Below are 101,860 nucleotides of genomic sequence, written 5' to 3'. Positions count from 1 at the left end.
TTGTCACGATTACAAACACATGAGCAAAGGCGCAAGCTAAGAACATCGGAAGCTGGGTGCGGTGAAAGTCGCACGCCCAGATTTAACTGAGAGGTGCGGGAGATAATACTCCCCATCGACTCAACCAACTGCTCCTTGAGAATAGAGCTGCTGATAACGTTGATATTCGGCTTCGGCATTTTTAAGTTCCGCCTCTAATTTCTTAATGGTTGCCTCTTGCGCTATTCTGTCTCCTTCCCACTGTGCCTCTATGCGGAATATCGCTTCCTGTTGCGCTGTTCTGTCTCCTTGGGATTGAGCCTGGAGACGTTCAACGCTTGCCTGCTGGGCCTGAATTTCTCCTGCTTTTGCTCCTGCTTGTACTTGAGCGAGTTTAGCTTGAGCAACTCTTACTTGTTGTTGGGCTTGTAGTACAGCAGTTTGCAAGCGATCGCGAGCGTCTAAAATTGCTACCACCTGTCCGGCTTTAACGCGATCGCCTTCTTTGACTAGAATTTTGGCAATGCGATCGCCATCCAATGCTAAGGGGGCAAACAAGCTAATTACCTCTGCTTCCGGTTCTAGCCGTCCTAATGCAGCTACTTTTTGAATGTTGGGCGTGGTTTCAACTGGCTCAGATTTCTCAGTTTGACCAACTAATCCAAACTGATAAATCCCATAAGCAATAATTCCACCTGTAATAGCAGTAGCTGCAATTAATAATGTAATCAACCCTTTTTTAGAAGCTTTTTCTGACAGCTTTTAAACCATGTCTTTTACTCTCCTAAAACCTTATTTTATCTATATTAAATGAGTCAGATTTTGTCAAAAAGTATCTAGGTTAATTTATTATACATATAGCAAGTTGCAACAAGCATAAGATACATAACCTAACTCTCAAAACCTGATATAACTTCCATTTAAGCTTTTATTTCTGCTGTATGTTGTGGCAAATATGCTGTCAACATTTTGCCTAATAACGCACATTGTTCAATAAAATCAATTGTTTCATTACCCCATAACTTCTCCAGAATTAAACCGTCTACAAAGCTCAAAATAAAGGAAGCTACTACCGAATCTTGAATACCCAATAAATTGCAAATCGCCTCCTGATAGCGCTGATTAGTCACCTTAAAAATGCTATTTTTTAACATTTCTTTAGAGTCTTTGTGTTGGCAAAAATCAATCCAAATGTAAGTCCATTTAATGAAGTAATCTTCGTTTTTCACTAGATACCTTCCTAATGCTTCCATTGATTCTTGTAGCGTTTGCGCTCCTTGTAGTTCCGTTAATGCTGTACTTAAGTCTTGCTCACAAATCTCCTGGGCCAATTGCTCAAATAGAGCTTGCTTGCTAGGAAAATAGTGGTACAACGTACCAGTAGAAACCCCTAATCCCTCAGCAATTTGGCGCATAGTGATGGAACCATAGCCTTTTTGGGCAAATAAATCAAAGCACTTGCCGAGCAGTTCTTTACGGTATTGCTCATGGTCAACAATCTTAGGCATGATTCAAATTATTTATATCGAACGCTCGTTATATATTAGCATTTTTATTACTGATATGTAAAAACATGGTTAATTGATTTAAATCGAACATGCGTTATAGTTTAACCTAGTTTTGCGCTAGATGTAATACTCATCAATTTTGATCTTTGCGACTGAGTATAAAACTATGATTTGATTTTGGAAAAAAACTGTATATTCTTGGTGAAGAACGGTAATATAACAATTCAGTGTATTTTTTATACGGTAAAATAATAATCAATGTGTTTTTTATTGACTAAGTATAATTTATGCCTTATCGGAGAAAATTTTTAACAAGAGCAGGATATACTACCCTTTCTGCGTTATTGACTGTAGGGTTTTTACAAAAGGATAAGCAAAAAGAAGACCATAGTAAAAATAGAACCGTAGCAAATTATACCAATGATGATTTTCCACTCCGGCAATTAGCTGCCGCCAAAGGCAAGCTTTATGGTGCAGCAATTTCTCATGATATTTTGCTAAAAGAGAAGGATTACGCTAACCTGATTGCTCGTGAATGTTCGATTGTGACACCGGCTGGTGAATTAAAATGGGGTGCGACTGAACCACAGCCAGGAGAATTTACATTTGAATCAGCAGATGTGATCGCTGATTTCTGCCAAAAGCATAATATAGAGTTGCACGGGCATACCCTTTTCTGGCACATGGCAAACCCAGACTGGCTTCCTTATCCCCCCACTCTTAAAATGATTGAACGGCATGTTAAGGCAGTCATGGGACATTATCGCGAGAGCAAGGTTTTAAAGTCTTGGGATATTGCCAATGAAATTATCGCTGATAATGAAAATGAAACTGACAACCCTACCTACGGTTTACGTAAAGGAGTAAAACCAGAATTAATTCGAGATTTGTTTTTAATTGCCGCTTCAGTTGATAACAGCAAGAAATTTTATCTAAACGATTTCGGCATCGAAGGCGCTACATGGAAATCAGACCGTTTCTTAAAAATGGTCGAATATCTGAAGAATAGTGGCGTTAAAATTGACGGGGCAGGTATCCAATCGCATCTATGGTTTTCTACTGCATATTCTTTTGACGAGAAAGGATTTAATTCCGTTTTAAAACGGCTTAATGATCTTGAAGTGAAACCAATAATCACAGAATTAGATATTGTTATTGATGCCCCACTACCTGATAGTATCAAAAAGCTAGACCAGATGGTAGCTGACAGTTACAAGCGATATCTCGACCTATGCTTTGCGGCTAAAGTTGATACTGTAATTACATGGGGGCTTACCGACCGTCATAGCTGGATACGTCATCCCGACTGGATGCCAAGAAAAACTTTTAGGGAGAATCCAAATCTCTGGAAATTTCTGCGTCCGCTTCCCTTTGATGAAAACTTGAAACCTAAATCTGCACGCAATGCTATTGCCCAGGCTTTTGGGCAAGCAACTTCTACTCCAATACGCTTGGGTTAAGCAAAGCGCAACCCAACAAAGTTCTGGAAATGTTGGGTTGCGCTGCGGGAAGCCCCTTTGGGCCTACATTCCTCAAACGCCACTTGCTACCTTTCTCCTGACGGAGATGCTGTTCGCGTTCGGGAACGCCAAGGGGGAACGCAATTGACTGTAAATATTTTTGTCCGACTACTTAAGACTTGGCACGACTCAATCACGTTAGAAACTTATGAAATTTTGTACTGAGGAATAGCAGGATTCTATTCTTTTTTTGTTGGCTTTGCATACTCCAAATTTCTTGTAAAAATAATGTGCTTACAAACCAAGGCTCAAGTAAGTAACGTCTCCAAAGCCTTTTAGGTTCAGACAACAAGCGATACAACCATTCCAAGCCTACCTTTCCTATCCAGCGAGGAGGAGTGGGTATTGCTCCTGCTACATAGTCAATACAGGCTCCACTAGTCAAAATAGTGTTGGTATGAATATGCTCAAGATTTTCATAAATCCAACGTTCTTGGCGTGGCATACCCATCCCCACCATCAATACATGAGGTTTGTAAGCATTAATTGCAGCCAGAGTAGCAAGATTTTCTTGACTATTTTTATCCATGTCAATATAGCCATGAGCGCAAGCAATCTGTAACCCAGGAAATCTGTGGCACAAAATACTTGCTCCTTTTTCAGCGACTCCTGGCTTTGAACCTAAATAAAATACACGCCAGCCTTTATCAGCTGCTTCCGCCATCAAAGGCCATACCCAGTCAGCATAGGTTACTCTTTGTTCTCGTTTCATAGGAAAACCCAATAGTTTTCCTATAAACAATAAAGGCATACCATCAATATGGGTATATTCTGCCTTGGCATAAAAAGCTTGCATCCTTGGATCATTATGGAAGAGATAAAGACTATGCATGTTGTGATTAGCAATAATCCATTTTTTATTCTTCTGAATAGATTCTTCAATCAACAAATTTAAGTCGCGGATAGAGAGTGCATCTACTTGAGCACCAAGAAGTTTGTAAGATGAAGTCCGTATCATAAATGTTTTTAGTATTAGATTGTATGAGTAAAGGCTTAATATTGTTGAGTATGGGATCGCTGTTTTTTCAATATTTGTTCAGCACCTTCAACTAAAGTCTGTACCCTAGCAGCCCAACTGTGATGATTTACTATCTCATTGCAAGCCAATTTTCCCATTTCTGGCAGTGCTTCTCTCTTCTGATAAGCTTCTAATAAGGTCCGTTTTAAATCATTTTTATCACCAGGTTTAAATAGGAAACCTGTTTTGCGATCGCAAATCAACCTTTTAGCATCTTCAAAAGCTGATGCTATGACTGGTTTAGCCATTGCCATGTATTCATAAAGTTTCATGGGTGAGAGATACATTTTTCCCATTTGTAGTTGAACTTGCCCAGAGTAAGCAACATCAAATCCAGCGATATACTGGGGTACTTCTTCCCAAGAAACCCGACCTATAAAAGCCACATAAGGTGAAATACCTAATTCTTGACTCTGCTTTTCCCAAGCAGATTTCATTGCACCATCGCCTACTATTACCAGCGAAATGTCTAAGCCTTCGGCTCGCAACTCAAATATTGTTTCTAATAACAAGTCTAAACCAGCCCAAGCATACAAACTACCTATAAAACCTATAGTAAAACCTGAAAATGTTCGCTTTGGGATATGTAGCTCAGGATTAATAAAATCAATATCCACTCCATTTGGTATCAACACAATTTTTTCACTTGAAATACCAAATTCCCGGACTAAAATTTCTTTTAAAGTTTCACTAACACAGGCTAACACATCGCATTTTTGATATGATCTGATTTCCATCCATCGAGCTAATCTATCTAGTATTAACGCTTTTCGTTCTGCCTTTGCTTCATAAAAAAGTAATGCTTCAGCTTGCAAAATCCAAGGTATTCCCTGACGTTGGAATATCCAGCCCATACATTGCAAAGTCGCAGCGTACTCATACACCCAATCAACTTGATTTTTAAGTTCTTGGTAGCTTCTCCAAGAGTTAATGATACCAAGCCCAATACGCATAAAATCTACTGCTAAGGTGTAGAAAAATCCTTTACTGATTAATTCACCAGAACCATTCGTCGACCATTTTTTTGAAACTTTATCTCCCACAATAAATGTTTCGATTTTCCACTCAAGTGTTTTAAAACCCTTCAGGATTCCTAAAACCCGAGAACGGGGCCCAGACATCTCTGCATCAGCATGTGTTGAAATCCGAGGTGCTGCCGCTAAAAAACCAAGACGTTGCTGCATTTTGGAACTCCTTAAAATTGCGAACTACTTTGTGAAATTTATTCTGCAAATGTGGGAGATGCAGCCAAGTTTTTGTAACCAATAATGGCTCGGAGATAAGGTAAACACCAATAAATTACCCAGAAAAACCCGGAATGCCGACGGCAGAATTCAGTCCAAGGTTTGAGCGGAAATGCTTTGACTTGAATTACCTTTCTTAAGCGTTCTAAAACAGATAATTTTGTATCTACCCAACTGTTACGGATTGAGTTTTTTCCACAGGTTCCGACATATCCAGGTACAACCCATATTGAGCAACCATTCTTTTTTGCTCTCAAACCATAGTCTAGGTCTCCTAAACTGTGGATAAATGCTGCATCGAGATTCCCTATTTTCTTTACAACCGCACGAGGAATTAGCACACAGTTAGCAAACATCGTGTCACATTCTTGAAGAACCTGAGTTGAACCTAAAAATTCATATTTATTAGAGTACCATTTGCGAGATTTTACAGCACCGCCGTATGAAGCTTCTCTTGTTATTAAATCTTGAGTCGTACCAACAAATATTGAATTTTTTCGGGCAGATTCTAATAATTGTTGATGAAGCGTCAATAGACGTTCCAAGGTATTTGATTCTAGTATTGTGTCGTCATTCAACCAAAGATAATAGTCATAATCTTTTCGCATTGCTTCAGCAAACGCTAGTCTCATTCCTCCCACCCAGAATAGATTCCCATTGCCTTGAAGAATCTGAACTTGCGGATAAAAAGCTTTCACTGCCTTTGAAGTACCGTCAGAACTTCCATCATCGGTTAAGTAAACATCAAAAGGCTTTGTTTGCTGCTGTAACGCACGCAGACAATTCAGAGTTGTCTCACGCCTGTTAAAACAAGTAATTATTACTGCTAACTGTGCTTGCTTCATGGAGTATTTTTTATTATGTTAGTTCTACTTATGCGAAACAAAAATTAAAAGCTAATTTCGCTCTTTATATAGAAAAATGCTCTTCAAAATCTTTCCAATTATATTTATACAATTCGTCTGATTTAATATATCGAGATTGGATGCCATTAGGTGCAGCAAAGTATTTTTTACTCATGGCATCTAATTCTATTTTGATACCACTTTCTTGTTCAATAAGATTAGCGATATAAGCGCAATAAGCTAACCTCCAATCATTCATTTTTTTCAGAGTTTGTTCTCGAATCTTATGTGGGTCAGGTGCTAACTGTTTTAAAGTTTGCACAGCTTCAGCAACTTTCTCAGGATCTGGATCAACAATAACGGAGTTCTCAGGAGTAAAGAATTCATCTCGTCCACCTTTACTTGGAGTACTGACAACAGGAATTCCGCACAGTAAATACTCACTTGATGCTAGATTTGCTCCTTCGATTGCTGAAAGAATCAAACCGACATAGGACTGATTATACTTTTTTGCTAACTCTGTACGTGCAAGAAAATCTTTGTTGAAATTCGCATGTTTCAATTCTGGACAGAATTTATGTAAGTCACCACCATAGGATACAACCATCAATTTTTCTACGTTTTTTGCCAGATCAAGACGCTTTGATTGATTGAGTTGTGCCGTGTAAATTGCATCATAAAGCTTTGGTTGCTCGATAACTCGATATAAATATTCATTAATATAAAAGTTCTGGTTGAAGTGCGCTCCACGAATTAAAAAACGTTTTCGTAATTCTTCTTCATCTGATGCATTTACCATTAAGTGATGTGTTCTTCCCTCAATACTATGTAGGGTTGCTTTTATCTTTCTTAGCAACATTTGCTTAGGTGTTCCACACCACCCAGGGATATGTTCTAAAACATGTTTGGGACGAAACCATTTAGGTAGAGGTTGATATGTGACTTTGTTTTTTTCGTAAACCACTCCCCCAAAGAAAGGGTAGCTTCCAAGAAAGGAAACAATAAGCGGGCGAGTACTAAAAATATAAAAACCGTGAAATAACATTTAAATACTTCTCCTAAATTAAGTATGTAATCCAAAGATGAGAGTAATCATTCAAAGGTTGGCAATCTTTTCTATCCAATTACTCACTTGAATATTCAATTTAAACACGCTTAACTTTTGTTCTATTTTCCTCACAGTCAACATATATCGGTGCATCACTGATGTGCGCGGCATCTTATATCTGACAACTCCTTCGCATAACCATTGATATTTATCTGAACTTCGATTAAAGCTTTTTAAGCTTTTCATTTGTGCATTCCAATCCTTATAGAAAAACAGATTGAAATAATGTATTGACACTATGTCATCCCAAGCTTTAAGGCGTGATTCTTTAGATAAGCGATTGTGTAAAGGTAATGGATAACTATAAGCAGAAGAAAAATGAGAAATATTTTCTTCCAGCGAGCATAAAGTCACAGATAAGACTGACTGTTCCACAAAATAAATTCCTTGAGGAGGGGTAATATTCATACGCATTACCTTCTCAAAGTTTTCTTTCCAGGCAGTAAATATACCTGCACTTTTTCTTACAGCAACCAAACCAGAATTCCAGTAGGCTCTGATTTTTTTATTGCCAATTGGTGTCTCAACAAACACCTCACGCTTTACCCCCAGCACTTCATATAGCTTTTGCCAGTACCATTCTTGAGGGTCTCGTAGGCCTGTAGAACCAATTCCTTGACCATATTCAGGACGTATGCGAACATTACAATTTACTGGCAATAAAAATTCATTTGGCTCAGAAAATAAACATTTGTCACTGTCTAAAAAAACTAAGATTTCTGCATCAATATTTTGTTCTGCATAAGCACAAACCAGGGGTTTATTGGCTAAATAATATTCATGAAATTCTCGATTTATTGGAACTTGTTGATGAATCACCTGCAACGCTTCAAACGCTTGTTGGGTTTGCTTTGATATCGGTTCGCCTACTCTAGGATGAAAACTATATATAGGTGTATTTTTTAATTCGCCGCAGAAGTTCCGGATACTTTCTGCAAGCATCAAAGATTGACCTTCTAAACGACCAGGCTCTGTACAAATTATAAAAGCTATAGGTATTGGCATACTATGAAGTATTTGTTTACTAAGTTAATTTCTGAATAAAGATTTATTTGCACTCATCAATATTTCCTGGAACAAAGCTGAATAACGACGTGCTTGGAGTTCGAGAGTGAATTCTTGTTGCGCTTTTTCACGAGCATAAAATGACAGCTTTTGTAGCCTCTGTTCATCTTCAAGTACCCAGGTAATTCCTTTGGCAAAATCTTCAACTTCATAAGGTTTAGCCAAATAGCCATTTTGCTGATGATCAACAATATCTTTTAAGCCAGTAGAATTAAATGCCACAACTGGAGTGCCACAACTGAATGATTCAGAAGCTGCCTGCCCAAAAGATTCTTGAAGAGATGGTACAAGCATCACATCAGCTGCTGAGTAAACAGTTGCTAAAGATATATCATCATGTAAGTGTCCTAAATAGTGTGTTTTACAGCCTAAATCAGGTGGATTTTCAGGTTGAGATGCACCAAAAACTACTACTTCTACGTTATCTTTCCAGCCAGATTTACTCAATTCTTGTAGAGCTGGCTGCAATAAATGAAATCCTTTATTTCTATCACTTGTTGCCTCTATTGCTCCAAAGAGAATCAGCTTCTTATCTTGAGGTAACTTGAGTATTTCTCGTGCAAAATGTTTATCAATAGGTCGATATTTTTGAATATCTAACCCGTGGGGAATTACCTCGATTCGCAAATCTTGAAATAAAGAACTGGAACGAGCGCACTGTGCTAACCAAGAGCTTGGTGAAACCAGAGTTAAATTAACATTTTTCCAGGCTTTTACTTTGCGCTGCCATGTCCAACGGGATAAATCCCATTCATTACCACTGTTGAGTTGAGGACAAGCTCCACAGGATACTTTGTAGCGATCGCATTCTCCAGTAACGTGGCACCCTCCAGTAAACCCCCACATATCATGGAGAGTCCAAACTAGAGGACGCTTCAGTTTAGGGAATGTTTCTATTTGCATAAAAGCTCCGCTAATCCAATGTAAATTTATTATGTCTGGATTAATCTGAGCAACTTTAGGAATAATTCTATCTGGCAACCATTGAACAAAAAATGGAGTATTTTTCTTTTGACGATAAAGTTTTAACGGTAGACTTTCAAATGTCAACTTTGCTTTAGCAATGCCTTGAAATAATTTAGTTTTAGGCGCAATTACTGTTTTATCATTACTAGATTTTTCCTGGACTAGCATTTGTGACTGTAGCCCTATATCTTGCAAACCTGTGTGCAAACGATATGCAGCTCTTGCTGCACCTCCATCAATATCATGGGTACTGAGATGTAAAACTTTCATTTTTCTTAACTTCGTAATTACTAAAATTATTTCTGACTGCTATAAAAGTTATCCAGATGGCTCTGATGATAATTTCGCTGATAATCAAGAGTTAAAGAGAGCGAAGTTGTAATATACATCAACCAATTCCAACTGGGAGTTAATAATCTTGCTTCAGAAAAATTAATGATGACTATGAGAATTAATATCTGCATTGGCCAATAATCTTCCGGTTTTTTGGCTACATAAATAATTCGAGTCATAGCCATCGCAAAGAAGCGAATAAACCCTGCGGCAAAAGTCAAGAAGCCTAAGAAACCTAATTCTAACAAGAGTTCTAAGAAGCCGTTGTGAGCATTACTTGCCCATTCATAAGTAGCTCTCAGTTTAGATGCAGCATTACTAGTCCAAAATCCAGAATATCCATAACCTAACCAAGGTCTTTCCAAAATCTTGGACATCACTAGCTCCCAGAGATCAGAGCGTCCATTGAAGGTAAGGTCTTTACCAGAAGTACCAACTACAGTTTCGGCGTTATTGACAAGCAATATTGAAAAAATAATCAATAGCATTAAAGCAGAAGTAATCATAATAACTTGTAATTTATAATTAGTTTTTTTAAAAAATTTGTAAAAAGGTAAAAGTAATATCATTGTTAATAAGATCGTTAAAGATGTTGTTGAACGCGAGAGGATAATTAGACATATAGATATCCCACATAGCGCCCACATCAACCAACGATATCGATGGCTACTAAGAGCAAGGTGCAAAAAAACTCCTGCACTCCAAGCCATCATGTATCCTAATTCATTTTTATGACCATAAATTCCGCTCCACATATTTAATAATTCAGGTGATTGATGACTATAATCCGGTAGCAATGCAGAGAATAGCATAGATAATAATGCGGCTGTACCAAGTGCCCAAGCTATTAACCTCATTTGTTCCCTTAGGGAATAACGCATCGCCAAATAGATTGCAAGAAAATATATTCGGATTAGACCCCTTATATAAGTAAGACTAGAACTTAAGTCTTCTGACCACAAAAGAGAAAATATAATTATTGCTAGTAAAACAAACTGTAATGGGTTTTTAGTAGCTACATACAAAAAACCTTTCCAGTATAAAAGTAGGAAATAAAATAGAATTAAATATGAAACTATATTGAACACAGTATCTAGCCTATCACCGCCAAGGGTAGATATAGAAACATCTTGTGCAGGGTGTATTGTTAATGCCCCTACAGCAATGAGTAATAATAAAATAGTTAATATCTTTTCTGTTAATTTTATTTTAGTTTCTAACATGTATTGTATTTATAAATTTACTAGATTTACCACTAGGTTTTTAAGTTTGAGTAATTTATTTTCTTTTTCAATTCTTCTTTAAAAATATCCAATACAGTTGCTCTATAAACTGTTTTTTGGGTAAAATTATCTGCCTCTCTATTCCTCACAATAAACGGTGGATGCTTTAGAGGAAATTCCATTGCTTCCATCGACATATTGATAAACGAAAATTTTTGGTTGGAAGTGAAATGAGTTGCGTCTGCACCAGTACCAACATTAGAAACTAAATTGACATTCGGAATAATACTTAAGCTGCCCTGCATCCAGCAAGCAAATGTCCATTGATAATCCCAGGTTATACCTGTAGGATTGTTATAAACAGATTGAAATATTCTTCGCCAATAATTTATTGCTTTGTGATCTGCAAGAATATCATGTAAAATATTTTCTGCTTGCACCTCTTTCCAGAGTTTGATGGTTAAATCATAATGTTGCCAAGCACGTCTCCAACTTGCCCAACCCCAGCAGTGGCTGTAACGAGAAAAATAATAACTGTAATTTGTGCGTTGTCGTCCAACCTGAAGATTTTGAGCAGAGATTGTGGCAACTCTGGTATCGTTTCTATATTTTTCTAGCAGTTCTTCACTATATCTGAAAAAACTTGAATGAGGAATACAATCATCTTCTAAAATAATTGTCTCTTCAACATTATTAAATACCCAATCTAAACCACTAGATACTCGTTTCGCACAACCTAAGTTGATATCAGAATAATTCTTGATAACTTCACAGTCCCAATCAACTCTTTCAATAATTGCTCGAGTTGCTTCACACTTTTCTGGCTCACCTTCGCGATCTGTGCGGGCGCCATCTGCAATTACAAAAAGTTTGGTTGGTTTGGCTTGGCGAATAGCTTCAAAAACTTTCTCTGTTGTTTGTGGCCGCTTGAAAATAATAAAAGTTACTGGTGTTTGCATTTTTGATTAACTTGGCTAATGTCTTGAGAAAAGTGAAAGTTAGATAAAAAAGATTAATTTTTATAAAAAAGGAGAAGCGATCGCACCTGAATCTTGAATATTTTTTCTGTTCTCTTATCAAACGCATTGCATAGAAAAGCAGCAGCAGCTTGAGATATTATTGTTGCGATCGCAGCCCCAAAACCTGCATATTTTGGAATAAGTAAGAAATTAAGAATGATATTGAGTATGGCTCCAAATAAAGTCTTACCTAAAGAGACGTGATTCAAACCTTCAGCAATAAACCACGGTGATGTTGCAAGACCCATAAATACAAATAAAGAAGTCCAAATATGGATTGCTAGTATTGGCCCTGCTTCCGCATATCCACTTCCAAACATCACCATAATTATCTTGTCGGATAGGAATGTCATTGGCAGAGCAATTGCAATAGATATACACGTAAGGAGACGAAGTAATTGCCCTATTCGCTGATAATAAAGACTTTCTGATTTTTCTTTAGCCGCATAAATTGAAGGAGCAACTGAAGAGACAATAGCCGCCGGAATAAAATACCAAATTTCCGAGATACGGACAGCAGCAGAATAAATCCCAACCTCATTATTTCCGGTCATTTGACCTAACATTACCTGATCGATTTTCATAAAAATCATGATAGCGAACCCCGAAAAAATCAGAGGTAAGCTCTCTCTTAAAAGAGTTTTAGCAGTAGAAAAACTCCAACGCCATAACAATAATGAAGATACTTTGACTTGATAAACAATCAGCAAACCGATTGCACTCATTGCAAATTCTGCTAATGTTACCCAAGCAAAAGCTAACAATGGGGCTTTTGTTAAAATCAGTGCTATTTTAATGAGACTATTTAGCAGAAAGGCTATATTCTTAGCAATCACGGTGTATTTCGACTGCACTTGTGATTGAAACCATAGTTCAATAGTATCAACTGCCCTAAAAATTCCTGCCATTGCTAAAATTGCAACTAGCCATATCTTCAGTGTTTCATGCTCACCTAAGAAAAACATGCTACCAACTGCCAATAAGACAGAAGCAATTCCACCCAGAAATTTTAACCAGAAAGTGGTTCCTAAAATTTCTTCTTTGTTTGATGATTGACGGACAATATGACGAATCACTACATCGTCTAGTCCTAGAGTAAAAATCGGACTAAATAAACTAACAAACGCTAAAATATAGTTAAATAAGCCATACTGCTGTACTCCTAAATAGCGTGCTATCCATACTCCTATAACCAAGCTTGCACCCATACGGAGAATGCGGTCAGCAAACAACCAACCTGTATTGGCAATAATTGCACGCAGATTAGAACTAAATTTAAATTTTGATAAGCTTTGAAACCTAAATTTACTTAGCATTGCCTTTTAATTTAACCATGTGATACTCTTTATCAACTTTCATAATGCAAACTTTTGCTAGCTTCTTAAATTATTGAAAGTAGATTAAGTTAAACCAGTATTTTATATAGTTACTAGTTACTATTTGTTTAATTTGTCAGACATGAAAATTTTGATAAAGTAGCTGAACAACAAAAGAATACCCTTGATTTTCCAATACAAATTATGTTCAAACAAAAAAATTATTTTCAAATATGAAATAAAATCCTGAGATTTTGGACATGGGATTGTTTTTAGCTCCTCAAGAGATGTGAAAGCCAATAATAACGGTAAACTTAAATTATTTTTTTGAAGTATGTAATTAAAGAAGGAATTGCGTTTCCAAAATCTTTTATATTCATAGTTTTTGTCTGTATATAAAAACTTATTGTTATGATACTGATTATTTTGATGTATTCTATACATGACTAAAGGTTTAGACATATAAAACTTTTTAGCCCCTACCAAGGAGGCTCCCCATACCAGACAGTCATCAGACCTCACACGCCAATCTTCTATATTCGGAATAGGTAAAATTTTTCTGATTATTTCTCTACGTATTGATAATGTTGAAGTTATAGAACCAATCCATTCACCATTGCATAAAGTTCTAATTACTGAATAACCCAAATCTAAATCAACTGCATCAGTTTGAAAAACTCCTTCCACTGCCCCAAACTTTTTGTATGCACAAAATATAAAATCACATTCAGTACGTCTACTATAAAAATTTAGTGCGTTTTCTAAATACTGAGGTTCATAAATATCATCAGCATCTAAAAAAAATATAATCTCTCCGGTTGCAGCTAAAAAACCTTCATTAAAGGATGATAATTGCCCTTGGTTTTTTTCTTTAAAGATACATTTAACATTGGCTAACTGAGCAAAGTTAGCGATGACTTCCGCAGAATTATCTGTAGATGCGTCATCTATAATAATAATTTCATCAAATTTAACCGTTTGGTTTAAAGCACTATCGATTGCCTCTGAAACAAATTCAGCATAATTGTAGTTATTAATTAAACAAGATGCTCTAATTTTATCCATGTAAAAATACCTCCATCATTAGGAATAAGATAGGTTGATTTACTTGCAGCAACATTCACTTTTCCAATTTGTCCGATTAACGCTCTTTGGAAAATTTTGTTAAGCTGCTAGATACTAAATCTTGTTGAATTTGTTGTTTTTTGTTGTCATAAAAGTAACTATTAGGTTCATTTTTGGTATTCACACCATTGATGACTATCCCTAACACCTTCTGACCTGACTGAGTTAAAAACTCTTTAGCTGAATTCGCACTGTTCAAGTCAACTACTCCAGGACGAACGACTAATAAGATTCCGTCAGTGAGGGTACTTAAAACAGCAGCATCTGCTATTCCTGATAAAGGAGGAGTATCAAAAATTACAAAATCGTAGTCTATCGCAAAGTTACTAATTAATGTTGCCATGCGTTGAGAATCTAGCATTGCTACTGGATTAGGAGGCAAAATTCCAGAGGTAAGAACCTCAAGATTAGGCATTACTTCTTGTATTGCTGCATCTAAAGAAACTTGACCAGCAATGGCATTACTTAGCCCTGTTACATTTGTTAGTCCCCAGATATGATGCTGCATGGGATTACGCATATCTGCATCCACTAACAAGACTCGCCGCCCTGCCTGAGCCATAGTCACAGCTAAATTTGCAGATACGTCAGACTTTCCTTCTTTGGCAACTGAACTTGTGATTACAATGCTTTTTAGCGGTTTATCAGAACAGAGAAACTTTAAGTTTACTTGTAGTACTTGGTATGCATTACCAAGAGGGAAGTAAGGAATATCTCTGCCAATGATTTTAGGAATAGCTCTATCGAGTCCTGCTATAGAAGGATTATCTTTACCATTTCTACTTTGTGTCGGAATCACTCCCAAAACACTGTATTTCATTACTTCTTTGGCTTCTTTAACAGTCTTCACCGAGCGGTCTACTAAGTCTAAACCAAAGGCAACAATGATACCTAAGAAAAGGCCAATTCCTCCTCCACCAACAATAAACAGAATTTTGCGAGGTCCTTCTGCTTTCTCGGGGGTTAAAGCATAGGAAATGACACGAGCATTAGGAATCTTTTGGTTCTGTGCAATATCAATTTCTTGGCGTTTCTTTAAGAGTGTTTCGTAAGTCGTTTGAGCTGCTTGTAGCTTCCGTTCTAGCTCTCGTTGACTCTGTTCTAGCTTTGGCAAATTATTTGCTCGTTTGATATAGGCCTCTTGCTGTCGCAAAAGTGTGGCAATCTGTCTTTCTAGACCGACGCGTTCTGCCTGAGCACGAGTAATATCTGCTATTAGGCTTTGGCGCAGTTGTCCAACCTGTAAACTTCCTTCTGTTATCTGCGCTGTACCAGCGAATTGTCCTATACGTTGTTTTAGCAAGCTCTGAAGAGCTACGACTTTTTCTTGTAAGTTAGTAATTGTAGGGTGTTCAGGTGAAAAACGTGTACGCTCTAGTGTCAGTTGGCTTTCTGTTTCTTGGAGTTGGGCAAGCACTTTCTGAACTCCAGGTGCTTGAGTTAATTCAGATACGATTACACCTTGCTTTGAATCTATCTTAGCTTCACTGCTTAACTGTTCTAAACGACCTTTGACATCATCTAATTGAGCTAAAGCTTGAGAAATTTGGTTTCCTAATTTGGAAATCGTATCAACTGCTGCGCTTGCTTCTTGTCCCAAGACAACAACTTTATTCTTTTCTTTAAATAGCCGCAGTTTTGATTCGGCTCTTCTGACAATTTCCTCAGCTCTGGGCACTTCCGTTACGAGAACATCTTTTGCTATCAGGGCTTCATTCTGATTAGCTTTGATATTTAGCTCGATATAACTGTCGATAACTTTATTGACGATTTTGGCAGCTAGTTCAGGATTGCCACCTTTATAAGAAATTTGTACAACATCAGTGCCTTTGATTCCTTCTATTTTTAGTTGTTTTGCCAAGTCTGGAATCGAGAGCAGTTTGCCTTTGCTATCTTTGAGGGTGAGGGAATTAATTGTTTTCTCAATTACTGGATTTGATCCAATAACTCTCACTTGAGTTTCCAGGGGATTGTCGTTGGCATTCAAAGCTTCCAAGCGTCCTATGTCTTCTGATAACCCTGTGAGTGAGGAAGAGCGATTGGTCTTAATCATCAAACTTCCTTCTGCCTTGTATGAGGGTTTTAGTGAAAATGCATACAAGCATCCAAGGGTAACAGTTATGCCAAAAATACCGACTAGAGGTAGCCAACGCCTTTGAATAACTTCTAAGTATTTCTGAATATTTACTTCTTCAACATGTGGTAAAGATTGCATTGTCATAATATATACAAATTTTATAAATAAGTTGAGTTACTTGCAGGAGATATTTCTCAGTATTTTCGGATACTAGTACTGGAGTCTACTTTGCTATGTAATATCTGCGTTGATTGTTAACTAATGCCTTTTTATTGAGGTTGTTCAATATCTGAAGTAAGTTAGTAGACATTTTTAACTATCAGTAAGTGGCTTCCACTTCTGCACAAAAAAGTAAATAGTACATAATTTTGATTATTTGTAATTACGAACCCACTTTCATTACAATTCAAACTCCTTTACAGAAATATGCAAATATCAATTTGATTGAGAAACCTAGAGTAAAAAGACTAATTGCTGGTTTAACTTAGCCTTGTGTTACTGCTGATCAAAGTAGTGATTAATCATCTAGTAATCAACATCATATTCTGTAAAAACACTGATTTGGAGAACTTTACAAAATATTCATACAAATGCTAGTGTATTGGCTACCTTTTTGCTGATTCTGAAAAGACAAGAAAAATCAATTGCTTAAGGGTAAGCAATAAAATAACTGTGCCAGCCTACAAGCAATGGAACGACTTTATCAGTTATCAGTTTTAATCGAAGGGTTTAAACCCTCCACCATACGCCTATTAACTGTTTAGTGTTAATTGTTCACTGGTTTAAGGGTAGGCTTGAGACAGTGATAAGAGACGCCTAGAAAGACTAGATGGATATTTACCTGATCTGCTGCTGCTTAAAAGCTCTGAACAATAATTAGTTTTTGCTTAGAATAATGGTCAATTTTGAGGACGATACGGGACTGACATAATAAAATTGTGTGACTGGAGTATCAAACTTGTAAAGACTCACAACCAGTTTAATTTGCCCAGACTGGTGAAAGACTTCTTGATATGTGGAAATGACAGCACATTGTCCCCTCTTGAGTTTATATCCCGTATTTTAGGTTTATCCAAAACTGGCGATCGCCTTATTTGTATTCTGCAACAGACACAAAATACTCCTTGTAAGGTTTATCTAACAATATATATGTTGTCTTATCTATGTAGGTGTATAGTAACACGCATAAGAGATAAACGGCTAGTAACTAACGTTTGGAGAATAAAACTGAACTATATGAATAAAAATAAACTCCGGTAAAATCATTTTCACTGATGCTTTATGCCGAGAACAAAGTTTTACGCTGACTTACTTATTAATCTGGCTAAAAGAATATGAGTTAGCACAGTTGCAGCAGAAAGCATAGAACAGACGAGTCTCAAATTCCGACATGGTTAGACTATGGATTGGTCAACTGTCTTTTTTTAGACAAAACTCTATATGTGACTAAATAAACTTCACTATATTTTTAATGAAGTTTAGTTAAACTTCTTACTACCTGTGTTAGCCTGAAGTATTAAAACTAGGGTGCTATTTTTTGCTTTCTGTATCTAGGGAATTTTAATTATTAAACTAACATTAACTGTAAAGAGTATTGAATTATGAAATTATCTTCTATTACCTTAGTGCTTGTGATTAGTATACTCGCTCTCCCCCAGAGTGTCTATGCTAACCAAGAAAATGCTCCCATCATAACAGGCGATTACAATCAGGCTGGAGTTTTATTGACGGAACCAGCCACGATTAACACTACATGGAGTAATTTTACTGGACACAGCAATAATCGCAAAGAAACTGCTGAATCAATTTTGCTACTACAGGAGCAAGAATGCCAAAAGATTAATCCGCTTGAGTTCATCAATAACCCAGGTGCTTTCTTTAAGCAATGTCAAAAGCCAACAAATACCCAAACTTCTCAGAGTACTGAGCCAATTGAGTATCTCAAGGTTCCTAAACTGGATTCTGGTATTAGTGTGACAGTTACTAAGTTTTGATATAAAACTTTTTTAGCAAGAGATAATTAATTATTGGTAGTGTAATTTATCTAGATAATTTACGTTAAAACATGGATGAAATATTTATGCTAGCTGCTTTAGCTCAAAGCCGAAAAGCTTTGCCGGAATGTTTGCCAAACCCACCAGTAGGCTGTGTAATCATAAATATCAAGAGATAGTAAAGGATACACGCAAGTACCCGGAAAACACCATGCTGAGGCTGACGCACTTAACCAAATTCAAGGCAAAGCTTTCAACTTCTTGAAAATGTATGTAATTCTTGAACCTTGTTCTTTTCATGGACGCACACCCACATGTGCTTTAGCGATCGCCATGTATCTATAATTGATCCAGACCCCGCAATAATGGTCCAGGATTAGACATTCTCACAAAAGTAGGAAAGACAATTCATGTCGGGTTACGCAGCAACGAGGATGAATGCTTTTCTAAACCAATTTTTACTAAAGTGATGATTATATAGCAATCCGCTTTGATTTTTGAATTTATTTGCGTGGGCAGGCAAGAGGCAATAGGCAACAGTCAAGAAGGCTTTTTGATCTGTACGGAGTTTTTTCACGCAATCAAGTATTAGTCCTATACTCCCACGACTGTTAAACTCTCGCTTGTCTTAGGACACGCTTTTGCGTTCGCTCATTCTAACGGAAAGCCGTGGGGTTCTTGCTTCAAAGAGATTCCAACGAATTTACTCTCACTAAGCGTAGTAAGTATTTTTGCTTCAATTAAGATAATTAGTTGCGATCGCAGGTGTTGCTATCTTGCCAAGTATTATCCCTGGTGTTAATGTGACCAATATTACTACCTTTTAGTTAAAAAAATGTCGCTAAGAGTAATTACATTGATAATACTGCACCCAATACAGATGTCTGCGTTCAGTATGACACAAGCACTATCATAGATACCTGCGTCTTTGCCGTCCTAAATCCCTAATTACAAGTATTTAACTGGATTTTCAAGAAGCAAGGCAGCTATGCTGTTTTGGTGGAAGTAGAAGGGAAAAGGATTTGGCTTGTTTCTTTTGTAGTGGTTGGCGCACCCCCATTTGAAGTGCTCCAAGAAAGCTTTTCTTAAGTATAATAAGCTGGATAAGTGCTTTTTTGATAGCTAGCATTCTACGTAGCCAACTTGATATGATTGGATTATTTAGTAAAAAGTTAGGAGTAATAAATGGGCATTTTAGATTTAATAAGTTGATATTCCATAAAATTAAAATATAACCTAAATAGTGGTAATCATAATAAATTGTTAATTTGTGGTTTAATAATTTTAAATTACGATTAGTTTAGAGATTTGGTGTTATTAAGTTGTTTTTTGTAATAAAATCATTATCGGGGCAATGTTTAATTTACTCATAAAGTGTATTAGATAAGTAAATCAATAATAATTATGTTTCACAGATATGCAAATATCAATAATAAAGCAGTGTAATTGGTTTAAAAAATATGGTAATGATACTTGAGGTAATTGATTTGTCACTACTGATGATGTTATTATTAGGGAGTGGGTTGATTTTGGGTTTATTATCTCCAAGAATTGACTTGTAATGTATCATAGACCAAAATTCATCAGTATTGCTAATTGATTGATTAGCAGTGTGAAATGGCTATGGGTCTGAATATCTAGACTTGATACCAATAAATTGATGAGGTTACAGAGGAGTAAATAACCATGAGCAACTTAACATCTCCACCTACCGAAGTTCAAAAAACGAAGAAAAAAAGTTTAGCCGCAGATAAAAAACCTCGAGCTACAGATGATATTGTGCGTAGTTATCTGCAAGAAATCGGGCGTGTAGATTTGTTGACTCGTGAACAAGAGGTTATTTTTGCCGAACAAGTGCAGCAGATGATGAATTTACTAGCTGCTAAAGAAGAATTAGCTGTGAAATTAAATCACGAACCCACGCTGCAAGAATGGGCACATCAGGTGGAGTTAAGTGTTGAGGTGGTAGAGCAACAGCTAAATTTAGGACATCAAGCCAAGCAGAAAATGATTCAGGCTAATCTGCGGTTAGTGGTAGCAGTTGCGAAGAAATACCAGCACCGGAACCTGGAATTTATGGATTTAATTCAAGAAGGTACTTTGGGTTTAGAGCGAGGAGTGGATAAATTTGATCCCGCTCTTGGTTATAAGTTTTCTACCTACGCTTACTGGTGGATTCGTCAAGGAATTACACGAGCGATCGCTCAACAAGGACGAACAATTCGTTTACCTATCCACGTCTTTGAGAAACTGAACAAAATTAAACGGGTGCAGCGAGAATTATCTCAACAGTTAGGTCGCGTTCCAACTACTGCTGAAATTGCTACCGCCTTATCTTTGACACCTAGCCAAGTTAGAGAGTGTTTGTACTTGGCGCGTCAACCGTTTTCCTTGGAAGCGCGAGTTGGTGAACAACAAGATACAGAATTGCAGGACATACTGGAGGATGATGGGCCTTCTCCTGAAGACTATGCTGTTGAAGAATCTTTGCACCAAGATTTACAAGACTTGTTGGCAAAGCTGTCTCCCCAGCAGCGAGAAATATTAACCTTGCGCTTTGGTCTGACTGATGGATATGAACTTTCTTTAGCACAGATTGGCGATCGCATGGGTATTAGTCGAGAACGGGTACGTCAGATAGAGCAAAAAGCCCTTAGCCTCCTCCGACGGCAAAAAGAACAAGTACGTAGTTATTTAGCAAGCTGAGATTATTTTTTCATAATAATGTAGAGCATTTAAACTCAGGAAGTCACCATTATGACTGGATAAAACTTAGTCATTTTGGGAGAAAATAAACCTAAGTAATCTCTCTCAAAGTTTTGATATGAGTACATCAAAGACATTACAACAATTGCAAGCACAATGGGTAAGTTCTGAAAACTTTCGACGTTATGGACAGGTGATTTTTGCAAGTCTTGATGGCAAAGGTTATGATGTGGAAGATGCCCAGTTAAACCTGCATAATGGGATTCCACGGTTTTATATTATGCGGTTGGAAAAAAGAGGGCGAAAATTTCACAAAATTACTCGCCATGTGCAATGCACTCAGTGTCTAGGTTCTTTGTCAGGGAAGGATTGGTTAATTGCAGTTTGTCCTCCTAATAATGATGTAAATGAACCGGCATTAGAAGAGATTGCTGCTTTCCGCATTCCGGGGAATTGTTTTATCAAGCTACATGAGGGTACTTGGCACGCTGGCCCCTATTTTGACCATGAAGCTGTAGATTTTTATAATTTGGAACTAGCTGATACAAATGTGGTGGATCATTTCACCCATGATTTTCTCAAGAGTCATCAATTAGAGTTTGAGATGGTTTAGGCTGCATCAATCAATTCCAAAGAAGGAACCAAAATTCGTCCCTTGTAACCTGCTTGGTTGTATTGTTCAAGGACATGAGTTGCAATCCCTTTGCTCTCACCCGATCTAACCAAAGCTACACTTGCTCCCCCAAAGCCTGCACCCGTGAGTCTTGCACCAAACACTCCTTCTGTTTTCTGCAAAATCTCTACCAACCTATCAAGGGCTGGTACTGAAACTTCGTAATCATCTCGCAAGCTGGCGTGGGAAGCGTTCATCAATTTGCCAAAGCGCTCAGATGTTACTCCCTGCAATACTTCTAAAACGCGGTTATTTTCTGTAACTACATGACGGGCACGACGCTGTAGAGGCTCAGGTAATGTTTTTGTTACATTAACATCAGTAATATCTCGCAATGCTTTCACTCCGAGCGATCGCGCCGCCTCTTCACACTCAGCCCGACGCTGGTTATAGCCGCTACCTGCAAGTGTGCGGGGTACACCGCTATCAATAACCAAAATCTCCGCTTTCTCAGGCAAAGGCATCACGCGGCGTTCTAAAGTCCGAGTATCTAAAAATAAGATATGTTCAGTGTCAGCCAAACTAGAAGCCATCTGATCCATGATTCCGCATTGCACGCCAGCATATTGAATTTCTGCTTGCTGGGCGAATTGGGCGATTTCAACATCATCAATTGGAAGGTTCAGAAGTTGGCGTAATGCCCGAAGGGTTGCCACTTCCAAAGCGGCGCTGCTAGACAAACCTGAACCCATAGGAACCGACGATTTGACGTACACACAAAGCGGCGGTATTGTATATTCTGCTTTTTGCAAAAGCTCAATACAGCCAAAAATATAACTGGCAAATCCAGACGGCTGATGATTGATATCTGAAATGCTCACTTGCTCGTTTAAATTTTCCGAGTAAAAGTGATGCTGGCTATCGCTACTAAAACCTAGCTGTACCGTGGTACTTTGAGGAATCGCAGTTGGAAGAACGAACCCGTCATTATAGTCGGTATGTTCGCCTAGTAAATTTACTCTTCCTGGCGCACTCGCTTTAGTTTCAGGTGGTTTACCGAATACTTGTTGAAAATCCATAATTTTTAATTATACAAAGGTACAGGGCGCAATCTTCCTTCTACCTCAACATTAGGGAAATTTGGATCAAAAGTCAGATTTTCCAACTTTCCATCTTTGAGAATCACAAAAGTATCTTCAATTTTTGCCCCAGTTAAACTAGGGTTCCAAGCGACAGCAATACCTTCTGCCAAAGTATCAGTAGTGCTTGGATTTGCTACGATTTCTCGCGCTAAATATCCAGTGGTTCCTCCCTGGTGATGTTCCCGGATGGCATTGGGAAATCCATGCTGTTCATAAGCTTGAGCTAGTGCGTGATAAACTGCATCAAGAGTGGTTCCGGGTTGACATAAATTTAAAACTACTGCTTCTATTTCGCGCACATGGGAATGCAATTCGGCCTGTTCGTCTGAGAGCTTACCAAAACAAACAAATCGAGTCAGATTTGCATACAAACCGTAACCTCTAGCGCAAAACACCAGCATCGCTTGCCGTCCAATTTGTTCTGCTGTGGCTGTAGCATGACGGTATAGCGGTAAACGCCTATCACCCGCTACCAGTGTCAGCGCCGGATGCAAGCCTTTCGCCCATAACGCCTCTGCACCCGCACCCGCTAACTGATATTCTGTCCAAGTTGGCTTGGCGGCTTTGAGTACTTCTGTCATTGCCTGACTAGCTTTTTGTCCAACTTGGCGATATCGCTCTAATTCACTTGACATCATTACCCGTTTGTAAGATTGCAGAGATAGAGGTAACGGCTGTTCTAAATTGGAGATGGGGCGATCGCTAACTACTTTTCCGCCGCCAGTTAGATCGCGCACAAAAGACTCACGGGTAGCACCATCAGCCCAAGGGTTGACATGAACTTTAAAATTAGCAGGTAGTTCTTCATCCTTAAGACGCTGCACTTCAATTTCATCCGTCAATACCCAAGCATCTTCAGTAGTTACTAATACTTCTGCTACGCCACTTTCAGCAGTAAGCAGCACAGTGTTAGAAGCGCCAGCTGTCGCCCAGGCAAACCAGTCTGTACCGCGCAAACGCACGCCTTGCACTTCGGTTTCACCCAAGATTTGCCTGATTAACTCTAGTTTTTTAGAGACTTCTTCGTTCATAGGAAAAACACTGATAGATAGAGATGATTATCAAACTTATCTACGTCTGCCTGCGTCTGTCTAAGGTTGGTATTCAAAATGGTACAATTAATCTATGTCTAATTGTCTAACCAGTTCTCTAATTGTAAGTTAAGAATATTAGTAAAATCTTTGATGTTATTAGTCACGAGAATATCATTGTGAGAACGAGCAACAGCAGCAATTAATGCATCTAATTCTCTAGTTGGTTTACCAACTTTTTTGAGTTCGCTTTGAATTTTACCAAATTCAATAGCTGCTTCTAAGTCACATGGTTCTATGGCTAATAGGTCAGTAAACTGCTGCAAACTTTCTAGGTTATTGGACACCTGTTGAGAATAGTAAACGCCTTTATAAAGTTCCGCAACTATAATTGTTGATAGATAACATTGGCTAAAGTAGCGATTAAGTTTTTTCACTGCTTGGGGGTTTTCTTTGAGAAGTGCAATGCAAATGTTAGTGTCTAACAGATACATTAGCCGTTATCCTGATTATCAATTGAGTCTATGCTTCTACCTTGGGAAGTATGACGTTGTTGGTCAATCTCTACAAATACTTCTGTTAAATATGGTTTATTTTTCCACACCCCAAATAGGTTATTTAATTTAGCTAATTTCTCTTCTTGTGTTAAATTTATTTTTGGTTCCGATATTTGCTTTTCCACAAATTATAAGTTTATAATTATTTCTGTTCCATCAGGTATATTATTTAATTGCTCTAATATTTCTATATTTTGACCGCGTTTTATTCCTTTGACTTTCATATTATTATCTCATTATATTTTAATATTAATCTAACATATTATGTTCTCAAAAAGTAAAGGATAAAAAAAATCTAATTGTTTAGTAGAAACGCCACCTGTCGCCCAGGCAAACCAGTCTGTACCGCGTAAGCGCACACCTTGCACTTGGGTTTCACCCAAGATTTGCCTGATTAACTCTAGTTTTTTGGAGGCTTCTTCATTCATACAAAATTAGTAACCACAGATGAATACAGACTAATTATGAAGTTCATCTGTGTTTATATGCGTATGTCTATGGTTTGAGAAAAACGTGGCTACGGTATTATATCGAGTTTGGCATTCAATATTTACTGAGAAAAGCGTATTCTCAATTACAAATTAACTTGACATCGGGTAACTCTTCTAGGAGAACCGCACATGAAGCCAAGGTAATTCTTAAGAACGATGTAGTCATTAATAAATTTTTGAAATTATGAAAGCGTAAAAGCTACAAAGACATCAAAAAAAACCATGAAATCCCAAGAGACTCAAAACATAACAACAGAAAATAATCCTCCCGTCGCAGAGGACACACCTAACTATATAAATCCCCAAGAACCTGGGAAAACTGAACCTATGACTCAGGTACAAAGCGATAGTGTAATTACCAATCAAGACTTACCTGATCCACGAGTTCGCTATGGTTTTACCCTGGCACTGGGGGCTTTGTTATTTGTTGTCGCCATTTACTACGGAATTATTAACCCCTAAGTAATTCACCTAACTCAGTAACACAAAAAGTACAAACTTTTGGAATCACAGCTTACTAAGTTTTTTGTAAATTTGAGCTTAATATTCTGTTACATATTGTCAAAAAAATCAATTTTTCTATGGTATTGTTTTACAAAATATTAAGCTCATTCTAATGAGAAATTTGCTAACCTTTGCGGCTTGGGGACTGTATTTAAGACTACAAGTTCATTTAACAATAATATCCTCCGAAAGTTAGATGGAAATGGTAGTAATTAATTAGTTTATTACTTTTATGGAAATGAATTGCATCATACGCCTAAGGATGTAAGTCCAAGAATTAAGACTGTTTTACCTTCAATACCACCAGCTTTTGCTATTTAGATTAGATTAACCTCCAATTTAAGGCTGAAAGGGTGCTGATTCAATTACAAAAAGTTGTCGGTTCATTAGAACTAGCAACTTGGATTAGCGTTTAAGGAGATGTAATTAAATTGCATGGCCACAAAATATCCTAAGTTTAACCAGGATCTCGCACAAGACCCGACTACACGTCGGCTCTGGTACGCGATGGCTATGGGAAATGATTTTGAAAGCCATGATGGCATGACAGAGGAAAATCTTTACCAAAAGATTTTCGCTACTCACTTCGGTCATGTGGCAATCATATTCCTGTGGGCATCTAGTCTGTTGTTCCACGTAGCCTGGCAAGGTAACTTTGAACAGTGGATTAAAGATCCTCTGCATATTCGCCCAATTGCCCACGCGATTTGGGACCCTCATTTTGGTAAACCAGCAATAGAAGCTTTTACCCAAGGGGGCGCTAACCATCCTGTTAACATTGCTTACTCTGGTGTCTACCACTGGTGGTACACCATTGGGATGCGGACGAACAATGACCTTTACCAGGGTTCAGTGTTTCTTCTGCTGTTAGCAGCATTATTCTTGTTTGCTGGTTGGCTGCACTTGCAACCCAAGTACCGTCCTAGCTTGGCTTGGTTCAAGAGTGCTGAACCCCGCCTGAATCATCACCTGGCAGGTTTGTTTGGTGTTAGTTCTCTGGCTTGGGCCGGACACCTTGTTCACGTTGCTATTCCCGAATCTCGCGGTGTTCATGTTGGTTGGGAAAATTTCCTAACAACTTTACCTCATCCAGCAGGTTTAGCACCTTTTTGGAGAGGGGATTGGGGTGTGTACGCTCAGAATCCTGAAACGCCAGGGCATGTGTTTGGCACATCTCAAGGCGCAGGGACAGCAATTCTGACTTTTTTGGGTGGTTTTCATCCCCAAACTGAATCGCTATGGCTGACCGATATGGCTCATCACCATTTAGCGATCGCAGTTATCTTTATTGTCGCTGGTCACCAGTACCGGACTAACTTCGGCATTGGTCACAGCATCAAAGAGATGCTCAATGCCAAGAATTTCTTTGGTGTCCAAACTGAAGGTCAGTTCAACTTACCACACCAAGGGCTGTACGACACCTACAACAACTCCCTACACTTCCAGTTGTCCATACACCTGGCAGCGTTAGGTACTGCATTATCATTAGTAGCGCAGCACATGTATTCGCTGCCTCCTTACGCCTTTATGGCTAAGGACTACACAACACAGGCGGCGCTGTACACCCATCACCAGTACATTGCTGGTTTCTTGATGATTGGTGCGTTTGCCCATGCTGGCATCTTCTGGGTTCGGGATTACGACCCAGAGCAGAATAAAGGTAACGTCCTGGAGCGTGTACTTCAGCACAAAGAAGCGATTATCTCACACTTGAGTTGGGTGTCGTTATTCTTAGGCTTCCACACTCTTAGCCTCTACGTCCACAACGACGTTGTAGTTGCCTTTGGCACTCCTGAAAAGCAAATTTTGATTGAGCCAGTATTTGCTCAATTCATCCAATCTGCTCACGGGAAACTGCTGTATGGGATGGATACTTTATTATCTAACCCAGATAGTATCGCCTACACAGCTTGGCCCAACTACGGTAACGTTTGGTTACCAGGCTGGACAGAAGCGATCAACTCCGGTACTAACTCCCTGTTCTTGACCATTGGGCCTGGTGATTTCTTGGTTCACCATGCGATCGCTTTAGGTTTGCACACCACTACCTTAATTTGTGTCAAGGGCGCATTGGATGCCCGTGGTACCAAATTGATGCCTGATAAAAAGGACTTCGGCTTTACCTTCCCCTGCGATGGGCCTGGTAGGGGCGGTACTTGCCAAACTTCCTCTTGGGAACAGTCTTTTTATCTCGCTATGTTCTGGATGCTGAATCTCCTTGGTTGGGTAACTTTCTATTGGCACTGGAAGCATTTAGGTGTTTGGCAAGGTAACGTCGCTCAATTCAACGAGAATTCCACATACCTAATGGGTTGGTTCCGTGATTACCTCTGGGCTAACTCCGCTCAGTTGATTAATGGTTATAACCCCTACGGCACAAATAATTTGTCTGTCTGGGCTTGGATGTTCCTCTTTGGACACCTGGTTTGGGCAACTGGTTTCATGTTCTTGATTGCCTGGCGTGGGTACTGGCAAGAGTTAATTGAAACCCTAGTCTGGGCACACGAACGCACTCCGTTAGCTAACTTAGTTCGCTGGAAAGATAAGCCTGTTGCTCTGTCTATTGTCCAGGGTTGGTTAGTAGGTCTAGCTCACTTCACAGTTGGCTACATCCTTACCTATGGAGCATTCCTCATAGCTTCAACCGCTAGTAAATTTGGTTGAAAATTTTTAAATCCTCTGACTTAGCCATCTCCCCCTCTTACCTAACGGTATAGAGGGAGATTTTTGTATATTGAAATCACTCGATACTGCTTGTTAGCAGGTTGCTACACTTTTTTGAAAAAAATCTAAATATATAAGGTGCGTTAGCCATAACGCACCTTATATATTTCAAAAATCAAATATGAGTCTTATAGTTACTTCAGGTATTAGTATTTGATTTTTCACCTGGGCGTTCGGTAGCAGGAGGATACTTAACAGCTTCTTCGACTCTATGGACTTCTGTGTTAGTTTGCTCCTCAGACAAGAGATCATCAGGGTTTAATGATCCATCAGCAGCATCATCAATTACTCCATTGGTATTAACATTGGGTTTATTAGAAGCGCCTTTATGGCTAGCATGTCCACTAGGCATAGCTATTACCTCTCATTTTTATAACTAAACACCCCCAGCCTAAACTCTTTTGTTTGGAGAAATACACTATCAGAAGGCTTATAAGAGAACTATCAAAATCCAGCCTGGAGTTATATAGATTTCGGCTATGGTGTACACACAAGTCTCTTGATCTGCACCTTTGTTGTATAGACTCGCACCTTTGATGCACTGACCTGCATGTTTGTTGTATCGCCCTGCACCTTTGTTGTATCGCCCTGCACCTTTGTTGTATCGCCCTGCACCTTTGTTGCATCAACCTACAAAAATTGACCCACCCTACGTTACACAGCAACTTTAAAAGAAGTGAAACAGTATTACAGAAAAGTTAAAAACCGTCCCCCATTAGAAGGAACGGTTAAGACAATTTGTTGTTCAAGAAGTGGACAAACAGGAATAAATAGGTAGGTTTTTGACATACCTCCTCGTCCTAAAGTCCGAGGATTCCTTAACGCTTCATTGGGTTGTGCTAAATCGAATTAGTCTTACCATCCCTCGACGTTCGTTTATAGTCTCCCAATGCCCTATGGCGACTATATCTAGTTTCCCATAAAGCCGTCCTTAAAAGACGGGGCTTGTATCCCATTAATTTCGGTCACGCCGAAATTGGTTCTTCAATATTTACCATTACAGCTTGTAACTCTTTCGCTTTCTCCTCCGGTAAAGCATCATTGGCAAACATCCCTGCTGCAAGTTCAGTTCCCGCTAGATACTTCAGCCTTTCGCTTGTCCGATATGGTGGAAAAAACTCGGCGTGTAAATGGGCTTCGGGATGGGCTAAACCGTCAGTTGGTGCTTGGAACCAAGCCATCAAGTAAGGAAATGGACGATTCCACAAGCCGTCATACTTGAGAGTGACAGTTTTTAACGCTTTAGCAAGTCCCCAACGTTGCTCTGGAGTAAGATCCATAAAAGTGCCAACTGGTTCTTTAGGAGCAATCCAAACTTCATAGGGGTAACGAGCGCATACCGGGACAAATGCGATCGCATACTCATCTTGATAAATAATCCGTTGATTGTCTGCAATTTCCTTCTGAATCAAGTCTTGCAGTAAACCCCGCCGATTTTTTTCATAATACTCCTGCTGCATTGACAGCATCCGCGCTGGCACAGGCGGTGTAAAAGGATAGGCGTAAATTTGCCCGTGAGGATGGTGCAATGTTACACCCACCTCTACACCCTTGTTTTCAAAAGGCAGCACGTACTGAATTTGGGGATTTGCTCCTAATACGCGGGTGCGATCGCCCCATACTTCTAAGAGCAGATCAAGGTGTTCCAGTTCCAGGGAACTAAGGGAAGCTTGGGCATTTTGAGCAAAAACCACCACTTCACACGCCCCATTAGCAGGCAATGTTTCCACAATACACTCCGGCGGATCGTGTGCCGTTTGAGCCATTGAGGGAAAGCGATTATCAAACACCGCCACATCATACTTACCTGGGGGAAGTTCTGTAGGAAACTCCGGTTTCGTAGTAGGTGCAAGGGGGTTATATTCTGGGGGCGGCATGAAAGTCCGCCCTTGACGGTGAGAAGCGTAAGCAACCCATTCGCCGCGTAAAGGATGCCAGCGCAGGTGGGGATTAGCCTGCACAGGTTCATTACTAGGGCTAGTGGCGATAATATTATCGGCAATCGGGTATCGACTATATAAGGTCAGTGGGCGACCATCCGGCTTTAACAGCTTGTGGGAGTACATAATCCTTGTCCTGAAAGGGTCGCAGCGCGGATCGCCTCAATGGGAAATTTAGGCGTGCGATCAGCGTATAATAAACCGTTAGCTTCTTGGAAAGTATCTGTAAATTGGGTGTAGCAAAATCCGCTAAACAACTCGATATCATTAATTGTTTCGAGCAGAGTAGCGTATTTAATTTCTAGCTCGGAAATATTAGAGCAACGCTCATATCCCCAAGCTTTATCTGCATCGGGGTTTTCAACAGGGGCATAGGCAATACCACCAAACTCAGTCAGCATCACTGGCTGTCCCTGATGCGGAAAGTTATCTAGTGTCAGGATGCGCCCTCCAGGACGCTTCCGGTCAAACAAATCTGATAGCTTTACTTCTGGCCCATAGCGATGACCTAATCGTTGTGGGTGGGTGTCGTAGTCATGAATAGCGAGAATGTCTGTATCCGTACTTTCCCAGCCATCGTTGGCAATCACTGGGCGGCTCGGATCGAGAGTTTTAGTTAAGTGATACATTGCCAAAACATAGTTTCGGTGAGCCGCACTCTCAACCAGATTCGGAACTCCCCAGGATTCATTAAACGTTACCCAAGCTACGATACAGGGGTGGCTGATATCCCGCCTAATCACCTCAGCCCACTCTCGCGTTGTGCGTTCCACTGCTTTAGGTGTGAAACGATATGCACTGGGCATCTCTTCCCATACTAACAACCCCAGCTTATCTGCCCAATATAAAAATCGCGGATCTTCAATTTTCTGGTGCTTACGGACTCCGTTAAAACCCATTGCTTTGGTGAGTTCGACATCGCGCCGCAATGCCCCATCGTCCGGTGCTGTCATTAGCGAATCGGGCCAGTAGCCTTGATCGAGAACTAAGCGTAAATAATAAGGACGACCATTGAGCATAAAGCGATCGCGCTGTATCCCTACAGTCCGCATTGCTGTATAGGATTTGGCTTCATCCAATAGTTGATTGTTATGCCAAAGTTCAACGTGGGCATCCATTAGAGTCGGCTTTTCTGGACTCCACAGCAATTCGTTGCGGTAGTCGTCGATACCTGGATCGGAAAGGGAGATGCGACGGCCAATTTCTCCGTTAAACACTTCATAGGTATCGTTTGCCAACACGTTATTGCCAATGCTCAGTTTTACCTTGATTTGGATACCAGCAGGGGCATCACCTGCGATCGCAGCATAACAACCAACTTCCCAGCGCTCGAAATCGGGACTCCACCGAATACTATCGATGTAAGTTCTACCTACGCGCTCAATCCAGACTGTTTGCCAAATACCACTGGTGCGAGGATACCAAATACTATGCGGTTCCAATTGCCAATCCTGCTTTCCTCTAGGCTTGGCAAGGTCACCAGGATCATCCTGGGCCCAGACTGTTACTTTAGTTATGCCAGTGTCATTCAAAACTGTGGTAATATCCAGCGTGAAAGGAGTATGTCCCCCTTCATGCTCTATCATGTATTTATCATTCACCCAAACACGGGCGCGGTAATCCACAGCCCCAAAGTGCAGTAATAATCTGCCGTCACCTTCAGGTGTTTCAAATTCTCGCTCATACCAGCAGTTTGGATGAAAACCTGTATCACCAATACCACTTTTGGTAGATTCGGGAGCGAAGGGAACTTGTATATAATGACTCCACTCCTGGATATCGACTGGTTGAACACATCGTCCTTCATCGTCAAAAGCGAACTTCCACTCACCGTTTAAATTTAGCCAGTGCGATCGCTGTAACTGTGGACGTGGATACCCAGCTTCTGGAAAGCTAGAAACCCTTTGATTATCTGTATCGGGGGGCAGGTCAACCTTACGTTTTTGTATATCCAACAAATTCATTAAAACCTCTTAATGTAACTACAATAGAATTTTTTGTGGCTTCGGTTTAGACTAAACTAGTCTGTTTTGAGACATTCCAGGAGTTTTTTACTCCTTTATCTGTAATCTATATAACTTTATACCTGTATTTATAGAAAGCTATTTATCGCTTAATAGTAAACATAAAATGCATCAAGCGCCTTAGTAGGGGAGCTACAAAATTAGGTATAGACTATTGACTCGTGACATTATGGCACACATATTGTGAATATTTGTCAAGTCCGCAGGAAAAAATTAGGTAAGCTGTTCCATATTTAAATTACATCTACTGGGCGCCAAAACGCCCACCCCACAAGAGTTATGTTGAATTGGGTTTTGCAAGTTACTCTATTGCCCCATAACGCTGGAATTTTTTTTAACTAATTCAGGGGGTTTAAGTCAAGATAAACTCACAAGTGGCGGGGTGTGTCTTGCACAATCCCCATAGAAGGAAATTTCCACTCCGGTTTGGCGCTAAATTTCCCTTACAAAACTTAATTAAGTATTATAAATTATTTTAATTCTTAGATTACGGAGTTGTAGCTAATTTTCAGCAGTCGTCGGATGAATCTGCGGCGAAAACTCCAATCTTGGCGGCAAAGGCAACACTTTTTCCTTTCAGTAGTTTTATCACCTCTTACTACACTTATAATATCACAATTTGGGCAGTGAGCTGGTTTAAGAACCATTGCTGTATTTCTGATTCAGCACCTTACCCCACAACTGGAAAACCCAAGAAACTAATCAAGATAAAGTCTTATCTATAAAGAGATTTGGATAACCTAAGTCTACAAAAACTGATAAGTCAATTCCAGAAATGGTGCGTTATTATCGACGAACAATTGCAAAAACTGCTATTGAGAGTCCGATTTAAATTCGACTTTAACATGATGAATTGGCGAGGATAAGAAAATGGTTCAAAGTATAGGTAGAGCAACAAAATATACAGATAGTGACCTAAACCGATTTGCCGAAGACCTGAATCGAGACGGAATTTGTGTGATTCGCGGTCTTTTTGATAAAGAATTGATTAGCGAATGGGCAAAAGCTTTTGAAAATTTATTCCGAGAGCGCCAAAATCGACCAGGTGGACTGGCTCCCCGTGAAATTGCGCGTTACTATCTAACGTTGCCTTGGGTTTCCCCCTTTGCCAATGTGGAAGTTTTCGCTAATCCGGTGATTATGGGTGTGCTGGAGCGAGTATTTTTTCAGGAATATGTGATGGTTCAGTTGGGAGTTGATCTCCCAGTACAAGGTTCGGATTATCAGGAAATCCACCGGGACTATCGCCCTTTGTTCTCCGACCAAATAGTAACGCCACTCTACGCCCTTGCGGTTAACTTCCCACTTGTGGAAGTAACGGCAGAAAACGGCCCGTTCCAGATGGCGCGTGGTACGCATATCTTGCCGCGTGAAGAGGGACTAAGGAAAATTGCCACTGGTGAAATTCCGATGGAATCTTTTTATATGGAGCTAGGGGATGCGATGATTCGGACACCTTTGGCGTTGCATCGGGGTTCACCAAATCGGACTAACCAGCCAAGACCGATGGTAGTTATGGGCTATGCTATGCATTGGTTGCACACGCCGAAGGTGGATTTGACTCTCCAACGAGATTATTATGAGAGCCTACCAGAGAATTTAAGGCAGATGATTCGTTGTCAGGTGGTGGAACAGTTGCCAAAGGAGAAGGTTGAAACTTACGTGAATTTCAAATACTAATAAGCTATTCCACATTTACAGCTATTTTCAGGTAAATATACCATGCCCTACGGGCACAGCAATGCTGTGCCCTGACGATAGAGTTTTCGTATTTTTGTAGAGGAGTTTGGAATCATTCATACTCAAATTCAACAATGCCGGACAATTCAAGGGCGCGAACCAGCATAAAGATAGTTGTTTTTACGATCGCACTTCCTCAAAAATTGAGTTAACACGCTATAGCGAGCACCGAGATGTTAACTTATACCAATCCAGTCTATAAAGGCTATTTTGCCGATCCTTTTGTTTGGGAATTTGAGGGTGTATACTATGCGATCGGCACTGGTGCAGCCGAAGCGGAAGGAACAGTAGACGAAATCGCAAAACTACGTGTCTTCCCTCTATTACGCTCCTTTGATTTCGTGAATTGGGATTTTGTAGATAACGCCCTGTTGCGGCCAGACCCCTCCTTTGGCGATAATTTTTGGGCCCCAGAAATTGCTTATTGCAATGGCAAGTTCTACCTCTACTACTCTGTAGGACACGAGGACAAGAATCATCAGTTACGTGTTGCCACGAGCGATACTCCCTTGGGTCCCTATAAAGATGTTGGCGAACCACTTGTAGACCCGAAGTCTTGCTCCTTCGCCATTGACCCCCACGCATTCCGTGATGAAGATGGGCAGTGGTATTTATTTTATGCTCGTGATTTTTTAGACACCGAGGGCGGCGTGCGGGCTGGTACTGCCCTCTTTGTAGACCGACTCCAAGATATGACGAAACTCTGCGGTGTCGGCAAAGTCGTCTTACGGGCGCGTTCCGATTGGCAACGATTTTTAGTCAACCGATTGATGTATGGTGAACATTTTGATTGGCATACCTTAGAAGGCCCCTGTGTTCGTAAACATGAAGGTCGATATTATTGCTTTTATAGTGGTGGGCGCTGGGAAACTGAGGACTACGGTGTAGACTATGGAGTTGCGGATCAGGTGATGGGGCCTTACTCTGATGTGGGTAACGAAACGGGGCCACGGGTGTTGCGTTCGCTTCCTGATCGTGTCAAAGGGCCTGGACACAATTCCATCGTTGTGGGGCCGGATGGTAAGACTGAGTACATTGTCTACCATGCGTGGGCGGCGAATATGGATGCGCGGCGAATGTGCTTGGATAAACTCATTTGGACGCCAGATGGGCCATATTGTGAAGGCCCCACCTGGACACCACAAGCGATCGCCTGTAAATGAATTTGATTCCAAAGGTTGATTTGGATACAACAAACTATTAAGGCATTGCCATGCCCCTGCGAAAAATCTATATATATTTAGATATATTAGAATTTTTGTGAATTGGTATGAGAGGCTTTTAATTCTCCCCCTTCCCTAGTAGGGAAAGGGGTTAGGTTTAGTGTTGGTTTTTTCACATAGCGTGAAAACTTAGCTCGGCAATGTGGGAAGATTTTACCTTTGTTGCACTATCTTACTTATCGGTTCTTGTAGGTGTAGTATTCTCTCGAGGTAGCTTAGTACCTCCTCCTGTAGGGGAAGGATTCTTCTCAGGTAGACTATCGGCTCCTCCTGTAGAGGAACCATTGTTCTGAGGTAAGCTATCGGCTCCTTCTGTAGGGGAAGTATTGCCTTGAGGGGTTGATGCACCAGAATTATTAGGCAGATTATTATATCTCCGCGCAACCTGGCCAAATTGATATTTTGTGATGGCGCTAGCAGTGTTAAAGTGCTTTCTGATGGTTGGTAATCCTCGATTCGCTACTGCTACAAGGTCGGGGTTTTGTCCAAACGCCGCTTCGCGTTGGAAAAGGGCTGCGTTCTCCAGATGAGCATTTACACCACCCTCATCCATATATGCTTGCTCAAATCGATCGCCTTCTAACTGAGACAGTCGCGCCAGTGATGCTTGAAATTTTGGCGCAGGAGTGGTGGGAGGAGTTACACCCAATCGTGAACCAATCCGTGTCAAGTCATTTTTCACCTGTGTTTGCTCTTGAATCTCTGCTGTGGCAAATTGTTTCACTTGAGGATTAGTCGAACGCTGCAATGCTAATTGCCCCAGCGCGATGTTACCTAAGCCTGCTTGACCTGCATCTATAAAAAATTGCCGATCAACCTCGTTAACTTGGGTATTTTGGGTTGGTGTTGTTCGTCGATTTGTTTGAGCATTCACAAACTCACTATTTGGAAGTAATGCTGAGTATCCCAATGAGACGAAAAATCCGACTGCAAGGAGAACAATAGTAACTAAGGTTCGTTTAATCATTGTCAGTTCCTAAGAAAGCTTGGCTAAACCAGCGTGTATTTCCACTAGATCATTTGCTCAAAATTTTTTGGCGAGATTGATGATCCTGCAAAAAACTTGATAAGTCTGGAAAAGTACGCTATCTCCAATAGTCTTCTCCTTGCGATAAATATCCATCTTTCTTGAGGTGTGTTTAGATCCCCAAATAAAAAGTAATTTTTTCTTAGATCGACTTTATCCAATCAAATGATATAAACCATATTATTGAGCAATTGCTCAATAATTCCACTCGAAAGCCGGAAATTTGTACAATTATAGTTAGTTTAGGTGAGCAAAAAAAAGTCTAAAGTTCTGATAAATATAGATTTTAATTTTGAATTTTGAATTGTTAATGTCCTCTTAGTCGAAGGATAAATCTAGTGGAGCCTTAGCCAAACTGGTTTGATATCAGAATTCTATTAATAATTTTGGGACTGGACATCATCAGATATTTCTGAGCAGTAACTATAAAAGATCTGTAGTAGATACTTAAGTAAGCTGTTTTTTTATACTTTTAACTTACTTTGTTTTAATCTTTACTTACAAAAGTAACGCCGATGTAAGCCTTTTGGCGTATATCTAATTATATATTTAGCTAAATTTGACAGATAAATAAGTATTATTAACGTTATAATTTTAATACTTAAGAATAATACAGTAATTTTTAATTACTATATTTAGATAGATGAATATGTAATTAAAAAAAGCAAATAATAAGATTAATTCTTACGAGAAAGAGAACTTGTTAGTCCAACATTCTGCAAGTTGAGTTAATAATCTATGTCAAGTAATAAAGTGCAAAAAAACAACGGTGTGAGTCATATTGTGTCACCAACGGTAAATGAAGCAAAATCATCGGAGACAGCGAAATTACAATCGCTAGGGACATCAAAAAATTTATCCTCATTCAACAAAAACTCTCGGTCAACAAAAGCTTTTACCGATACGCCTGATATAGTTTGCTTATCTCATCTGCGTTGGAATTTTGTATATCAAAGACCACAACATCTTTTAAGTCGCTGCGCTCAAAAAAAGAGAGTGTTCTTTATCGAAGAGCCAATTTTTAACCGGGAACCATTGGGGCGATTGGACGTTAGTGAAGACAAAAGTGGAGTGATAGTTGTTGTTCCATATTTACCAGAAGGTCTAACTGAAGAAGCAGTAAACGCAGATATAAAAGTACTGCTCGATGGGCTATTTGCAGAACATAATATCTCTAAGTACATTTGTTGGTACTATACGCCAATGGCGATCGCATGGGCAAGCCATTTAGAACCTGAAGCTGTTATCTACGATTGCATGGATGAATTGTCTGCCTTTAAAGGAGCATCGCCTACTTTAAAGAACTACGAAGCAGAGCTATTTCGCCGGGCAAACCTAGTATTTACAGGCGGGCAAAGCCTTTACGAAAGTAAAGTAAACCAGCATCCAAACGTTTATGCCTTTCCCAGTAGTGTAGATGTACCCCACTTTGGACAAGGAAGAACCGTTAAAGAAGAACCAGCAGACCAAGCGAATATTCCTCATCCCCGCATTGGCTTTTATGGTGTAATTGATGAGCGGATGGATATTGAATTATTAGCTGGAATTGCCGAGGCTCGTCCTGATTGGCATTTAGTGATAATTGGGCCAGTTGTGAAAATTGACCCAGCAACTCTGCCACAGCATGAAAATATTCATTATCTCGGTGGTAAAGACTATAAAGACTTACCTGCATATCTAGGCGGTTGGGATTTGGCAATGTTGCCGTTTGCGCGAAACGAGTCAACACGTTTTATTAGCCCGACTAAAACACCAGAGTATTTAGCCGCAGGTAAACCTGTAGTCTCTACTTCGATTCGAGATGTGGTGCGTCCTTATGCAGACTTGAAGCTAGTACGAATTGCAGACACGACTGAAGAGTTCGTCGCCGCAGCAGAACAGGCATTGCAAGAAGATACTCCAGCATCAGGATGGTTGAGTCGAGTAGATGCATTCTTAGAGCAGATTTCTTGGGATCGGACTTGGGGATCGATGATGCAGTTGATAGATTCTGCGATCGCAACCACGCCAGATACCACAACTAATGGTAAAAATGGGAAATCTCCCATCTCAACAGATATTCCAGAAGCACCAAGCATCATTACCAGAGACTTTATATTTGATTATTTAGTTGTTGGTGCAGGCTTCTCTGGTAGCGTTATCGCTGATCGTTTGGCGAGACATTCCGGTAAAAAAGTATTGGTTGTAGACAAGCGCAACCACATTGGTGGTAATGCTTACGACCATTATGACGACCACGGGATTCTCGTACATAAATATGGCCCTCATATCTTTCATACCAGTTCCCGCGAAGTATTTGAATACCTCTCACAGTTTACTCCCTGGCGTTCTTACGAGCATCACGTTCTAGCCAGCGTAGATGGGCAACTCGTCCCCATCCCGATTAACCTTGACACCATCAACAAACTCTATGGAATGAACCTCAACTCATTCCAGGCAGAAGAGTTTTTTCAGTCCGTTGCAGAACCGAGAGAACACATCCGTACCTCTGAAGATGTAGTAATTAGTAAAGTTGGTCAGGAACTTTACGAAAAATTCTTCAAAAACTATACTCGCAAACAATGGGGACTTGATCCTTCAGAACTTGACAAAACAGTAATTGCCCGAATTCCCACCCGTACAAACCGCGACAGCCGATATTTCACAGATAGTTACCAAGCAATGCCACTGCATGGCTTTACTCGGATGTTTGAGAATATGTTAAATCATCCAAACATTAAGGTAATGCTCAACACTGATTACCGTGAAATCGAGAAGGCTATACCTTGCCGCGAGATGGTTTACACTGGGCCAGTTGATGAGTTTTTTGATTGTCGCTACGGTAAACTACCTTATCGCTCATTAGATTTTAAACACGAAACGCATCACACCCCTGTGTTTCAGTCAGCGCCAGTGATTAACTATCCCAACGAACAACTGTATACCCGTATTACCGAATTTAAGTACCTAACTGGACAGGAACACTCCAAAACTAGTATTGTTTACGAGTTTCCCAAGGCAGAGGGCGACCCATATTATCCAGTGCCACGTCCTGAAAATCAGGAAATTTACAAACAATACAAAGCCCTGGCTGAGTCAACATCAGGTGTGCATTTTGTGGGACGGCTAGCTACATACAAGTATCTAAACATGGATCATTGTGTGGCGCAGGCTTTAGCAACATACAAACAAATAGCGGTTAAGGCTTAAGTTTCTTGATGTTGATCGTGGGCAGGTACTGCCCAGCCTACACTTTTTCAAAGTAGAGACGCAATTCATTGCGTCTTTACAAAAGTCAGGTTGGCAATTTTATGTGACTGGCAGATGATTTAGTGGTTACTAAGTATAGCATTTCATTAATTCGTAGCGAATTAAATGTGGCAATACCCTGCAATGTTAATGCATCGGCTGACAATGCCAACGCATTGGCTAACAATGCTAATGCATCTTCTGACAATGCCAATGCATTGGCTAACAATGTCAACGCATTGGCTGACAATGCCAACGCATCGGCTGACAATGCTAATGCGTCCCCCTGCATTAAAAACGCAACGCTACGATTTTACGCAAAGCTGTACTAAGAAACTGTTGCATCTGAGTATTCCACTAATTGATTTTGAATTCTGTATTTTTCTTTATGCTTTTGTGGTCAACGCTCTGCAAATAGTAGATATTATATCTGCGTTATCAAAATACGGAAATATTCAAGTAGAACTTACGCAAAACTACACGCGCTCTGGGGCAATACCCTGCGGGAAGCCTTCGGCTACATGAATTGCCCCTACCTGAAAAAAGGTTTCTGCTATTGTTTGCGTAAGTCTTGATAAAGGTAATAAAAGCTTTGGTTGTGTAAATTATGTCTTTTTTCTTTAACTCAAGTGAAGACGTGACAAATAACGTTTTGAGAGAGAATAATTCACAACTCCCCTTGGAAGTGTGGGCTGGTGTAGAGTGTACAGTTAATCGCGTGGGTGATGAGTATTTAGACCAGTTGGAACGCAACGGTCATGCAACGCGCTTAGATGATTTAGATTTGTTTGCAGAACTAGGGATAAAAGCTATCCGCTACCCTGTATTGTGGGAAAAGATAGCACCTAATGGGCTAGAAAATGCCGATTGGTCTTGGGCTGATGAGCGATTGGGGCGCTTGCGCGAACTCGGCATCCTTCCAATTGTGGGATTAGTGCATCATGGTAGTGGCCCACGAGATACGAGTTTGGTAGACCCAGAATTTCCAGAAAAACTAGCAGTGTTTGCTCGTGCGGTTGCCGAACGTTATCCTTGGGTTACACATTACACGCCTGTAAACGAGCCACTGACAACGGCGCGATTCAGTGGAATGTATGGTCACTGGTATCCTCACGGACGGGATGATTTAACTTTCGCCCGTGCTTTGTTAGGAGAGTGTCGCGCAGTAGCCTTGGCAATGAAGGCAATTCGGGAAGTTAACCCCAGCGCTCAACTAGTGCAAACCGAGGATTTAGGTAAGACTTACAGTACACCTAAACTAGAATATCAAGCAGAATTGGAGAACGATCGCCGTTGGTTGAGCCTTGATTTATTGTGCGGTCGAATTAACCCAACTCATTCAATGTGGGGTTACTTAAAGAAGTGTGGCATCAGTGAGGCTGAACTTGAGACATTTTTGCAAAATACCTGTCCCCCTGACATCATTGGAATTAACCATTATTTAACCAGCGAACGCTTTTTGGATGAACACACAGAAAATTATCCAGCTTGGACGCATGGCGGTAATGGGCATGACAAGTATGCAGATGTAGAGGCGGTGCGAGTTTGTGCTGAGGGATTGGCAGGTCCACGTACATTGTTACTAGAAACATGGGAACGCTATCACCTGCCCCTTGCTGTCACCGAAGCTCATATTAGCTGCACTCGTGAGGAGCAGCTACGCTGGCTTTATGAGGTGTGGAATGCGGCGCAAGAATTACAAGCTGAGGGTGTGGATATTCGCGCTGTCACTGTTTGGGCGCTCCTTGGCAGCTACGATTGGAATAGTTTAGTTACAAAAGCTAACGGCTACTACGAGCCAGGCGTATTTGATTTACGTTCGCGTAGTGTCTCCTCTGGAGAATCGCCACATCCTCGACCAACAGCGATCGCTAAAATGGTGCAGGATCTAGCAAATGGGCATCAACTAAATCATCCGCTACTTGAAACCCCTGGCTGGTGGCATCGCCAAGAGCGCCTGTTATACCCTGCACTAAGTTGCAATGCGATGATCGGGGAAGCAAGGAAAAAAACTTCCCTAATGCCCCCTGCCTCCCCTCGTCCTTTGGCGATCGTCGGTGCCAGAGGAACTCTCGGAAAGGCTTTTGCTCGGTTGTGCGAAGTGCGCGGAATTTCATATCAGCTGCTGACGCGCCAAGAAATGGATATTACCAATCCTGCCTCTGTGGATGCGGCACTTACCCAGTTGAAGCCGTGGGCGGTTGTGAACGCTGCCGGATACGTGCGGGTGGACGATGCTGAACGTGAACCCCATGTTTGCTTACAGGTGAACGCTGAAGGCCCAGCGATTCTAGCTGCTGCTTGCGCTGAACATAATGTACCGCTATTAACCTTCTCCTCAGATTTGGTATTTGACGGTGCTGTATCTAATCCTTATGTCGAAACTGATACCGTTGCTCCTCTTAATGTATATGGGTGCAGTAAAGTTTTGGCAGAAAAGCTGGTATTGCAGGCTTATCCTGCATCACTAGTGATTCGCACAAGTGCATTTTTTGGCCCGTGGGATGAGTATAACTTTGTCACGATCGCTCTGCGTCAGCTTAGTGCTGGTAATAATTTCGTTGCCGCCGAGGATGGAATTATTTCACCTACTTATGTACCAGATTTAGTTCATGCCAGCCTAGATTTATTAATTGACGGCGAGTCTGGGCTGTGGCATTTGGCGAATAAGAGTGCGATCGCCTGGGCTGATTTAGCAAGGTTAGCGGCTAAACAAGCTGGAGTCAGTGTTACCAATCTAATTTCTGTGCCCACAGAAGAGCTTGGTTTAACTGCTCCCCGCCCAACTTACAGCGTTCTTGGTAGCAGCCGAGGTGAATTTATGCCATCCCTTGACAATGCAATTTCTCGTTACTTGGAAGAAAGAATTTAGATGAGTTTGTAGTAAGCACAAAGCGTGCTTCTTTGAAAACTAAAGTCCTCACTACAACCATCTATGTCTCAGAGAATGTTTTAAAAGTCCTATTGTAGGTATCAAAAGTTTTAGATCCCTCTAAATTCCCCGATAAATTGAGGAACTTTGATTCCGGTCTTTTTAAGGGCGGTTAGGAGGGATGAATAAATGCCTAAATCTCTCTACCCCCCAATCCCCAGTTATGTCAACCATTTTAGTAACCGGAGGAGCCGGATATATTGGCTCCCATGCTGTATTAGCTCTGAAAAATGCAGGTTATGAAGTAATTGTTCTGGATAATCTATCCAATGGGCATCGTGAACTTGTAGAAGAAGTTTTGCAGATAAAGTTGATTGTTGGCGACATGAGCGATCGCGCCCTGCTTGATAACATATTTTCAACTCACAATATAGAGGCAGTAATGCATTTTGCTGCTTATATTGCCGTGGGTGAATCTGTCACCGATCCAGCTAAATATTACCAAAATAATGTTGCAGGAACCCTGACACTTTTAGAGGCAATGCTTGCTGCGTCAGTTAAGAAATTTATCTTTTCTTCTACCTGCGCCCTTTATGGTGTACCAAAGTTTGTTCCCCTTACCGAAGAACATCCGCAAGATCCCATTAGTCCATACGCTACAAGCAAGTGGATGGTAGAACGAATTTTATCTGATTTTGATACAGCTTACAATTTAAAATCTGTACGTTTCCGTTACTTTAACGCTGCCGGTGCTGACCCCAATGGATTGCTAGGTGAAGACCATGAACCTGAAACTCACCTTATACCGTTAGTACTATTAGCTGCTTTGGGTAAACGCGAATCTATCTTTATTTTCGGCACTGATTACCCTACCCCAGACGGTACTTGTATCCGGGATTATATTCACGTAACTGATTTGGCGCAAGCTCATATTTTGGGTTTAGAATATCTGCTCAAAGGTGGAGAAAGTGAAGTATTTAATTTGGGAAATGGTAGTGGTTTTTCAGTTCGAGAAGTGATAGAAACTGCTCAGGAAGTGACAGGGAAAGAAATCAAAGTTGAAGAGCGCGATCGTAGACCAGGCGACCCTCCTATTTTAGTTGGCAGTAGTGACAAAGCAACTAAAGTTTTGGGTTGGCATCCCCAGTATCCCAACGTGAAGGAAATCCTCACACATGCTTGGCAATGGCATCAGCGACGACATAGGTAAAGACAAAAGATTTCACTATTATCGTCACGATATATGCCCAACAAAGAATAAAGGCAGTTTAACTCATCCCACAGCTTGAAGCCGTGGGATTTCGAGTCATTAGTCATGGGCATTAATTTTCTAGCATCTTAAAATAAACCTGTGGGATTCTTAAATTCCCTACAAAGACAGTCTAGTAACTAATAAAAAATTGCCAAGTTTATCAAAAGATTATTCATTGCAACTGCACTTAAAATCCTCTAACCTTTAACCCCGTAGGGTCAATTGACATTAATTTTTTAATTTCAAAATCTTTAGATTGTCTCCTGTAGACAACAATTTACACAATTGACCCAAATTGAAAGACTTTTGTAAAAGTCGCATATTTCCGAAAATTGAATATTCGACTTATTGTCAAAATCAATAGTTTTTGAGGTTAGAAGTTTTAAATGATACTTCGCTCATTCCAGGTGTGGCTAGTTCCATTGGTTCTCACTTTCACTAGCATTTGCTTAGATGCAATGAGAGCTACAGCACAAACCATATATCCATTTACTGGCAACTATCGCACAACAGTTAATATTGAGCCGATCTCAGGCAACGTTTCCAAGGTATTTGAGGTAGGTTTGAGTGATGATGCGCCGTATGATTTAGGACTATACGAAGGTTTAACATACTCTGTGCTTGATGCCAATGGAAATCTGACTTTTAATAATAATCCAGAGGTATTCAGCGTTCAAGGTTTCCCACAGGGATACATTCTATTTGGTAGTGGTACTAACAAGTTATTTGGAACAAGTGATGCTAGTGCTTCAGTGAATTTTGAAAATCTGACAGCGAAAGGCTCTGGCGTCGTAAATATCACCGATGGTGAAGGCATATTCAAAAACGCTACAAGCACACTATTATTCTCCGAAGAAGACATAGTTAATCTGGGAGCAACTATTACTTTGAAGGGTCAGGCTTTAGTAACCGGTTCTATCGAAGTTCCTCAAGAAGTTCTAGAACCAACAACTATGATGCCACTTATTAGTATAGGTTTGATTGGAGCCAGTTTTATCGTGCGTCGGCGCTACCGTCGATTAGCTGGATGAACTGTGGCGGAATAAAGCACCATGTTATTGCCACGATTAGTTAATAAAAATACTTAATAAATCTCTACTTTATTTGGATTGTCCAATGCCTTTATCTTTAATTTCTAAGTCTGCTCTTAGTTTTACATTGCTCACTGTTTGCCTTGCCGTTTTTTCTGAAATAAAACCAGCAAAAGCTGTGTCATTTAGTGTGCTTGCTGACGGTCTTGATAATGTCCGTGGTCTTAATTTTGCTCCTGACGGTAGTCTCTATATTACAGAGTCAGGTGTGGGGGGAGATGGGCGATGTATTCCGGGCCCTAGTTTGGAAGGTCTGCTTTCATGTGCTGGTACAAGTGGTGCTGTGACTAGAGTTAAGGATGGGAAACAAGAACGTGTAATTACAGGATTACCTTCAATAGCATTAAGACCTACTGGTACTACAGGTGAAGGACCTCAAGATATCCAATTTGATCGCTTGGGCAATCCCTATCTTCTAATTGGGTATGCTGGTAATCCAACTATTTCCGATTTTCCGAAAAATTCTCCTAGCTGGGGACAGCTTTATAAAGTAGACCTGAAAACAGGTTCGTTGAAAAGTATTGCTGATTTGGCAAAGTATGAATTCGCTAATAATGCAGATGGGGTTGATGTGCTTGATGTTAGCGGTGAAATAGCTAGTAACCCCTATGCTTTTACAATTAAGGATGATACTGCTTATATTGTTGATGCGGCTGCAAACAACGTTTTGACTGTGGGACTTGATGGAAGTGATTTAAAGTCACTAACTGTGCTTCCTACACAAAAGATAACTAATCCCATTTTCCCCGCTCCTGAGCCAGGACAAGTACTACCTCCTGATGCGCCGCCATCTGGACAAACACCACAGGAGATTGAAATTCAATCAGTACCTACAGGTGTTACATTTGGCCCCGATGGTGCAATATATGTGAGCGAATACACTGGTTTCCCTTTTCCAGAAGGTAAAGCAAGGATTTTTCGGATTGGTGTTGATGGTGAAACTACAGTTTACGCTGATGGTTTTACCCAACTGAGTGACTTGGCTTTTGATGCTGAAAGTAATTTGTATGCTTTACAATATGGCAATGAACCACAGTGGAAAGGTGTTTCAGATGGTTCTTTAGTGCAAATAGCCCCTGATGGAACCCGGACAACGCTGCTAAGTGGTAATGGGTTAGAGTCTGCTACTGCCTTGACTGTTAGCCCTGATGGTGCTGTTTATGTTTCAAATAAAGGCGATCGCCCAGGACAAGGACAAGTTTTAAGGATTGACACTACAAAAAAAGTTCCTGAACCGACTTCTATATTGGGCTTATTAGTAGGGTTTGGTGCATTAGGTGTTTGTTCATTCACCAAGCGCAGCCCTTCAGGCAACTCAAAATTGCAAGCTATGATCCGAATTATGGCGAGACGATTGGCATAAAATTTTACCTCTTATAACTTTTCAAACATCCTCTAAGGCTTAAGACTTCATTCTTTAGGTACTCGTAAGGTAGTGGTAGAAATTGTTTAAATTAAAGAATGGCTCAAAACAGGCAACAGTTAGTATTAGCTAATGACCGTAATCGAGTTTCAAAAATTACCTAAAGCACAGCAGTGCCAAAAAATTACACTGCCCCATTTAGGGCTAGTTTGCATCACCTCTGACAAACAAGTGCGCTTTCGGACAATGACGCGCACCCGATACTTAAAACTTTCCCTTAGCGATCGCAAAAGTGCCCTGAGTGAACTGTATCGACATAACTTACAGCGTTTGCATGACGCCCTTTCCTTTTGTGAGCAGAATCAAATTCAACTTTATCGGATGTCTTCTGCCCTATTTCCTCTAAGTGACTTAGAAGACGAAATCGGCGCAAATATATTAGAGGCAATGAGCGCTGATTTAGCAACAATCGGTCAACGAGCAAATGCATTAAGCATAAGAATGGTGTTGCATCCAGATCAATATGTAGTGCTGAGTTCTGATTCTCCCGAAGTGGTACAAGCAAGTATCAATAATTTAGCAGGACATGCACGTATATTTGACTTACTGGGCTTACCGCGATCGCCTTGGTCATTGATGAATATTCATGGTGGCAAATCTCAACGTCCTGAACAACTAGTAAAGGTAATCTCCCAACTACCAGAAAATATCAAAAGCCGCTTGACGCTAGAAAACGATGAATACGCCTATAGTGCCGATGAAATTTTAGCAGTATGTCAGCAAGCTGGCGTACCGATGGTATTTGATGCCCATCACCATATTTGCCATGAAAATTTAGATAGCTACGATCATCCGAGTGTAGAATCGATGTTTTACGCAGCGCGAGAAACTTGGACAAATCCAGATTGGCAATTAGTCCATATTTCCAATGGTGAGCAAGCTTTCAATGACAGAAAACACAGCAACTTGATTACCGATATGCCTAACGTCTACCACCAAGCACCGTGGATCGAAGTCGAAGCTAAACAAAAAGAAGAAGCGATCGCGCTTTTGCGTTCTTCCTGGCTGATGAAAAGTAATTGTACGTAAATTAACACAATACCCTAGCTAGTAATGAAAAGTTTGTAGTAAGCACTTTAGTGCTTAGAAGATTAGGACTAAAGTCCTTACTACGAACTTAATTTCTCATCAATTTCTCTTCTTTCCTTCTTCTTTCTCTGCGAGACGCTGCGCGAATGCGCTCTTTGCGTCCTTCTCTAACGAGACGCTGCGCGTAGCAAGATCCCCCTAGGAGTATGCGGTTCGTTCCTTTACCCTTCAAACTTCCCTTGACAGACTTCTACTTACCCTTTTATTCAGTAGCTTCTCTCTGAGACTTCAATTGAGCTGCAATTAGGGGAACTTTGGGCGCGAGAAAAAATCCAATTAAACTGGCAAAAAGGATTGGCGTAAAAGGACTCAAATTAGCCAGTTTTGACAGTAGCAAAGTCGTACTTATAGGTGTACGCGTTACAGCTGCATTGATAGCCGCCATTGTACAAATCATCGCAAGGGACGGATTAAGCCCCGGAATTAAGACTGCTACAGCTTTACCAATACAAGCACCAGTGAAAAACAAAGGGATGATGAATCCACCGCGCCACCCACCTGTTACTGTAATGCTAATGGCAGCCATTTTACCAAGAGCGAGAGTTAAGAGAAAAACAGCACCAAAGTTAGTAGCGAGGACTGATTCTAACTCTTCATGTCCAAAATAACGGGTTAGGGGTAATAAAACTGCTAAAGTGCCAAGCCCGAATCCTGCTAATGTTGTGCGTACATAAATGGGGCCAGGAATTCGAGCAAGCAAGTAATCGCAGCCCCGAAAAATGCCCATAAAAATCCATCCCGCCACCGTCCCGATGATGCCGAACATAATAGCGATCGCAAAATCATCAATCTTGTCTAAGTGGTACTGGGGAAAATGCCAAGTGGGCGCAATTCCTAATTGTGTAATTGCTGCAAATACCAAATAACTAGCGCAACTCGAAACAATGGCTGGCATCAAGGCTTCGTAATATTCCACAATATGCTGATGGTGTAAAATCTCTAGGGCGAACATTGCACCGCCAAGAGGTGCGCCAAACAAGGCAGTGAAGCCAGCCGCCATCGCCGCTAAACTCATGGTTCTGAGGTCTTCACCCTGGAGTTTTAGGCGATCGGCAACCCAAGTACCAAAAGAACCTGTTACCTGTACCAGTGGTGCTTCAGGGCCAGCACTACCGCCTGCCGATATGCTGATTAGAGAAGCAAGAATCATTGAGGGATTCTTACGAGCATCTAGGCGTCCGCCACGAAAATGGATATTATCAACAATCACGGCGATTTCACCGGGATTTCCTAAAAAATGAATCACCAGCCCGATAACTAAACCAGCTAGTGGCATCACTATCAGGAGGCTGAAACCTTCAACTTTTTGCAACTGGTGAGTTAAAAGTTCTAAAACATTCCAGTACAACGCAGCAAATAGACCACCAGCAATACCTACAACTACCCAGCAGATCACCCACTGCGAAATCATCAAGGGATTACGTTTTACCAGTCCAAAAAGTTGAGCAAATGTCCAGCGTTGAGTTTGATTGGTAGCGGGGGGCTTTTTTGGTAACACTGCTTATTTCCTATTTGTGAAACGGAGAATACAGAATATTTACGTTTTTTATAGTAAAGGCTATTTAGTTTAGTAAATCATCTTTGGTCTACAAGAGGCTATTGCTTTTTTTACTTATTACTGTGTGAAATTAAGTCTCAAGATAGTGTGAACCTGACTACAAAAGAACTTAAGCTTGCCGTATAAGTTCGGGGAAATAGTGATGAATAAGGAAACAGTTCCTAGTCAAGCTGAAAAGTCTAGTCCAGAAGGCGATCCATCGCAACTAGATCCAGAGGTACTGGACAAAATTAAACACCCTGCGAGAATAGACGATGTTATTCGGGAGCAATCACCAGAAGAACGTAAAAGTAACCCAGCTTTAGTACCAGAAATGATCGATGATCCAACTGATGATTGATTGGGTTTGCGAAAGAGTAATCGAAATGCTTTGATTCCCGGCTTCTTAGAGAAGCCGGGAATTTTGTTAGTAGTCTGTTGTTACCCAAAATTATGCCGTTCCTGATATATCTCTGTCGTGTTAATGTCTAATAGCTCTACATACAGTAATTTTCATGTAGTAGTTTAATCTTCAATGATTTATTACCTAAACTTTGATGTATAGTATTAAACAAATAAAATCTATCTAAAGATATCAATTATTTATACAAAAAGATAGTTGATGGCAATATTAATATTGTGGGAAAAGACATAGAATCATATATTTTGGCTAACAAAAAGGAGACAAAATTTGTCAGACAGCTATTTGGATGACTATAGACTTTCAAAAGGTGAAGCAGAGAATTAACCTAATTACTGCTCAGATTGACGAAGTGCTAATTAAGTACCATACTCTAGATAAAATCTCCAGATTGAAAGGCGAGAACAACTAATTTTGGGAAAATTGTTACTCAAAATATATTAAAAAGCCACATGGAACTGGCTGATAAAACTACTACTAGCCTGCCTCTTGGCTTATTCCAGATAAAAGTACTGTAACGATAATGACGCACTCTCCAAATTCAGAAAATAACCAGAAACCACATAATCGTCGTTTATGGCTCCTCCTCTTAGGACGTACCAGTTTGGCTTTCGGTGTCGTTTTGCTGGTTGGAATTGCAATCGGTGCTTGGTGGGCTAGAAGCTATGTATATAAAGATTTAGCGCCATTAGTACAGCAAAATCTCGAACAATTGCTTGGGCGTCCAGTTAAAGTAGGGAAAGTTGAACGTTTTTCACTAAATAGTCTAAGATTTAGCTCTCTATCAATACCAGCAACTTCCACCGATCCAGATCAGGTAGTAGCAAAAGCTTTAGATGTGCAGTTCTCGCCCTTACAACTCATCCTTACCCGAAAACTTGCATTAAATGTCACGTTAGTTCAACCCAATGTTTACATCCAACAGGATCAGGATGGTCGCTGGGTTGCAGCCCAAATCAAGGCTGCGGAAGGAAAAGGTGCTATTCAAACTGAGTTGGAGACACTTCAAATTCAAGATGGGAATGTAGAGTTATCGCCAGCTTCCGGGGCAACTAGACCGAAAGGGTCAGTAATATTAAATCAATTTGGTGGTATTGCCCGATTTTTTGATCAAAATCAACGAATTGGTTATGACATCAATGGTCAACTCGCTAGGGGAGGCGCAGTTAAAATCGTTGGTGAGACACAAACAAAAGCTCAAAAAACTAACCTCAAACTGCAAGCACAAAATTTACAAGCATCTGATATAAGTCGATTAATTGAGTTGCCAATCGCCTTGCAAGCAGGGCGTTTAGATGCTGAATTAGGCGTTCAAATTCCACCCAAGCTGTCAGAAATAGCCGTTACAGGAACAGCTACGGCTAATCAAATCATTGCTAAAATTCCCAAGATTCCTCAGCAAGTTTCTAATTTTAATGGCAGATTTCTATTTCAAGGTCAGACAGTTTCTTTAGAAAATCTGAATACGAACTTTGGCAAAGTTCCTATTGTGGCTAATGGAACAATTAATACCCAAACAGGTTTTAATGTCTCTGCTCAAATAAAACCTGTTAGCGCGAAAAATATCTTAGACACGCTAAATATAAATTCGTCAGTCCCAGCTAGTGGCGAAGTTCAAGCAAATATTAAGGTAGGCGGCGCATTAGAGCAACCAGTCGTTAACGGTACATTAAGCAATACAAAACCTATTCAAGTTGATCGCGTTCTCTTCACAGCCGTCAATAGTGACTTCCGCTTGAATGTATCTCAAACTGCATCTCAAATTGCTGTCTCCAATCTCAAAATAGTCCCCGCAGCAGGTGGTCAAATCACAGGAGGCGGTCAAGCTAATATCGGAGCCAAAGATAATGTAATCTTTAATGCTCAAGTTGATGGTGTATCCGGGGATATATTAGCGCGTAACTACGGTGTTGCTCTACCGATCGCAGTTGGCAATATTTCAGCAAAAGCAGAAGTTACCGGTTCACTTGGCAAACAACCCTTGAAACTTGATGTTTCCAGTGTTCAAGTAACGCCGCCAACAGGGGGAAGAATTACCGCCAGTGGTCAAGTTCAACTAGCACCTCAAGGTCAAGTAGCTTTAGGTATTCAAGCTCAAGGTTTACCAGGAAATGCGATCGCTCAAGGTTACGGTATCTCAACTCCGCTTAATATTGGAGGTATATCTGCAAACGCAAAAGTTTCTGGCTCTCTAGGTAGCCCATTAAACGTAAATGTTGCTAGCGTTCAAGCAAATCCAGAGGTGGGAGGGCAAGTAACAGCCAGTGGTCAACTTCAGCTTGCACCCCAAGGTAGGGTAGCGTTGAATGTCCAAGCACAAAATTTACCAGGAGATGCGATCGCAAGAGCATACAACTCCTCACCCTCCATTACCATTGGAAATGTATCAGCAAATGCTAATATTTCTGGCACTCTGAACAATCTGCAAACAGTAGCGCGGGTGCAAGCGCCGGAAGCCACCTATCCCACTACGGGACGAGTTGTTGTTGCCAAACAAGGAGAGAGGATCATTTTCCCCGATGCGGTTTTGAACGTCGCAGGTGGGACAATTAGAGCTAGTGGTCAACTTGCACAAGAACGCTGGCAAGGAGTTGTCAACACTTCCCAAATTGAACTTAATCGATTCTCACCACAACTGCGAGGACGGCTTAATAGCAATCTTCAGTTAGCAGGCACAACACAATCTTTCCAGCTTGCAGATATTCGCGCTGGTGGACAAATCCGCCTTTCCCAAGGGGTAGCACTGCTGGCAAAACCGCTTACAGCTCAATTTCAGTGGAATGGACAGCAGATTATCGTTGAAAACGCAAGTACCCCAGGATTGAGTGCTAATGGTGCGATCGCTATCCAGTCTCCACCAAATGGCGCACCCCAAATTGCCGGATTTAATTTAAATGTACTAGCGCAGAATTTCAACTTAAAAAATACTGGCTTTCAAGTTCCTGGAGACGTAGCATTAGCGGGATTACTTGATTTTAATGGGCAAGTTACAGGTACTCCAGATGTACCTCAAGCCAATGGTAATATCCGGCTGCGGAATTTCAATGTGAGTAGCTTGAAGTTTGACCCACTTTTAACTGGAAACGTGAATTTTCAAGGCGGACAAGGGGCAAGTCTGCGATTAGCCGGGAAGCAAGATAGGATTGCACTTAACGTAGGTGCAGATTATCGTCCGACTTCATTTTTAGTCAAGCGGGGTGGCGCAGTTACCACAGGTAGAACTGAGGGAGAGAACTTGCTCATCAACGCTCAAGAGTTTCCTATAGCTTTGGTTGGCGGCTTTTTACCTAACAATCAATTGAAACCTTTGGCGGGACAACTATCGGGGAATTTAGTTGTTAATCTGAATAATTATGCCATTGCGGGAGACGTTGCGATCGCAGCGCCTCGTATTGCCAGAGTTGCAGCAGATGAATTTCGCGGCAGCATCAATTATGCTGATGGTAGTGCTAACTTGACTAATGGTCAATTGCGGATTGCAGATACCAACATCGCCCTCAGTGGAAATGTAAAAACAGGGAATGACCCGCAATTTCAATTCCAAGCTAATTTAGACCAAGCCAAAATTGAGAGACTTTTACAAGCGTTTAATATCTTTGATTTTAAAGACTTTAGTACCGGGTTGCAGCCTCCGAAGTTGGCTGGAGCAGAAGTACTTGATACCGAGCCTGTCAGTTTGCCCAATGCAGATTTAAAAACACAGTTAGCATATTTCTCAAATATTGCAACATCGATAGCAAAACAACAGCAGCAAGAAACCAAAAAAGACGCATCTTTACCCACCCTTGCAGAATTAACGGGTGTTTTGAGCGGAGGAATTTCAGGTAATGGCTCGTTAAAATCTGGGTTAAATGTCGGCTTTAATTTCCAAGGTGCTAATTGGCAATGGGGTGAATATTCCATTAATCAAGTCGTTGCTCAAGGCAATTTTGCTGATGGTGTCGTCACACTTTCGCCCTTGAGTGTCGGGATAAATCAAGGACTGGTGGCTTTTACCGGACAGTTAGGAACTGAGCTATCTGGAAAATTGAATGTAGCAAGTCTACCTCTATCGCTTTTACAACCTTTTATCGAAAAATACCCTATAGATATCACTGGTAATGTCAATGCTGATGCCACTTTGGGAGGTAGTTTACAAGATCCCAGAGCGCAAGGACAAGTGACACTGGCTAATGCGACTCTCAACAAGCAACCTGTGCAAACAGGACAGGTAAACTTTGACTACAACAATGCTCGCTTGAATTTTGACAGTACTTTGTTAGTTACTGGAACCCAACCAGTTGCAATTACAGGTAGCGTACCTGCTGCTTTGCCTTTTGCTAAAGTGCAACCAGATAGTAATCAAATCAGCATCAACGCCAGCGTGAATAATGAAGGGTTGGCACTGTTAAACCTATTTACTAACAATCAAGTCGCTTGGGTAGACGGTCAAGGACAAGTAGATTTAAACGTTCGGGGTACTTTAAACGAACCAATTATTAACGGAAATGCCACACTCAACAATGCAACTTTTCGTGCTGAAGCCTTATCTGAACCCCTAACGAATGTCACCGGGACAGCGCAATTTAATGGCAATACAGTGAATGTCCAAGGTATCCAAGGCACTTACAATAAGGGGCAAATAAATGCATCAGGTATCCTGCCAATTTTTGATCCTCAGCAAGCCCTAGCGAATCCCCTGACAGTATCAATAGCAGACAAACTCAATTTTAAGCTTGAAGGACTGTATCAAGGCGGTGTAGGCGGCGATGTTGTAATTCGCGGAACAGCATTAAAACCTGTAATTGGTGGAGATATTCAGCTAAGTGATGGTCAGGTAATTATTGGAAGTAATACTGCTAAGACAAAATCAGCAGCTACAGATCAAACTAACACTAACATTATAGATAGAGAAGAAGTTAAAGTTAATCTTACACCTACAGCAGATACTAATGCTAGCCCAGTGACTACAGCAGATACTAACGCTAGTGCAGTAACTCCACCCAATTTACCTATACAGTTTGCAGATTTAAGATTAAGTTTAGACGATAATGTTCGTATTACCAGTCAATCACTACTCGACTTTGTACCAGGAGGAGCCGCCTTCAGTCAGCCGATATTAAGCTTTGACGCCAAAGGTGGCTTGACGATTAATGGTACATTAGCCAAGCCGCTTCCTCAAGGAGTGATTCGTTTGACAGGAGGACGACTCAGCATATTTTCGACTGAGTTTACCTTGGCGCGAGGCTACGAACAAACTGCGCGGTTTAGTCCAAGTCAAGGACTTGATCCTACTTTGGATGTCCGACTTACCGCAATTGTACCGGAAGCATCAGCAAGGAACAGTCAAATTTTGGAATCACCATTGTCTGCTGAAGTCAGCGATGTTTCTGCTAGCAACTTCGGGACTTTACGTACCGTTACCGTTCAAGCCAGGGTCAATGGCCCAGCTAGTGAATTAGGCAAGAATCTAGAGTTGACAAGTGAACCTAGTCGTAGTAAAGGAGAAATAGTTGGTTTACTGGGTGGCTCGATTTTGAATTCCTTCGGTCAAGCAGATGCAGGACAAGGGCTGACTAATTTCGCTAGCTCTACCATTTTAGGTGGTTTGCAAGGAACTATTACTGCGATCGGACAGGCTGTTGGTTTCAGCGAATTTCGGATATTTCCCACCCCAACCACTAGTAATGAAACAACAACAGCTTCAGTTTTGAATTTATCAGCAGAGGGCGTGTTTAACATTAATAGAAATTTCTCTGCCTCTTTATCACGACCTTTATCTACAGATGAGTCTTTCCGTTATAACGTGCTTTATCGACTCAATGATGAAATTTTGATGCGAGGCTCAACTAATTTAGGGGATGAAAATCAATTCCAAGTTGAGTATGAAACTAGATTTTAGAAGGCGATGTCCCAACTTAAAAGACATTAGAACCTAAAAAGTTTTTGGGTTTTTATGTTTTCATTTTGGGATTTTCAGCCAAAATTTTTATAAAAAACCCTATGATCGCGTGTGCTTGCGATTGTAGGGTTAGAGCTATGAGGTGTCGCATTATGAAATCTTTTAGATTGTATGTAAAGATTTGAAACAGATTAAACAACTGCGGGAGGATATCTCGGTAATGCTGGGGTTATAGTTTGAAAATAGATTATGGAAACTAACTGTGATTTTCAAAACAAATGGTTAGTTTACACCATCAGAAAACTTAAATTTTAATAGGCTCAACCATGACCAAGAAAAATTTGCTTGGCAACGAAATTTTCACGTTAGACAATATTCTTTCACCAGAAGAATGTGCTGAGTATATTGCTTTAACCGAAAACATTGGTTATACAGATGCTCCTATTAATACCATCCGAGGTTTTGAAATACGTCCCGACATCCGCAATAATCAGCGTGTCATCCTAGATGACCAGGAACGGGCTTTTGATTTATGGCAACGTGTATCAAATTGTATACCCAGTACCATTGGCAGATGGCAAGCAGTTGGACTGAATGAACGTTTTCGTTTCTATCGCTATGACCCAGGTCAGAGATTTGCGCTTCATCATGATGCTTCTTATCGGCGACCTAACGGTGAGGAAAGTTTATTGACTTTCATGATTTACCTTAATGAAGGTTTTGAAGGGGGTGATACCCTTTTTCATCTTTCTCTGCGATACTATGAAGATTTACCTAATGTCGCTGTGATTCCAGTAACAGGCATGGTTTTGTGTTTTGTCCATGACCTAGTACATGAAGGCGCTCCTATTATCCAAGGACGAAAGTACGTTTTACGCTCAGATATTATGTACCGTCAATTGAAATATTTTTAGATTTTTCCAGAGAAAGAAGTCCAGCACAGATACTAACTGCTATTTCCTGTGGCTAAAACTACAGCATCTTTTTTAAGGTTTTTGCTAGTTGTTGATAGAAGTTAAGCATCTATGATGATAAACCGCAGAGGCGCAGAGGACACAGAGGAAGAAAAGAATTTAAGGTGAAGAGTTGTGGTCTTCGTTGTTCGTTACATAGTTGGAAATTTCCCCGTCGGCTTACTTAGTACAGCATTATATAAATACGTGCCAAATTAAGTGTCAACAGGGTTTTTCAGGCTTGCTATACTCTAAAGTAATAGGCATAGTTCGTTTAGATTATTATGTTAGCAATTCAATGGCTAAAGATGTTTTTCATTATGCAGTTAAGAAAGGTTTAGAAAAGGAAAGTTGGCTGATTACAGATGACCCATTGAGGATTGATTAATGCAGGTGGGGCTGATATGGAAATTGACTTGGGAGCACTACGAACCCAATAAAATTAATACGATAGACCAATATTGTCAGCAAAATTAGAGGTGTAACTACCCGTAGCCTATTACTGATGATTTGGATGTTCATGACTTTTGGTCACAAATGATACTGCTGTTACCGCACTTTCTTCTTGGGCTTGCATTTCCAGCAATTGGGGAATCGTCACAAATCGATAGCCTTGAGCCTTCAAACCTGCAATCATTTCTGGTAAAGCTTTGACAGATTTAGAACGATTACCGCCCCCATCATGCAACAGTACAATTGCGCCTGGTTTTGCCTGTTTCAGAACATTTTTTACCAGCATTGGCACTTGAGGCGAACGACGTTCAGCGTCTCCTGACTGTTCTGACCACATCATGACAACGTACTTCTCATTTTTGGCGTATTGGGCTAGTCCATTATTCAGAAAGCCGCCGGGGGGACGAAATAGAGTCGTTTTCTCACCTGTCGTCTTGTAGATGATGTCTGCTGTGCGATCAATTTCACTAGATGCAGTGGCTCCATCCATTTGAAAATACCAATGATGCCATGTATGGTTGCCAATTACATGACCATCAGCAGCCACTTGCTTGGCAACTTGGGGAAAATATTTCACCATTTGCCCAACCATGAAGAATGTCGCCTTGATATTATTTTTCTTCAAAATTTCTAAAATCTGCGCCGTATTTTTGGGGCTAGGGCCATCATCAAAAGTCAGGGCGATGACTTTCTCATTTGCTTTTAGTTTCGCTTGATAAATGATTGTTCCCTTAAAAGGCTTTGGTACTTCATTCATCTGGACTGTAGCTGCGGTGATAGACTGAGCAGATGCACTCATTGCCCTATCTAAACTCGTTTTAGCGGTCTCGCTTTTTGGCTTTTGAATTCCCAATAGTTGGTCAAATCTAGTTATGCCTACAAGCAGACTAATACTTACACTACTTACACCAACAGCCAATATAACAGTTACTACCTTTAGTAACAGCGATAATTTCCGATTAGACACATTAAATCTCCTTAAATATTAATCATTAGTTATTACTCTCCACCTGCCTTCCCCTGTTCCCTTACTTCTTATTCCCCGCTTCCCTGTTATATCAATCAATCGTACTCGGTTGTAAATTAATATATATCTTGCTAAAACAATAAAGAATAAAATACCTTGAGACATCCCAGCTAAAGCTAAAGAAAGTCTCAATTTAATCTGCACTAATTGACCGCCTATCTACCAAAGTAGCACTAGTAACTTAGATACAATAATACCCAGTGGATTTAATCGACCAATAAAGGCAGTATAACCGTAACCAAGAGAAATGCTAGTCCGTAGGTTAACAAAAGGGGCTAAAACTTTGCACACCAAAAGGACTTCCAAATAAAAAAATATCCCATTGCTTTTAGGGCAGGGGAGCAGGGAGCAGGAAGCGTCCTTATATCTGCTCCTGAATTGTGCTGTAAAATATGTCAGATGAAGCGAAAATTCCAACAATATTTTTGGCGTTGTGTCCTAGTTGTGTTTCTGGCATTAACTGGATGTGGATGGAGTGTGCAGTCAGCACAAGCACTGCTGCGTCAACACCATGATTCTCCTGGTGTCTTACACTACCACTCACAAGTATCTATCAAAGATGAAAAAGGATATGCTTGGCAAGTCCTACTGTTCAAACAGAGTTACAATAGTCCGGTAAAAAAGTTGCGGTTACGCTTGGTTGCTTTTCCGGGTGTTGTTGAAATTGCTCACCCCCAACCATTGTTGATTGAGACAGCAACAGGAAGATTGCTGAATGCATCGGATGCATATACTCTAAATGCACCCGTCCCTAATGTAGGCGAATATAACTTAACTGATATCTTACCGAAACTGCCAACAACTGATGCGCTCAAACTCTATGTGCCGCTTTCTAGTGGGCAACAATTGCTTCTCAACATATCTAATACTGTAGTCACTGAGTGGCAATGGCTAGTTACAGAAATTGATTGACTTTATTCTGCAATGGTAAAGTTTAATCTAAAAGCAATAAAAATAAACCAATGGTGATGTGGGGTATAATAACCGCCTTCAAGCCAGAAATCTCAGTCTTCATACGCTGATAGCTTCCCACATCACACGCAACACTTGTAATATTTAGTCTTGAGACTCCTCAGAAGTAGGTTCTGATTCGGTTTCAAGTTCTTCTGTTTGGACTTTAACTGGAGGTTTAACCGGTTTGGGGCCACGTGCTAGGGCAGGATTCCCTTGCTGCCTGTTTTCTTCTCCATAGGATGCTTTTTTCCCTTTGTCAGATGAGCGGTTACGGCTCGGTTTTGAGCTTTTGGGGTTGGATTCAATAGAAGGTATAGAATCCGTATTTTCGGAATTGTTGTCAGTGCTTGCTTGGGACTGACGTTCCGATTTCTTAATTGGGCGTTCTACCATTGTTTATTTTTGTAAATTTATCTGTATAGTACATCGGTTTGGTGACTATAAAACGTGCTTTTTTAGGCAAAACCTACGCAGTATAGCAATCCGATTTGATTTCTGAATCACTCGTAGAGGTAAGGGACTCTTTACTGGGGACTGGGGACTAGGAAGAAGGAATAAAGGTGTACTGAGTTTTGTTCAAAAATCAAATATGAGTCCTATATTGGGTGCGTTGTAAATAATGTAACGCACCCTAAAACTAATCAACAAAATCAGGCCGTGCTTTTCCTGTTGATTTCAACTTTTGCTCTAAAGCTGCCCAATTTTCTTGCTCAATTAAGTTAGTCAACTCATCGAGATTGTGACGATACTGTTGCAGCGATCGCAGCAATGCCTGACGATTATACCGGGCCATCATCACACCCAACTCTGGATTCCCACCACCCACACGGCTGGTATCCCGAAAACCTGAACTAGCTAACTTTTGGGCTAATTCTAAAACATCGGGGTCAGTTTCACTCAAACAAGCAGCAATCAACGAGGAACTGACCATTACAGGTAAATGAGAAATCCAACTAACAGCGCGGTCATGTTGCTCAGGTTGACAATAGTAAATTTTAGCCCCAAGCGATCGCACAATTTCTTCTACAACTGTAATTGCACTAGTTTTAGTTGTAGCTATCGGTGTTAGTACATAAGGTTTATCAACAAATAAATGTCGTTGTGCAGCTTCTATCCCACTGTCTGTCCTTCCCGCCATTGGATGACCGCCGATAAAATTATCCCAAAGGGGAGAAATCGCCTTGACTATCTGTGCTTTCGCTGAACCCACATCAGTTACAACAGTAGCAGCAGACAAATGAGCGATCATTTCCTTAAATTGGGGCACAATAAGCCCTAGAGGTGTACAAATAAATACAACCTCTGCGGCTGCCAAGAGACTCAGATCAACGGATGCTTGATCAACACTGCCGAGAGCAACTGCTTTTTGACAAGTGGATTCACGGCGACTGACTCCTAAGATATGATGTCCTTGCGATCGCAAATCAAAACCCAAAGATCCGCCTATCAGTCCCAGTCCTAAAATCCCAATATTCATTGTTGATTTTGACATTTCGTTTTTTATGATACCAACATATTAAAGTTGGCCTCCAAGGGGTAGCATCGATGACTGTAGACGAATTACTGGAACAATACGCGGCAGGAGTCTTAAACTTTAATGGTGTTGACCTCGCGGAAGCTAATCTGAGTGGGGCAAAACTCAGTGGCGTAAATCTTAGCGATGCTAATTTGAGTATAGTCAACCTGAGCGGTGCGAATTTAAGTGAAGCTAACTTGAGCAATGCCAAGCTGAATGTAGCAAGACTGAGTGGCGCAAATTTATCTAGTGCCATCTTGAATAACGCCAGTCTCAACGTCGCTAATCTGATTCGAGCGGATCTGAGCCGCGCTCAACTTAAGGGAACCTCATTGATCCGCGCCGAGTTAATTCGTGCTGATCTCAGTCGCGCCGATCTGTTGGAGGCTAACCTCACTAGTGCCGATCTGCGAGAGGCGACACTCCGCCAAGCAAATCTCCGTCACGCTAACTTGAGTGAAGCCGTATTGAAAGGCGCTTCCATGACGGGAGCCAACTTGGAGATGGCTAACTTGAATGCCAGTGATTTGAGTCATTGTGACATTAGCGGCGCAAATTTGCGAGATGCCGAACTCAGACAAGCGATTCTCAGACATGCTAACTTGAGCGGATCAGATTTGAGCGGGGCGAACCTCCGGTGGGCAGATTTAAGCGGTGCAAATCTCCGGTGGGCAGATTTGAGCGGCGCAAAATTGAGCGGGGCTACTTTAATTGGCGCAGATTTAAGCAATGCCAATTTAACGAATACAATTTTCATCCACGCCGATTTAACTCAGGCAAAATTAATCAGGGCGGAATGGATTGGTGCTGACTTAACAGGATCAACTTTAACTGGGGCAAAGCTTTATGCCACCTCCAGGTTTGGTTTAAAAACCGAAGGCATGATTTGTGAATGGGTTGATCTTAGCCCGGCAGGCGATCGCTCTATTATCCAAAAGTTCCATCCCGAAGACTCACGAGATTTTTTTAACGAAACACCGCCAACAATCCGAATTATTGTTGATGCCCCCATAGAACACGAAGCCAATTTTGCTCTTGCTGGGGCTTATTATCAAATTGCTCAGGAATACCGAGGGCTAAAACAACCCCCAAGCATGGAAAATGGGCCCCGTCGAACTGTTTTTACATTTCATGTAGATAGCGACGAAGCATTATTTCCCACTGCTTACATTGCGATTCTTCCCTTTCTAGATGCGGTATCTACCCAAAAGAATATTTCCAGGATGGTGGAAATGATTAACAATGAAGTTATTGCGAACCAAAATTTAAAATCGCTAAAATCACCCCATATCATAAAAGAATTAAATATTCTTCTAGACCGAGCAATGAGTCAGGCTACAACAATTAAACAGATGAAAAAAAATATTGAAGTAGCTGCAAAGTTAAATTTTTGTAAAGCACCAACCCAAATAATTTTAACGAATTCCAGCGCTCACACTTTGATTGCCCATGACAATCCCCAGTTTGGAAAAAGATTTATTAATCGCTCTGCTCTGAATACTTCAGTTTATGATGATATATCCAGTGAAGCTACAAAATATATATTGCCTTCGTTAAATATGGTTATAGATTTTGTCAAAGGATTTCACTATATTGGCCATTAATTATTAAACTCATAAGTAATGAAAAAGTAAAACTTGGAGGAAAGAATGCGCGATACCTTTAATAAAATGATCGGTCGAACTCGCTATGTAGTCTTGCGCCTATTTCTGCACTTAGGGGGAGGCGAGGTAGCACCAATTTTGGGAGTATTAAATAGTGCTGGACGAGATGCGATCGATGCCGATGGCGATTTAGAAGTTTTGGGAGAAGGATTGGTAGAAATTACCCAAACCCTACTCCAATACGATGAATATTGGCTTTCTGCTGCTAACGAAGGTGATGTATTTTTTGATGAAGGCGAGGCAGGAGATTACGTGAATGAATTATTTACTGACTCTGCCCAAAGATATCTCAGTGAACCAAGTTACAGTTCTGATAGATCGAATGAACCTTTATCTATACCTGTAACCCAGAATGTTATTGTGATGGTTACAGCAGCTTATGAAGGAGAAGTACCAGAGTTAGAAACTGATCTTTCTAACGTTCAGGCGCTCAAGGAAGGATTGAAAGCATTGATAAATTTGCATTATAAACATAGATTGAAGGCAATCCAAGTACATTTTTCGCCAGCACAGTTAGGCGATGAACTCACTAGCGACCAACTGTTGCAATATTACCCAGAATTGATTCCTTTGTAATATGTTGGGTAGTCACTACTTACTACTCACATCGAGAAATTGTTAAGCTTGGAGATAGGACAATAATCCAATGATCATGACCATAGTGCGTAAATTTACAGCCGTTTTTTTAGCTATGAGTTTGTGCCTGACAACTGTAGCCTGTGGGGGAGGAGAGCAAAATACCACTACCCCTCCAGCTAAGAACGTTAGCCAAACTTCTACTAACACCAAATTGAGTGATGGGCAGTATCAAATACAACAAGCTACTTATGACGATGCAACTGGTGAATACAGCTTGTTTTTACTTAACAATAATCCCCCAACCTTTGCAACCGAAAATTTGCAAATGGCACGCTTAACTGATGATGAAATCAAGCAGGGTAAAAAGACCTATCTAAAGGTAGATAAAGGCCAACCGATTTTATATCTGACGGAAGACTTTAAAATTGAGTACGTCCATAACGTTACCGAGAATAAAACCAATCCCCAAACAGGACAACAAGAGACTGTTGTAGTCCGTCGAGAAAATAACTTCTGGGCACCATTTGCTGGGTCTGTGGCTGGTAGCTTGGCTGGTCAGGCAATTGGTAGTATGTTGTTTAGACCCCAGTATTATGTACCCCCTGTTTATCAATCAGGACAAGGATTAAGTGGCTTCGGTGGATATGGCGGAAGCTATGGCCAAGCAGTTCAAAGCTACCAAAGCCGATATAATACGCAACCCGCAGCCGTGAGAAATCGCACTTCGTTCCGCAATACAGGAACAATTAGAAGGTCATATCCGGGAAATTCAACTATACGCAATACACCGCGTAGCACTACAGGTAATAACCGTCCTTCTGGTTCTGGTTTTGGTGGTAGTACATTGCGACCCTCTGGCAGAGCCACTTCACCCAGACGCGATTCTGGTAGTGGTTTTGGTAGTGGACGTAGTTCAGCACCCCGCCGCTCAACTGGTTTCGGCAGCGGCAGACGCCGTTAGGAAATTTCAAATTCAATAAATAGACTGCCTAAGAAGTGAAGGTAGTGTGTTTTATAAAGAAGTCGGAGGGTTGACTTGTAACCCTCCGACTTCTCTTTATATATATGCAATTTGTGAAGATTAATTATGAATTATTCGGTCAAATAATATGAAATACTAAATACAAATATTGCTAAGAGAACAGGAACCATTTTATTAAAGTCTACTTGCTTTTTTTGAAGCATTTCTAAACAAGACATGGGAATCATCAGAGGCCAGAAGATAGTTGTGACCAAAAACATCACAACCGATAAAAATTTATCTTCTGGAGTAGAAGTAGGATGACGTAAGGAAAATATTAACCAATTGCTTAAAAAATAGCATGTCATTAATAGGTAACCAATAGTTAAAGTCAGTTGTATCTGGTTCATTGTGAGTACTCCTGAAGTTATGTGAGCTTCACTATAGCCCAACACAGATGCTGGTAGGGACACGGCATTGCCCTATCCCTAGTCAGTACCTATTGAAATGAGAATCACTATAAATTTTCTAGCGTTGCACAGAAAGCAGGATGATTTGGCAACTTCTAAAATCCCCCCCTGCCTCCCCTGCCTCCCCTTCCTCGCTCACCCGCCGACATGAACGCCAGGACGGATGTGGGGATTCTTTTCAGCCCGACGGAGTACTTCACGAGTGACCACAGCAATATCACCCTCCCCAAACAAGATAAAACGCAGTAAGTATTGTATGGGGTTGCCCTCAGCCCAGCCGAAGTAGGCATGGGGAATCTTACCTGTTTGGTCACGAATATAAAGCAGTAAAGCCGCGATCGCATTAGGTACTGCTGCACTCTCAGCCCGTAGGATGCGATAATCACCAACTTGCACCCCTTTTACATTGATGACATCCGCAAACTCCGAAGCATCTGATACCTGAATCTCTAGAAAAAGAATTGGATCGTTAGGTGGAATATGGTTGTCCTCGCGCACTTCTTTCTCTTTTAAAAAATACTCTAGGACATCGCCCTTATTTAACCGATTTGCAATCAGTCGTATTGCTCCTTGGCTCTCTTCGGCAAGGAATTGGCTAGCAAGTTCGTCAACTTCAATCCGCTCTGCTCGCAGTTCTGTTGAACGCCAAACACGAGAAACCAGCGAAGTAAAAATGATCGTACCGATGAAAAAACCAGCGATCCTGATCCCTTCTGGCCTTTCGATGATATTAACAACAGTGGTATATACAAATAACAGTGTGATAATGGCAAATACCAGTCTTGCTCGCTTCTGTCTGTGACGGTGGGCTGATAAAGTTACGGCAAAGGCGGCTGAGGTAATTAACACAAGCACACCAGTTGCATAAGCCCCACCTTGGGCTTCCACATTTGCTCTAAAGATAATTGTGACAACAAAGGCGATCGCTGTGTAGACTAACACTAAAGGTCGCGTTGTTCGTGCCCAATTGGGTGCCATGCCATAGCGTGGTAGGTAGCGAGGCACAATATTCAGCAACCCTGCCATTGCAGATGCACCTGCAAACCACAAAATGGAAATAGTACTTAAATCGTAAATTGTGCCAAAGGCATCGCCTAAATATAGATGTGCCAGGTAAGCAAGGGCCCGTCCATTGGCTTTGCCCCCAGATGCAAATTCTGCGGCTGGAATCAGTAAAGTGGTTATAAAGCTGGTGGTGAGCAAAAAGAAGCTCATAATTAGAGCAGCAGTGGTAAGCAGCTTGCGTGTATTCCGAATCCGCCCTTTAGGATGGTGCGGAGCGCTGTTGCTGCTACCTTTGACGAGGGGCATAACCGTTACACCAGTCTCAAACCCTGACAATCCCAGCGCTAGCTTGGGGAATATGAGCAGAGATATGCCAATTAGTATCAAAGGGTTAGAATGGCGGGTAAAAAGTGCAGTCTGCCAGTTAGCGATCGCTTCTGGGTGACTTAAAATCTGATAAAAACCGACGCTAACGACAATAAAGTTTAACAGCAGATAAACTCCCACCAAAACTACTGCAATACCAATCGCTTCTCGGAAACCTCTCAAGAAAACTGCGCCTAGTAATACAACTAATATCAGGGTGATAGCGATCGTCTGATTGTGAAGCCAATGTGGGATCAGCGGATTTTCGATGATATGGGCTGTGGCATCAGCAGCTGACAAGGTAATGGTAATAATAAAGTCAGTTGCCACAAAACCGAGTAAGCATAGCACAAGTAATTTGCCTTGCCACCAGGGGAGCAAACGCTCTAACATTGCGATCGACCCTTCCCCATGAGGGCTTTCGGCAGCAATGCGCCGATAAATTGGCAATGCTCCAAAGAGCGTCAGCAAAACTAGAATCAGGGTAGCTATCGGAGAAAGAGCGCCAGCCGCCAGTGCTGCAATCCCAGGTTGATAGCCAAGGGTCGAGAAATAATCTACACCAGTTAAGCACATCACCTGCCACCAAGAATGCTGGCGATGTGGTTCTTCCTTGCGGTAAGGCCCTTCTTTCTCTCCTCGATCTTCTTCAAGCAACCAGTTGATTAACTGGCTACCGAGCCGTTTTGTTGAAACAATTGATTTAGCCATCAAATACGGTTGTGTTGCAATCGGCTTTGTGATTTTTAAGCCTTTGTGGTTTATTAAAATTTTCAACTACAAAGGTATAGCACTATTATTGTATGTTAAGCATCCTGTCCGATTTGCAAAATATATCGTAGATGTTCGTAGCCGTCTAGCGTATCAAGTTAACTTGCAGATTTAAGTATATAAATAATCAATACTGTAACCGTATATTTTCGGCTTAACCCTTTCGTACCCTTTGCACCTTCAAGCTGCATCAGTTCTAAAAAAAGGGCACTGCTAAATAAGGCACTTACGCAATTAGCAAATTTGTCCTAAGAGGTTGTTTAAAAAGTATTTTTGTTAACATCTAAGCCTCGTAAACCCAGGATCTACGCATCTAATAATTTACTATGGGCGATGTCTGGTGACAAGAAGCGTAGCTCTCTACGCACTTCTGGTGATAGAGTTAAAGCAGGCGATGTCTACGACGGGCTACGCCTACGCACCTCAACTGTCTCATGCATTTAACGAGGGAGAATATCATCTAAGCGAAGTTGCAAGCCAGGTAAAAGCGGTGAATTAATTGCTTGATTTAGTCGGTATTGTTGTTGAATATAGGTGTCTTCAACTAATTGACAAATAGTGAATGTAGGTTGTTTAGGTTTACCAATAAATGCTACACCGCCCAATCCCCGATAATCTACAATCCAATATTCAGGAATGCCTAAAAGTGCATATTCTTCAACTTTGCGTGCATAGTGGGTTTCCCAGTTGGTACTAACGACTTCCACCACCAATTTAATTGAGCGTCCCATTGTAATTACGGGTTCTCGCTCCCAAAGTGTTTCACGCTCAAGAACGGTTTCATCAAGAACTACAACATCAGGACGACGAGCTGTAGCTGTATCTGCAAAGGGATAAATTAAACAAGTGCGAGGAATAAACCAGGGGAGTTGTTCTGCAACAAGGTAGATCCCAACTTGGATTGCAAGTTTGCCACTTACCGTTTCGTGTGGGCCAGTGGGTTCCATATCAATTAGTTCTCCGTCTGCTAATTCATAGCGGGGATTGTCTCGATATTGGGAAAGAAAATTTTCAAAAGTGAGGGTTTTTGGGGAGATATGTGTCATGAAAGTCAATCCCCTAAAGGCAAGTTATTTTGATTATAAGTTAACCGCGATCGCTCTTAGCGTTTCCTTTTAAAAGAAGACTGCGACCTTATCCTGACTTTTCACGTTATGTGGAAAAGCGAACGAAAAACCTAACCCCCTAACCCCCTTCCCGACGCGGGAAGGGGGAAAATTCAAAGTCTCTCCTTTTAGGCTACGGTGTACACACAAGTAATTTGGTTCAGAACACGAGGGCTTTGGTTCAGAACACGAGGGCTTTGGTTCAGAACACGAGGGCTTTGGTTCAGAACATGAGGGCTTTGGTTCAGAACACGAGGGCTTTGGTTCAGAACATGAGGGCTTTGGTTCAGAACATGAGGGCTTTGGTTCAGAACATGAGGGCTTTGGTTCAGAACACGAGGGCTTTGGTTCAGAACATGAGGGCTTTGGTTCAGAACACAAGTCTTTTTTGAGCTTTTGAGGGAATGAAACAGCTTTGCTTTTTAAAAGGGGTTGTGGAGATTAAAAGTCTGTGGAGCCACTCCACTCTAAAAGACTTGTGTGTACACGGTAGCCTTTTAGGAGAGAGATTTAGAGAGAGGTTTTCCATATATCGTGAAAAGTCAGGATCTTATCACCGCTTTATTTCTATGCACTTCTAATGATAAGAACTCTTGCAAAAGTTTTTTGTGTAAATGATCTAGTACAGCAGGGCGTAAATCAAGCTACTATTTTAAACAAGCAAAAGCCTTGATATACAGAACTTTTGAGAGCCAGTTGCTTCTCCTGTTGGAGACGCTAAGAGCGTAGCTTGCTTCCCCGTAGGGGTACAAGTCGGCAGAGCCGCAAGGGCGCACTGGCTCCTTTTGACTTCCGCCTTGCGGTACTAGTCGCTACAGTAAACCTTTAAAATCTCTAGCAGATGATTAGGTAGATTGAGTATGAGTGAAACTACAGAAACGATTTTCAGCAAAATCATTCGTCGGGAAATCCCCGTTGATATTGTTTATGAGGATAATTTAGCCTTAGCATTCAAAGACATCCATCCCCAAGCGCCAGTTCACATACTTGTCATTCCCAAAAAACCCCTTCCCACACTAGCTGATGCTGAATCTCAGGATCACGCTTTGTTGGGGCATCTTTTGTTAACCGCCAAACGTGTTGCAAAAGAAGCTGGACTAGAAAACGGTTATCGAGTTGTTATCAACGCTGGTGATGATGGTGGTCAGACAGTCTACCACTTACATCTGCATATTTTAGGAGGACGGCAGTTGAGCTGGCCACCTGGTTGATAAAACCATAAAACCGGATGAATTGTGTCTCTAGACGCGATTCATCACTCAATCAAAAACGCTTCCTTCCAAAATTCTGTAAGAATGTCATCATAGTTATGGTAATCACACACTGGAGACAAGACAACGGTTTACGCACGCCCTTTAGCACGGTTAATTGAGCAATTGCAACGCCTACCGGGAGTTGGTCCCAAATCTGCCCAACGACTGGCTTTGCATATTTTGAAGCGACCAGAAGCAGAAGTAGAAGCTTTAGCCCATGCGCTGATTGATGCAAAAAAGCAAATAGGCTTGTGTTCTGTTTGTTTTCACTTATCTGCTGAACCTGTTTGTGAAATCTGCCGCAATGCCAATCGTGATAACAAAACTATTTGTGTTGTGTCAGATCCCCGCGATGTGATTGCACTGGAAAAAACCCGCGAGTACAAAGGCAAATATCACGTTTTAGGTGGGGTGATTTCGCCAATTGATGGAATTGGCCCAGAACAGTTGACTATACTTGCTTTGCAGCGCCGGGTGAGTCAGCAAAAACCTCAAGAAGTAATTCTGGCAATTAGTCCCAGTGTAGAAGGGGAGACAACAACACTGTATATCGGTCAGCTATTGAAACCATTTACCAAAGTGACGCGGATTGCCTTTGGTTTGCCTGTAGGTGGTGATTTGGAGTACGCCGACGAAGTGACTCTGGCAAGGGCATTGGAAGGACGCAGGGAGTTAGATTAGACTTAAATAAACTTTCTTATTTAAAGCCAGCTTTCGCTCCTGTTCATCGCCCCACTAATTCTGTTAAAATCACGTTTGCCAGCACGTAAATGTTGATGCTGTGCCATGTGTGCAAAGAGATTTTGCCTCTGGTGTCGCAAGAATCGGGAAAATGGTAGAGTTAAAAGCGATCGCTATGCGAAAAATGTAAATAAGATATGGCTGACCAAAAAGATAAAGCTCAAGAAAAAAACCGCCTTGAACAGCTTCAAGAAGAACAAGGCAACACGGACTCTAAACACTCAGGGGGTGCTGGCGCTTCTGGCGGCAACTCAGGTGCAGGTAAATCTGGCACATCAAAAATTTCTGCCACTGGTACACCTGATGATATCGAAAAAGTTGATCAGGAGTAAAGCTGACTCCGACGACGAGTCAAGTTTTAACTGCGTCGGCTCTCATTAGTAACTAAACTCAACAATGGTGGATTAAATACCTTATTATTTAGTTCACCATAGCGATCGCAACTAACATTATTTACAGTGCTGATACTAAGTAGTTCTGGGAAGAAACCTGAAAAATCTACTAGTACTATATCTTAAACACCAACTGCTGTTGCTCCAGGTAGTCCTGCCTCTGCAAATAAAACTTCTAGCTCTAAGAAGCCAGAATCGGTGGGGAATAAAACAGCAGCTTTAGCAGCAGAACAAATGATTAATTCGGTTTACCTGTAATCGTGAATGCTGCCCAGTAGTAAGGATGATTATAAAGATTTTTCTCTGATGCCATTTTACTATTTCTATATAGTTGTGTCGCTAAATAAGTTTGAATTCGTACTTCTTCAGGATGCAGATTATTCAAGATATCTTCATACCATTTTGTCAGTTCTCCAGCAGTTAATTCTTTCAGCCATCGGGTTGCTTCAGCCAAGGCAGTAACTGCTGATTTATTGGGCTGTAATCGTCGGTAAAACTCTATCATCACCAAGGCACTAGCTGAAGATTCTACACTCCAGAGAGTACTTACTACATGAGGAACGCCTTGACTCACAAAACCAGTCACTAAACTTACATATTCGCTGCTGATAGTGTGGTTGCTACTAGTTAAGTTTTCACAAGCAGAGAGGGTAATAAGGTTGTAACTTGCTAGATTTTGTTGGCAGATTTCATCTAGAGTAAGTTTGCCTTTACCTGCTAATGCTAATTCTGATTTTTTGGGTTCAACCAAATTATTAATAACATTACCTGTAAAATGAAAGATGTTGTAATTATCAAATAAGGCGTTTTCAACAATATCTTTCGTGGCTTCTAAACCCTGAATTCGTTGGATATTATTGAACATCTGGCTAACAACTTCCGACTCAAGTTTGGTAAATTTCGGTGTAGGATAATCTTTATTTTCTGGATGTTCAACACTGAGCAATAATTGATTTTGCCACTGCCAGATATCTTCAGTTCTTATTGATAAACCTATTTGGGCACTAGGTAGATAGGTGACGCTGAAATTTGACTCCACATTCGGCAATTCTTCCGACAATGGAGAAGAAAGATGGAAAAGGGTATGAATGGGCAATCTGTACAAATCACGGTGAGGAATTAGAACCAGTTGGGTAATGCCTTCGAGTTCCTGTGCAATTGTGGAAATATTCAGAATTTCATACAATTGTGACAGCTTCTGTTCCATATCAACTCGCCAAGAATGCTGGCTTTTACTTTCTTTGTCTTGGGCCGTGGTGCGATATTCTTGGTATTGTTGATGCCAATCTTCTAGCCAACTTTCAAATTCAATTAGGCGTTGTACTGCTTCGGGTAGAGGTAATTCATTGAGACGAATAGCGTCTTCTCCTAAAGGTATTGCCCCAGTATCTTGCATGGGTGTAAATAGGAGGATCGGTGATGGCGCTTGGTCTTTAAGAATAAATGTGTGTAAGGCAACTGGACTAATATGCCAGTAAATAATTGCTGTTGTGGGATTGAATAGTTGTTGAATTGCGCCATAATAAGGCGAGTAAATATTATCATTCCAGCCATAAAGCAGCCAGTTTAAACAAGCATTTTTACCTTGTTCGGCAATTTCCCACGCTTCAACTAAATCACCGGACTCTACGGCTAAATCAACTGCTAATTGATCAAAGCCTGCAAATTTCAGGGCTAACTGTTTTTTACTTTCCTCTGAGCGAGTTTCTTCACTCAGCAATTGTCGTAATAAATCTGTACCGCGTTGCAGCAATTCTTGAACTTGTGTTGTTTGTCCCAAACCCATCAGCACTTTGCTTAGAGATTGTAAAACCTCTAGGTGCAATAGGGGAAAATATTCTAGTGTGAGGGTTAACAGTGCTTGATGGTACTCAGACGCAGCTTTGCGCCAATAATCGCGGGGATTAGTATTTTTTTTGCCTTGGTCGTAGTAAGTATTAGCGATCGCAAAATGCAATCTACCCCAGCCTTCTGGATGGGTATCTGTCCGCAGATGCTTTAACCCTTCCTCGTAGCTGGCTAATTTCCCTTCGTAGCCACCCTGTTGTAAGGCGGGATTTGTCGCTGTTATCCTACTCGAAATCTGCAATGCCTCAGCATTGACTAAATGACCGATCGCAGTTCCCCGACCTATCCAAGCTTCCCAATAATCTTGCTTAATTTGCAAAGCGTTGTCATAACAGGCGATCGCTTCGGCAAATTGTTCTAAATAAAACAATGCTAGTGCCTGATTATACCAAGCTAAGTGGAAGTCGGGTTTAATGGCAATCGTTTGTTGATAGGAGGCGATCGCTTCTTGTCTACGTCCTAAGTTGTCTAACGCTATACCCCGGTTGTACCAAGCTAAGTAGAAGTCGGATTGAACTGACAGTGCTTTATCCCAGGAGGCGATCGCTTCTGACCATCTTCCTAAATTAAACAGCACTACACCCCGGTCTATCCAAACTTCGTGATACTCTGGGTTAATTTCTAACGCTTTGTCGTAAGATATAATCGCTTCTGCAAATTGTTCGCTTACAGCTAGGGCTATGCCACGGTGATACCAGTTTTCTTGGTCTTCTGGTTCCAAATGTAGGGCTTGGTCATAGCTAGAAATAGCTTCGGGTAGCCAACCTAATTTCAGCAGTGCCAAACCTTTGCTAGACCACGCTTCTTGGTAATCTGGCTTGATTTCTATGGCTTTGTCAAAAGAAGCGATCGCTTCCTCAAAATATCCTAATTCTCCGAGAGTTCCACCCCGGTTGTACCAAGCTTTGTAGAAGTCGGGTTTCAGCCGTGTGGCGGTTTCGTAAGATGCGATCGCTTCATCAAAACGTTCTAAATGGAACAGCGTCAAGCCTCGGTTAAACCAATATTCTGAGAATTCTGGTTGAAGTTTGATGGCTTGGTCATAGGATGCGATCGCGCCTAACAAATCACCTGTTTTCGCTTGGCTTAGACCTTGATAAAACCACCCTTGAGCCTGGGTAACAGGATTATCGCCATGTCGCTCAATTATACCAGGGGAATTGCTGCTTTGAACTGCTAAATTAGAAGCAAGTTGCTGGACTAAATTGGTACTTTGATCCAATTTCACCCACAACTCATCTAATGTATTAGCCACATTTGGCTCTAAATTGGTCAAAGTGTTATCCCAGGTTTCTACTGAGGGAGAAGTTATTAATTCACTTCTTTGTCTAGTAGAGAGGAGATTTGCTCCTGTTGTACTTTGAACAACTTCATCACGATCATCGAACCTCAGTTGGGCTAATGAGGTGATTGAATCTTCTGCTGCGGGGAGAGGGAAATTTTCGGGTATTGTGGTTTGGGCATCTTCCCTTTCATACTCCAATACCAGTTCCTCTAAATTCTGGGTGAATGTTTCCTCAAAAGAGGAATTTTCAGGCGCTGACGTTATTGGTTCAACATCTGGCAGATCATATTCCCATAATTGCTCACCTAAACTGCGGATCAGTTCTTGCCCAGGCGAAGTTGGGATAATTTCTTCATTGGTTGTGATTTCTACCACATCAGGCTCATCATACTCCCATAACTGTTCGCCTAAATTACGGAGCAGTTCTTGCCCAGGAGTAGTTTCTATTACATCTGGTTCATCATACTCCCATAACTGTTCGCCTAAATTGCGGATCAGTTCTTGCCCAGGAGTGATTTCTAAATCCTCTTCTGGATAATTACCCTCATACTCTATCTGTGTAGGTGATTGCATCAGCCGGATGCCAATGTCATAAGCAACATCTCCAATTCTGCCAACACCAAGTTCCCCCAATTGCACCATCTTTGTTGCTAAAAGCGGATTTGGTGCCGACGAAGCTAGCAAGCTTTCGCCAAACATCACCAACCAGTCTATCCAGCGTTCAGCCGGAATGCGATTTTCTACCCGTTGCAGATACCTCAATGCCCACTGTCGTCCTCGTGCTTGATGCACGCCTTCTAACAATTGGATAAACAATTGTTCCAGATCCGCATTGGTTAGTTCTGGTAGCATCTCCACCAGATTGTGTCCTCTCGCACCCTTGAGAGAACTAGCCTGCTTACTTTCAATGAGGCGCTTTAAAAACCTTCTAAGCGACTGCGATATCCGCCTGAGCATCTGCCACACTATTGGATTTTGTTTTTCTAGATTGTAGCCATCGTTGTGTTAAAAAAATCATCAATTACGTAAAAATCCATTAGATCGGGACAGGGCTTCCGTCGCAGGTTAGCAAAAAATATACAAAACTTCAAGAGTAGAGTATTACAACGTTACAATTCCCCGATTCGACTCTTGATGCCAAGTGGTTAATTTTCTGTTTGCTCTGTGGTCGATTGACCGGCAGGATATAATTGACTAATCAATGCCTGGACAAGCAATTCTGGATCATCTGTCTCAACGGCAAGCTGTTGAGCAATCTGCTGGCGTAAGTTTTCATCCTCCTGCAACATCATAAACAACTCTTCTAGGGTGACAGTTTGGTATTCTCCCTCTGGGGGGTTATCTGGGGTATCTACTGACTCTGATATGGGGGCAGTTGGCTCAGATGGTATTGTGCTAAAAGCATCTGGCCCTTCATATTCCCAAATAGGTTCGCCTTGATTGCGCGTTAACAACTGCATCCCGATACTATAGGCAACATCTCCGATTTCTCCGATGCCCAACTCACCCAATTGCACTAACCGTGCAGCTATTTCATTATTGGGTGTAGGTGATGCTAGCAATCTGTCGCCAAAGCGCCCTAACCACTCAACCCAGTCTTCAGTTGAAATGCGATGTTCAATATTATGCAGCCACTTTTGTGCCCACGCTTCCCCTCGTGCTTGATGTACTCCTTGCAACAGTTCGTTAAAAAGAAATTCCAGATCGGTATCGGTTAAGGGTGGCGCTGGTTCTTTTGGCACATTTCCTCTAGATTTTGAGGCAGTCTGTTTTCCACCGAACAAGCTCTGAAAAAGCTTTTTGAGCCATTGAAATAGCCGCTTGAGCATCTGCTGCACCATCGAGTTTTGCTTATCCTAAGATTGTAGCGATCGCACTGGACTATGGCGCTAGTTCAGTTATTAAAATTCTTTGGGCATTTGTCATTGGTCATTGGTCATTTGTCAAGACTTAGAAATTCTTCCCCCACTCCCCCTTTGTAGAACAAATGTACTAAATGATATGCTATAATTCCAATACTTTGATATTGAAATCATAGTAGAAGATAAGCTTTGGTTATTTGCTTTCCTGAGTGCCAAAATTCACGGCATTAGTTGAGCGCAGTAGCTCTGGCAATATGTACAAACCAAGCAGGTACAAGAGTCTAAAATAGTTGAATCCTAAACTCGACTCAGTGCTACTAATTAACTTTGAAAGGCATTGAAGTCTATATTTCCATGTCTTACGAACCCCTGCACCACAAATATCGCCCCAAAAGTTTTGCTGAACTGGTGGGTCAAGAAGCGATCGCTACCACCCTCACGAATGCGATCGGCACATCCAAAATCGCCCCTGCCTATTTATTCACTGGGCCTAGAGGTACGGGGAAAACTTCTAGTGCCCGGATTTTGGCTAAATCTCTTAATTGTCTCAAAAGTGACAAGCCTACTGCTGATCCCTGCGGCGTGTGTGAAGTTTGTCAGGGGATCACCAAGGGCTACGCCTTAGACATAATTGAAATTGACGCAGCGAGTAATACTGGTGTTGATAATATCCGCGAGTTGATTGAAAAAGCCCAGTTTGCTCCTGTGCAGTGTCGCTATAAGGTTTATGTTATTGACGAATGCTTAACTGGAGATTCTCTGGTTTTGACTGATGAAGGATTTCGAAGAATTGATGATCCCAAAATTAAAGATAAGAAGGTTCTGAGCTACAACGACTTATTAAGTAAGTGGGAATTCAAGAAAGTTGTTAGGTGGTTAGATCAAGGAGAACGGCAAACCCTGGTTATCAAGACAACTAACCGAGAAATTAGATGTACGGGTAATCACTTAATTAGGACAAACCAGGGATGGCTACAAGCATTGGACGTAAAAGAAGGAGTGAAGATACTATCCCCTGTGAATAGGGATCTGGAAAACCTCTCTCCTTTTAAGCTACGGTGTACACACCAGTCTGAAACAGTTCACTCATCTGAGTTTAAGCGTAAGTTTTACCCCTCCCTAACCCTCCCCTTGGAAAGGGGAGGGAACTGTATTTCTAGTTTCCCCCCTTTCCAAGGGGGGATTAAGGGGGGTAATTCGACTTGTGTGTACACCGTAGCCCCTTTTAGGGAAGAGGCTTTGAATTCTTCCTATTCCCTGGTAGGGAAGGGGCTTGGGGGGTTAGGTTTGGCCTTAGCTTTTCCAGATAATGTGAAAAGTCAGGTGAATGTGGATGTGGCATCTTCATGGATTACAAGTTTGGAGACAGTCGAATCTGTACACCTCGCTGGGGTTGAACGAGTTTATGACATTGAAGTAGCAGATAATCATAATTTTGTGGCAAATGGACTTTTAGTGCATAATTGCCACATGCTCAGTACTCAGGCATTCAACGCGCTACTTAAGACATTAGAAGAACCACCGAGACACGTAGTTTTTGTGTTGGCGACAACAGATCCGCAACGGGTTTTACCAACGATTATTTCGCGTTGTCAAAGGTTTGATTTTAGACGCATTCAGTTAGAAGCGATGGTAAAGCATTTAAGTGCGATCGCTTCTTTGGAAAATATTCATATTTCACCCGACGCGCTAACCCTGGTAGGGCAACTTGCTCAGGGAGGGTTACGAGATGCCGAAAGTCTACTTGACCAATTGGGTTTATTAGCGGGTGAAGTGACACCGGATCGAGTTTGGGATTTGGTGGGGACAGTAAGCGAACAGGATTTGCTGGCGCTTTTAAATGCGATCGCTCAAGATAAACCCGAAGCAGTTCTAGACTGTACTCACTACATTCTAGATCGTGGTCGAGAAGCGCTAACTCTTCTGCAAAATCTCGCCGCCTTCTACCGCGATTTACTCATTGCTAAAACTGCACCCAATCGCCACGATTTGGTTGCTTGTACTCAGCAAACCTGGACAGCGCTGGTTGAGTTTGCTCAATACTTCGATATGAGCGTGATTTTGGCAGGACAAAAACACTTGCGAGAAGCTGAAGTGCAAATTAAAAATACCACCCAGCCGCGTTTGTGGTTAGAAGTAACATTACTAGGATTGTTACCCAGTGCGACGAATATTCAGCCACAAGCCCCAAGTGTCACCCAGCGAGTCAACACACCTGTTGTATCTCCAAACTATTCTCCAGCAGTTACCCAAAATGTCTCTTCTTTACCGATACCTGAACCGCAAAAAAATCATAATTCTGCAAACAATCATGTAGCGGCTGCCCAAAATCAGCCCGTCACTTCATCTCCCCCAGTTGAACGGCAAACAAATCACAATTCTGTTGCTAACTCAGTTTCACCACCAATCCCAGAAGCAGAATCTGTACCCGTATCACCTGCGGACGTTGAACCAGTAACTTCAGAAGTTGTTGAGGAAGCAGAATATGACTTAACTCAAGTTTGGCAACAGGTGCTTGCTAACCTCCAGCCAAAATCAAGGCAAGAAATGCTGCGTCAAATGAGCCAACTCATCGAGTTCGATGGTGTTGTGGCTCGAATTGCGATCAAACAGGCATGGTATGACAAGGGAAAATCTTATCTACCGATGATTACGGCAGCTTTCCAGCAGACTTTCCAGCGTGAAATCCAGATAAATATAGAAAAAGGAACTTCTTCAAACTCTACCTCAGCCAAAAAAAATTCTCCCCCAAAAGATTCTACTCGCGTTCAGCAGCCACCAACTCCCAGTTACAACCAGCAAATTTCGCCTCCAGCACCAGCACCACAGCCAGCAACTCCACCACCAGCACCATTAAAAACTGATTCAGCAGCAAATAATGGAAATGGGGCAAATAGAAATGGTGCGAATGTTCATGCGGTGCAAACTTCACCTGTGCCGCCACAGCGAACACCTGCACCTGATTGGGAACCTGATGAAGTAGCGATCGCAGCTCAACGTCTAGCAGAATTTTTCAACGGACAAATTATCCGTTTTGCTGATGATTTCCCAGAATTCTCCGATTCTATGGCTACACCTGAATGGGTAGAGGAAGCAGAGGTGGAAGATGAATAAAAAAATGCAAAATTACCAAAAATAATTCTGCATTTTTAATTTTTAATTTTTAATTTTTAATTCCCCAACGGGGCTATTCCCCATTCCCCGTATGCAAAGTTTTCACCCATTTTAGGCGTTTTGGTCTTACCGACATCCGGGCGGTAGTACTGCTCATGACGACTAACCAATGCAACATATATAAACTGCCACGCAGGGTTTGCACCAGCATCAGAAAATATGTAGAAAGTGGGAATTTCGGATCTTGACGTATGCGCCTTAAACCTGTAAACATCCCTACCATCGACATAGAAATGGACAAGCCTGTGATCGGGCTTAACATTGGTGGACGATGACGAGCGATCGCCATTAACAAATCTGGTACTGTTGCTGTGGGTAAGATATACATAATCAGCATAAAAATCAGCAAATCCCAGCTTTTGCGTATTCCCATGCGATTTTTGAGAATTAAATCCCAATAATCCAAATAGCGTTGATAACCGCCTTCTGCCCAACGGTTGCGCTGATGCCAGAGTGCGATCGCACTTGTCACCCCTTCTTCTTGCACTGCTGGATGGAAAACACACTCAATATCCCAGTTATCTAAATGTAAGCGGATTGTCAAATCCAAATCATCGGTAATGGTTTCTTCATTCCAGCCACCGCAGCTTTCCAAGGCTGAACGCCGGACAAATTGACCATTGCCGCGCAGTTCGCCAATGCCACCAAGGGCAGTTCGCTGTTGCTGAAACCAGGTATCAAGTGCCATTTCGGCCATTTGACCCTTAGTCCAAAAGTTTGTTTTAGCGTTGGCGATCGCTTTTCGCACCTGCACCGCCCCCACCTTTTCTCTTTGAAATAAAGGTATTACCTGTTGCAGCAAGTCTGGTGTTACTTGGGCATCAGCATCAAATACTGCTATAATATCGCCCTTGGTTAGAGGTAGTACCTGATTTAACGCGCCCGATTTGCCACCAGTAGCTTCTGCTGAACGCCTAAGTACTTTCAGTTGGTGATGTTTCTGTTGGAGTTCTGCTAATAAACGTGGTGTGCTATCACTGCTGTGATCGTCAATAATCCATACTTCGTACTGCCCACCTGGATATTCCAGATTACAAAGATTTTTAACTAATTTAGCAATTACCGCTTCCTCATTTTTCGCAGCCACTAACACAGATACAGACGGTAAATCTCCCTGTATTTCTTTTGGATAACGACGGGATTTAGTAAACACTACCACCAAGGCATGAAATCCTAGAATGGTGGTCAGTCCTAGAATAAATATAGAAGCCCAAGAAACTAAATGTAGAGCGATCGTGCTACTCCAGACGATAGTCAAGACTAGAGCCGCTTTGCGTCTACGACCTTGAAACCGGGGTGTTAGAGACACAGGATCTGTCTCTAACACCGACTCCTCATTTGCTGATAGGTCAGACAACAAGGAGTTGAGCGGATCAAGCTCTTGATAAGAATCTTCTTCGGGCCAGGAATTCGCTGGCATAGGTTAGGTTGCTTGATTCAAAAACCAGTATTTGTCTACAGTTAGTAATTTTACGGACAAATATCCCTAAGCTACTTTTCCCGATATTAATCGGAATGGGCAAACTGCAATACCCGCTATCCCTAAGCCAAAAGCCACTGGGACTACTTTTGTTGTCACCGCCACTCTGCGTAATTACCTCGCATTAACCACCTTTGCTACTCTTAGACAGAGGCTTGATTCCTTTGATAGCCATTTAGGCAGGAAGCTTGTAGAGTGGCACTTTCTTCAATGAGAACTCCGGTTTGGGCAAAGTAATAACAAGGTAGCAGCAGCTCGGTGTTGGGAGAAACAGCAATAATAACATCCACAACTTTACAGTGGGGATTTTAGTGTTATCCTCCCCAACGTCGATAAAAGTTAATGCAGCCCTATTCTAACCGAAATTTTAATATTTCTTAGCAGTAACTTCATTTTTGGGCATGGGGCATTGGGCATCGGTTTAATTATTCTCCTGTGCTTCCCCTACTTTCTCATCCCCCACTCCCCATTCCCTATTCCCCACTCCCCATTCCTCACTATGTGCTTTAGACACATCTTTTGGGAATACTACTAACATCCACTAATATCCCTAGTTGCCAACTAACTTGAGGAATATTTAACAATGTCTATTGACCAACTCCAACTCCAGCCTGCCACTCAACAACAAGCCAGTGTTTATTTACCTTATATTCAGGGCACTAAACGCAATTTTTTACCTCTTGCCATTAGTCTTTATCAAAAAGGGGCCTTGGAGGGACAGAGGAAGATAGAAGGCAGTGAACATGTTCCTTTTGTCACCTCTTGGAATGTTGCGACTTTACCCTCAGACTTAACCCGTTGCCGAATCCAGTTTGATGGCAATGCTGATCTGAGTTATGAACTAATGATGGCTAGTTTCGAGTTTATTAATTTTTTAATTGAAGTTATAGACAACTATAAACGTCATCGTGCGACCGATTTTTCACAAGCGTTTTATCGCAAACTACTGCGTATAGACGATTGATTAAACTCAGCCGGACTTTTGCAAGTTCGGCTAAGTTTAAAACTCAAAATCTCAGAAACCTAACCCCCATTCAAATGCACTGAGATTCATTTAAACTTGATGCTAGGAAAGTGTAGCATTATTAGTATTTTAAGTTTCTCTGACAAGCAATCGCTATTTTTATTCTTGCTTGCGATCGCCTTATTACTTAAGCAGGTCTGAGTAGAGCCAACCAATTTGACCATCCACCTGAACTTTGTACCAAAGTTGTCCAGCTGTATTTGCCTGTTTACTAAGAATGGTTACAGAAGTACCATTTGGAACCTTGACTAAAACAGCTACTTCGGTACTTGGATAACTTCGTAGATTGGCGTAGCCATCGCTTGCTTGAACAATCCGAGTTGAAGATGAGGGTTTATCAACTGCTTGTGAAATAGTAGGTTCAGACCTTGGTTTAGCATATTTGACTACCAACGTGTCTTTCATAATCAGTGAGCCATCATAATCTTGAAGATCAGCTCTAATTAAGGTGGTATTACCACTAGACTCAATACTGAATCGACTAGGAGGGTCTTCTTTGGAAAAATCCATCCATTCCTGATGTGGAGTTCCCAAGCAATTGCTTAACTCCCTCACTTTATCAGTCCAAGTCTGAGAAGATAGATCAAACGTAGTTTGCCGTTCTTGCTTAAATACAAATGCTCCCTCGCCACACTTTGAACTACTAATGTAAGTCACAACAATTGCTTTATCACTTTCCAGAACTCTTCCTGAAGTTTCGTAGGAAAAGTCTGATCCAGTTTTCTTAACTGATGCCTCGATATTAGTCTTGCTTAATTCAGGCAAGGGCATTGTCTGTTCTGCTTGATTGTGTGACTCTGGCTCGTTAATTTGAGCAGGAGTTGAATCTTTTATATTTTGAACAACTGCTGACTTATTTTCTGATTTAGGAAGTAAGCCAAATATCATAACTACCAGTAAAATAACTGGAGCAGTAATTAAAGCAACTTTGATTTTATGTTTAGCAGATCGCTCCGCCTCTTCCAGGGTTTTGAAACGCCCCTTGCGAACCATTTCATTGAGCTTATTCTTTGAAACTGTGTGGTTGTCAACTATTTGGTTAACCCAAAGCCAATAAGTTTTACAAAGTTTAAAAATACCTTCTCCAATGCCAGAAAGTTGGTTCATTGCCATTAGCTTTAAAACTACAACCTTATAGTTCCCTAGCCTGATGTACTTTTAATTACTCTTGAACTTCCCAGAGGTGTTTAATACGCTTACTGTTGTATTACCCGCAGTAGACAGTCCAGCAATCTACCACTCATCAAAGAACTATTAATTAGATTAACAATAGGAATATAAGCAGTCTAACTAAGGCAGGTATAGGGCAATGGTGCGATTAAAACCGTGGCAGTGGGTCGTCTTAGCAATCCCGATCGCGTTTATCATTATTTTCTTACTGGTATCCGCCGGTTTGCAAATTCATGCGTGGGGCATTAATTGGATTTGGGGTGTATTCACCCTTTTATTCGTGGGTTGGCGTTGGCTATTGGTCAAATGGACTCAACCTGCTGTTAACCAAGTAGAAGCTGTATTAGCCCAAGTCCAAGAAGAACTGGAATCGACGGCAGAGGATACAGTAGGGCTACCAGTCGGAAGTGATGTTACAAAGCTTGCAGAAGCCGCCCTTCAAGAGATTCTGCAAGCAGCACAAAGCGATCGCCCGATTTGGGAAGATTGGCAAACTTTTTGGACGCGATGCCAAGATTTGGTTGTAGCGATCGCTCATATCTACAATCCTCAAATTCAATATCCGCTACTGAACATTTACGTCCCCCAAGCTTACGGGCTGATTCGGGGAACGGTGGATGATATGGATCGGTGGATGCAAAAGTTATCCCCTGTCCTCAATCAGGTGACGGTTGGGCAAGCATACCAAGGCTACGAAGTCTATCGGAAGTTGGAGCCATCGGCTCGGAAATTCTGGAAAGCTTGGAACTGGGCACAGTGGGTCTTAAATCCAGTGGCGGCGGTGGCAAAACAAGCCAGCAAGGGTTCTAGTAACCAGGCAACTCAGCAATTATTAGGTAATTTGAGCCAGTTATTCCGAGAAGCTGCCCTGAGAAACTTATGTCAGCAGGCGATCGCACTCTACGGACGTACTACATTACCAGTTTCAGCAACCGTAGTTTCCACACCAACTCTACCTAAGGCAAAAACCCAAACACTCCGAGAAATCCTGGCTCAAGCCGAACCAGCCGAGGTAGTTGAGCAAAAACCCGTGAATATTCTGCTGGTAGGGCGCACGGGGTCAGGTAAAAGTAGCCTGATTAACACGCTATTTCAGGCGGATCTCGCAGCCGTTGATGTTTTACCTAGTACCGATCGCATTCAAAATTACCAATGGCAGACTGAAAGTGGGGAAACTCTGACGCTTTGGGACACACCTGGTTACGAACAAGTCAACCGTGCCGATCTCAGAAATCTGGTGCTTGATTATGCCATCAACGCAGATTTGCTGCTGTTAGTTACCCCTGCTCTCGATCCTGCCCTGCAAATGGATGTAGACTTTTTGCAAGACATGAAAGCAGAAGTTGCAGATTTACCTGCAATCGCGATCGTTACTCAAGTAGATCGTCTGCGTCCCATCCGCGAATGGCAACCGCCTTATGATTGGGAATGGGGCAATCGCCCAAAAGAAATTGCCATTCGAGAAGCTACTGAGTATCGTGCCAAACTGCTGGGAAACTTTTGTAATCTAGTTCTACCCCTGGTTACATCTGACAGCAAAACAAATCGAATCGCTTGGGGAGTAGAGGCGCTATCGTTAGGATTAATAGATGCGATCGCACCATCCAAGCAACTGCGTCTCGCCCGCTTTTTGCGTAACCTTGAAGTCCGCACCGTCGCTGCTGCTAAAATTATCGACCACTATACCTTCCAAATGGCGACAACACAGGGACTAACGTCATTGCTCAAAAGTCCCGTTCTCCAGTTTGTTTCTACCCTCTCAACCGGATCTCCAGCCTTAGCATATATGCTGGCAGAGCAAATTCCTGTAGAACAATTGCCGATTGTGATTGGCAAACTCCAAATGGGATATGAGCTTTTCTCGCTTTTGAATACAGCTAACCCTAACCCGCTCAACTTTGAATTGCTATCCCTCTGGCCGCTATTGCTGGAAAATTCCGCTTCACCCGATCACAACGCCTGGGCATTTGGTCACGCCCTAGTAGAATACTGGACTCAAAATTTGACGGTTGAACAACTCCGAGAGCGATTTGAGTATTATTTGGCGATCGCCAAATAATTTGTTTGCGTTCAATAATTAATGTTCATAAACAACGTCTACAACGGGGTACACCTACACATCTTTCATTCTCACAATTAGCTATTTAAGTATATTTACAAGGCAATTTTTGTCATAAATAAGTATATTTATACCATAAATAGAAAAAACCAAAAATGCGGTAATCGGTCATACTCTTAACATCAAAGTTCAGATTACGATTAAGAGTAGGTGTCTGCTCAAACCTACCCGCTTTACCTGAGTTTTTACCCAGACATCCCTTTTGTTCGGAGTTATTTATGAAAAATATATTACAAACCTCCATCTCACAAAAACAGAATTCACATCAGAGTTATAGTATTTCGTCTTACAATAGACTGCTTTTGGTCGTGAAGGATTTGGCTTGTGTACGGACTATTGAAGAAATTATTGAGATTGTGCGTTTGGCTGCTCGCGATCTGACTAATGCTGATGGGGTAACTTTTGTACTGCGGGATGGTGAATGCTGCCATTATGTCGATGAAAACGCGATTGGCCCACTTTGGAAAGGTATGCGTTTTCCGCTCAGGTCTTGCATCTCCGGTTGGGCGATGCTCAATAAACAAGCAGCCGTGATTGAGGACATTTACCAGGATGCTCGAATTCCTATTGAGGCTTACAAAGTAACTTTTGTCAAGAGTTTAGTGATGGTTCCCATACGGATTTCTGATCCACTGGGTGCGATCGGAGCTTACTGGAGTACACAACACCGAGCCACATCCGAAGAGATAGAACTGCTTGAGATTTTGACCGACACTACAGCAGTTGCGATCGCTAACGTTCAACTTTTCCAGAAATTGACGAACCAAAACGCCCTTAAAGATAAATTCATTGCGATGCTAGCTCACGAGTTGAGAAATCCCGTTGCTCCCATCTCGAACGGGGTTCAGCTTCTCAAGTTGAAGCTAGGCGAGACTGGTGCAGTCGGACAAACAGTTTTAATGATGCAGCACCAGATTAAGCACCTCTCGAAATTGATCGATGAGTTACTTGATGTATCATGCATCACTTATGGGAAGATTTCATTAAACCTGGAGAAGGTTAATCTGGTGGAATTGGTTCGCCGGAGTCTCAATGACCATGCACAAGCAATAAAGAGATCGAACCTTAACGTAGTGCAAGACCTACCAAACAAGCCTCTGTGGGCTTATGTTGACCCGACGCGGTTCTTCCAAATCTTTGGGAACCTTCTTGATAACGCCTTAAAGTTTTCCCAGCCAGATGGAACCATCTGGGTGGATCTCTCATTTATTCCAGGTGAAAATGGCTTAGGCAGCGTAGGGGTTTTATCTGTAAGAGACTCAGGCATAGGGATAGATCCGACAATTTTACCAGAACTATTTGAGCCGTTTACCCAAGCCGATCGCAGTTTAGACCGTTCGAGGGGCGGGTTAGGTCTGGGACTCTCAGTAGTAAAAAGTCTTGTGGAACTTCATGGTGGTCATGTTGAAGCCTCAAGTAGAGGGATCAATTTGGGAGCAGAATTCAAAGTTACTCTCCCTATATGCGAAGAGATTACAGCTTGGCATAACGACCCGGAAATTATAGAAGCGGCTAAAAAATCGTTGAAGATTTTAGTCATCGAAGATAACGACGATTCAGCCATAACATTAAAAGCAGTGCTTGAGTACTTCGGGCATGAAGTTTCCATAGCTAATAATGGAATTTCAGGAGTAGAAACTGCAAGAGAGTTTGAGCCTCATGTGATTATTTGTGACATTGGACTTCCCGAAATGGATGGATTTGCCGTTGCACAGGAACTGAGTAAAGACTCCAAATTTACTCACTCAATTCTGATTGCGCTCACCGGGTACGGTGGCCAGGAGGATAGAGAGCTTGCGCTTAAGTCTGGTTTTAAATGTCACTTGACCAAGCCTGTAGACTTTGACATACTTACGGCAGAAATTGATCGATACTTTGATGGAGTATTATCAAGTTAACGAATTTTGCTATTTTTTCATCCTTACTTGAATCCCCTCGTTTCTCTCAAGAGTTGGCGTTGCTGATTCCATGTATGAAAATGATTTTGCATAATACCAAAATCCTTGTAGAGACGTAGCACTGCTACGTCTCTACATCCAGATTCATACTTTAATTCAGCAATGCCCAAGAGTTACTTAGCACTCTTGAACCCACAACCAGAACATCGCGGTTTGCTACACTAGCTGTCACGTAAAAACAGCAAATAACCGTAGCTTTTCATGGATGTATACCTTTACACAAGTCATAACAATCCATGACTGATAAAACTCAATACTTGTTGAAATTAGTAAAACGCAATGTCAAAGCGTATATAACCAACGCGAAAACGAAAGCTGTAATGGTTACAGGCTCAGTTGCAGAAGGGCTGTGTGATGAATACTCAGATTGCGACGTGATGCTTTATTATGATGAATTGCCTTCTGAAGAAGAGTTGCACCTTGCGCGTCAGCAAAATCAGGGTTCATTGATCGGGATTTTGGGCGATCGCCAACAGGGTGCGATTGGTGAGAGTTTCCTTGTAAACGGGGTTGAATGTCAGTTTGCTCATGCGACGATCGCACAATGGGAAAAGGAAATTTCAACCATCTTGGAGGAGTTTGATGTTCAATCTCCGATTATGAAAGCGATGTCAGGAACACTAGTTGGAATTCCGTTGTATGGCGAAACCCTGATTGGACAGTGGAAAGCTAAGATTGCGAATTATCCCGATGGACTCGCGCAAACGATGGTCGAGCATTATCTCAAATTTGTCCCAATTTGGGGAATGCAGCCCAAGCTTGCTAAACGGGATACAACGCTCTGGTACTATCAAATCCTGGTTGAATCAGCCCAAAATCTTCTCGGTGTATTGTCTGGCTTGAACCACTTGTATTACTCAACATTTCAATTCAAGCGAATGAGCAGATTTATTCAGAAAATGGAGATTGCCCCTGAAAATCTTGTCTCTCGTCTCGAAGGCTTGTTTTGTCATCAAGCCCCTGTAGCTGTCAATGAACTTGAAGCATTGCTTCGAGAAACAGTAGAGCTTGTGGAGGTTAATATGCAAAGAGTGGATACTTCCGAAGCAAGACGGAGATTAGGCTGGAGACAGCAACCGTGGAAACTGCGCGAACCAGATCGGTGAGGGATTCCACCTAACAACTGTGTTGCAGCCCTTTCTCAAGGCTAAAGATTAACGAAAATTTTAGCCTCTGTATTGCTCTTTGTTAATAATTCGTAATTTTGGATTTTAATTACGAATTACTTCGTTATGGATATCTTCTGCTACCAGCGCCTACTACACCGATTTTGTGTCGGTAGGAGAGTTCAGCACCGAACCAGCCGGAAGCGCTAGTGAGTGTACCAACAACGAGGGAGATCAACAGTCCCCAAGGTACTATTCGGGACTCAGCGTCGCCCAAACGTAGGAGAAAGTTGACGAGTGATAAAACCAGGATAGAAACGTTAAGTATCAAATGCACCCAACCTGCGGTGCGCTTGCGAACTCGTTCAATTTTCAAAAAGTCGCTCAGACCAGTCGCTGCTGCAATTAAGCCTAAACCTAATCCAAGTCCGATTAACCAGAATGAAGCCCTAGCCCAAAAGAAATCACGAGTTAACCAGTAGCCGAAGTCACTTCCCAAGGCGGCGGCTAAAAAGGCGATGGGAAAAATCACAGTCAGGGGATGTAGAGGATGTCCTGCGATCGCAACTGTGCTTGGTACGCCGCTATCAACATACTCACTGTCGTTACTTTCAATAACTGGTGGAATATTTGGAAAAGGTGTTGAACCTGTTTGCGTTGTTTCTGTACTTTCCATTATTAGTATCCTGAATTTATTAGCGTCTTATTTATTTTTAAGCTGAAGGAATTTTTTCAACATAAGCTTCAGCCTGTAGGGTTAGTTTGCCTACTTCTACATTTAGTTGGTTAACTTGCAGACTCATTCCTTCTAAATCGAAGTTACTCAAATTTAGAATTTCGCTAGTTTGATCTATCAAAGCTTTTGTCAACTCTGGCGATATTTCCTCACTTTCGCCATACTCGACATTCTCCAGAGCAACAGTTTTTCCATTGCTACTTATCTTGGGGACTGCGGAAAAAGCAACTTGCTGATTTTCACCAGTTTCTACTAATTTCATACTGGCATTTAGTGCCACTTTCCCATCGCCTGGTAGTCGAAAGTCTACATGTTGAGGTTGAATAGTCCTCAATTGCCCGTTAACGTGGATTTTTTGGCTTTGCAGTTGCGATCGCACATATTCTGAGTTGAAGGCGCGATTAATATCAGCTTCGGTTAATACAACCTGTGCCTTAGCTTCAGTAGGTTTGGTAAGTTCAATTTTGCCAAAAGCCACACTCAGGGGATTGATGGCAACGCTAGTCATTTGCATTTGCAATTCCTCCATACGGAGGTCTTTCTGCATAACCAAACCTTCACCTTGAATCGTGACTGCATCCACCTCACCCTGAATTAGTTTCAGAGGGTCTGTTTTAATGTCTACATCTAAATTTTCTACTTCATCTAATTGGCTAGATAATCCTATTTCTGCCGCTTTATTCAGCGCCTGCTCTCCTAATCCAGGACTTTCTGACATTATCAAACTAACTCCTATAAGTAGCATATCCTTTAGTTAATGTAAGTAAATTATCATCGAAATCTTATCTATCTGGCGATGGAATATAGATTTAAATATTGTCTATCTAAAAGTAGAATTATATAATTTTATCTAATAAAAAATTTTGCTTTTATAACCAGGAGTTTTCAGGTGCAGATGTAGAGCGGCTTGTCGTCAAATCTCGCTCAAAAGAAAGATAGTATCTTGATAATTTAACCGTTATGCTACTTTTTATAATGAATGCTGCACCAAAATCTGCTTAAAATAAAGCTTGTAGTGTAGTTTTAAACAAATTTTTGGGTTGGTGCATCCTTGTATAAAATTAATATATTATATGGTCAATTTTATAATAATTTTCTTAAAGGCAAGGTAAAACCAGGTACAACATCTTCACCGCTTAATACTGCCGTAGCTGGATATTGAGTAATTGAACCATCCCGGCGATAAACTAAAGCTTGCTGATTTTTACTATCAATTAACCATTCTAATTGAACACCATTACTAATATATTCTTCCATCTTGGCTTTGAGGTTTGCCAAGCTATCGTTTTTAGAACGAATTTCAATTACAAAGTCGGGTGCTAAATTAATAAATTTGTCTTCTTCTTCATCCCAACCTTCTGGCAAACGTGCTTTAGCTACAAAAGCAGCATCGGGTGATCTAACAGCAGTATTTGCTAATCTAAAACCTGTGCTTGAACTAAATACTTCACCTAAATCCTGACTTTCTACCCAATTCAACAAATAGGCTCCTGCTTTTATTTCTCGATTACCAGAAATTCCACCAGTTGGGGGCATAGTTTCTAACATTCCATTAGCATTGCGTTCAAACCGCAGTTCTGGGTTTTGCGAACTCATCAGCATTAATTCTTCATCAGTGACAGTATACAAAGACTGCACCGTTATTTTTTCGCTGGTCATAATAATGCCATAGCAAGCTTGATAGATATCTCAATTTTAGGTTGATATTCAATTACTTCTGTACCCTTCTCCTGCTCTACGTTCTCTGTGTCTGGAGCAGTTTGTTATAAAATTGACATTAACACCAGGGCAATATCTGACTACAAGCTGTTTTATTATTTCATAACAATGCTCTCAGAACGCTTTACCACAGCTCTTACCTACGCCACCCAACTGCACGCCAACCAAGTTCGTAAAGGTTCAGGCGTGCCCTATGTTGCCCATTTATTAGGTGTTGCCAGTATTGCTTTAGAATATGGGGCAAATGAAGATGAAGCTATCGCAGCTCTTTTACACGATGCGATCGAAGATCAAGGTGGCGCTGCAACACGAGAAGAAATTCGCGATCGCTTTGGTGACAATGTAACAGCAATTGTAGATGGTTGTACTGACGCTGATACAACTCCAAAACCGCCTTGGCGACACCGGAAGGAAGCATACATTGGTCATATTTCTACCGCTTCCCCATCAGTACTGCTCGTATCATTAGCAGATAAACTTTACAACGCCCAATCGATTCTCAAAGATTATCGCGTTTTGGGCGAGTCACTTTGGGAACGTTTTCACGGGGGTAAAGAAGGAACTCTTTGGTATTATCGGGCGCTTGTGGATGCCTTCAGCAAGGCTGGAACTACTGTAATTATTGACGAATTACAACGGGTTGTCGCACAAATTGAGGTATTAACATCTAAATAAAAGATGAAGATATTTTTTCTACAACGGATGCTCCCATTGAATCCAGCAGGTTCTACTTCGCAGTTCTAGTTTAATTATTCAGAAATAGATAACAGTTTTATGGAAACTAGACAAATAGCCTTTTTCCAGACACCATATAATCATGTGTCTCACGAAAAAGTTTTGGCTTTTAGGTTCTTTCTCTAGATAAAAAATCTTTCTCCCAGTAGACAGGTGTACTTACATTATTATGACTGCTATGTTACTAATATGACGATAGTAAGACGAAACGCCCTAAATACAACCGTAAGTCCTTCAGTAAGTTCTCCAGAAACTTTGACAGAAAAAGTTATTGAAGCAGAGCGTATGCACGATGTTCTGCTTTTACTGCAAAACTTAATTAACAGTGAAGAAGCCACTGTTAAACTAATTCTGGATTGCCTGTATGATGTTGGCTCAGTCAATCTGATCAACCAAAAGCTTCGCGTGAAACCCGTAAATAGGGTAATGAAATTAATTGCGCGAATGTCCAAACCAGTTTTTAGAACTTTGGCTTTAAGTTGGTTTAAGAAAAACTGTCCTCAACTAATTACTAATTGGCTACATACGCAGGTGACTTTTAAAAGTACCCAAAAGAAACCCCAACAAGTAGCTGTTGAAGTTGCAGAACTTCAACCATATCCCATACCACAGAGAGAAAATCTCAGCCAAGAGATTAGAAATCTACGCTATCAGGTGAGATGGCTAGTTGGGATTTCAATAATAGCGATCGCTGCTTTAGGAATAACAGCCATGAGGTGAAACTGAAAGTAGTAAGGTTATCAAATTTAATAGACCCAGCAAGCTATTTTCGGCGTAAGATTCACTTGGATTATAAAAATATTACCACTCTAGAATGTGAATAATTATTTCTCCATGTGGTGTTTTGGGAAATATTTCTTTGGCTAATTCCAAGCAGCTTAACTCGTTGTATTGCCAGCACATTTAAATAACTGAAACTGGCTCAACATATATGCTAATTCGTACTATGACTTTGCCCAAGCCAACCTTGGAGGATATAGAAATACATCTGCTTTTGGAAGGTGTGTATCAATACTATGGTTATGACTTTCGCAATTATGCTCTTTCCTCACTCAAGCGCCGCATTCAGAGCTTTATGGAATTAGAGGGGTTAGCAAATGTTTCTGCATTGCAAGAACGGTTACTCCACAACCGTGCCTATTTAGAAAGATTTTTGCTTGCTCTGACGGTGAATGTCACATCAATGTTTCGTGATCCCAGCTTTTATCACGCCTTCAGAAATCAAGTTATCCCCTTCTTGCAAACCTATCCGTTTATTCGCATCTGGCACGCTGGATGCTCGACTGGTGAAGAAGTCTACTCAATGGCAATATTACTACAAGAAGAAGGGCTTTACCACCGTTGCCGCATATATGCCACTGATACTAATGAGAAGGTATTACAAAGCGCCAAAAGTGGGATTTTCTCTCTGAAACTGATGCAGGAATATACTCAACTTTATCTGAAAGCTGGCGGTAAGAAGTCTTTCTCAGAATATTATACAGCAGCTTATGATAACGCTATATTTCGAGCATCTCTAAGAGAAAACGTTGTTTTCGCCCAACATAATTTAGCAACTGATAGCTCTTTTAATGAGTTTAATGTCATTCTTTGTCGTAACGTCCTGATATATTTCAATCAGGTACTTCAAAAGCGGGTACACGAACTTTTTTATAATAGCCTTGGCACCTTTGGTATTTTGGGTTTAGGAAAACAAGAATCTATCAGGTTCACCCCTTATGAACAGTACTATGAAGAAATAGTCAAAGGGGAAAAACTATACAAGAAAATAGCTGGTGCTTAAAATCTAGACTGTTTGAACTACCAGATGAAGGTGATTTAGGTGGATTTAACCGTAAAAATAGAGAGAAGATAATTAAAAGTGTATTGTAATAAGCACTAAATATTTTATAAAAAAATATTATGAGTAAAGTTACTATCGCTGTCAAAAGATAGTCTGTCAAACATTTTTAATTGTGTTTAGAAGATAGATGCGTAGACGCATACTCCTACGGAGAAGCAAGCTACGCGCAGCGTCTGTCTGCGACACGCTGCGCGAACGTAGAGAAGCGGCTTGTCGCTAGACATCACTTAAGGTAAATTACACATTAAAGTCTTAAAGGAGATTGTCGATGCAGCTTCTCGAATGTCCTCCTGTTGCAGTCATTGCTGGAGAAAATGCGGTTCACGTTTCTCAACTACCTTCTACATGGCAAGACATTGCTAGAGGAACCACGAGTGTCGGACTTTCTCATCCCCAGAGCTATGTTGAGATGGCACAGTTGTTCTTATATAAATTAGAGCATGGTGATGTTGACTTGTTTAGCGATCGCCCCCAACTAGCTCACTTAATACCGTCATTCTCCCAGCTATTTACACAACTCGCATGGGAAACCCTAGAGTTTTTTGGGCAAGACTTTCTCAAACACAGCTATCCAAACTTTGCAGAAATTCTCCGTGATGTGGAGTCAAAAGGGACAGAGTATGCTAATGAAGTAAAAGTGGCTCGCATTGGCATAGATTTATTCAACGAGTTTGGTTATGAACTACCTGCCAGCTTCTATCATGTGCATCTAGCACCAATTTACCGCGATCATGTTTTTGAAGAACGCGCCTTAAGATTTGATCAGCGCGATATTGAACACAAACGTGCTTGGGATGCCATACTCCATGCAGGTAAGGTGTTTGCGATTCAGATGAAAGTGCAAAGCATTGCTTCCAAATACGGTTTTACTTATCAACACGGCTGTGGTTGTAACTCTCACCTATCTTCCATTGATGTATCTAGCGGCGCGTTTGAATATGAATTGAGTCCCGAAAAGCGCCAGCGATGGATTCGCAGTTTCATTTGGACTGCTTGGTATGAGTATGCCTTATTTGCGATCGTGCCAAATACGAGTTATTTAGTCTAATACCAATTTAAAAATAGAATGCGACAAATAGACCATTTGTAGAGACGCGATGAATCGCGTCTCTACTTTACCCCGCCATTCATTGCGTCTTTACCCAAGGATGTGTTGCAATCATTAATTGAATTGATATAAAGAGAAATAAGCAGAGGGAGAAATTACTCCCTCATTCTCATTTACTGCCAAACGTAGATGAGGATAAACAAAATAATCCAGATAACATCGACGAAGTGCCAGAACAACGAAGTCGCGTTCACGCCAAAGTGGCCTGTGTCGTAATTGCCAGGAAGGAAAGAACGTACCAAAATTATTGACTGCAGCAGAATGCCAGTGAAAACGTGCAAACCGTGGAAACCTGTTAGCAGGTAAAACGTTCCACCAAATACCCCTGAAGTGAAACCAAAATCGAGGCCGTTCCATTCAATCGCCTGTCCAACCAAAAAGTAAGTTCCCATCGCCATTGTTGTCAAGAGAAACAGGCGAAATTTCACTAAGTCATGGCGTTGAAGGGCGCGTTCTGCTAAGTAAATTACAAAGCTACTGGCGACAAGAATTATCGTGTTGATTGTCGGTTCTTTTACTTCTAGCCCAGAAACACCAGCTGGTAGCCAGTTAGGAGTTGTTGTTTTGTAGATGGCATATCCAGCGAAAAAACTCAAGAAAATGACGCTTTCTGAGAGGAGGAAGACAATGAAGCCAAACATCTTGTTGCCTTCTTCGTCGTGCGTATGTTCTGCGGCTGTGTGGTGCAATTCATCTGAATTGATATAACTGTCCATTGGTGGAGTTTTGCTTTTAGCTTGAAGGTTGAATTTAGAACGCAAAGGAGACGTAGCTAGTTGCGCTACGGTGTACACACAAGTCTTTTGACCTTACCTTTATTGCATTGGCCTGCAAGTTTGTTGCATCGACTTGCAAGTTTGTTGCATCGACCTGCAAGTTTGTTGTATCGACCTGCAAGTTTGTTGTATCGACCTGCAAGTTTGTTGCATCGACCTGCAAGTTTGTTGTATCGACCTGCAAGTTTGTTGCATCGACCTGCAAAAATTAACTTACCCTAAGTTACGGAGTAACCTAAAAGATTTGTGTGTATACGGTAGGATACCCTGGGTTATTCTGAGAGGTTAGCAGTCAAGGGTTCCGATTTACCGTAGCCGTAGGGTTCAGAGATGATGATGGGAATCTCTTCAAAGTTTTCTACTGGGGGTGGTGAAGAAACCATCCACTCCAATCCAATTGCCCGCCAAGGATTATTAGGTGCTTTCTCGCCTTGCATCCAAGAAATCACCATGTTGAATATGAAGGGTAAGGTGGACATTCCTAAGAGAAATCCGCCCAGGCTAGCGATGATATTCCAGAATTGATACTCTGGGGCGTAGGAAGCAACTCGGCGTAACATTCCTTGTAATCCCAAGGGGTGCATGGGCAAAAAGTTGAGGTTAGTGCCGATGAAGGCTAACCAGAAGTGGATTTTACCCCAGCTTTCGGAGTACATCCGCCCAGTCATTTTGGGGAACCAGTGATAGATGGCGGCAAATAAGCCCATCGTCACAGTGCCGTAAAGAACGTAGTGGAAGTGTCCCACCACAAAGTAGGTATTGTTAACGTGGACATCAACGGGCACGGAAGAAAGCATGATGCCTGTGATTCCTGCGAAGACAAACATGATTAATCCGCCCAAGGCAAACAGCATGGGGGTATTTAGCCGCAGTTTACCGCCCCAAATAGTTGCTACCCAAGCAAATACTTTAATTCCTGTGGGGACAGATACAAACATCGTCGTCAGCATGAAAATCAACCGCATCCAGCCTGGTGTACCACTGACGTACATGTGGTGTACCCAAACAATACCACTGACTGCTGCAATCAAGATCGATGAAACGGCAACTACTTTGTAACCAAATAAGGGTTTACGTGAATAAACTGGGAAGATTTCTGAGAAAATCCCGAAGATGGGCAAAATAATCACGTAAACGGCAGGGTGGGAGTAGAACCAGAAATAATGCTCAAACATTACTGGATTACCACCCTTGGCGGGATCGAAAAAGGCAGTGCCTGCTGTGAGATCGAGTAGCAGCATTACCGCACCAGCTGTCAATGCAGGTAGTCCAAATAGTTGGATAATTTGGGCGCTAAATACTGCCCAGACAAACAAGGGCATTTTGAAGAAACCCATTCCTGGGGCCCGCATCTTCACGATTGTGGTGACAAAGTTTACTGCCCCCATAATTGAGGATACGCCGGATATTGCCACCGCTAAGAGCCAAATAACTTGACCATTAATCAAGTTACCTGTGGGATTCTGGAGACTGACTGGCGGGTAAGACCACCAACCGGCTTGGGCTGGTCCACCAGGGACGAAGAAGCTACCCATCATCAGAATTCCGACTACTGGCACCATCCAAAAGGCGACGGCGTTGAGGCGGGGAAATGCCATATCTCGCGCCCCAATCATCAGGGGTACTAAATAGTTGGCAAAACCAACCAGTGAGGGAAATGTCCACAAAAACAGCATCACAGTGCCGTGCATGGTGAACATACCGTTGTAGATGGTGCGATCGACTAAATCTGATTCGGGTGTCATCAGTTCTCCGCGCATCACCATCGCAAAGATACCGCCGACGAGAAAGAAGAAAAATGAGGTAACGAGATACTGGATACCAATTACCTTGTGGTCGGTACTAAAGCTGAAGTATTCTTTCCAATTACTTGGAGATTCGTGGTTATGCTTCTCATCAGGGAGAAGGATACCTTCAATAGGAACATTAGTCATAGTTACTTTCCTTTCAACCAGGTGAATTGACTAGAGGAGGTGCAGCAGGTGGAACTGTAACCCAACCAGTTTGGACTGATTGATTGGATGTTTGGGCATACTCAGAAGCTGCCTGATTTTTTGCAACGGATGGCTTTTGGGTTGCAGCTTGTGCTAGCCATTGCTGATAATCTTCAGGAGATTCGACAACCACATTCGCCTGCATCGTCGCAAAGTATGTACCGCTATATTGGGAATCGGTCAATCGGTATTTGCCGGGGCGGATGGGAGTAAATTCAAAGTCGATCGCATGGTTGGGAATAATATCCTGCTTGAGGCGAAATGCAGGTATATAGAAGCCGTGGAGAACGTCTTGTGATTTCAGCGCTAAACGTATCCGGCGATCGCTAGGTAAATGCAATTCGGTACTGGTAATATCTCTTTCTGGGTAATGAAAAACCCACGCCCACTGTTTAGCTAGTACGTCGATTTTTTCTACAGGTTCACCTAAAGCATTAGCTGGTGCATCTTTTGGTTCTGCATAAGCCGATTCCATTCCCAATGGATTATGCAGGTGAACTATTTCCGATGGGCCTTGAATCCCCATTTGTTCGTAAACTTGGTAGCTGTAGCCCGCAATCCACAACACTAACAGAATTGGAATTGCTGTCCAGACAACTTCTAAGGTGATATTACCTTCAATTGGGGGGCCGTCGGTGAAGTCATCTTTGATGGCCCGATGGAAGATCACAGAATACATTAAAGTACTTGTTACTCCCAAGAAGATGAAGGAACCGAGGGTTACTAAGAAGCTAATCAAATCATCAATTAGTAGGGATTCGGCTGCTGCTTGGGGGGGAAGCCAGGAATAAGCCTGCTGCCCGATCCAGAGACTCGTAATAGTCACTGCGATCGCGCCTGTAAGCAGCGTCAAAATATTTAAAATCTTCTGGATTTTCATGGTAATTAGTCATTGGTCATTAGTCATGGGTCATTGGTCATTGGTCATTGGTCGATGGTTAATAACTTTAAACAAAAGACAAATGACTTATTTGAGTGTTGTGTTAAGGTCTTGGTGCGATCGCAGCAAATTATCTGCTGTATTGTGTACGCCAAACTCGGCAGCCATTTGCGCTCCTAGTGTCCCGTGGACGTACAGAATAAACATGATTGCTATGCCTGCCAACAGATAGATCCATTGCACTTCTCTGTCTGTCTGTTTATATTCTTGTTTGGCCCAAACGAAGCGCTGCCATCCTCTCCAGATGGTCAGGACAACAATCAGCGCTAATAAGAACACACCACCTACACCATGCCAAAGCATAGTTTCCATTGCCTGCAATCCCCAGGCACTTTTCATATCAGCTGGTGGTGTTGCCAACAGCATTTCGTAAAAGCCTGCTGCCACTGTGAAAAATGTAATGATGCTGGCAGCTAGCATGTTGTACCAGCCAACATTAAATAAGTTGTCACGTTCCACAGTAATTGCTAAAAATTTGAAGACCCATTTTTCAAAGGGGAACAAAACACCAACAATATCAAAGGTCATCCCAATGATGAACAAACCTATTGTCAGATGGACTAAGTTGGGATGAATGGGAATTGTGTAAGGTAATCCGTTTCCGCCTAGAGAGCCGCTCAATTGGTCAATTAATTCTGAGTTCATCGCAACAGACCATCCTTTAGTGCTTCCACAACTGGCACTGTATGCAATCCATACACCCAAACAAGTTCATCTCCGAGATATACTTGCAAGCCAACTATCAAAGTTAAAACTAGTCCGGCTCCCAAATAATAAATTGGTAATTTTTGCGGGTTGCGGGCACGAATTACATAGCGCCAAGCTGTAATTGCCGTGATGATTCCCGAAAGCGACCAACCAATCAGCGTATGTAAGTTCAGCACCGATTTAGCTAGGCTGTAAGGCTGTGCTAAACCCGCTTCAAACTGACCAAAAATAATCGCAACGAAGATGGCGATCGTGGCAACTAACATGTTCCACCAACTGACCTCAAAAAGACTGGATTTCCCAGTAAAATAGCCAACTACATCGCAGAAAAAGGAAAACAACACCATCGCAATTACGAAGTGGACAACGATGGGATGAATCGTATCTGGATAGGGCAAATTGTGGTCGTTCAATGATGTAAAATACTCAAGCATTGTATTCTCCTGGACATATCTACCGCACTGTGGTCAATCAATTTTGGATTGCCGATAGCGTAGCGTAAAGCCTTCTCTACGAGAGGCTGCGCCAACGGCATGGCTTCTCTACGAGACGCTACGCGAACGCTTAGAGCGAGTTATCGAGCGTCTTTTGGATTTTAGATTTATTCCGTGCCTGACGAGATATAAACCAGAAGACCTTAATCCAAAATCGCTAGTTAAACTTCAATGATTGATGGATACCTGCTACCATCACTACAAGTATCTATCTATAATTGATCGGAATCTGTTCAATATGTGCGCGGCGCAATATGCTTAATGATGTCTTAGCTTTTTATAGACAAATTTAGTAAACTTGCCTTTAGGGAATGATTTTTGTTGCGATTAATTTCCTCATGCCAATAGTCTGCAACAGCAATTTTTGATGTAGCTAAACCAAATCGCTGTCATTTGTTGATTTGCTTAACCTATCCTTTAGCTTAAGTAAATTTTTATGAATTGTCAAAACAATAATAATTAAACTTTTAAAAGTTAGTTATTTAGCAAAAATATATTTCTATAATGTATCGATTCTGGCATTAACTAAAATTTAAAAAAACCATAAAAACCATATTTTTTATGTAAACTACTTCACAATGATAAAATTTTTAATTGTAATGGAAATGACAAAAATATATAATTTTCGTTAGTGGGTATAAAGGCAAGTCAAGGTAAGTTAGGGAACTGCAAAAAATAAATTATCCAATTTTTGGAATCAAAACGATTTTTCCTCCCCCTGCTTCCTGCTCCCTGCTCCCCTGCCCTAAAAGCGTACCCTTTGGGAAGCAAGCTACGCGTAGCGTCCCCCAGGGATGGCATATTTTTTTATTTGGAAGTCCCTTACTAGCTGTGGTGGAACTGGAGAATGCTGAAAGGATTTGATGAGCCATCAAGTCACACTAACAGGTGTGAGGACAAAACAAGTGGCGTTTGAAATTGTAGTCATTGGTACTTCTTTGGGCGGATTATCAGCCTTAAAAATTCTCTTGGGTAATTTACCAGCAGACTTTCTAGTGCCGATCGCGATCGTGCAACACCGTCACAAGGAGTCTAACAACACACTCCAGGAGTTATTACAAGAATATACTTCGTTGCCGATTCGAGAAGTGCAAGACAAAGACGAAATACTACCAGGACATATCTACATAGCTCCAGCAGATTATCACTTATTGGTTGAACCAGGTCACTTTGCCCTCTCGACTGATGAGCCTGTTTCTTATGCCAGACCATCTATCGATGTGCTATTTGAGTCAGCAGCCGATGTCTATAGTGAGCAAGTTATTGGTGTAATATTGACAGGAGCAAACCAAGATGGTAAGCAAGGTCTTAAGAAAATAAAAGCGCGGGGAGGACTTACTATCGTACAAGAACCTGCCACAGCCCAGAGCAATGTTATGCCAGAAGCAGCAATTTCTGCTGTTGCAGTAGACTGGATTTTAACACTTTCAAACATTGCTTCCCAAATGGTTAAGCTTTGTCATTAATCACGGAAAAAAAACCATGCAGATGGAACCCAAAGTAAACATCCTCCTAGTGGATGATAAACTAGAAAATTTGCTAGCACTAGAAGCAATCCTGGAAAAACTGGGAGAGAATCTGGTGAGAGCTACTTCTGGGGAGGAAGCTTTGAGGTGTCTGCTACATCAAGACTTTGCAGTGATTTTGCTAGATGTGCAAATGCCAGGGATCGATGGCTTTGAAACTGCAACCTTGATTCGCAATCGGGGGCGATCGCGTCACACTCCAATTATCTTTCTCACCGCCTTTAGCACCAGCGACCAAATGTTGTTTAAAGGCTATGCCTTGGGTGCAGTTGATTATTTGCTCAAACCATTAGACCCCAATATTTTGACTTCTAAAGTCACAGTATTCGTAGAACTATTTAAGAAAACAGAAGCTGTCAAGCAACAAGCAGCACAACTGGTAGCTGTCAATGCCGAACTCAGCCAAAGTGAAGAACGATTTCGATCGCTAAGTACTTGTTCACCCGTTGGCATTTTTGAAATTGATACTGAAGGAGGATGTAGATATACTAATCCTCGCTATCAAATAATTTGTGGCTTGAGAGCGGCAGAAAGTTTAGAAAAAAGATGGCTAGAATCTGTTCACCCAGGAGATAGAGAACGAGCAGTTGCCACTTGGTCTAACTACATTTGTGAAGGTCGTGACTACTCTGAAGAGTTTCGCTTTCAAACTGCTCATGGTATCGTGCGTTGGGTTCAAGTTCGCTCATCACCCATGCTTTCCGGTCAAGGAGAATTGCTGGGATATGTAGGCACTCTCGAAGATATTACTGAACGCAAACAAGCAGAAGAAGTCCGCGCTCAAGTGATTCGAGAACAGACGGCAAGAGCCGAAGCAGAAGCAGCGAATCGGATGAAAGATGAGTTTCTCGCCGTTCTTTCCCACGAACTCCGCACACCCCTAACCTCAATGCTGGGCTGGTCAAAGATCCTCCGCTCTAAGAAACTTGATGAAAAAGCCACTTCCCGCGCCCTAGAGGCGATTGAACGCAACGCAATATCTCAGATGCAACTAATTGAGGATATCTTAGATGTATCCCGGATTATCCGTGGTCAGTTGCGGTTAAATGTATCTGCGGTGAATCTGCTCACGGTAACGGAGGCAGCCTTAGAGGCAGTGCGTCCCCTAGCAGAACCAAAAGATATTAAGTTAAATACTGTTTTGGATACTTCGGTCGGGTCAGTTTATGGCGATCCAGCCAGGTTACAGCAAGTTGTCTGGAACCTACTAACTAATGCCATTAAGTTTACCCCTAAGGGTGGCAGGGTAGATGTGAATTTGTCAGTAGTCTATAGTGAAGAACAAGAAACAACTCACAAATACGCCCAAATTCAAGTTATTGATACGGGCATTGGTATCAGTTCCGAGTTTTTGCCCAAAGTATTTGAGCGTTTCCGGCAAGCAGATAGCACCACAACGCGATCGCACAATGGATTAGGACTAGGACTAGCGATCGTCCGTCATTTAGTAGAACTACACAAGGGTAAAATCTCTGCCGAAAGTGCAGGCACAGGAGAAGGAGCAACCTTTACTGTGAGATTACCACTGCTACAAGACAATAGGACTAGCAGAGCCAGTAGAGAAGCCACAGGAGAAATTTTTTCCCCTGTGGCATCGACGCCTCTTTCTGGATTAAGAGTTTTAGTTGTAGATGATGAAGCAGATACCCGTAACTTTCTCAGTTTTATGTTTGAGGAATATGGGGCGATCGCCACTGCGGTAGCATCAGTTGATGAAGCATTAGCAGTAATTGAACAAGCAAAACCAGATATTCTAATTAGCGACATCGGCATGTCACAGCAAGATGGTTATACGCTGATTCGGAAACTGCGCTCTTTGGAACCAGAAAAAGGAGGACGTATCCCAGCGATCGCTTTAACAGCATACACGCGAGAGGAAGACCGATTAGAAGCGCTTTCAGCAGGGTTTCAGCAGCATTTATCTAAGCCAATAGACCCCACTAAATTGATTGCTATGGTTGCCGATGTATTAAAGCTACCTGTAGAAGTTCCAGTGGGTTGATTTGGAATTGGGGAGTGGGGAGTGGGGAGAAGAATTTTCCCCTCTGCCCCCGCCCCTCTGCCTCTTTTCAATGCCCAATGCCCGATCAAGACGAAGTTAAGGCATGTTTTTTCAATTCGTCTAGGGAAACCATTTCCAAAGCTCTAGCATGGGTTGCAGAGAGAATGACGGGTGGAGCAACGCCAGCATCGAGAGCTTCTTGCCAGCGAGAAGCACATAAACACCAGCGATCGCCAGGCTTCAGCCCAGGAAAATTAGAATCAGGAACAGGTGTGCTTAGATCGTTCCCGTGGGATTTGGTGAACTCCAGGAATTCTGATGTCACTTCGGCACATACAACGTGCGAACCGAAATCCTGACCACCTGTGCGACAAAAACCGTCGCGGTAAAACCCAGTCATTGGAGAAGTGCAGCAGGCTTCTAGGTTTCCACCGATTACGTTTTTAGCTTCTGTCATTGTTAATTAGTTGTACTTGATTTTTTGGCTTCCATATAAGCCTATATTGACATTCCCTACTTGAATAAAAATCGCTATCCCTTATTAATTTGGAAAAGCAGTGAATTTTAGAATCACTACTCATATCAAATTGTCAACTTTACAGTTATTCAGAATGGTGCAATATCTCAGTAGAACTTCCAATAAAAACCCCTGGTAGTTAGCCAGGGGTGATGCAAGTCAGTACTTTTTCGCATGGAATGTATCCTACTTAAACACCATAGCAATCGTCTAATTTAGAGATATGCCATTTTGCCAAACAAAAAAAGCCCCCAGTGGTAAGCCGAGGGTTAATTTTTTTGAAATAGCGGTAATCTACAAAGTTATTATTCCCAGTCCAGTAGGCAATAGAACCAAAATAGAATAAAAATTTCTACAGCTATATATCTATACAGTTGTGATGTCATACAAAAGATACAGCAGATTTCAAGTTGCTGAGGTACACAAGCTAAGTCTGTTACCCAGGTATAAAGCATGTTTTACTCCTGAATTCTGAATTCTGCTGTAACTTCGGCGTATCCTAACCTCATTGCTTACCTTTAAATAAGAAAAGCTAATAACGTATATAAGCTTTACTGAAGTAATAAAACTTGATTAAATTTTGTAAAGCATTGTAAAGTACATTCACAGGCAAAAACAAACCAGCCTGATTATAAAATAACTAACCGCACTTATAAAACCATGACAGCA

Annotated in this window: 78 protein-coding genes and 3 pseudogenes; 39 read left to right on the top strand and 42 right to left on the bottom strand. The window is 41.5% G+C overall.

Annotated features, from left to right (window positions below; translation table 11 throughout):
- Window positions 1-126 precede the first annotated feature (126 nt).
- Window positions 127-738: pseudogene (locus LC608_RS25455) on the bottom strand (biotin/lipoyl-binding protein); the annotation flags it as partial.
- Between the two features lie 161 nt (window positions 739-899).
- Window positions 900-1,487: a TetR/AcrR family transcriptional regulator gene (locus tag LC608_RS25450; RefSeq protein WP_229556224.1), complete on the bottom strand. Its 588-nt coding sequence runs from the start codon at window positions 1,485-1,487 to the stop codon at window positions 900-902.
- 287 nt (window positions 1,488-1,774) lie between these two features.
- On the opposite strand from LC608_RS25450, the gene LC608_RS25445 reads away from it, so the two are divergent.
- Complete coding sequence (locus tag LC608_RS25445; RefSeq protein ID WP_229556223.1) at window positions 1,775-2,947, top strand: endo-1,4-beta-xylanase; 1,173 nt, start codon at window positions 1,775-1,777, stop codon at window positions 2,945-2,947.
- Between the two features lie 193 nt (window positions 2,948-3,140).
- Here LC608_RS25445 and LC608_RS25440 read toward each other — a convergent pair whose 3' ends face one another.
- From LC608_RS25440 to LC608_RS25390, 11 genes are all read right to left on the bottom strand, one after another.
- Window positions 3,141-3,965, bottom strand: coding sequence for a WecB/TagA/CpsF family glycosyltransferase (locus tag LC608_RS25440; RefSeq protein WP_267871198.1), 825 nt, complete (start codon window positions 3,963-3,965; stop codon window positions 3,141-3,143).
- Window positions 3,966-4,000: 35 nt separating this feature from the next.
- Window positions 4,001-5,209, bottom strand: coding sequence for a glycosyltransferase family 4 protein (locus LC608_RS25435; protein ID WP_229556222.1), 1,209 nt, complete (start codon window positions 5,207-5,209; stop codon window positions 4,001-4,003).
- Between the two features lie 38 nt (window positions 5,210-5,247).
- Window positions 5,248-6,114: a glycosyltransferase family 2 protein gene (locus LC608_RS25430; RefSeq protein WP_229556221.1), complete on the bottom strand. Its 867-nt coding sequence runs from the start codon at window positions 6,112-6,114 to the stop codon at window positions 5,248-5,250.
- A 64-nt stretch (window positions 6,115-6,178) separates the two neighbouring features.
- Window positions 6,179-7,159: a glycosyltransferase gene (locus LC608_RS25425; RefSeq protein WP_229556220.1), complete on the bottom strand. Its 981-nt coding sequence runs from the start codon at window positions 7,157-7,159 to the stop codon at window positions 6,179-6,181.
- A 51-nt stretch (window positions 7,160-7,210) separates the two neighbouring features.
- The gene (locus tag LC608_RS25420; RefSeq protein ID WP_229556219.1) at window positions 7,211-8,227 is read right to left on the bottom strand and encodes a hypothetical protein; all 1,017 of its coding nucleotides are present in this window, start codon (window positions 8,225-8,227) and stop codon (window positions 7,211-7,213) included.
- Window positions 8,228-8,251: 24 nt separating this feature from the next.
- On the bottom strand, window positions 8,252-9,523 hold the full coding sequence (locus tag LC608_RS25415) for a glycosyltransferase family 4 protein (protein ID WP_229556218.1): 1,272 nt from the start codon (window positions 9,521-9,523) through the stop codon (window positions 8,252-8,254).
- Window positions 9,524-9,549: 26 nt separating this feature from the next.
- Window positions 9,550-10,809: an O-antigen ligase gene (locus LC608_RS25410; RefSeq protein ID WP_229556217.1), complete on the bottom strand. Its 1,260-nt coding sequence runs from the start codon at window positions 10,807-10,809 to the stop codon at window positions 9,550-9,552.
- A 32-nt stretch (window positions 10,810-10,841) separates the two neighbouring features.
- On the bottom strand, window positions 10,842-11,768 hold the full coding sequence (locus LC608_RS25405) for a glycosyltransferase family 2 protein (protein WP_229556216.1): 927 nt from the start codon (window positions 11,766-11,768) through the stop codon (window positions 10,842-10,844).
- A 53-nt stretch (window positions 11,769-11,821) separates the two neighbouring features.
- A complete protein-coding gene (locus tag LC608_RS25400) occupies window positions 11,822-13,144 on the bottom strand; it encodes a flippase (RefSeq protein WP_229556215.1) in 1,323 nt (440 codons plus the stop codon).
- A gap of 120 nt (window positions 13,145-13,264) precedes the next feature.
- Window positions 13,265-14,209, bottom strand: a complete 945-nt coding sequence (locus LC608_RS25395; protein ID WP_229556214.1) for a glycosyltransferase family 2 protein — start codon at window positions 14,207-14,209, stop codon at window positions 13,265-13,267.
- A 76-nt stretch (window positions 14,210-14,285) separates the two neighbouring features.
- Window positions 14,286-16,490 carry a polysaccharide biosynthesis tyrosine autokinase gene (locus tag LC608_RS25390; protein ID WP_229556213.1) on the bottom strand — a complete coding sequence of 735 codons (2,205 nt, stop codon included), beginning with the start codon at window positions 16,488-16,490 and terminating at the stop codon, window positions 14,286-14,288.
- A 1,457-nt stretch (window positions 16,491-17,947) separates the two neighbouring features.
- Here LC608_RS25390 and LC608_RS25385 point away from each other — a divergent pair.
- The 4 genes and pseudogenes from LC608_RS25385 (at window position 17,948) to LC608_RS25375 (ending at window position 21,659) form a co-directional block, all read left to right on the top strand.
- Window positions 17,948-18,340, top strand: a complete 393-nt coding sequence (locus LC608_RS25385) for a hypothetical protein (RefSeq protein WP_229556212.1) — start codon at window positions 17,948-17,950, stop codon at window positions 18,338-18,340.
- An 843-nt stretch (window positions 18,341-19,183) separates the two neighbouring features.
- Window positions 19,184-19,288 (top strand): annotated as a pseudogene (locus LC608_RS37655) (DUF3172 domain-containing protein); the annotation flags it as partial.
- Window positions 19,289-20,026: 738 nt separating this feature from the next.
- Window positions 20,027-21,046: an RpoD/SigA family RNA polymerase sigma factor gene (locus tag LC608_RS25380; protein ID WP_229556211.1), complete on the top strand. Its 1,020-nt coding sequence runs from the start codon at window positions 20,027-20,029 to the stop codon at window positions 21,044-21,046.
- Window positions 21,047-21,164: 118 nt separating this feature from the next.
- The gene (locus LC608_RS25375; protein ID WP_229556210.1) at window positions 21,165-21,659 is read left to right on the top strand and encodes an ureidoglycolate lyase; all 495 of its coding nucleotides are present in this window, start codon (window positions 21,165-21,167) and stop codon (window positions 21,657-21,659) included.
- Here LC608_RS25375 and galK read toward each other — a convergent pair.
- The 5 genes and pseudogenes from galK to LC608_RS25350 form a co-directional block, all read right to left on the bottom strand.
- The gene (galK, locus tag LC608_RS25370; protein ID WP_229556209.1) at window positions 21,656-22,738 is read right to left on the bottom strand and encodes a galactokinase; all 1,083 of its coding nucleotides are present in this window, start codon (window positions 22,736-22,738) and stop codon (window positions 21,656-21,658) included. The two genes, LC608_RS25375 and galK, sit on opposite strands and share 4 nt — an antisense overlap.
- A gap of 5 nt (window positions 22,739-22,743) precedes the next feature.
- A complete protein-coding gene (locus tag LC608_RS25365; RefSeq protein WP_229556208.1) occupies window positions 22,744-23,832 on the bottom strand; it encodes a Xaa-Pro peptidase family protein in 1,089 nt (362 codons plus the stop codon).
- Window positions 23,833-23,930: 98 nt separating this feature from the next.
- Window positions 23,931-24,326: a type II toxin-antitoxin system VapC family toxin gene (locus LC608_RS25360; protein ID WP_229556207.1), complete on the bottom strand. Its 396-nt coding sequence runs from the start codon at window positions 24,324-24,326 to the stop codon at window positions 23,931-23,933.
- Window positions 24,326-24,613, bottom strand: a pseudogene (locus LC608_RS25355) (hypothetical protein). Before LC608_RS25355 ends, LC608_RS25360 begins: the two are co-directional and overlap by 1 nt.
- A gap of 30 nt (window positions 24,614-24,643) precedes the next feature.
- A complete protein-coding gene (locus LC608_RS25350; RefSeq protein WP_229556206.1) occupies window positions 24,644-24,817 on the bottom strand; it encodes a hypothetical protein in 174 nt (57 codons plus the stop codon).
- 285 nt (window positions 24,818-25,102) lie between these two features.
- Here LC608_RS25350 and LC608_RS25345 point away from each other — a divergent pair, with 285 nt between their 5' ends.
- Window positions 25,103-25,342: a hypothetical protein gene (locus LC608_RS25345; protein WP_229556205.1), complete on the top strand. Its 240-nt coding sequence runs from the start codon at window positions 25,103-25,105 to the stop codon at window positions 25,340-25,342.
- A 477-nt stretch (window positions 25,343-25,819) separates the two neighbouring features.
- Window positions 25,820-28,048 (top strand): photosystem I core protein PsaB, encoded by a 2,229-nt coding sequence (gene psaB, locus LC608_RS25340; protein WP_229556204.1) that lies wholly within the window; start codon window positions 25,820-25,822, stop codon window positions 28,046-28,048.
- 199 nt (window positions 28,049-28,247) lie between these two features.
- On the opposite strand, the gene LC608_RS25335 is transcribed toward psaB, so the two are convergent.
- The 3 genes from LC608_RS25335 to LC608_RS25325 all read right to left on the bottom strand — a co-directional run bounded on the left by LC608_RS25335 (window position 28,248) and on the right by LC608_RS25325 (window position 32,012).
- Window positions 28,248-28,460, bottom strand: a complete 213-nt coding sequence (locus LC608_RS25335; protein ID WP_229556203.1) for a hypothetical protein — start codon at window positions 28,458-28,460, stop codon at window positions 28,248-28,250.
- 613 nt (window positions 28,461-29,073) lie between these two features.
- Window positions 29,074-30,174 carry a galactose-1-phosphate uridylyltransferase gene (galT, locus tag LC608_RS25330; protein ID WP_229556202.1) on the bottom strand — a complete coding sequence of 367 codons (1,101 nt, stop codon included), beginning with the start codon at window positions 30,172-30,174 and terminating at the stop codon, window positions 29,074-29,076.
- The gene (locus LC608_RS25325; RefSeq protein WP_229556201.1) at window positions 30,153-32,012 is read right to left on the bottom strand and encodes a glycoside hydrolase family 2 protein; all 1,860 of its coding nucleotides are present in this window, start codon (window positions 32,010-32,012) and stop codon (window positions 30,153-30,155) included. The genes galT and LC608_RS25325 overlap by 22 nt, the downstream gene beginning before the upstream one ends.
- Window positions 32,013-32,942: 930 nt before the next feature.
- Between LC608_RS25325 and LC608_RS25320 the strand changes: the two genes are divergently transcribed.
- Entirely contained in the window at window positions 32,943-33,752 is an 810-nt protein-coding gene (locus tag LC608_RS25320; protein ID WP_229556200.1) for a phytanoyl-CoA dioxygenase family protein, read from the top strand.
- 233 nt (window positions 33,753-33,985) lie between these two features.
- Entirely contained in the window at window positions 33,986-34,975 is a 990-nt protein-coding gene (locus tag LC608_RS25315; protein ID WP_229556199.1) for a glycoside hydrolase family 43 protein, read from the top strand.
- 232 nt (window positions 34,976-35,207) lie between these two features.
- Here the strand turns inward: LC608_RS25315 and LC608_RS25310 are convergent, their stop codons facing one another.
- The gene (locus tag LC608_RS25310; RefSeq protein WP_229556198.1) at window positions 35,208-36,002 is read right to left on the bottom strand and encodes a DUF4142 domain-containing protein; all 795 of its coding nucleotides are present in this window, start codon (window positions 36,000-36,002) and stop codon (window positions 35,208-35,210) included.
- A 798-nt stretch (window positions 36,003-36,800) separates the two neighbouring features.
- Here LC608_RS25310 and glf point away from each other — a divergent pair.
- Window positions 36,801-39,251 (top strand): UDP-galactopyranose mutase, encoded by a 2,451-nt coding sequence (gene glf / locus LC608_RS25305; protein WP_229556197.1) that lies wholly within the window; start codon window positions 36,801-36,803, stop codon window positions 39,249-39,251.
- Between the two features lie 85 nt (window positions 39,252-39,336).
- On the opposite strand, the gene LC608_RS25300 is transcribed toward glf, so the two are convergent.
- Window positions 39,337-39,582, bottom strand: coding sequence for a hypothetical protein (locus LC608_RS25300; protein ID WP_229556196.1), 246 nt, complete (start codon window positions 39,580-39,582; stop codon window positions 39,337-39,339).
- 315 nt (window positions 39,583-39,897) lie between these two features.
- Between LC608_RS25300 and LC608_RS25295 the strand changes: the two genes are divergently transcribed.
- The 5 genes from LC608_RS25295 (at window position 39,898) to uvsE (ending at window position 46,957) form a co-directional block, all read left to right on the top strand.
- On the top strand, window positions 39,898-42,162 hold the full coding sequence (locus LC608_RS25295; RefSeq protein WP_267871197.1) for a family 1 glycosylhydrolase: 2,265 nt from the start codon (window positions 39,898-39,900) through the stop codon (window positions 42,160-42,162).
- 223 nt (window positions 42,163-42,385) lie between these two features.
- A complete protein-coding gene (gene galE / locus LC608_RS25290; RefSeq protein ID WP_229556194.1) occupies window positions 42,386-43,372 on the top strand; it encodes a UDP-glucose 4-epimerase GalE in 987 nt (328 codons plus the stop codon).
- A gap of 428 nt (window positions 43,373-43,800) precedes the next feature.
- Window positions 43,801-44,445 carry a hypothetical protein gene (locus LC608_RS25285; protein ID WP_229556193.1) on the top strand — a complete coding sequence of 215 codons (645 nt, stop codon included), beginning with the start codon at window positions 43,801-43,803 and terminating at the stop codon, window positions 44,443-44,445.
- 85 nt (window positions 44,446-44,530) lie between these two features.
- Window positions 44,531-45,868, top strand: a complete 1,338-nt coding sequence (locus LC608_RS25280; protein ID WP_229556192.1) for a ScyD/ScyE family protein — start codon at window positions 44,531-44,533, stop codon at window positions 45,866-45,868.
- A 132-nt stretch (window positions 45,869-46,000) separates the two neighbouring features.
- The gene (gene uvsE, locus LC608_RS25275; RefSeq protein WP_229556191.1) at window positions 46,001-46,957 is read left to right on the top strand and encodes a UV DNA damage repair endonuclease UvsE; all 957 of its coding nucleotides are present in this window, start codon (window positions 46,001-46,003) and stop codon (window positions 46,955-46,957) included.
- 262 nt (window positions 46,958-47,219) lie between these two features.
- Here uvsE and LC608_RS25270 read toward each other — a convergent pair whose 3' ends face one another.
- Entirely contained in the window at window positions 47,220-48,515 is a 1,296-nt protein-coding gene (locus tag LC608_RS25270; protein ID WP_229556190.1) for a chloride channel protein, read from the bottom strand.
- A gap of 202 nt (window positions 48,516-48,717) precedes the next feature.
- Here LC608_RS25270 and LC608_RS25265 point away from each other — a divergent pair, with 202 nt between their 5' ends.
- The 4 genes from LC608_RS25265 to LC608_RS37650 all read left to right on the top strand — a co-directional run bounded on the left by LC608_RS25265 (window position 48,718) and on the right by LC608_RS37650 (window position 56,197).
- Window positions 48,718-48,915 (top strand): hypothetical protein, encoded by a 198-nt coding sequence (locus tag LC608_RS25265; protein WP_118166258.1) that lies wholly within the window; start codon window positions 48,718-48,720, stop codon window positions 48,913-48,915.
- A 583-nt stretch (window positions 48,916-49,498) separates the two neighbouring features.
- Window positions 49,499-54,856 carry a translocation/assembly module TamB domain-containing protein gene (locus tag LC608_RS25260; protein WP_229556189.1) on the top strand — a complete coding sequence of 1,786 codons (5,358 nt, stop codon included), beginning with the start codon at window positions 49,499-49,501 and terminating at the stop codon, window positions 54,854-54,856.
- Window positions 54,857-55,182: 326 nt separating this feature from the next.
- Window positions 55,183-55,770, top strand: coding sequence for a 2OG-Fe(II) oxygenase (locus LC608_RS25255; protein WP_229556188.1), 588 nt, complete (start codon window positions 55,183-55,185; stop codon window positions 55,768-55,770).
- 337 nt (window positions 55,771-56,107) lie between these two features.
- On the top strand, window positions 56,108-56,197 hold the full coding sequence (locus LC608_RS37650) for an element excision factor XisH family protein (RefSeq protein WP_374108443.1): 90 nt from the start codon (window positions 56,108-56,110) through the stop codon (window positions 56,195-56,197).
- A 111-nt stretch (window positions 56,198-56,308) separates the two neighbouring features.
- On the opposite strand, the gene LC608_RS25250 is transcribed toward LC608_RS37650, so the two are convergent.
- The gene (locus LC608_RS25250; protein ID WP_229556187.1) at window positions 56,309-57,229 is read right to left on the bottom strand and encodes a polysaccharide deacetylase family protein; all 921 of its coding nucleotides are present in this window, start codon (window positions 57,227-57,229) and stop codon (window positions 56,309-56,311) included.
- Window positions 57,230-57,688: 459 nt separating this feature from the next.
- Here LC608_RS25250 and LC608_RS25245 point away from each other — a divergent pair, with 459 nt between their 5' ends.
- Entirely contained in the window at window positions 57,689-58,201 is a 513-nt protein-coding gene (locus tag LC608_RS25245; RefSeq protein WP_229556186.1) for a DUF3122 domain-containing protein, read from the top strand.
- 144 nt (window positions 58,202-58,345) lie between these two features.
- Here LC608_RS25245 and LC608_RS25240 read toward each other — a convergent pair whose 3' ends face one another.
- Window positions 58,346-58,636, bottom strand: a complete 291-nt coding sequence (locus tag LC608_RS25240) for a hypothetical protein (protein WP_229556185.1) — start codon at window positions 58,634-58,636, stop codon at window positions 58,346-58,348.
- 244 nt (window positions 58,637-58,880) lie between these two features.
- Window positions 58,881-59,720 (bottom strand): prephenate/arogenate dehydrogenase, encoded by an 840-nt coding sequence (locus LC608_RS25235; RefSeq protein WP_229556230.1) that lies wholly within the window; start codon window positions 59,718-59,720, stop codon window positions 58,881-58,883.
- 68 nt (window positions 59,721-59,788) lie between these two features.
- On the opposite strand from LC608_RS25235, the gene LC608_RS25230 reads away from it, so the two are divergent.
- The 3 genes from LC608_RS25230 (at window position 59,789) to LC608_RS25220 (ending at window position 62,963) form a co-directional block, all read left to right on the top strand.
- Window positions 59,789-61,363: a pentapeptide repeat-containing protein gene (locus tag LC608_RS25230; RefSeq protein WP_229556184.1), complete on the top strand. Its 1,575-nt coding sequence runs from the start codon at window positions 59,789-59,791 to the stop codon at window positions 61,361-61,363.
- A 45-nt stretch (window positions 61,364-61,408) separates the two neighbouring features.
- A complete protein-coding gene (locus LC608_RS25225) occupies window positions 61,409-61,999 on the top strand; it encodes a DUF1517 domain-containing protein (protein ID WP_229556183.1) in 591 nt (196 codons plus the stop codon).
- A 70-nt stretch (window positions 62,000-62,069) separates the two neighbouring features.
- Window positions 62,070-62,963, top strand: coding sequence for a hypothetical protein (locus tag LC608_RS25220; RefSeq protein ID WP_229556182.1), 894 nt, complete (start codon window positions 62,070-62,072; stop codon window positions 62,961-62,963).
- Window positions 62,964-63,568: 605 nt separating this feature from the next.
- Here the strand turns inward: LC608_RS25220 and LC608_RS25210 are convergent.
- Entirely contained in the window at window positions 63,569-65,515 is a 1,947-nt protein-coding gene (locus LC608_RS25210) for an amino acid transporter (protein WP_229556180.1), read from the bottom strand.
- A 333-nt stretch (window positions 65,516-65,848) separates the two neighbouring features.
- Between LC608_RS25210 and LC608_RS25205 the strand changes: the two genes are divergently transcribed.
- Window positions 65,849-66,019, top strand: coding sequence for a hypothetical protein (locus LC608_RS25205; protein WP_229556179.1), 171 nt, complete (start codon window positions 65,849-65,851; stop codon window positions 66,017-66,019).
- On the opposite strand, the gene LC608_RS25200 is transcribed toward LC608_RS25205, so the two are convergent.
- Entirely contained in the window at window positions 66,016-66,621 is a 606-nt protein-coding gene (locus LC608_RS25200; protein ID WP_229556178.1) for a Uma2 family endonuclease, read from the bottom strand. The two genes, LC608_RS25205 and LC608_RS25200, sit on opposite strands and share 4 nt — an antisense overlap.
- Before the next feature lie 920 nt (window positions 66,622-67,541).
- Between LC608_RS25200 and LC608_RS25195 the strand changes: the two genes are divergently transcribed.
- The 3 genes from LC608_RS25195 (at window position 67,542) to LC608_RS25185 (ending at window position 69,007) form a co-directional block, all read left to right on the top strand.
- Window positions 67,542-67,892, top strand: coding sequence for a histidine triad nucleotide-binding protein (locus tag LC608_RS25195; protein WP_229556177.1), 351 nt, complete (start codon window positions 67,542-67,544; stop codon window positions 67,890-67,892).
- Window positions 67,893-68,057: 165 nt separating this feature from the next.
- Window positions 68,058-68,615 (top strand): recombination mediator RecR, encoded by a 558-nt coding sequence (recR, locus tag LC608_RS25190; protein WP_229556176.1) that lies wholly within the window; start codon window positions 68,058-68,060, stop codon window positions 68,613-68,615.
- A gap of 197 nt (window positions 68,616-68,812) precedes the next feature.
- Window positions 68,813-69,007, top strand: a complete 195-nt coding sequence (locus tag LC608_RS25185) for a hypothetical protein (protein ID WP_094350397.1) — start codon at window positions 68,813-68,815, stop codon at window positions 69,005-69,007.
- A gap of 298 nt (window positions 69,008-69,305) precedes the next feature.
- Here the strand turns inward: LC608_RS25185 and LC608_RS25180 are convergent, their stop codons facing one another.
- Together LC608_RS25180 and LC608_RS25175 are read right to left on the bottom strand one after the other, a co-directional pair.
- On the bottom strand, window positions 69,306-73,157 hold the full coding sequence (locus LC608_RS25180) for a CHAT domain-containing protein (protein ID WP_229556175.1): 3,852 nt from the start codon (window positions 73,155-73,157) through the stop codon (window positions 69,306-69,308).
- Window positions 73,158-73,345: 188 nt separating this feature from the next.
- Window positions 73,346-74,029 (bottom strand): hypothetical protein, encoded by a 684-nt coding sequence (locus tag LC608_RS25175; RefSeq protein WP_229556229.1) that lies wholly within the window; start codon window positions 74,027-74,029, stop codon window positions 73,346-73,348.
- Between the two features lie 387 nt (window positions 74,030-74,416).
- Between LC608_RS25175 and dnaX the strand changes: the two genes are divergently transcribed.
- Window positions 74,417-77,176: a DNA polymerase III subunit gamma/tau gene (gene dnaX, locus LC608_RS25170; RefSeq protein ID WP_229556174.1), complete on the top strand. Its 2,760-nt coding sequence runs from the start codon at window positions 74,417-74,419 to the stop codon at window positions 77,174-77,176.
- A gap of 73 nt (window positions 77,177-77,249) precedes the next feature.
- On the opposite strand, the gene LC608_RS25165 is transcribed toward dnaX, so the two are convergent.
- Window positions 77,250-78,656: a glycosyltransferase family 2 protein gene (locus LC608_RS25165; RefSeq protein ID WP_229556173.1), complete on the bottom strand. Its 1,407-nt coding sequence runs from the start codon at window positions 78,654-78,656 to the stop codon at window positions 77,250-77,252.
- A gap of 643 nt (window positions 78,657-79,299) precedes the next feature.
- Between LC608_RS25165 and ebsA the strand changes: the two genes are divergently transcribed.
- The gene (gene ebsA, locus LC608_RS25160) at window positions 79,300-79,680 is read left to right on the top strand and encodes a type IV pilus biogenesis protein EbsA (RefSeq protein WP_229556172.1); all 381 of its coding nucleotides are present in this window, start codon (window positions 79,300-79,302) and stop codon (window positions 79,678-79,680) included.
- Between the two features lie 183 nt (window positions 79,681-79,863).
- Here the strand turns inward: ebsA and LC608_RS25155 are convergent, their stop codons facing one another.
- Window positions 79,864-80,847 (bottom strand): SH3 domain-containing protein, encoded by a 984-nt coding sequence (locus LC608_RS25155; RefSeq protein WP_229556171.1) that lies wholly within the window; start codon window positions 80,845-80,847, stop codon window positions 79,864-79,866.
- A 202-nt stretch (window positions 80,848-81,049) separates the two neighbouring features.
- Between LC608_RS25155 and LC608_RS25150 the strand changes: the two genes are divergently transcribed.
- From LC608_RS25150 to LC608_RS25140, 3 genes are all read left to right on the top strand, one after another.
- Window positions 81,050-82,969: a GTPase family protein gene (locus LC608_RS25150; RefSeq protein WP_229556170.1), complete on the top strand. Its 1,920-nt coding sequence runs from the start codon at window positions 81,050-81,052 to the stop codon at window positions 82,967-82,969.
- Window positions 82,970-83,247: 278 nt separating this feature from the next.
- Window positions 83,248-84,927 (top strand): ATP-binding protein, encoded by a 1,680-nt coding sequence (locus LC608_RS25145; RefSeq protein ID WP_229556169.1) that lies wholly within the window; start codon window positions 83,248-83,250, stop codon window positions 84,925-84,927.
- A gap of 296 nt (window positions 84,928-85,223) precedes the next feature.
- Complete coding sequence (locus LC608_RS25140; protein ID WP_229556168.1) at window positions 85,224-86,093, top strand: nucleotidyltransferase domain-containing protein; 870 nt, start codon at window positions 85,224-85,226, stop codon at window positions 86,091-86,093.
- A gap of 124 nt (window positions 86,094-86,217) precedes the next feature.
- Here the strand turns inward: LC608_RS25140 and LC608_RS25135 are convergent, their stop codons facing one another.
- The 3 genes from LC608_RS25135 to LC608_RS25125 form a co-directional block, all read right to left on the bottom strand.
- On the bottom strand, window positions 86,218-86,769 hold the full coding sequence (locus tag LC608_RS25135) for a DUF2231 domain-containing protein (protein ID WP_229556167.1): 552 nt from the start codon (window positions 86,767-86,769) through the stop codon (window positions 86,218-86,220).
- A 37-nt stretch (window positions 86,770-86,806) separates the two neighbouring features.
- Window positions 86,807-87,547, bottom strand: a complete 741-nt coding sequence (locus LC608_RS25130) for a DUF2993 domain-containing protein (RefSeq protein ID WP_229556166.1) — start codon at window positions 87,545-87,547, stop codon at window positions 86,807-86,809.
- A gap of 365 nt (window positions 87,548-87,912) precedes the next feature.
- The gene (locus tag LC608_RS25125; RefSeq protein ID WP_229556165.1) at window positions 87,913-88,488 is read right to left on the bottom strand and encodes a Uma2 family endonuclease; all 576 of its coding nucleotides are present in this window, start codon (window positions 88,486-88,488) and stop codon (window positions 87,913-87,915) included.
- 168 nt (window positions 88,489-88,656) lie between these two features.
- Between LC608_RS25125 and LC608_RS25120 the strand changes: the two genes are divergently transcribed.
- From LC608_RS25120 to LC608_RS25105, 4 genes are all read left to right on the top strand, one after another.
- Window positions 88,657-89,223 carry an HD domain-containing protein gene (locus tag LC608_RS25120; RefSeq protein ID WP_229556228.1) on the top strand — a complete coding sequence of 189 codons (567 nt, stop codon included), beginning with the start codon at window positions 88,657-88,659 and terminating at the stop codon, window positions 89,221-89,223.
- A gap of 249 nt (window positions 89,224-89,472) precedes the next feature.
- Window positions 89,473-90,003 carry a hypothetical protein gene (locus LC608_RS25115; protein ID WP_229556164.1) on the top strand — a complete coding sequence of 177 codons (531 nt, stop codon included), beginning with the start codon at window positions 89,473-89,475 and terminating at the stop codon, window positions 90,001-90,003.
- A gap of 226 nt (window positions 90,004-90,229) precedes the next feature.
- Window positions 90,230-91,066 (top strand): protein-glutamate O-methyltransferase CheR, encoded by an 837-nt coding sequence (locus tag LC608_RS25110; RefSeq protein ID WP_229556227.1) that lies wholly within the window; start codon window positions 90,230-90,232, stop codon window positions 91,064-91,066.
- A gap of 328 nt (window positions 91,067-91,394) precedes the next feature.
- On the top strand, window positions 91,395-92,174 hold the full coding sequence (locus LC608_RS25105) for a hypothetical protein (RefSeq protein ID WP_229556163.1): 780 nt from the start codon (window positions 91,395-91,397) through the stop codon (window positions 92,172-92,174).
- Between the two features lie 173 nt (window positions 92,175-92,347).
- On the opposite strand, the gene LC608_RS25100 is transcribed toward LC608_RS25105, so the two are convergent.
- Entirely contained in the window at window positions 92,348-92,950 is a 603-nt protein-coding gene (locus tag LC608_RS25100) for a heme-copper oxidase subunit III (protein ID WP_229556226.1), read from the bottom strand.
- Between the two features lie 87 nt (window positions 92,951-93,037).
- On the opposite strand from LC608_RS25100, the gene LC608_RS25095 reads away from it, so the two are divergent.
- Complete coding sequence (locus tag LC608_RS25095; protein WP_229556162.1) at window positions 93,038-93,232, top strand: hypothetical protein; 195 nt, start codon at window positions 93,038-93,040, stop codon at window positions 93,230-93,232.
- Window positions 93,233-93,282: 50 nt separating this feature from the next.
- Here LC608_RS25095 and ctaD read toward each other — a convergent pair whose 3' ends face one another.
- The 4 genes from ctaD to LC608_RS25075 form a co-directional block, all read right to left on the bottom strand.
- On the bottom strand, window positions 93,283-94,944 hold the full coding sequence (ctaD, locus tag LC608_RS25090; protein ID WP_229556161.1) for a cytochrome c oxidase subunit I: 1,662 nt from the start codon (window positions 94,942-94,944) through the stop codon (window positions 93,283-93,285).
- Between the two features lie 13 nt (window positions 94,945-94,957).
- Entirely contained in the window at window positions 94,958-95,884 is a 927-nt protein-coding gene (locus LC608_RS25085) for a cytochrome c oxidase subunit II (RefSeq protein WP_229556160.1), read from the bottom strand.
- 87 nt (window positions 95,885-95,971) lie between these two features.
- Complete coding sequence (locus tag LC608_RS25080) at window positions 95,972-96,589, bottom strand: DUF2231 domain-containing protein (RefSeq protein WP_229556159.1); 618 nt, start codon at window positions 96,587-96,589, stop codon at window positions 95,972-95,974.
- Window positions 96,586-97,086, bottom strand: a complete 501-nt coding sequence (locus LC608_RS25075; RefSeq protein ID WP_229556158.1) for a DUF2231 domain-containing protein — start codon at window positions 97,084-97,086, stop codon at window positions 96,586-96,588. The genes LC608_RS25080 and LC608_RS25075 overlap by 4 nt, the downstream gene beginning before the upstream one ends.
- 965 nt (window positions 97,087-98,051) lie before the next feature.
- Between LC608_RS25075 and LC608_RS25070 the strand changes: the two genes are divergently transcribed.
- Entirely contained in the window at window positions 98,052-98,612 is a 561-nt protein-coding gene (locus LC608_RS25070) for a chemotaxis protein CheB (RefSeq protein WP_229556225.1), read from the top strand.
- A 16-nt stretch (window positions 98,613-98,628) separates the two neighbouring features.
- On the top strand, window positions 98,629-100,674 hold the full coding sequence (locus LC608_RS25065; protein WP_229556157.1) for a response regulator: 2,046 nt from the start codon (window positions 98,629-98,631) through the stop codon (window positions 100,672-100,674).
- Window positions 100,675-100,759: 85 nt separating this feature from the next.
- Here LC608_RS25065 and LC608_RS25060 read toward each other — a convergent pair whose 3' ends face one another.
- Window positions 100,760-101,131 carry a DUF2237 family protein gene (locus tag LC608_RS25060; RefSeq protein ID WP_229556156.1) on the bottom strand — a complete coding sequence of 124 codons (372 nt, stop codon included), beginning with the start codon at window positions 101,129-101,131 and terminating at the stop codon, window positions 100,760-100,762.
- Window positions 101,132-101,860 lie beyond the last annotated feature (729 nt).

It is taken from the genome of Nostoc sp. XA010, assembly GCF_020829625.1.
Lineage (GTDB): Bacteria > Cyanobacteriota > Cyanobacteriia > Cyanobacteriales > Nostocaceae > Nostoc.
This window is presented reverse-complemented; position numbering and strand designations above follow the sequence as displayed.

Excerpts from the sequence above, each read along its gene's own strand:
- LC608_RS25450 (WP_229556224.1), bottom strand. The coding sequence starts at position 1,487 with ATGCCTAAGATTGTTGACCATGAGCAATACCGTAAAGAACTGCTCGGC.
- LC608_RS25445 (WP_229556223.1), top strand. The coding sequence starts at position 1,775 with ATGCCTTATCGGAGAAAATTTTTAACAAGAGCAGGATATACTACCCTT.
- LC608_RS25440 (WP_267871198.1), bottom strand. The coding sequence starts at position 3,965 with ATGATACGGACTTCATCTTACAAACTTCTTGGTGCTCAAGTAGATGCA.
- LC608_RS25435 (WP_229556222.1), bottom strand. The coding sequence starts at position 5,209 with ATGCAGCAACGTCTTGGTTTTTTAGCGGCAGCACCTCGGATTTCAACA.
- LC608_RS25430 (WP_229556221.1), bottom strand. The coding sequence starts at position 6,114 with ATGAAGCAAGCACAGTTAGCAGTAATAATTACTTGTTTTAACAGGCGT.
- LC608_RS25425 (WP_229556220.1), bottom strand. The coding sequence starts at position 7,159 with ATGTTATTTCACGGTTTTTATATTTTTAGTACTCGCCCGCTTATTGTT.
- LC608_RS25420 (WP_229556219.1), bottom strand. The coding sequence starts at position 8,227 with ATGCCAATACCTATAGCTTTTATAATTTGTACAGAGCCTGGTCGTTTA.
- LC608_RS25415 (WP_229556218.1), bottom strand. The coding sequence starts at position 9,523 with ATGAAAGTTTTACATCTCAGTACCCATGATATTGATGGAGGTGCAGCA.
- LC608_RS25410 (WP_229556217.1), bottom strand. The coding sequence starts at position 10,809 with ATGTTAGAAACTAAAATAAAATTAACAGAAAAGATATTAACTATTTTA.
- LC608_RS25405 (WP_229556216.1), bottom strand. The coding sequence starts at position 11,768 with ATGCAAACACCAGTAACTTTTATTATTTTCAAGCGGCCACAAACAACA.
- LC608_RS25400 (WP_229556215.1), bottom strand. The coding sequence starts at position 13,144 with ATGCTAAGTAAATTTAGGTTTCAAAGCTTATCAAAATTTAAATTTAGT.
- LC608_RS25395 (WP_229556214.1), bottom strand. The coding sequence starts at position 14,209 with ATGGATAAAATTAGAGCATCTTGTTTAATTAATAACTACAATTATGCT.
- LC608_RS25390 (WP_229556213.1), bottom strand. The coding sequence starts at position 16,490 with ATGACAATGCAATCTTTACCACATGTTGAAGAAGTAAATATTCAGAAA.
- LC608_RS25385 (WP_229556212.1), top strand. The coding sequence starts at position 17,948 with ATGAAATTATCTTCTATTACCTTAGTGCTTGTGATTAGTATACTCGCT.
- LC608_RS25380 (WP_229556211.1), top strand. The coding sequence starts at position 20,027 with ATGAGCAACTTAACATCTCCACCTACCGAAGTTCAAAAAACGAAGAAA.
- LC608_RS25375 (WP_229556210.1), top strand. The coding sequence starts at position 21,165 with ATGAGTACATCAAAGACATTACAACAATTGCAAGCACAATGGGTAAGT.
- galK (WP_229556209.1), bottom strand. The coding sequence starts at position 22,738 with ATGGATTTTCAACAAGTATTCGGTAAACCACCTGAAACTAAAGCGAGT.
- LC608_RS25365 (WP_229556208.1), bottom strand. The coding sequence starts at position 23,832 with ATGAACGAAGAAGTCTCTAAAAAACTAGAGTTAATCAGGCAAATCTTG.
- LC608_RS25360 (WP_229556207.1), bottom strand. The coding sequence starts at position 24,326 with ATGTATCTGTTAGACACTAACATTTGCATTGCACTTCTCAAAGAAAAC.
- LC608_RS25350 (WP_229556206.1), bottom strand. The coding sequence starts at position 24,817 with ATGAATGAAGAAGCCTCCAAAAAACTAGAGTTAATCAGGCAAATCTTG.
- LC608_RS25345 (WP_229556205.1), top strand. The coding sequence starts at position 25,103 with ATGAAATCCCAAGAGACTCAAAACATAACAACAGAAAATAATCCTCCC.
- psaB (WP_229556204.1), top strand. The coding sequence starts at position 25,820 with ATGGCCACAAAATATCCTAAGTTTAACCAGGATCTCGCACAAGACCCG.
- LC608_RS25335 (WP_229556203.1), bottom strand. The coding sequence starts at position 28,460 with ATGCCTAGTGGACATGCTAGCCATAAAGGCGCTTCTAATAAACCCAAT.
- galT (WP_229556202.1), bottom strand. The coding sequence starts at position 30,174 with ATGTACTCCCACAAGCTGTTAAAGCCGGATGGTCGCCCACTGACCTTA.
- LC608_RS25325 (WP_229556201.1), bottom strand. The coding sequence starts at position 32,012 with ATGAATTTGTTGGATATACAAAAACGTAAGGTTGACCTGCCCCCCGAT.
- LC608_RS25320 (WP_229556200.1), top strand. The coding sequence starts at position 32,943 with ATGGTTCAAAGTATAGGTAGAGCAACAAAATATACAGATAGTGACCTA.
- LC608_RS25315 (WP_229556199.1), top strand. The coding sequence starts at position 33,986 with ATGTTAACTTATACCAATCCAGTCTATAAAGGCTATTTTGCCGATCCT.
- LC608_RS25310 (WP_229556198.1), bottom strand. The coding sequence starts at position 36,002 with ATGATTAAACGAACCTTAGTTACTATTGTTCTCCTTGCAGTCGGATTT.
- glf (WP_229556197.1), top strand. The coding sequence starts at position 36,801 with ATGTCAAGTAATAAAGTGCAAAAAAACAACGGTGTGAGTCATATTGTG.
- LC608_RS25300 (WP_229556196.1), bottom strand. The coding sequence starts at position 39,582 with ATGCAGGGGGACGCATTAGCATTGTCAGCCGATGCGTTGGCATTGTCA.
- LC608_RS25295 (WP_267871197.1), top strand. The coding sequence starts at position 39,898 with ATGTCTTTTTTCTTTAACTCAAGTGAAGACGTGACAAATAACGTTTTG.
- galE (WP_229556194.1), top strand. The coding sequence starts at position 42,386 with ATGTCAACCATTTTAGTAACCGGAGGAGCCGGATATATTGGCTCCCAT.
- LC608_RS25285 (WP_229556193.1), top strand. The coding sequence starts at position 43,801 with ATGATACTTCGCTCATTCCAGGTGTGGCTAGTTCCATTGGTTCTCACT.
- LC608_RS25280 (WP_229556192.1), top strand. The coding sequence starts at position 44,531 with ATGCCTTTATCTTTAATTTCTAAGTCTGCTCTTAGTTTTACATTGCTC.
- uvsE (WP_229556191.1), top strand. The coding sequence starts at position 46,001 with ATGACCGTAATCGAGTTTCAAAAATTACCTAAAGCACAGCAGTGCCAA.
- LC608_RS25265 (WP_118166258.1), top strand. The coding sequence starts at position 48,718 with ATGAATAAGGAAACAGTTCCTAGTCAAGCTGAAAAGTCTAGTCCAGAA.
- LC608_RS25260 (WP_229556189.1), top strand. The coding sequence starts at position 49,499 with ATGACGCACTCTCCAAATTCAGAAAATAACCAGAAACCACATAATCGT.
- LC608_RS25255 (WP_229556188.1), top strand. The coding sequence starts at position 55,183 with ATGACCAAGAAAAATTTGCTTGGCAACGAAATTTTCACGTTAGACAAT.
- LC608_RS37650 (WP_374108443.1), top strand. The coding sequence starts at position 56,108 with ATGGCTAAAGATGTTTTTCATTATGCAGTTAAGAAAGGTTTAGAAAAG.
- LC608_RS25245 (WP_229556186.1), top strand. The coding sequence starts at position 57,689 with ATGAAGCGAAAATTCCAACAATATTTTTGGCGTTGTGTCCTAGTTGTG.
- LC608_RS25240 (WP_229556185.1), bottom strand. The coding sequence starts at position 58,636 with ATGGTAGAACGCCCAATTAAGAAATCGGAACGTCAGTCCCAAGCAAGC.
- LC608_RS25235 (WP_229556230.1), bottom strand. The coding sequence starts at position 59,720 with ATGAATATTGGGATTTTAGGACTGGGACTGATAGGCGGATCTTTGGGT.
- LC608_RS25230 (WP_229556184.1), top strand. The coding sequence starts at position 59,789 with ATGACTGTAGACGAATTACTGGAACAATACGCGGCAGGAGTCTTAAAC.
- LC608_RS25225 (WP_229556183.1), top strand. The coding sequence starts at position 61,409 with ATGCGCGATACCTTTAATAAAATGATCGGTCGAACTCGCTATGTAGTC.
- LC608_RS25220 (WP_229556182.1), top strand. The coding sequence starts at position 62,070 with ATGATCATGACCATAGTGCGTAAATTTACAGCCGTTTTTTTAGCTATG.
- LC608_RS25210 (WP_229556180.1), bottom strand. The coding sequence starts at position 65,515 with ATGGCTAAATCAATTGTTTCAACAAAACGGCTCGGTAGCCAGTTAATC.
- LC608_RS25200 (WP_229556178.1), bottom strand. The coding sequence starts at position 66,621 with ATGACACATATCTCCCCAAAAACCCTCACTTTTGAAAATTTTCTTTCC.
- LC608_RS25195 (WP_229556177.1), top strand. The coding sequence starts at position 67,542 with ATGAGTGAAACTACAGAAACGATTTTCAGCAAAATCATTCGTCGGGAA.
- LC608_RS25185 (WP_094350397.1), top strand. The coding sequence starts at position 68,813 with ATGGCTGACCAAAAAGATAAAGCTCAAGAAAAAAACCGCCTTGAACAG.
- LC608_RS25180 (WP_229556175.1), bottom strand. The coding sequence starts at position 73,157 with ATGCTCAGGCGGATATCGCAGTCGCTTAGAAGGTTTTTAAAGCGCCTC.
- LC608_RS25175 (WP_229556229.1), bottom strand. The coding sequence starts at position 74,029 with ATGCTCAAGCGGCTATTTCAATGGCTCAAAAAGCTTTTTCAGAGCTTG.
- dnaX (WP_229556174.1), top strand. The coding sequence starts at position 74,417 with ATGTCTTACGAACCCCTGCACCACAAATATCGCCCCAAAAGTTTTGCT.
- LC608_RS25165 (WP_229556173.1), bottom strand. The coding sequence starts at position 78,656 with ATGCCAGCGAATTCCTGGCCCGAAGAAGATTCTTATCAAGAGCTTGAT.
- ebsA (WP_229556172.1), top strand. The coding sequence starts at position 79,300 with ATGTCTATTGACCAACTCCAACTCCAGCCTGCCACTCAACAACAAGCC.
- LC608_RS25155 (WP_229556171.1), bottom strand. The coding sequence starts at position 80,847 with ATGAACCAACTTTCTGGCATTGGAGAAGGTATTTTTAAACTTTGTAAA.
- LC608_RS25150 (WP_229556170.1), top strand. The coding sequence starts at position 81,050 with ATGGTGCGATTAAAACCGTGGCAGTGGGTCGTCTTAGCAATCCCGATC.
- LC608_RS25145 (WP_229556169.1), top strand. The coding sequence starts at position 83,248 with ATGAAAAATATATTACAAACCTCCATCTCACAAAAACAGAATTCACAT.
- LC608_RS25140 (WP_229556168.1), top strand. The coding sequence starts at position 85,224 with ATGACTGATAAAACTCAATACTTGTTGAAATTAGTAAAACGCAATGTC.
- LC608_RS25135 (WP_229556167.1), bottom strand. The coding sequence starts at position 86,769 with ATGGAAAGTACAGAAACAACGCAAACAGGTTCAACACCTTTTCCAAAT.
- LC608_RS25130 (WP_229556166.1), bottom strand. The coding sequence starts at position 87,547 with ATGTCAGAAAGTCCTGGATTAGGAGAGCAGGCGCTGAATAAAGCGGCA.
- LC608_RS25125 (WP_229556165.1), bottom strand. The coding sequence starts at position 88,488 with ATGACCAGCGAAAAAATAACGGTGCAGTCTTTGTATACTGTCACTGAT.
- LC608_RS25120 (WP_229556228.1), top strand. The coding sequence starts at position 88,657 with ATGCTCTCAGAACGCTTTACCACAGCTCTTACCTACGCCACCCAACTG.
- LC608_RS25115 (WP_229556164.1), top strand. The coding sequence starts at position 89,473 with ATGACGATAGTAAGACGAAACGCCCTAAATACAACCGTAAGTCCTTCA.
- LC608_RS25110 (WP_229556227.1), top strand. The coding sequence starts at position 90,230 with ATGACTTTGCCCAAGCCAACCTTGGAGGATATAGAAATACATCTGCTT.
- LC608_RS25105 (WP_229556163.1), top strand. The coding sequence starts at position 91,395 with ATGCAGCTTCTCGAATGTCCTCCTGTTGCAGTCATTGCTGGAGAAAAT.
- LC608_RS25100 (WP_229556226.1), bottom strand. The coding sequence starts at position 92,950 with ATGGACAGTTATATCAATTCAGATGAATTGCACCACACAGCCGCAGAA.
- ctaD (WP_229556161.1), bottom strand. The coding sequence starts at position 94,944 with ATGACTAATGTTCCTATTGAAGGTATCCTTCTCCCTGATGAGAAGCAT.
- LC608_RS25085 (WP_229556160.1), bottom strand. The coding sequence starts at position 95,884 with ATGAAAATCCAGAAGATTTTAAATATTTTGACGCTGCTTACAGGCGCG.
- LC608_RS25080 (WP_229556159.1), bottom strand. The coding sequence starts at position 96,589 with ATGAACTCAGAATTAATTGACCAATTGAGCGGCTCTCTAGGCGGAAAC.
- LC608_RS25075 (WP_229556158.1), bottom strand. The coding sequence starts at position 97,086 with ATGCTTGAGTATTTTACATCATTGAACGACCACAATTTGCCCTATCCA.
- LC608_RS25065 (WP_229556157.1), top strand. The coding sequence starts at position 98,629 with ATGCAGATGGAACCCAAAGTAAACATCCTCCTAGTGGATGATAAACTA.
- LC608_RS25060 (WP_229556156.1), bottom strand. The coding sequence starts at position 101,131 with ATGACAGAAGCTAAAAACGTAATCGGTGGAAACCTAGAAGCCTGCTGC.